The organism is Klebsiella sp. RC2 (genome assembly GCF_014192815.1).
Taxonomy (GTDB): Bacteria; Pseudomonadota; Gammaproteobacteria; order Enterobacterales; family Enterobacteriaceae; genus Klebsiella; species Klebsiella variicola.
Window position 1 is genome coordinate 916,597 of the sequence record NZ_JACHYL010000001.1, and the last position, 115,343, is coordinate 1,031,939.

General features: G+C 58.5%; 98 protein-coding genes and 3 pseudogenes (2 of these 101 only partly in view). 32 read left to right on the plus strand and 69 right to left on the minus strand.

Translation table 11 applies throughout. The features are described 5' to 3' along the window. A protein-coding gene (gene maeB / locus FHW76_RS04320; protein ID WP_008803844.1) for an NADP-dependent oxaloacetate-decarboxylating malate dehydrogenase crosses the window boundary here: on the minus strand, positions 1 to 1,606 show its 5' portion. Its footprint begins 674 nt before the window's first position; only the first 1,606 of its 2,280 coding nucleotides appear in the window; it begins with the start codon at positions 1,604 to 1,606; its stop codon lies off the left edge, out of view. Positions 1,607 to 1,900: 294 nt separating this feature from the next. On the opposite strand from maeB, the gene tal reads away from it, so the two are divergent. Further along, the gene (tal, locus tag FHW76_RS04325) at positions 1,901 to 2,857 is read left to right on the plus strand and encodes a transaldolase (protein ID WP_008803843.1); all 957 of its coding nucleotides are present in this window, start codon (positions 1,901 to 1,903) and stop codon (positions 2,855 to 2,857) included. Between the two features lie 16 nt (positions 2,858 to 2,873). Continuing rightward, positions 2,874 to 4,868, plus strand: a complete 1,995-nt coding sequence (tkt, locus tag FHW76_RS04330) for a transketolase (protein ID WP_008803842.1) — start codon at positions 2,874 to 2,876, stop codon at positions 4,866 to 4,868. Here tkt and FHW76_RS04335 read toward each other — a convergent pair. From FHW76_RS04335 to aegA, 3 genes are all read right to left on the minus strand, one after another. Beyond that, entirely contained in the window at positions 4,858 to 5,904 is a 1,047-nt protein-coding gene (locus FHW76_RS04335; protein ID WP_023298057.1) for a DUF1176 domain-containing protein, read from the minus strand. The genes tkt and FHW76_RS04335 overlap by 11 nt on opposite strands. Positions 5,905 to 5,967: 63 nt before the next feature. Continuing rightward, positions 5,968 to 6,564 carry a GDP-mannose pyrophosphatase NudK gene (nudK, locus tag FHW76_RS04340; protein ID WP_002913754.1) on the minus strand — a complete coding sequence of 199 codons (597 nt, stop codon included), beginning with the start codon at positions 6,562 to 6,564 and terminating at the stop codon, positions 5,968 to 5,970. Positions 6,565 to 6,622: 58 nt separating this feature from the next. After that, positions 6,623 to 8,605, minus strand: a complete 1,983-nt coding sequence (aegA, locus tag FHW76_RS04345; protein ID WP_060876286.1) for a formate-dependent uric acid utilization protein AegA — start codon at positions 8,603 to 8,605, stop codon at positions 6,623 to 6,625. Between the two features lie 372 nt (positions 8,606 to 8,977). On the opposite strand from aegA, the gene acrD reads away from it, so the two are divergent. Continuing rightward, complete coding sequence (gene acrD / locus FHW76_RS04350; RefSeq protein ID WP_008803839.1) at positions 8,978 to 12,091, plus strand: multidrug efflux RND transporter permease AcrD; 3,114 nt, start codon at positions 8,978 to 8,980, stop codon at positions 12,089 to 12,091. Between the two features lie 127 nt (positions 12,092 to 12,218). Here the strand turns inward: acrD and ypfM are convergent, their stop codons facing one another. Next, complete coding sequence (gene ypfM / locus FHW76_RS04355) at positions 12,219 to 12,278, minus strand: protein YpfM (RefSeq protein WP_100181659.1); 60 nt, start codon at positions 12,276 to 12,278, stop codon at positions 12,219 to 12,221. 365 nt (positions 12,279 to 12,643) lie between these two features. On the opposite strand from ypfM, the gene FHW76_RS04360 reads away from it, so the two are divergent. From FHW76_RS04360 to FHW76_RS04370, 3 genes are read left to right on the plus strand one after another with little or no spacing between them, the layout of a single operon-like run. After that, a complete protein-coding gene (locus tag FHW76_RS04360; RefSeq protein WP_008803838.1) occupies positions 12,644 to 12,997 on the plus strand; it encodes an ArsC family reductase in 354 nt (117 codons plus the stop codon). 3 nt (positions 12,998 to 13,000) lie between these two features. Continuing rightward, a complete protein-coding gene (dapE, locus tag FHW76_RS04365) occupies positions 13,001 to 14,128 on the plus strand; it encodes a succinyl-diaminopimelate desuccinylase (protein WP_012540914.1) in 1,128 nt (375 codons plus the stop codon). Between the two features lie 26 nt (positions 14,129 to 14,154). Beyond that, on the plus strand, positions 14,155 to 14,358 hold the full coding sequence (locus FHW76_RS04370) for a YpfN family protein (RefSeq protein WP_002913768.1): 204 nt from the start codon (positions 14,155 to 14,157) through the stop codon (positions 14,356 to 14,358). Positions 14,359 to 14,406: 48 nt separating this feature from the next. Here the strand turns inward: FHW76_RS04370 and ypfH are convergent, their stop codons facing one another. The 6 genes from ypfH to dapA all read right to left on the minus strand — a co-directional run bounded on the left by ypfH (position 14,407) and on the right by dapA (position 21,046). Beyond that, entirely contained in the window at positions 14,407 to 15,102 is a 696-nt protein-coding gene (gene ypfH / locus FHW76_RS04375; protein WP_008803836.1) for an esterase, read from the minus strand. 76 nt (positions 15,103 to 15,178) lie between these two features. Further along, positions 15,179 to 17,182: a tRNA(Met) cytidine acetyltransferase TmcA gene (locus tag FHW76_RS04380; protein WP_183476270.1), complete on the minus strand. Its 2,004-nt coding sequence runs from the start codon at positions 17,180 to 17,182 to the stop codon at positions 15,179 to 15,181. Between the two features lie 9 nt (positions 17,183 to 17,191). Then, positions 17,192 to 18,067, minus strand: a complete 876-nt coding sequence (locus tag FHW76_RS04385; RefSeq protein ID WP_012540912.1) for a neutral zinc metallopeptidase — start codon at positions 18,065 to 18,067, stop codon at positions 17,192 to 17,194. 119 nt (positions 18,068 to 18,186) lie between these two features. Beyond that, positions 18,187 to 18,900, minus strand: a complete 714-nt coding sequence (gene purC, locus FHW76_RS04390; RefSeq protein ID WP_002913801.1) for a phosphoribosylaminoimidazolesuccinocarboxamide synthase — start codon at positions 18,898 to 18,900, stop codon at positions 18,187 to 18,189. Between the two features lie 216 nt (positions 18,901 to 19,116). Next, positions 19,117 to 20,151: an outer membrane protein assembly factor BamC gene (gene bamC / locus FHW76_RS04395; RefSeq protein ID WP_008803834.1), complete on the minus strand. Its 1,035-nt coding sequence runs from the start codon at positions 20,149 to 20,151 to the stop codon at positions 19,117 to 19,119. Between the two features lie 16 nt (positions 20,152 to 20,167). Then, positions 20,168 to 21,046, minus strand: a complete 879-nt coding sequence (dapA, locus tag FHW76_RS04400) for a 4-hydroxy-tetrahydrodipicolinate synthase (RefSeq protein ID WP_002913803.1) — start codon at positions 21,044 to 21,046, stop codon at positions 20,168 to 20,170. A gap of 153 nt (positions 21,047 to 21,199) precedes the next feature. Here dapA and FHW76_RS04405 point away from each other — a divergent pair, with 153 nt between their 5' ends. Next, a complete protein-coding gene (locus FHW76_RS04405; protein WP_002913804.1) occupies positions 21,200 to 21,766 on the plus strand; it encodes a glycine cleavage system transcriptional repressor in 567 nt (188 codons plus the stop codon). Between the two features lie 3 nt (positions 21,767 to 21,769). Beyond that, positions 21,770 to 22,240 (plus strand): thioredoxin-dependent thiol peroxidase, encoded by a 471-nt coding sequence (gene bcp / locus FHW76_RS04410; RefSeq protein ID WP_008803833.1) that lies wholly within the window; start codon positions 21,770 to 21,772, stop codon positions 22,238 to 22,240. A 60-nt stretch (positions 22,241 to 22,300) separates the two neighbouring features. Here the strand turns inward: bcp and FHW76_RS04415 are convergent, their stop codons facing one another. Together FHW76_RS04415 and FHW76_RS04420 are read right to left on the minus strand one after the other, a co-directional pair. Next, entirely contained in the window at positions 22,301 to 23,365 is a 1,065-nt protein-coding gene (locus FHW76_RS04415; protein WP_012540911.1) for an AI-2E family transporter, read from the minus strand. A gap of 54 nt (positions 23,366 to 23,419) precedes the next feature. Then, a complete protein-coding gene (locus FHW76_RS04420) occupies positions 23,420 to 23,536 on the minus strand; it encodes a hypothetical protein (protein WP_012540910.1) in 117 nt (38 codons plus the stop codon). Positions 23,537 to 23,587: 51 nt separating this feature from the next. Here FHW76_RS04420 and bepA point away from each other — a divergent pair, with 51 nt between their 5' ends. The 3 genes from bepA (at position 23,588) to FHW76_RS04435 (ending at position 26,460) form a co-directional block, all read left to right on the plus strand. Continuing rightward, the gene (bepA, locus tag FHW76_RS04425) at positions 23,588 to 25,051 is read left to right on the plus strand and encodes a beta-barrel assembly-enhancing protease (protein ID WP_008803831.1); all 1,464 of its coding nucleotides are present in this window, start codon (positions 23,588 to 23,590) and stop codon (positions 25,049 to 25,051) included. A 9-nt stretch (positions 25,052 to 25,060) separates the two neighbouring features. Continuing rightward, positions 25,061 to 25,420, plus strand: a complete 360-nt coding sequence (arsC, locus tag FHW76_RS04430; protein ID WP_008803830.1) for an arsenate reductase (glutaredoxin) — start codon at positions 25,061 to 25,063, stop codon at positions 25,418 to 25,420. A gap of 128 nt (positions 25,421 to 25,548) precedes the next feature. Continuing rightward, positions 25,549 to 26,460, plus strand: coding sequence for an Rpn family recombination-promoting nuclease/putative transposase (locus FHW76_RS04435; protein ID WP_012967455.1), 912 nt, complete (start codon positions 25,549 to 25,551; stop codon positions 26,458 to 26,460). Here the strand turns inward: FHW76_RS04435 and FHW76_RS04440 are convergent. The 5 genes from FHW76_RS04440 to bglK all read right to left on the minus strand — a co-directional run bounded on the left by FHW76_RS04440 (position 26,457) and on the right by bglK (position 31,810). After that, complete coding sequence (locus tag FHW76_RS04440) at positions 26,457 to 27,158, minus strand: DnaA inactivator Hda (RefSeq protein ID WP_020947395.1); 702 nt, start codon at positions 27,156 to 27,158, stop codon at positions 26,457 to 26,459. The two genes, FHW76_RS04435 and FHW76_RS04440, sit on opposite strands and share 4 nt — an antisense overlap. A gap of 98 nt (positions 27,159 to 27,256) precedes the next feature. Beyond that, positions 27,257 to 28,543: a uracil permease gene (gene uraA / locus FHW76_RS04445; RefSeq protein WP_008803828.1), complete on the minus strand. Its 1,287-nt coding sequence runs from the start codon at positions 28,541 to 28,543 to the stop codon at positions 27,257 to 27,259. A gap of 86 nt (positions 28,544 to 28,629) precedes the next feature. Then, entirely contained in the window at positions 28,630 to 29,256 is a 627-nt protein-coding gene (gene upp, locus FHW76_RS04450) for a uracil phosphoribosyltransferase (RefSeq protein ID WP_004201927.1), read from the minus strand. A 217-nt stretch (positions 29,257 to 29,473) separates the two neighbouring features. Next, the gene (locus tag FHW76_RS04455; RefSeq protein ID WP_032755110.1) at positions 29,474 to 30,907 is read right to left on the minus strand and encodes a 6-phospho-beta-glucosidase; all 1,434 of its coding nucleotides are present in this window, start codon (positions 30,905 to 30,907) and stop codon (positions 29,474 to 29,476) included. Between the two features lie 9 nt (positions 30,908 to 30,916). Then, positions 30,917 to 31,810, minus strand: a complete 894-nt coding sequence (bglK, locus tag FHW76_RS04460) for a beta-glucoside kinase BglK (protein ID WP_055323177.1) — start codon at positions 31,808 to 31,810, stop codon at positions 30,917 to 30,919. 263 nt (positions 31,811 to 32,073) lie between these two features. Between bglK and purM the strand changes: the two genes are divergently transcribed. The 4 genes from purM (at position 32,074) to ppx (ending at position 37,525) form a co-directional block, all read left to right on the plus strand. Further along, the gene (purM, locus tag FHW76_RS04465; RefSeq protein ID WP_008803825.1) at positions 32,074 to 33,111 is read left to right on the plus strand and encodes a phosphoribosylformylglycinamidine cyclo-ligase; all 1,038 of its coding nucleotides are present in this window, start codon (positions 32,074 to 32,076) and stop codon (positions 33,109 to 33,111) included. After that, positions 33,108 to 33,749 (plus strand): phosphoribosylglycinamide formyltransferase, encoded by a 642-nt coding sequence (purN, locus tag FHW76_RS04470; RefSeq protein ID WP_012540904.1) that lies wholly within the window; start codon positions 33,108 to 33,110, stop codon positions 33,747 to 33,749. The genes purM and purN overlap by 4 nt, the downstream gene beginning before the upstream one ends. A 179-nt stretch (positions 33,750 to 33,928) precedes the next feature. Then, positions 33,929 to 35,989 carry a polyphosphate kinase 1 gene (ppk1, locus tag FHW76_RS04475; protein WP_002913838.1) on the plus strand — a complete coding sequence of 687 codons (2,061 nt, stop codon included), beginning with the start codon at positions 33,929 to 33,931 and terminating at the stop codon, positions 35,987 to 35,989. 3 nt (positions 35,990 to 35,992) lie between these two features. Further along, a complete protein-coding gene (gene ppx, locus FHW76_RS04480; protein WP_008803823.1) occupies positions 35,993 to 37,525 on the plus strand; it encodes an exopolyphosphatase in 1,533 nt (510 codons plus the stop codon). 55 nt (positions 37,526 to 37,580) lie between these two features. Here the strand turns inward: ppx and FHW76_RS04485 are convergent, their stop codons facing one another. Continuing rightward, entirely contained in the window at positions 37,581 to 39,809 is a 2,229-nt protein-coding gene (locus FHW76_RS04485; protein WP_008803822.1) for an EAL domain-containing protein, read from the minus strand. Between the two features lie 370 nt (positions 39,810 to 40,179). Between FHW76_RS04485 and FHW76_RS04490 the strand changes: the two genes are divergently transcribed. Continuing rightward, on the plus strand, positions 40,180 to 40,353 hold the full coding sequence (locus tag FHW76_RS04490) for a YfgG family protein (RefSeq protein ID WP_012967451.1): 174 nt from the start codon (positions 40,180 to 40,182) through the stop codon (positions 40,351 to 40,353). Positions 40,354 to 40,452: 99 nt separating this feature from the next. On the opposite strand, the pseudogene FHW76_RS04495 reads toward FHW76_RS04490, so the two are convergent. Next, a pseudogene (locus FHW76_RS04495) lies at positions 40,453 to 41,362 on the minus strand (LysR family transcriptional regulator). A 72-nt stretch (positions 41,363 to 41,434) separates the two neighbouring features. On the opposite strand from FHW76_RS04495, the gene FHW76_RS04500 reads away from it, so the two are divergent. Further along, entirely contained in the window at positions 41,435 to 42,724 is a 1,290-nt protein-coding gene (locus FHW76_RS04500) for an MFS transporter (RefSeq protein WP_183476273.1), read from the plus strand. 628 nt (positions 42,725 to 43,352) lie between these two features. Here the strand turns inward: FHW76_RS04500 and FHW76_RS04505 are convergent. Further along, positions 43,353 to 43,565: pseudogene (locus FHW76_RS04505) on the minus strand (IS5/IS1182 family transposase); the annotation flags it as partial. A gap of 90 nt (positions 43,566 to 43,655) precedes the next feature. Beyond that, positions 43,656 to 44,561: a LysR family transcriptional regulator gene (locus FHW76_RS04510; protein WP_008803817.1), complete on the minus strand. Its 906-nt coding sequence runs from the start codon at positions 44,559 to 44,561 to the stop codon at positions 43,656 to 43,658. Positions 44,562 to 44,680: 119 nt separating this feature from the next. On the opposite strand from FHW76_RS04510, the gene mdlC reads away from it, so the two are divergent. The 5 genes and pseudogenes from mdlC to FHW76_RS04535 all read left to right on the plus strand — a co-directional run bounded on the left by mdlC (position 44,681) and on the right by FHW76_RS04535 (position 50,486). Beyond that, on the plus strand, positions 44,681 to 46,270 hold the full coding sequence (mdlC, locus tag FHW76_RS04515; protein ID WP_046881834.1) for a benzoylformate decarboxylase: 1,590 nt from the start codon (positions 44,681 to 44,683) through the stop codon (positions 46,268 to 46,270). A gap of 70 nt (positions 46,271 to 46,340) precedes the next feature. Further along, positions 46,341 to 47,675, plus strand: coding sequence for an aromatic acid/H+ symport family MFS transporter (locus tag FHW76_RS04520; RefSeq protein WP_183476276.1), 1,335 nt, complete (start codon positions 46,341 to 46,343; stop codon positions 47,673 to 47,675). A 34-nt stretch (positions 47,676 to 47,709) separates the two neighbouring features. Beyond that, a complete protein-coding gene (locus FHW76_RS04525; RefSeq protein WP_008803814.1) occupies positions 47,710 to 49,188 on the plus strand; it encodes an aldehyde dehydrogenase family protein in 1,479 nt (492 codons plus the stop codon). Between the two features lie 126 nt (positions 49,189 to 49,314). Next, a pseudogene (locus tag FHW76_RS26630) lies at positions 49,315 to 49,581 on the plus strand (OprD family outer membrane porin); the annotation flags it as partial. Further along, entirely contained in the window at positions 49,578 to 50,486 is a 909-nt protein-coding gene (locus FHW76_RS04535) for a ketopantoate reductase family protein (RefSeq protein ID WP_183476280.1), read from the plus strand. The pseudogene FHW76_RS26630 and the gene FHW76_RS04535, both read left to right, overlap by 4 nt. Here FHW76_RS04535 and FHW76_RS04540 read toward each other — a convergent pair. From FHW76_RS04540 to guaB, 3 genes are all read right to left on the minus strand, one after another. Beyond that, positions 50,483 to 50,641, minus strand: coding sequence for a helix-turn-helix domain-containing protein (locus FHW76_RS04540; protein WP_101825796.1), 159 nt, complete (start codon positions 50,639 to 50,641; stop codon positions 50,483 to 50,485). The two genes, FHW76_RS04535 and FHW76_RS04540, sit on opposite strands and share 4 nt — an antisense overlap. Before the next feature lie 330 nt (positions 50,642 to 50,971). Continuing rightward, entirely contained in the window at positions 50,972 to 52,549 is a 1,578-nt protein-coding gene (gene guaA, locus FHW76_RS04545) for a glutamine-hydrolyzing GMP synthase (RefSeq protein ID WP_016161630.1), read from the minus strand. 67 nt (positions 52,550 to 52,616) lie between these two features. After that, on the minus strand, positions 52,617 to 54,083 hold the full coding sequence (gene guaB, locus FHW76_RS04550; protein ID WP_004151980.1) for an IMP dehydrogenase: 1,467 nt from the start codon (positions 54,081 to 54,083) through the stop codon (positions 52,617 to 52,619). Positions 54,084 to 54,241: 158 nt separating this feature from the next. Between guaB and xseA the strand changes: the two genes are divergently transcribed. Further along, entirely contained in the window at positions 54,242 to 55,633 is a 1,392-nt protein-coding gene (gene xseA, locus FHW76_RS04555; RefSeq protein WP_032755115.1) for an exodeoxyribonuclease VII large subunit, read from the plus strand. Here xseA and FHW76_RS04560 read toward each other — a convergent pair. The 12 genes from FHW76_RS04560 to FHW76_RS04615 all read right to left on the minus strand — a co-directional run bounded on the left by FHW76_RS04560 (position 55,617) and on the right by FHW76_RS04615 (position 73,817). Then, positions 55,617 to 55,835 carry a zinc ribbon domain-containing protein gene (locus tag FHW76_RS04560; protein WP_004201901.1) on the minus strand — a complete coding sequence of 73 codons (219 nt, stop codon included), beginning with the start codon at positions 55,833 to 55,835 and terminating at the stop codon, positions 55,617 to 55,619. The two genes, xseA and FHW76_RS04560, sit on opposite strands and share 17 nt — an antisense overlap. Before the next feature lie 49 nt (positions 55,836 to 55,884). Further along, entirely contained in the window at positions 55,885 to 56,964 is a 1,080-nt protein-coding gene (locus FHW76_RS04565) for a Gfo/Idh/MocA family oxidoreductase (protein WP_183476283.1), read from the minus strand. Positions 56,965 to 57,081: 117 nt separating this feature from the next. Further along, on the minus strand, positions 57,082 to 58,560 hold the full coding sequence (der, locus tag FHW76_RS04570) for a ribosome biogenesis GTPase Der (protein ID WP_008803808.1): 1,479 nt from the start codon (positions 58,558 to 58,560) through the stop codon (positions 57,082 to 57,084). 113 nt (positions 58,561 to 58,673) lie between these two features. After that, the gene (bamB, locus tag FHW76_RS04575) at positions 58,674 to 59,852 is read right to left on the minus strand and encodes an outer membrane protein assembly factor BamB (RefSeq protein ID WP_008803807.1); all 1,179 of its coding nucleotides are present in this window, start codon (positions 59,850 to 59,852) and stop codon (positions 58,674 to 58,676) included. A gap of 10 nt (positions 59,853 to 59,862) precedes the next feature. After that, positions 59,863 to 60,483, minus strand: coding sequence for a YfgM family protein (locus FHW76_RS04580; RefSeq protein WP_004201892.1), 621 nt, complete (start codon positions 60,481 to 60,483; stop codon positions 59,863 to 59,865). 34 nt (positions 60,484 to 60,517) lie between these two features. Continuing rightward, positions 60,518 to 61,792: a histidine--tRNA ligase gene (gene hisS, locus FHW76_RS04585; RefSeq protein ID WP_032730937.1), complete on the minus strand. Its 1,275-nt coding sequence runs from the start codon at positions 61,790 to 61,792 to the stop codon at positions 60,518 to 60,520. A 91-nt stretch (positions 61,793 to 61,883) separates the two neighbouring features. Further along, entirely contained in the window at positions 61,884 to 63,005 is a 1,122-nt protein-coding gene (gene ispG, locus FHW76_RS04590; protein ID WP_008803805.1) for a flavodoxin-dependent (E)-4-hydroxy-3-methylbut-2-enyl-diphosphate synthase, read from the minus strand. Between the two features lie 26 nt (positions 63,006 to 63,031). Continuing rightward, positions 63,032 to 64,024, minus strand: coding sequence for a cytoskeleton protein RodZ (gene rodZ / locus FHW76_RS04595; RefSeq protein WP_032730938.1), 993 nt, complete (start codon positions 64,022 to 64,024; stop codon positions 63,032 to 63,034). Positions 64,025 to 64,300: 276 nt separating this feature from the next. Next, positions 64,301 to 65,467 (minus strand): bifunctional tRNA (adenosine(37)-C2)-methyltransferase TrmG/ribosomal RNA large subunit methyltransferase RlmN, encoded by a 1,167-nt coding sequence (locus tag FHW76_RS04600; RefSeq protein ID WP_008803802.1) that lies wholly within the window; start codon positions 65,465 to 65,467, stop codon positions 64,301 to 64,303. A gap of 483 nt (positions 65,468 to 65,950) precedes the next feature. After that, positions 65,951 to 66,382 (minus strand): nucleoside-diphosphate kinase, encoded by a 432-nt coding sequence (gene ndk / locus FHW76_RS04605; protein ID WP_023298068.1) that lies wholly within the window; start codon positions 66,380 to 66,382, stop codon positions 65,951 to 65,953. 160 nt (positions 66,383 to 66,542) lie between these two features. After that, complete coding sequence (gene pbpC, locus FHW76_RS04610) at positions 66,543 to 68,867, minus strand: peptidoglycan glycosyltransferase PbpC (RefSeq protein WP_183476286.1); 2,325 nt, start codon at positions 68,865 to 68,867, stop codon at positions 66,543 to 66,545. Next, positions 68,868 to 73,817: an alpha-2-macroglobulin gene (locus FHW76_RS04615; protein WP_183476289.1), complete on the minus strand. Its 4,950-nt coding sequence runs from the start codon at positions 73,815 to 73,817 to the stop codon at positions 68,868 to 68,870. It lies immediately after the preceding gene. Between the two features lie 206 nt (positions 73,818 to 74,023). Here FHW76_RS04615 and sseA point away from each other — a divergent pair, with 206 nt between their 5' ends. Continuing rightward, positions 74,024 to 74,881 (plus strand): 3-mercaptopyruvate sulfurtransferase, encoded by an 858-nt coding sequence (sseA, locus tag FHW76_RS04620; RefSeq protein ID WP_012967442.1) that lies wholly within the window; start codon positions 74,024 to 74,026, stop codon positions 74,879 to 74,881. Positions 74,882 to 75,107: 226 nt separating this feature from the next. Continuing rightward, a complete protein-coding gene (locus FHW76_RS04625; RefSeq protein WP_183476292.1) occupies positions 75,108 to 75,950 on the plus strand; it encodes a hypothetical protein in 843 nt (280 codons plus the stop codon). Between the two features lie 70 nt (positions 75,951 to 76,020). Here FHW76_RS04625 and sseB read toward each other — a convergent pair whose 3' ends face one another. The 11 genes from sseB to trmJ all read right to left on the minus strand — a co-directional run bounded on the left by sseB (position 76,021) and on the right by trmJ (position 84,910). Continuing rightward, positions 76,021 to 76,797 (minus strand): enhanced serine sensitivity protein SseB, encoded by a 777-nt coding sequence (gene sseB, locus FHW76_RS04630; RefSeq protein WP_012540874.1) that lies wholly within the window; start codon positions 76,795 to 76,797, stop codon positions 76,021 to 76,023. 97 nt (positions 76,798 to 76,894) lie between these two features. Continuing rightward, the gene (pepB, locus tag FHW76_RS04635; protein WP_012967441.1) at positions 76,895 to 78,181 is read right to left on the minus strand and encodes an aminopeptidase PepB; all 1,287 of its coding nucleotides are present in this window, start codon (positions 78,179 to 78,181) and stop codon (positions 76,895 to 76,897) included. A gap of 107 nt (positions 78,182 to 78,288) precedes the next feature. Beyond that, entirely contained in the window at positions 78,289 to 78,489 is a 201-nt protein-coding gene (gene iscX / locus FHW76_RS04640; protein ID WP_002913954.1) for a Fe-S cluster assembly protein IscX, read from the minus strand. Between the two features lies 1 nt (position 78,490). Next, positions 78,491 to 78,826 carry an ISC system 2Fe-2S type ferredoxin gene (gene fdx / locus FHW76_RS04645; RefSeq protein ID WP_004201872.1) on the minus strand — a complete coding sequence of 112 codons (336 nt, stop codon included), beginning with the start codon at positions 78,824 to 78,826 and terminating at the stop codon, positions 78,491 to 78,493. Between the two features lies 1 nt (position 78,827). Next, positions 78,828 to 80,678, minus strand: coding sequence for a Fe-S protein assembly chaperone HscA (gene hscA / locus FHW76_RS04650; protein ID WP_032733428.1), 1,851 nt, complete (start codon positions 80,676 to 80,678; stop codon positions 78,828 to 78,830). A 15-nt stretch (positions 80,679 to 80,693) separates the two neighbouring features. Beyond that, a complete protein-coding gene (gene hscB, locus FHW76_RS04655) occupies positions 80,694 to 81,209 on the minus strand; it encodes a co-chaperone HscB (protein WP_008803792.1) in 516 nt (171 codons plus the stop codon). Between the two features lie 74 nt (positions 81,210 to 81,283). After that, positions 81,284 to 81,607, minus strand: a complete 324-nt coding sequence (gene iscA / locus FHW76_RS04660) for an iron-sulfur cluster assembly protein IscA (protein WP_002913979.1) — start codon at positions 81,605 to 81,607, stop codon at positions 81,284 to 81,286. Positions 81,608 to 81,624: 17 nt separating this feature from the next. Beyond that, positions 81,625 to 82,011 (minus strand): Fe-S cluster assembly scaffold IscU, encoded by a 387-nt coding sequence (gene iscU / locus FHW76_RS04665; protein WP_002913991.1) that lies wholly within the window; start codon positions 82,009 to 82,011, stop codon positions 81,625 to 81,627. Positions 82,012 to 82,037: 26 nt separating this feature from the next. Beyond that, entirely contained in the window at positions 82,038 to 83,252 is a 1,215-nt protein-coding gene (iscS, locus tag FHW76_RS04670) for a cysteine desulfurase (RefSeq protein ID WP_008803791.1), read from the minus strand. Between the two features lie 179 nt (positions 83,253 to 83,431). Continuing rightward, positions 83,432 to 83,923 (minus strand): Fe-S cluster assembly transcriptional regulator IscR, encoded by a 492-nt coding sequence (iscR, locus tag FHW76_RS04675; RefSeq protein ID WP_008803790.1) that lies wholly within the window; start codon positions 83,921 to 83,923, stop codon positions 83,432 to 83,434. 252 nt (positions 83,924 to 84,175) lie between these two features. Continuing rightward, positions 84,176 to 84,910 carry a tRNA (cytosine(32)/uridine(32)-2'-O)-methyltransferase TrmJ gene (gene trmJ, locus FHW76_RS04680; protein WP_008803789.1) on the minus strand — a complete coding sequence of 245 codons (735 nt, stop codon included), beginning with the start codon at positions 84,908 to 84,910 and terminating at the stop codon, positions 84,176 to 84,178. A 120-nt stretch (positions 84,911 to 85,030) separates the two neighbouring features. On the opposite strand from trmJ, the gene suhB reads away from it, so the two are divergent. Then, the gene (gene suhB / locus FHW76_RS04685; protein WP_008803788.1) at positions 85,031 to 85,834 is read left to right on the plus strand and encodes an inositol-1-monophosphatase; all 804 of its coding nucleotides are present in this window, start codon (positions 85,031 to 85,033) and stop codon (positions 85,832 to 85,834) included. A 46-nt stretch (positions 85,835 to 85,880) separates the two neighbouring features. Here suhB and FHW76_RS04690 read toward each other — a convergent pair whose 3' ends face one another. The 3 genes from FHW76_RS04690 to FHW76_RS04700 form a co-directional block, all read right to left on the minus strand. Continuing rightward, positions 85,881 to 86,717 carry a hypothetical protein gene (locus FHW76_RS04690; protein WP_022064874.1) on the minus strand — a complete coding sequence of 279 codons (837 nt, stop codon included), beginning with the start codon at positions 86,715 to 86,717 and terminating at the stop codon, positions 85,881 to 85,883. A gap of 99 nt (positions 86,718 to 86,816) precedes the next feature. Further along, a complete protein-coding gene (locus tag FHW76_RS04695; RefSeq protein ID WP_023298076.1) occupies positions 86,817 to 87,797 on the minus strand; it encodes a nickel/cobalt transporter in 981 nt (326 codons plus the stop codon). Beyond that, on the minus strand, positions 87,788 to 88,426 hold the full coding sequence (locus tag FHW76_RS04700) for a DUF1007 family protein (RefSeq protein WP_012967437.1): 639 nt from the start codon (positions 88,424 to 88,426) through the stop codon (positions 87,788 to 87,790). Before FHW76_RS04700 ends, FHW76_RS04695 begins: the two co-directional genes overlap by 10 nt. A 124-nt stretch (positions 88,427 to 88,550) precedes the next feature. Here FHW76_RS04700 and csiE point away from each other — a divergent pair, with 124 nt between their 5' ends. Then, complete coding sequence (csiE, locus tag FHW76_RS04705; RefSeq protein WP_008803784.1) at positions 88,551 to 89,828, plus strand: stationary phase inducible protein CsiE; 1,278 nt, start codon at positions 88,551 to 88,553, stop codon at positions 89,826 to 89,828. Here the strand turns inward: csiE and FHW76_RS04710 are convergent. After that, positions 89,825 to 90,961 (minus strand): 3-phenylpropionate MFS transporter, encoded by a 1,137-nt coding sequence (locus FHW76_RS04710; RefSeq protein ID WP_012540861.1) that lies wholly within the window; start codon positions 90,959 to 90,961, stop codon positions 89,825 to 89,827. The genes csiE and FHW76_RS04710 overlap by 4 nt on opposite strands. A gap of 300 nt (positions 90,962 to 91,261) precedes the next feature. Between FHW76_RS04710 and FHW76_RS04715 the strand changes: the two genes are divergently transcribed. Next, complete coding sequence (locus FHW76_RS04715; RefSeq protein ID WP_012540860.1) at positions 91,262 to 91,684, plus strand: DoxX family protein; 423 nt, start codon at positions 91,262 to 91,264, stop codon at positions 91,682 to 91,684. Between the two features lie 55 nt (positions 91,685 to 91,739). Here FHW76_RS04715 and glyA read toward each other — a convergent pair whose 3' ends face one another. Then, complete coding sequence (gene glyA / locus FHW76_RS04720) at positions 91,740 to 92,993, minus strand: serine hydroxymethyltransferase (protein ID WP_008803781.1); 1,254 nt, start codon at positions 92,991 to 92,993, stop codon at positions 91,740 to 91,742. A gap of 325 nt (positions 92,994 to 93,318) precedes the next feature. Here glyA and hmpA point away from each other — a divergent pair, with 325 nt between their 5' ends. Beyond that, complete coding sequence (gene hmpA, locus FHW76_RS04725) at positions 93,319 to 94,509, plus strand: NO-inducible flavohemoprotein (protein WP_183476295.1); 1,191 nt, start codon at positions 93,319 to 93,321, stop codon at positions 94,507 to 94,509. A 74-nt stretch (positions 94,510 to 94,583) separates the two neighbouring features. Here hmpA and glnB read toward each other — a convergent pair whose 3' ends face one another. From glnB to purL, 5 genes are all read right to left on the minus strand, one after another. Beyond that, positions 94,584 to 94,922: a nitrogen regulatory protein P-II gene (gene glnB, locus FHW76_RS04730; RefSeq protein WP_002914032.1), complete on the minus strand. Its 339-nt coding sequence runs from the start codon at positions 94,920 to 94,922 to the stop codon at positions 94,584 to 94,586. A gap of 65 nt (positions 94,923 to 94,987) precedes the next feature. Continuing rightward, complete coding sequence (gene glrR, locus FHW76_RS04735; RefSeq protein ID WP_008803779.1) at positions 94,988 to 96,325, minus strand: two-component system response regulator GlrR; 1,338 nt, start codon at positions 96,323 to 96,325, stop codon at positions 94,988 to 94,990. Next, entirely contained in the window at positions 96,312 to 96,998 is a 687-nt protein-coding gene (gene qseG / locus FHW76_RS04740; RefSeq protein ID WP_022064870.1) for a two-component system QseEF-associated lipoprotein QseG, read from the minus strand. Before qseG ends, glrR begins: the two co-directional genes overlap by 14 nt. A gap of 29 nt (positions 96,999 to 97,027) precedes the next feature. Further along, positions 97,028 to 98,449: a HAMP domain-containing sensor histidine kinase gene (locus tag FHW76_RS04745; RefSeq protein WP_022064869.1), complete on the minus strand. Its 1,422-nt coding sequence runs from the start codon at positions 98,447 to 98,449 to the stop codon at positions 97,028 to 97,030. 591 nt (positions 98,450 to 99,040) lie between these two features. Then, positions 99,041 to 102,928, minus strand: coding sequence for a phosphoribosylformylglycinamidine synthase (purL, locus tag FHW76_RS04750; RefSeq protein ID WP_016161645.1), 3,888 nt, complete (start codon positions 102,926 to 102,928; stop codon positions 99,041 to 99,043). A 175-nt stretch (positions 102,929 to 103,103) separates the two neighbouring features. On the opposite strand from purL, the gene mltF reads away from it, so the two are divergent. Beyond that, complete coding sequence (gene mltF / locus FHW76_RS04755; RefSeq protein WP_008803775.1) at positions 103,104 to 104,720, plus strand: membrane-bound lytic murein transglycosylase MltF; 1,617 nt, start codon at positions 103,104 to 103,106, stop codon at positions 104,718 to 104,720. On the opposite strand, the gene tadA is transcribed toward mltF, so the two are convergent. Both tadA and yfhb read right to left on the minus strand, forming a co-directional pair. Beyond that, entirely contained in the window at positions 104,717 to 105,226 is a 510-nt protein-coding gene (gene tadA / locus FHW76_RS04760) for a tRNA adenosine(34) deaminase TadA (protein WP_012967431.1), read from the minus strand. The two genes, mltF and tadA, sit on opposite strands and share 4 nt — an antisense overlap. Before the next feature lie 62 nt (positions 105,227 to 105,288). Continuing rightward, positions 105,289 to 105,924 (minus strand): phosphatidylglycerophosphatase C, encoded by a 636-nt coding sequence (gene yfhb / locus FHW76_RS04765; RefSeq protein ID WP_008803773.1) that lies wholly within the window; start codon positions 105,922 to 105,924, stop codon positions 105,289 to 105,291. A 212-nt stretch (positions 105,925 to 106,136) separates the two neighbouring features. Between yfhb and FHW76_RS04770 the strand changes: the two genes are divergently transcribed. Together FHW76_RS04770 and FHW76_RS04775 are read left to right on the plus strand one after the other, a co-directional pair. After that, positions 106,137 to 106,985, plus strand: coding sequence for a MurR/RpiR family transcriptional regulator (locus FHW76_RS04770; protein ID WP_004144349.1), 849 nt, complete (start codon positions 106,137 to 106,139; stop codon positions 106,983 to 106,985). A 56-nt stretch (positions 106,986 to 107,041) separates the two neighbouring features. Then, positions 107,042 to 107,302 carry a YfhL family 4Fe-4S dicluster ferredoxin gene (locus tag FHW76_RS04775; RefSeq protein ID WP_004144350.1) on the plus strand — a complete coding sequence of 87 codons (261 nt, stop codon included), beginning with the start codon at positions 107,042 to 107,044 and terminating at the stop codon, positions 107,300 to 107,302. A 12-nt stretch (positions 107,303 to 107,314) separates the two neighbouring features. Here FHW76_RS04775 and acpS read toward each other — a convergent pair whose 3' ends face one another. The 9 genes from acpS to rseB form a co-directional block, all read right to left on the minus strand. Continuing rightward, complete coding sequence (gene acpS / locus FHW76_RS04780; protein ID WP_015370293.1) at positions 107,315 to 107,695, minus strand: holo-ACP synthase; 381 nt, start codon at positions 107,693 to 107,695, stop codon at positions 107,315 to 107,317. Further along, positions 107,695 to 108,426, minus strand: coding sequence for a pyridoxine 5'-phosphate synthase (gene pdxJ, locus FHW76_RS04785; protein ID WP_016161646.1), 732 nt, complete (start codon positions 108,424 to 108,426; stop codon positions 107,695 to 107,697). The genes acpS and pdxJ overlap by 1 nt, the downstream gene beginning before the upstream one ends. A gap of 11 nt (positions 108,427 to 108,437) precedes the next feature. Beyond that, on the minus strand, positions 108,438 to 109,175 hold the full coding sequence (recO, locus tag FHW76_RS04790; RefSeq protein WP_008803769.1) for a DNA repair protein RecO: 738 nt from the start codon (positions 109,173 to 109,175) through the stop codon (positions 108,438 to 108,440). Positions 109,176 to 109,186: 11 nt separating this feature from the next. Continuing rightward, the gene (era, locus tag FHW76_RS04795) at positions 109,187 to 110,092 is read right to left on the minus strand and encodes a GTPase Era (protein ID WP_008803768.1); all 906 of its coding nucleotides are present in this window, start codon (positions 110,090 to 110,092) and stop codon (positions 109,187 to 109,189) included. After that, the gene (gene rnc / locus FHW76_RS04800) at positions 110,089 to 110,769 is read right to left on the minus strand and encodes a ribonuclease III (protein WP_002914065.1); all 681 of its coding nucleotides are present in this window, start codon (positions 110,767 to 110,769) and stop codon (positions 110,089 to 110,091) included. Before rnc ends, era begins: the two co-directional genes overlap by 4 nt. Before the next feature lie 249 nt (positions 110,770 to 111,018). Beyond that, the gene (gene lepB / locus FHW76_RS04805) at positions 111,019 to 111,993 is read right to left on the minus strand and encodes a signal peptidase I (protein WP_008803766.1); all 975 of its coding nucleotides are present in this window, start codon (positions 111,991 to 111,993) and stop codon (positions 111,019 to 111,021) included. A 13-nt stretch (positions 111,994 to 112,006) separates the two neighbouring features. Next, positions 112,007 to 113,806, minus strand: coding sequence for a translation elongation factor 4 (gene lepA, locus FHW76_RS04810; protein ID WP_008803765.1), 1,800 nt, complete (start codon positions 113,804 to 113,806; stop codon positions 112,007 to 112,009). A gap of 185 nt (positions 113,807 to 113,991) precedes the next feature. Further along, a complete protein-coding gene (gene rseC, locus FHW76_RS04815) occupies positions 113,992 to 114,471 on the minus strand; it encodes a SoxR-reducing system protein RseC (RefSeq protein WP_008803764.1) in 480 nt (159 codons plus the stop codon). Continuing rightward, positions 114,468 to 115,343, minus strand: the 3' portion of a protein-coding gene (rseB, locus tag FHW76_RS04820) for a sigma-E factor regulatory protein RseB (protein ID WP_012540854.1). The gene runs 81 nt beyond the window's last position; 876 of the gene's 957 nt are visible here — the last part of the coding sequence; the start codon falls outside the window, past its right edge; the stop codon is at positions 114,468 to 114,470. Before rseB ends, rseC begins: the two co-directional genes overlap by 4 nt.

The window sequence follows — 115,343 nt, forward strand, 5'->3', positions numbered from 1 at the left end:
TGTTGCTAATCACCGCCCGCTGCGCCTGCTCCTGGGTAATGCCGCGGCGCTTCATCAGCTGGTAGTACTCGCTCCAGTACTCTTTAAACCGCGGGTCGGATTCATTATTGACGATCTCAAAGTCAACGCCGGCCTTGATCTGCAGACCCAGCTTCTGGATGCGCATTTCAATCACGCTAGGGCGCCCCACCAGAATCGGTTTGGCCAGCCCCAGCGACACCAGCTCCTGAGTGGCGTGCAGCACCCGGGTCTCCTCCCCTTCCGCCAACACCACGCGCTTCGGCTCTTTGCGCGCCTGAGAGAAGATAGGCTTCATAAACAGGTTGGTTTTATAGACGAACTCGCTCAGCTTCTCGATATAGGCGTCAAAATCAGCGATGGGGCGCGTTGCCACGCCGGAATCCATTGCCGCCTTCGCCACCGCAGGGGCGATTTTGACGATCAGCCGCGGGTCGAACGGTTTCGGAATGATGTAGTCCGGACCAAAGCTTAAATCCTGATCGCCATAGGCGGAGGCCACCACTTCGCTCTGCTCAGCATGGGCCAGCTCGGCAATGGCGTGCACCGCCGCCAGCTTCATCTCTTCGTTGATCGCCGTCGCGCCGACGTCCAGCGCGCCGCGGAAGATGAACGGGAAGCAGAGCACATTGTTGACCTGGTTAGGGTAGTCGGAGCGACCGGTACAGATGATGGCGTCATCGCGGACCTGCTTCGCCAGCGGCGGCAGAATTTCCGGCTCCGGGTTGGCCAGGGCAAGGATCAGCGGCGCGCGCGCCATCTTCTTCACCATCTCCGGAGTCAGCACTTTCGGGCCAGAGCAGCCGAGGAAAATGTCGGCGCCGTCGATCACATCATCAAGCGTACGTTTGCCGTCGTCTTCCACTGCGTAGGCGGCTTTGGTTTCCGCCATGTTCGGTTCACGGTCTTTATAGATGACGCCTTTCGAATCGCAGACCACGATGTTGTGCTTTTGCATCCCCAGCGCCACCAGCAGGTTCATGCAGGCGATCGCCGCCGCGCCCGCGCCGGAGACCACCATCCGCACGTCGGACAGATTCTTCTCGACGACGCGCAGACCGTTGAGGATCGCCGCGGTGCTGATGATCGCCGTGCCATGCTGATCGTCATGGAAAACCGGAATATTCATCCGCTCGCGCAGCTGCTGCTCGATGTAGAAACACTCCGGCGCTTTAATATCTTCCAGGTTGATACCGCCGAAGGTCGGCTCGAGGGCGGCGACGACGTTAATGAATTTGTCCGGATCCAGCTCATCGACTTCGATATCAAACACATCGATGCCGGCGAATTTCTTAAACAGGACGCCTTTGCCCTCCATCACCGGCTTGCCGGCCAGCGCGCCGATATTCCCCAGCCCCAGCACCGCGGTGCCGTTGGAGACGACCGCCACCAGGTTGCCGCGGGCAGTGTATTTGTAGGCGGCCAGCGGATCTTTTTCGATTTCCAGACAGGGGGCCGCGACGCCCGGCGAGTAGGCCAGCGCCAAATCGCGCTGGGTGGCGAGAGGTTTGGTCGGCGAGACCTGGATTTTTCCGGGAACCGGAAATTCGTGGAAGTCGAGGGCGCTCTGTTTTAACTGCTCATCCATTTTCTATTCCTTTCTTTCACGTATCGTTCGTAGGGGAAAAGCGTGATGACCATCCTGTCGTTCACCTTTCAGTGGCAGACAGTATCCCTCCTGGCGGGGCGATAAACTTTGAACACCGCCAAACTCTGGCCATCGCTATGATCTGGTTGTTATCAATTTATAGCGGTTATGTTACCCGGATTCGCCGCCAATAATAGCCCCGTCTGCTATGCTTTTTGGTTATGTACCTCATCACTATTTATACCGCATACCGGCAAGCACTCATGTAACACCTTGTTCCAGGAGGACTTATCTATGAATCAGCTAGACAGCATCAAGCAGTTCACCACCGTGGTCGCCGACAGCGGCGACATCGAATCCATTCGCCACTATCATCCGGAAGATGCCACCACTAACCCCTCCCTGCTGCTGAAGGCCGCCGGCCTGGCGTCCTATAGCGGACTCATTGACGACGCCATCGCCTGGGCGAAAAAGCAAGGAGGCGGCCGTGAAGCGCAGGTGACTCACGCCTGCGATAAGCTGGCGGTCAATTTTGGCGCGGAGATCCTCAAAAGCATTCCGGGCCGGGTCTCCACCGAGGTGGACGCCCGGCTCTCCTTCAACCGGGAGAAGAGCATCGAGAAGGCGCGCCATCTGGTGGCGCTGTATCAGGAGATGGGCATTGATAAGTCGCGGATCCTGATCAAACTGGCATCCACCTGGGAGGGGATCCGCGCCGCCGAGACGCTGGAAAAAGAAGGCATCCACTGCAACCTGACGCTGCTGTTTTCCTTCGCCCAGGCCCGGGCCTGCGCCGAAGCCGGGGTCTATCTGATCTCCCCTTTCGTCGGGCGTATTTATGACTGGTATCAGGCGCGTAAGCCGCTGGATCCTTACGTGGTGGAGGAAGATCCGGGGGTGAAATCGGTGCGCAATATCTATGACTACTTCAAACAGCATAAATACACCACCATCGTGATGGGCGCCAGCTTCCGCCGCACCGAACAGATCCTCGCCCTGGTCGGCTGCGACCGGCTGACCATCGCCCCGCCATTGTTAAAAGAGCTGCAGGCCAGCGACGCCCCGGTGGTGCGCAAACTGATCCCTGCCAGCCAGATCCTGCCGCGCCCGGTGCCGCTCAGCGAGGCGGAGTTCCGCTGGGAACATAATCAGGACCCGATGGCGGTCGAAAAGCTGGCGGAGGGGATCCGCCTGTTCGCCGTCGATCAGCGCAAACTGGAAGATCTGCTTGCCGCCAAACTGTCACTTTAGTCTCACGGAGAAAACTATGTCCCGAAGAGAGCTTGCCAACGCCATCCGCGCCCTGAGTATGGACGCGGTGCAGAAAGCCAATTCCGGCCACCCCGGTGCGCCAATGGGGATGGCAGACATTGCCGAAGTGCTGTGGAACGATTTTCTCAAGCACAATCCGCAGAACCCTGGCTGGGTGGACCGCGACCGCTTTATTCTGTCCAACGGCCACGCGTCGATGCTGCTCTACAGCCTGTTGCACCTGACCGGCTACGATCTGCCGCTGTCAGAACTCAAGCAGTTCCGTCAGTTGCACTCAAAAACGCCGGGCCACCCGGAGCATGGCTATACCCCCGGGGTGGAGACCACCACCGGCCCGCTGGGCCAGGGGCTGGCGAACGCCGTCGGCATGGCCATCGCCGAACGCACCCTGGCGGCACAGTTTAACCGCCCCGGTCATGAGATTATCGACCATCACACCTGGGTTTTCATGGGCGATGGCTGCCTAATGGAGGGGATCTCCCATGAGGCCTGTTCGCTGGCCGGTACGCTCGGACTGGGTAAGCTGATCGGTTTTTACGATCACAACGGCATCTCCATCGACGGCAAAACCGAAGGCTGGTTTTCCGATGATACGGCCGAACGCTTCCGCGCCTATCACTGGCATGTGATCGGTGACATTGATGGTCACGATCCGCAGGCCATTAAACAGGCCATTGCGGAAGCGCAGGCGGTGAAAGATAAGCCGTCGCTGATTATCTGTCGGACCATCATCGGCTTCGGTTCGCCCAACAAAGCGGGGTCGGAAGAGTCTCACGGCGCGGCGCTGGGCGAAAAAGAGGTGGCCCTGGCCCGCCAGCAGCTGGGCTGGAAATATCCGCCCTTTGAGATCCCGAAAGAGATCTATCAGGGCTGGGATGCGCGTCCGCGCGGCGAAAAAGCCGAGCACGCCTGGAACGAGAAATTCGCCGCCTACCAGCAGCAGTTTCCGGAGCTGGCCGCTGAGCTGACTCGCCGCATGGATGGCACCCTGCCGGAAGACTTTGCCGCGACCGCCCGCGACTACGTGGCGAAACTGCAGGCCGAGCCGGCGAAAATCGCCAGCCGCAAGGCCTCGCAAAACGCGCTGAACGCCTACGGCCCGCATCTCCCGGAACTGCTGGGCGGTTCGGCGGATCTTGCGCCGAGTAACCTGACCATCTGGTCTGGCTCGACATCGATTAAAGACGATCCTGCGGGCAACTATATCCACTACGGCGTGCGCGAATTTGGCATGACCGCGGTGGCCAACGGCATCGCCCTGCACGGGGGCTTCATTCCGTATACCTCGACCTTCCTGATGTTTGTGGAATACGCCCGCAACGCCGCGCGCATGGCGGCCCTGATGAAGGCCCGGCAGATCATGGTCTATACCCATGACTCCATCGGTCTCGGGGAAGATGGCCCGACGCACCAGGCGGTGGAACAGCTGGCCAGTCTGCGACTGACGCCCAACTTCAGCACCTGGCGCCCCTGCGACCAGGTGGAGACCGCCGTCGCCTGGCAGGCGGCCATTGCGCGCCAGAACGGACCAACGGCGCTGATCCTGTCGCGGCAAAACCTGGCGCAGATGCCGCGCACCCCGGAACAGGTGCAGGCTATTGCCCGGGGAGGCTACGTGCTGAAAGATGCCGGCGGGAAGCCCGACCTGATCCTCATCGCCACCGGCTCGGAAGTGGAGATCACTGTGCTGGCCGCAGAAAAACTGTTGGCGAACGGGGTGAATGTGCGGGTCGTCTCGCTCCCTTCCACCGATGTGTTTGATGCCCAGGATGAGGCCTGGCGCGAGTCGGTGCTGCCGTCGGACGTCAGCGCCCGGGTGGCGGTCGAGGCCGGGATAGCGGACTACTGGTATAAATATGTCGGCTTAAAAGGCAAGATCGTCGGCATGACCGGCTATGGCGAATCCGCCCCGGCAGAGCAGCTGTTTCCGTTCTTTGGCTTTACGGTCGACCATATCGTCGCCACCGCGGAGCAGGTGCTTAACGGGTGATCCACAGCGTGGGCCAGGCGTCTGGCCCCTGCCAGTTATCACACGTCGGCTGCTGCGCGTAGCGGGAGAGACTGAACCGCTGGCCGTCAAAACGCCAGCGGGTCTGGATCCCGCAATCGCCGGCCTCGCGGCCTTTATCCAGGGTCACCAGCTCATGGCGGCGATCATCGTAGCTGGCGTTGATAAGCTCGATCTCCCGCGGTGCCTCGCCCGGTGGCTGAAACGGCAGCGTCAGCCGCACCTGACGGGCGACATAGGGCCGCTGGCGGGAGACCAGCCAGGCCAGCCAGACGGTGTTGTACGCGCCGGATTCGCAGCTGGTCATCAGCAGCACTTTGTCATCCGTCAGCGCAGTAACGCGAATTTCACGGCGGAAGGGATCGAGGGAGCAGTTGCTGTTGGTCATCCGCTCATTACCGTAGTCCATCAGATCGTTGAGCTCCTCACGCCCCAGCGGCGACTGCGCTGTTTCCGCGGTCGCCACTGCGCGCAGCGCCGGGGCCGGCGGTACGCTGAGCGGCGGCTCTTCCCCTTTGCCGACCCAGGCCGTTTCACTGCCTACCCGCTTTTGCCGATCGTCGATAAAAAACAGAGCCGCTTTCAACCCCTGCAGGGAGATGCTCTGCAGGCCATTGGCCAGCGAGAGAGCTTTCCCCTCCTGAACCTGCTGGAGAAATGCATCGATCGTCACGCTGTCGGCGGTTTTAATGAGCTTATCTTCAATGTGCCAGCGCTTGTCGGTCAGGGACAACGGCTTGCCATCCAGCAGCAGGCGCGGCGCTATTGGCGCGAGCGTCGCCACCGGATTGCCGGTGCCACCCAGTTCGATACGCAGGTTGGCGTCAGTCACCGCCCCGGCGCTGCGGCTGAGGGTCATCACCAGCCCATAATGCAGCCCCACGTTACGGGTGACGCAGAAATTTTGGTTGTTACAGGTGACCTGCCAGTCGTTGAAGCGCTGCTGCGTCGGTGCCGACCATGCCTGCGAGCAAGGCAGCACCGCCAGAAAGAGGAAATAAATGATGCGAAAAAGCATGAACCGCCCGACCCCAGATAAACCCGACCACGGCGCCTATCCTGGACAACGGCAGCTGCTTACTCAATCGGATTTGTCAGAGTTCCCCGACATCAGGCCGGAGGTTTGCAGATACTGCAGCAGAATGACCGCCTTACCGTCGCGGATCTCACCGTCAGCGACCATCTGCAGCGCCTGGCTAAAAGGCAGCTCCAGCACCTCGATGGCTTCATCATCCACCCCGCCGCCGCTGGTGGTTCGCTGCGCGTCGCTGTACTCGGCGATAAAGAAATGCACCACTTCGGTGACGCCCCCTGGCGACATAAACAGCTCAAACAGCTTACGCACCTCGCCCACTTCGTAGCCGGTCTCTTCCACCGCCTCTTTACGAATGCAGGCTTCCGGCTCGTCGTTGTCCAGCAGCCCGGCGCAGGTTTCAATCAGCATGCCGTCATGATTGCCATTGACCCAGGTGGCGACCCGGAACTGCCGCACCAGGACCACCGTCTGCTTATGGCGGTTATACAGCAGTACGGTGGCGCCATTGCCGCGATCGTAGACTTCGCGCTTATGGCGCACGACGCTGCCGTCCGCCCGCGTTAGCTCATAAGTCATGTTGCGTAGTACGAACCAGTTCTCAGAGAGGATTTTATCTTTAATGACGTGAATATTGAGTGACATACCGACCCCACAGCGTAAAAGGACGCCCTCATACTACGCTGCGGGGCCGGGTTTGTCGTCAGTGAAGCGGCGTCGTTTTCAGCGCCAGATAGTCCAAAATCCCCTGCGCCGCGTGACGGCCTTCCGCCATCGCCGTCACTACAAGGTCTGCGCCGCGCACGGCATCGCCGCCGGCAAAGATCTTCTCCTGACTGGTCTGGTAACGGTAACGGCTCTCGACGCCGGCTTTGATGCGCCCCTGGCTGTCCAGCGCCACGCCCGCCGCTTCCAGCCAGGGCATGCGGTGCGGGTGGAAGCCAAAGGCCATGATCACCGCATCCGCCGGCATAACAAACTCACTGCCGGGGATCGGCGTCGGGCGGCGTCTTCCTCCCGCGTCCGGGGCGCCCAGCTCGGTGCGCAAAAAGCGTACCCCGTTCACTCGCCCGCTTTCGTCCAGCTCCAGGGTCACCGGCTGGACGTTAAACTCAAAGACCGCCCCCTCTTCGCGGGCGTTTTTGACCTCTTTTTTCGAGCCCGGCATGTTGGCTTCATCCCGCCGATAGGCGCAGGTCACCTGGCGGGCGCCGTGACGCAGCGCGGTGCGCACGCAGTCCATCGCTGTATCGCCGCCGCCCAGCACGACGACGTTCAGCCCGGCAGTGTTGATATAAGGCTCCTGAGCCGATGCCGCCAGCCCCATCACCTGTTTGGTGTTGGCAATGAGGAACGGCAGCGCATCGTAAACGCCGGGGGCCTCTTCGTTCGGCAGCCCCGCCTTCATGGAGCGATAAGTTCCGGCGCCGACGAACACCGCGTCATAGTCGGCCAGCAGCGTCGCCATGGGGATATCTTTCCCCACCTCGCAATTGAGCTCAAAGCGGGTACCCATCTCGCTGAAAATGGCCCGCCGCCGGGCCAGCAGCGATTTATCCAGCTTGAACGCCGGGATGCCGAAGGTCAGCAGACCGCCAATCTCCGGATGACGGTCAAAAACCACCGGCTGGACGCCGTGACGCACCAGCACATCGGCGCAGGCCAGCCCGGCCGGCCCGGCGCCGATAATCGCCACCCGCTTACCGCTCGGCTTAACCTGCGAGAGGTCCGGACGCCAGCCGCTGGCCAGCGCCTGGTCGGAAATATAGCGCTCAATGTTGCCGATGGTGACTGCGCCGCTTTCATCGCGCAGGGTGCAGGCACCTTCACACAGCCGGTCCTGGGGGCAGACGCGACCGGTGATCTCCGGCAGGCAGTTGGTCTGATGGGAAAGCGCGACCGCGGCGGCGATATCCCCCGCCTTAACCAGCTCGACCCACTGCGGGATATGGTTATGCAGCGGGCAGGTCCATTCGCAAATACTGTGTTCCCCACACGTGAGGCAGCGGGCGGCCTGCTGCTGCGCCTGCGCCGGGGTGAAAGGCTGATAGATCTCCTCAAAGTGGCTCTTACGCGCCTCCGCCGCCAGCTTATCCGGCTCCCCGCGCGGCGGCGTCATCGCCATTTGCCTGACCTTCGCGCCAACATTGGGCTGGCTGCAGGTCGCCGTACCGCGCTGCCACGGCTGCACCTCCTGGCATGCCGAGCGCAGTCGCCGCTGCTTCGCCAGCGCGGTCAACGTCTCATCGTCGGCGAGGGTCAGTGCCTGCGCGGGACAGTTTTCCACACAGGCCGGTCCCGCCTCGCGGCCCTGGCACAGATCGCATTTCTGCGCGCTGGCCTTTACCAGGCCCGCAGCCTGCGGCGTCACCACCACCTGCATCACCCCGAACGGGCAGGCCACCATGCAGGATTTACAGCCAATGCATTTCTCCTGACTGACCTGAACGCTGTCGCCGGACTGGGCAATGGCGTCGTTGGGGCAACTGCGGACGCAGGGGGCGTCTTCACAGTGGCGGCAGGTGATAGCGTTACGCTGGCCCGCCGCTTTGATGACGGTGATACGAGGTAAAAAGCGCTGCGGGGTCAGCACGTGTTGCTCCTCGTTATGCGCCATTACGCAGGCCACTTCGCAGGCCTGGCAGCCGATACATTTTCGACTATCGCTCAAAATAAAGTGGTTCATGGCTTCCTTTTGTCTTCTTGGTGAATAACCCCTCAATGCGCATGTCTATTTATTACCCGACAAGACGGCGCCGGAACAATGTTCAAATGCCCAGGATAAACTTTTTCTGGAGAGAATCCGTTTTGGATCAATTTTTTTGACTTAAATGAAATGAGGTTTCACACCGGCAAGAGATAATGCGCCTGTCTGAGGCTGCAAAGCAGGCTCACTGCCTGCTGGCAGGAAAGTTCGAGGTTTCTTTACGATACGGCAAAAGCAACATGATAAATTACACTATCTCCTTAATTTCTCCACGATTGCCGGAGGCGCTGGCGCTAAAGTGGCACAGGCTGTGCAATAACAAAAAAATGTGCATATGAGGTCTTTATTCTGATGGCGAATTTCTTTATCGATCGCCCCATTTTTGCGTGGGTGCTGGCAATCCTGTTATGTCTGACGGGCACCCTTGCCATTTTGTCGCTTCCCGTTGAACAGTATCCCGACCTCGCCCCGCCGAACGTGCGGATCACCGCCAACTATCCCGGCGCCTCCGCGCAAACCCTGGAGAATACCGTCACCCAGGTTATCGAACAGAATATGACCGGCCTCGATAACCTGATGTATATGTCATCCCAGAGCAGCGCCACTGGCCAGGCGACGATCACCCTCAGCTTCACCGCCGGTACCGACCCGGACGAAGCCGTGCAGCAGGTTCAGAACCAGCTGCAGTCGGCGATGCGTAAACTGCCGCAGGCGGTGCAAAACCAGGGGGTGACGGTGCGCAAAACCGGCGACACCAATATCCTGACCCTCGCCTTCGTCTCCACCGACGGCAGCATGGATAAACAAGATATTGCCGACTACGTCGCCAGTAACATTCAGGACCCGCTCAGCCGCGTCAACGGCGTGGGGGATATCGACGCCTACGGCTCGCAATACTCAATGCGCATCTGGCTCGACCCGGCGAAGCTCAATAGCTACCAGCTGACCACCAAGGATGTGACCGACGCCATCAGTTCGCAGAACGCCCAGATTGCCGTCGGCCAGCTTGGCGGGACGCCTTCGGTCGATAAGCAGGCGCTGAACGCCACCATCAACTCGCAATCTCTGCTGCAAACCCCGGAGCAGTTCCGCAATATCACCCTGCGCGTCAATCAGGATGGTTCAGAGGTGACGCTGGGCGATGTCGCCACCGTCGAGATGGGGGCGGAGAAGTACGACTACCTCAGCCGCTACAACCGGCAGGCCGCTTCGGGCCTGGGAATTAAGCTTGCTTCCGGCGCCAACGAAATGGCCACGGCGGAGCGCGTGATCAATCGCCTCAATGAGCTGTCGCAGTATTTTCCTCACGGTCTGGAATATAAAGTCGCCTACGAGACGACCTCCTTCGTAAAGGCCTCCATCACTGATGTGGTCAAAACGCTGCTGGAGGCGATCCTGCTGGTCTTCCTCGTGATGTATCTGTTCCTGCAGAACTTCCGCGCCACCCTGATCCCGACCATCGCCGTGCCGGTGGTGCTGATGGGCACCTTTGCGGTGCTGTATGCCTGTGGCTACAGCATCAACACCCTGACGATGTTCGCGATGGTGCTGGCGATCGGCCTGCTGGTGGATGACGCCATCGTGGTAGTGGAGAACGTCGAGCGCATCATGAGCGAGGAGGGCCTGTCGCCCCGCGAGGCGACCCGCAAATCGATGGGGCAAATTCAAGGCGCACTGGTGGGGATCGCCATGGTGCTGTCGGCGGTGTTTGTGCCAATGGCCTTCTTCGGCGGCACCACCGGGGCCATCTATCGCCAGTTCTCAATCACTATCGTCGCGGCGATGGTCCTCTCGGTGCTGGTGGCCATGATCCTCACTCCGGCCCTTTGCGCCACGCTGCTCAAGCCGGTTAAGCCAGGTGAATCCCATGAAAGAAAAGGCTTCTTCGGCTGGTTCAACCGCACCTTCAACCGCAGCGCCAGCCGCTACGAAACCTTTGTCGGCAAAATTCTTCACCGCTCGCTGCGCTGGATGCTGATCTACGTCGTCCTGCTCGGCGGGATGGTGTTCCTGTTCCTGCATCTGCCCACCTCGTTCCTGCCGCTGGAAGATCGCGGGATGTTCACCACCTCGGTCCAGTTGCCGAGCGGCGCTACTCAGCAGCAGACGCTGAAAGTAGTGCAAAAAGCGGAAGATTACTTCCTCAATAATGAGAAGCAGAACGTCGAATCGGTATTTGCCACCGTCGGTTCCGGCCCCGGCGGCAACGGGCAGAACGTGGCCCGCATGTTTGTGCGTCTCAAAGACTGGGACCAGCGCGACCCGGAAACCGGCTCCTCCTTTGCCATTATTGAACGCGCCACCAAAGCGTTTAATCAGATCAACGAAGCGCGGGTCATCGCCAGCAGCCCGCCGGCCATCAGCGGCCTCGGCAGTTCGGCAGGCTTCGATATGGAGCTTGAGGATCACGCCGGTAAGGGGCACGATGCGCTGATGGCGGCACGCGATACGCTGCTTGAGCTGGCCGGCAAAAACCCACTGTTGACCCGGGTCCGCCATAACGGGCTCGACGACAGTCCGCAGCTGCAGGTCGATATCGATCAGCGTAAAGCGCAGGCGCTGGGCGTCTCCATTGACGACATCAACGATACGCTGCAAACCGCGTGGGGGTCGAGCTACGTCAACGACTTTATGGATCGCGGCCGGGTGAAGAAAGTCTACGTCCAGGCAGCGGCGAAATACCGGATGCTGCCAGACGATATCAATCTCTGGTATGTCCGCAACAGCAGCGGCACGATGGTGCCGTTCTCGGCCTTCGCCACCTCACGCTGGGAGACCGGCTCGCCGCGGCTGGAACGCTACAATGGCTACTCGGCGGTGGAGATCGTTGGTGAGGCGGCGCCGGGTATCAGTACCGGCACCGCGATGGACATGATGGAGAAGCTGGCCGCGCAGTTGCCAACCGGCTTTGGCCTCGAATGGACCGCCATGTCCTACCAGGAACGCCTCTCTGGCGCTCAGGCGCCGGCACTGTACGCGATTTCGCTGCTGGTGGTGTTCCTGTGCCTGGCGGCGCTGTACGAGAGCTGGTCGGTGCCGTTCTCGGTGATGCTGGTGGTCCCGCTCGGGGTGATTGGCGCCCTGCTGGCGACCTGGGTGCGCGGCCTGGAGAATGATGTTTACTTCCAGGTGGGCCTGTTAACGGTGATCGGCCTGTCGGCGAAAAACGCCATTCTGATCGTTGAGTTCGCCAACGAGCTGAACGAGAAAGGCCAGGATCTGCTCAGCGCCACGCTGTCGGCCTGCCGTCAGCGCCTGCGCCCCATCCTGATGACCTCGCTGGCGTTTATCTTCGGCGTGCTGCCGATGGCGACCAGCACCGGGGCCGGTTCCGGCAGCCAGCATGCGGTCGGTACCGGGGTGATGGGCGGGATGATCTCCGCCACCGTGCTGGCCATCTTTTTCGTGCCGCTGTTCTTTGTGCTGGTACGTCGCCGCTTTCCGCTGAAGGAGCGTCCGCAATAAGCCGTCGGGCGTTGGCGGCGAGCCTTAATAACAGAAAAGGCGACCCTTAAGGTCGCCTTCTTTATGTGTTCAGAACCATGACGCGCTTATTTACTTCGCGTTATTCCCCTGCTCACATTGCGGAAATTTATTTACGAAGCATGCCTTCAATAAAATCTTTCCAGTTCCCCAGTTCATGTTCAATCATAATAGCCTCTCTTATTATTATGGTCGATTCTATATAACTTCATTGCTGATGGGAAGTTGGGCTCCCCTATTGCTCTGATTGTCTTGTGGACGTCTGACAGAGATAAAACCTCTGGTTGCCGCCACTATGCCGTTTCGTATGTAAAAATTATGTGACGCAGAGCACTCTCAGGCAACATTTTCGCAATATTGTTAATAGCCTCACATCACTTCCGCGAATGAGCAAAATTTCACCACGCCGTCAATTGAATGAGATACCCGGTAAAAAGTTATATTTATTCATCTGAATCACGTATTATTTCAGTAAGACTTATATATTCGGAAATATCTGAGTTAACCGCTTAATTGAATGTGAAAGGTTTATCTATGCTCACCATGTACGGAATTAAAAACTGCGATACCATTAAAAAAGCCCGTCGCTGGCTGGAAGCGCATCAGATTGCGTATCAGTTTCATGACTACCGCGCCGATGGCCTTGACCGCGCGCAACTGGATACCTTTATTGCCGAACTGGGCTGGCAGGCGCTGCTGAACACCCGCGGCACCACCTGGCGCAAACTCGACGAGTCGCTGCGCAACAGCATCGATAATGCCGACGCCGCCGCCGCATTGATGCTGGAAATGCCGGCGATTATCAAACGCCCATTGCTCTGTGCGCCCGGTCGTCCTATGCTGCTGGGTTTTAGTGAAGCAAGTTATCAGCAGTTTAACGAGGTATAGTCTATGTCTTGCCCGGTCATTGAGCTGGCTCAGCAGCTTATTCGCCGCCCTTCCCTTAGCCCCGATGATGCGGGATGCCAGGCGTTAATGATTGAACGCCTGCGTGCGATCGGCTTTACCGTTGAACCGATGGATTTCGGCGATACACAGAATTTCTGGGCCTGGCGCGGCCACGGCGAGACGCTGGCCTTCGCCGGCCACACCGACGTGGTCCCGGCAGGCGACGCCGACCGCTGGATCAACCCCCCGTTCGAACCGACCATCCGCGACGGCATGCTGTTCGGCCGCGGCGCAGCTGATATGAAAGGCTCGCTGGCGGCGATGGTGGTGGCGGCGGAACGTTTTGTCGCGCAGTACCCGAATCATCGCGGCAGACTGGCGTTCTTGATCACCTCAGATGAAGAGGCCAGCGCCAAAAACGGCACCGTCAAAGTGGTGGAAACGCTGATGGCGCGTAATGAGCGTCTGGACTACTGTCTGGTCGGCGAACCCTCCAGTACCGAGGTGGTCGGCGATGTGGTGAAAAACGGCCGCCGCGGCTCGCTGACCTGCAACCTGACCATTCACGGCGTGCAGGGCCATGTTGCCTATCCGCACCTTGCCGATAACCCTGTCCATCGCGCGGCGCCGATGCTGGCGGAGCTGGTCAATATCGAGTGGGATAAAGGCAATGAATTTTTCCCGCCAACCAGCATGCAGATCGCCAACGTACAGTCCGGTACCGGCAGCAACAACGTGATCCCCGGCGATATGTTCGTCCAGTTCAACTTCCGCTTCAGTACGGAACTGACGGACGAGATGATCAAAGCCCGCGTGGTCTCCCTGCTGGAAAAATACCAGCTACGTTACAGCGTGGAGTGGTGGCTCTCCGGCCAGCCGTTCCTCACCGGGCGCGGTAAACTGGTGGATGCGGTGGTGAGCGCAATTGAGCACTATAATGAGATCAAACCGCAGCTGTTGACCAACGGCGGCACCTCTGACGGTCGGTTTATCGCCCGCATGGGGGCGCAGGTGGTTGAGTTGGGCCCCGTGAACGCAACCATTCACAAAATTAATGAATGTGTGAACGCCGCCGACCTGCAGCTGCTGGCACGGATGTATCAACGCGTAATGGAACAGCTGGTCGCCTGACGAATTGACGTAAAGAGGAAGCGCGCATGGAATGGCTTATTAAACACTGGTGGATTCTGGTTCTGGTCTTTTTGGTGGGGGTGATTATCAACGTGATCAAAGATCTGAACCGCGTTGACCACAAAAAATTCCTTAACAACAAACCCGATCTGCCGCCGCACCGCGATTTTAACGATAAATGGGACGATGACGACGACTGGCCGAAGCACGACCAGTCGAAGAAACCGTAAGTTTGCCTTTATCGCGGTACTGCCCGCCTGTAACCCCGTCCGCCGGGGTTACAGCATTTCGATGATATCGTCCCCTTTTGGCGTACTGCCGCTCAGCGCCTCATCAAAATAGTGCTTCGGCACGGTATAACGCAGACGCTCGATGGCAAACTGCATGCTGCGATCGTCAATGGCATGCCCCAGATCGTCAACAATATCTAAGGTCACGTCGCCGCCCGCCTGCTGTAATGCCTCCTGAGCCGACACCGCCCACGCCAGGTCGATAACCCGATCTTCCCCCCCGTGGATCAGATGAATGGTGGTGGCCGTCGTTGCCGTCATCGGCAGCGTCGCGTAGCGGCCATTAAAGGCGATCACTCTTGAAGCCAGATCTGGCGCCGCTTTGATACTCTCCAGCGACATAATCGCCCCCTGAGAGAAACCGATCAGCGCGGTGGCCAGTGGACTGACGCCGCTTTTCTCCTGCCAGTAGCGCACAATGTCAATGAAGGTCGGCATAATGGCATCGATGCGCTGCTGACGATTCTCTTCCGTCACTCCCTGCACCGAAAACCACTGCCGACCGTTGGGACCGCAAGGTTCGACCCCGCCGATGCTGACAATTAGCGCATCGGGAAACTGCGGCGCGAACCAGCTGCCGATTTGCCCCATAGAGACCGGGTTATCACCCACACCATGAAACAGCAGCAACAGCTGTTGCGCAGGCGTCGCAGGGCTTTGAACAATAAAATGATCGTGTTTCATGGCTGTCTCCTTAGTGTATGCGGGCAGTTTACGCCGCTCGCCAGATATGACCATGTCATTTAACTGAATGAGTTAGTTAAAATAATTGCAGATGCGCCACCTGCTGACGCAGCGCCTCAGCACGCGCTGCATCGAGGAAGCGCAAGGCGTCAGCGGCCTCAACACGCCATCTCGCCAGCAGGGCTTTACGCCCCGTCAGCCGCAGCGCAGCACACAGCGCGGCTTCCTCTTCCCCCTGCAGACGTCCGCGCAGAGCCGGCAACGGCATGTCGGCCTGCATCAGCAGGCGGTTGAGGCAGCCCAGCGCCGCGGCCAGCGGGCGATGGGCGAAAGCAAAGCTCGCCGCTTCCAGCCAGTCCTCATCACTAAGCATAGCGTCTGCGACGGCCGGCAGCGGCGCGGATTCGTCCCGCCACGGGCGAAGCCAATATTCATCCCGCAGCAGCCGCTGCGTCTCCCGCTGCGCGAGCTGGTGCCCCGCCGCAGTCAGCGGGAACAGAGCCATCGCGGTATAGCAGCCGCTGCTGGCCTCGCGATGGGTTCCCAGCCGCACGAGGATAAACCCGCAGCGTTGCCAGAAGCGCCACAGCTCAGGGGTATAGCCGAAGCTGACGGACAGATAGTCATAGCCTGCGGCATCGGCGGCGATACTGGCGATCATCTTCTGCCCGAGACCATCGCGCTGACGGGCAGGATGGACAGCGATCCGACTGACCCGCAGCCCGGACAGCGTCGCCGCCAGGGGACTGCCGCCATGCGCCGCCAGCGACTGGGCGACCAGATTCCCGCGCGGCCGGCGAAACCCTGCCCACACCGCCCGGCTAAGTTCGGGAGAAAGTCCCCCCTCGGCCACCAGCCACAGCGCGCCCGCCACCGCGCCGCTGGCGCGAGCGCAGCGAAAAGCCTGGCCGGGGGCATCCATCATGCGCCGCAGATCGAGCGGGGAAGTCCGGTAGTGCGCCCCGGACAATAGCTGGTACATCACCTCCGGTAGCGCTGGCTGCGATTGCCAGCAGGACTGATTAACCGCTTCCAGCACCACCTCCCCCGTCGGCGCGTCGCGAAATGCCTCATCGTTAAAGATCAGCAACTGACGGATGGCTGACTCCAGCGGACAGCCCGCCGCCCAGCGGATCGGGGCGCTCAGGCTGAATGACTGCAGACGGGGCAGGCTGGCGCAAAATTTCAGCAGGAATCCGCGACCGGTGCCTTCATAACCCTGCACCGTCGTGGTGAGTAGCGTGCGGGGAAAACGGCTCACCAGCTGCCGGAGAAGCGGAGCCGGGATCGACGCGGCCTCATCGACAATCAGCCAGGCCGCCGTTTCTTGCGACGCCAACAGCGCATCGGGCGCCATAAAGCGGAACGCCTCGCCGGCAAAGCTCGCCAGCACCTCGACGGCGCTACGCGTTGGGGCGGTGACGATGGCCTCGCCCCCAAGCTGGCGCAGCAGCATGCCCGCGAGAGCGGATTTCCCTCGCCCGCGCTCTGCCGTCACCGCCGCGATACCGGGCGGCAGCCGCAACAGTTGCTCAAGGATTAGCGCCTGCTCGGCCTGGGGGTGGCCATCGGCGGGATGCCAGTCAGGGCGGGGGGCGGCCAGCGGGAAGCGCGGCCGGTCCGACTGCTGCCAGAGCAGCACCTCCGGATCGGCGATAAACTGCCGGCAGCAGCGGTGAACAAAGTTGGGGGTAACGATAGGGTCGGGAGTATCGCTCCAGCGCAGGGAGTCCTCATCCGCCCGGGTCGGCCAGTCGGCGAAGGGGGGCGTCAGCAGCACCAGCCAGCTTCCCGCCCGCAGCGTACCGCTCAGGGCCGCCAGGGCCGCCACGTCACACCCGCGCCGGGCATCGAAAAAGGCGTGCATCACTTCCCGCCCCAGCAGCGTCTTCAGGGCGCCAGGCGCCACGCAGGGCGCAGAAACCGGATCGGAGCCTACCCACAGACCATCGCCGCCGAGCCGCTCCCGTAGCGCCTGCGCCTGCTGCAGCGTCCAGGCCTCATCGCCGCTGAGCACCAGCAGGCGACGGATCCCCTCCCGCGCCATCTGCGCGGTGAGGTCAAGCAGCGCGTCCATCATCGGTGGCGATTACAGCGCGCTGCCGAAGGTATTGCACTGCGCCGGATCGCCGCTGTCGAAACCGCGTTTGAACCAGGTGTAGCGCTGTTTTGACGTGCCGTGGGTAAAGCTGTCCGGTACCACGCGCCCCTGGCTCTGCTGCTGCAGACGGTCGTCGCCGATGGCTTCGGCAGCGTTCAGCGCCTCCTGCAGATCGCCGGTTTCCAGAATATCCTGCTGCTGCATATTATGGCCCCAGACGCCGGCGAAGCAGTCCGCCTGCAGCTCCATCTTCACCGACAGACGGTTGGCTTCGGCCTCGGTGGCATGCTGCTGTTGCTGGCGAACTTTCGGCTCAATGCCCAGCAGTTTTTGCACGTGGTGGCCCACCTCATGAGCAATGACGTACCCCTGAGCAAAGTCGCCGTCGGCGCCCAGTTTATTTTTCATCTCATCGTAGAAGGACAGGTCGATATAGACCGTGCTGTCGGCAGGACAGTAGAACGGCCCCATCACCGACTGACCGGTGCCGCAGCCGGTACGGGTCGCGCCGCGGTAGAGCACCAGTTTTGGCTGGGGGTACTGGCGGCCCATCTTTTCAAAGATCGGTCCCCAGGTATCTTCGGTGGTGGCCAGAATGACGGAAGTAAACTTCGCCGCTTCATCGTCTTTCGGACTGATGGAGCGCTGCGTGGAGGTCTGCTGCTGCGGCATCGGCTCCCCGGTCAGCATGCCGGTCAAATCCACGCCGTAGTAGCCCGCCACCAGCACAATAATCAGCAGTACAATGCCGCCCTTCCCGCTCGGCAGACGGAAACCGCCGCCCCCGCTGCCGCCAAACGGCGAGCCTGATTGACCACGTCGATCTTCAACATTGTCGCTTTCGCGACGCCCTTGCCAGCGCATAAGCACCTCATTCCCTGTTATGTATCAATAGCAGAGATCGTAGGCGGTTCAGCGCAGGATTACCACAGGAAACAGCAAGAGACGCCAGAAGATGAGGCCATCTTCTGGCGGCGGGCGGGTTAGTCGAGCTTAACGCCCAGGCGGTGAGCCACTTCTTCGTAGGCTTCGATCAGGCCGCCAAGGCTCTGGCGGAAGCGGTCTTTGTCCATTTTATCGAGGGTGTTTTTATCCCACAGACGGCTGCCGTCCGGCGAAAACTCGTCGCCCAGCACCACTTCGCCTTTGAACAGACCAAACTCCAGCTTAAAGTCCACCAGAATCAGACCGGCGTCATCGAACAGCTTTTTCAGCACGTCGTTGGCTTTGTAGGTCAGCTCGCGCATCCGCGCCAGATTCTCTTTGCTCACCCAGCCGAAGGTTTCGCAGTAGGAGTCGTTGACCATCGGATCGTGCATAGCATCGTTTTTCAGGAACAGGTCGAACAGCGGCGGGTTCAGCTCGATACCTTCTTCAATGCCTAAACGTTTTACCAGCGAGCCTGCCGCACGGTTACGCACCACGCACTCTACCGGCACCATATCCAGTTTTTTCACCAGACATTCGGTATCGGAAAGCAGCGCTTCCATCTGGGTAGGGATGCCCGCTTCTGCCAGTTTGCTCATAATGAAATGGTTGAACTTGTTATTCACCATGCCTTTACGATCGAACTGCTCGATGCGCGCGCCATCACCTGCTGACGTATCGTTACGGAATTCCAGTACCAGCAGGTCCGGATTATCGGTGCTGTATACTGTCTTCGCCTTACCACGATACAACTCAGCTTGCTTTTTCATCTTTCACTACTCCAGTGATATTGAGCCAAAAAATGACGTGTCGGTCTTACATAACATCCTACATCGAGCCTCAGAGCAGAGGCTAAACGCTTGCGAGGCGAACTGCAGTCAGGCGACTGGAGCGGCCTTAACGCGGCGATTTACAGGGTTATGCGGCTACGCACACGTTTGCGTCACTATACATGAAAAAGGGCCGGATTGCTCCAGCCCTTTTGATTACTTGTTAAATGCGGCCTGGAATACGGCTACCAGGGCGTCATTTTGCGACTGCGTCAGAGTGTGACCTTTCGGGTCGATGAACTGCAGGCTACTGCGGTTATCGAGGTCACCGACCTGCAGTTTGTAGTCACCGGAGGCCAGCTGCGGGTCACGTGCGCCCAGCTCCTGCCAGCTGCTGTCAGACAGCGGCTTGTAGGTCAGCGCCATGCTGCCCTGAGAGCGCGTGCTGTCGGTCACTTTCATTCCCACTTTTTCGAGGGCGCCCGGCAGACGTTGCCACACCATGTTAAACGGCGCGCGAACGACAAGCATCGGCAGGCCGGTGTCATCGGCAGCGCTCTGCACGTCGAAGGTGGCGCCAGCACTGCGCTGGGCCGCGTTCTGGGCGCTGGTGGCGCTCGCATCAAGGCCTTCAGAAATGACGTTCAGCATGGCGGTGCTGTAGCGCTGCAGTGACGCCGGATCGGCAACCGGTTTACCCGCCTGCTCCAGATTCACCAGCTTAACGACCACCGCTTGCTGATAGCCCTGCGGTTTGACGGAGATTTGATAACGACCGCGATACTGCTGATCTTCATCAAGGCGGTTCCACTCAACCCAGTCGGTGTTCAGCGTCTGGCTCGCATCATCGCGTTTCGCGATAACGTAGTTCTTCGACTGAAGGATACTGGTGACCTGCGCCCACAGCGAGCCGCTGCGGCCGTTCTCAACCATCAGCGTCGCGGTATCGCCATTAAACTGGGTCCGCGCACCGCTGACCAACGCCAGCGGCTGCGCCGGCGGGCGAATGTCCAGCGCTTTGCCCACCGCGCCGGTGCTGTTGGCCACCGGAATGTTGTAATCGCCCACCTGAATCGGCAGGATCATCCCCGCCGGCGCGTGAAGTTCGCTCAACGGTGACGCCTGTAAATAGGCCTCATCACCGCTCACCTGACGCTTATAGCGCGAATCGGAACTACAGGCCGCGAGGAGTAGAACCAGCGAAACACCCGCAACCTTCGCCAGGCGCGACTTCTGTACTGAGTAAGCCATCAAATCTCCCTAAACTTTACAGCAAACCGGCATGCTTCAGCGCGGCGGTGACGGCTTCACGACCATGGTCGGTGATGGGCGTCATCGGCAAGCGCAGCGTATCGGTCGCCACAAGACCCAACGCCTTGCATCCCCATTTCACCGGGATAGGATTGGGTTCGACAAATAATTTTGTATGCAGTGGCATCAGACGCTGATTAATCGCACGCGCTTCGGCAAATTGACCCGCCAGCGCCAGACGGCACATGTCGGCCATTTCGCGCGCCGCCACGTTGGCGGTGACGGAAATCACGCCCACGCCGCCGAGCTGCATGAAGTCCATACCGGTCGCATCGTCACCGCTCAGCAGAATAAAGTCGTCTGAAACCAGCTCTTTGATCTGGTGAACGCGACTTAAGTTCCCTGTAGCTTCCTTAATACCGACAATATTTTTAATTTCCGCCAGACGGCCAACGGTTTCCGGCAGCATATCGCAACCGGTACGGGACGGCACATTATACAGAATTTGCGGCAGGTCAGTATGTTCAGCGATAGCTTTAAAGTGCTGGAACAGGCCTTCCTGGGTCGGGCGGTTATAATAAGGAGTGACCGTCAGGCAGCCGACAACACCGCTGTCGTTAAAACGTTTGGTCAGGCTAATCGCCTCTGCGGTTGCATTGGCTCCCGTGCCAGCGATAACTGGAATACGCCCGTCGGCCAGTTCCAGCGTCATCATCACTACGTCGCCATGCTCTTCATGGCTCAGCGTTGCGGATTCACCGGTAGTCCCTACCGAAACGATCGCCGAGGTTCCGTTGGCGACATGGTAATCAATCAGTTTTTTCAGGCTTGTCCGGCAGACATTACCGTTTTCATCCATCGGCGTGACAAGCGCTACAATACTTCCCGTGAACATGGGCCATCCTCAGAGCAGAAGTGCGACAAGATTCTCAATGTTACGTTTGGAGCTGCAATAAAAGCAAGAGACCCGACGCCATCAGGGATGTTGTATGGCGGTTTTTTTTATGCTTTCCTAATGTTACCTCACCTTTTTAAAGGAAGAACAGGTTTGACAGCCTCATTACAACACTATCTGGTTATTACCGCCCTGGGGGCTGACCGTCCCGGCATCGTGAATACGATCACTCGCCACGTCAGCAGCTGCGGTTGTAATATCGAAGACAGCCGGCTGGCCATGCTCGGTGATGAGTTTACGTTTATCATGCTGCTTTCCGGGTCGTGGAATGCGATTAACCTGATCGAATCAACCCTGCCGCTGAAAGGTGCGGAGCTGGAATTGTTGATCGTGATGAAACGCACCACTGCGCGCCCGCCGCAGGCCATGCCAAACACCGTTTGGGTCCAGGTTGAGGTGCCGGACTCACCGCATATCATCGAGCGCTTCACTGCCCTGTGCGATACCTGGAATATGAATATTGCGGAACTGGTGTCCCGCACTCAGCCGGGAGACGGCGATTCCGCGCAGCTTTTTATCCAGATAACTGCCCACAGTCCTGCGACGCAAAATGCAGCAAATATCGAACAAGCGTTCAAAGCCCTATGTACAGAACTGAACGCACAAGGCAGTATTAACATCGTTAATTATTCACAGCATGATGAACAGGATGGAGTTTAACCCATGACCCCACTGAAAGCCGGTGATATCGCACCGAAATTTAGCTTACCGGACCAGGACGGCGAGGAAGTAAATTTAACCGACTTCCAGGGACAACGTGTCCTGGTTTATTTTTACCCGAAAGCCATGACCCCGGGCTGCACCGTCCAGGCGTGCGGCTTGCGCGATAATATGGACGACCTGAAGAAAGCCGGTGTAGAAGTGCTGGGCATCAGCACCGATAAACCGGAAAAGCTCTCCCGTTTCGCCGAGAAAGAGCTGCTGAACTTCACGCTGCTGTCTGATGAAAACCATCAGGTTTGCGAGCAGTTTGGCGTCTGGGGCGAAAAATCCTTCATGGGGAAAACCTACGACGGTATTCACCGTATTAGTTTCCTCGTCGATGCCGATGGCAAAATCGAACACGTCTTTGATGACTTCAAGACCAGCAATCACCACGACGTGGTGCTGAACTGGCTGAAAGAAAACGCCTGATGCAAAGCAAGACGCCGGGGGAGGAGATCCTCACCCGGCGTCTTTTTTATCCCGAACACGTCAGTCGTCGTCAACCACCAGGCCATCCGGCCAGGCATGCACTACCGCTTTAATCAGCGTGGCCAGCGGAATGGCGAAGAAGACGCCCCAGAACCCCCACAGCCCGCCAAAGATCACCACCGACAGGATAATCACCAGCGGGTGTAAATTGACCGCTTCCGAGAACAGCACTGGGACCAACAGGTTGCCGTCCAGCCCCTGAATAATCAGATAGACCGCGAACAGGCTCCAGAACTCGGTGCCAGCGCCAAACTGAAACAGCGCCACCCCCACCACCGGAATGGTCACCACAAACGCGCCGATATAGGGGATCAGCACCGAGAAGCCCACCAGCACCGCCAGCAGCAGCGAGTAGTTGAGGCCAAAGAGAATAAAGCCGATCCAGGTGGCGACGCTGACGACAATCATCTCCAGCACCTTGCCGCGAATGTAGTTGGTGATCTGCTGATTCATCTCCTTCCAGACCTGCCCGGCAAGGCCACGATTACGCGGCAGTACGCGGCGCACCGCGTTGAGCATCTGCTCTTTATCCTTCAACAGGAAGAAAACCATCAGCGGCACCAGCACCAAATAGACCGCCAGGGTAAGCAGCCCCACCAGCGAGGCCAGAGAGTACTTCACTACCGAGTCGCCCACCGTCAACATCCGATTGCGCATATTTTCCGCCATCGCATCGATGATGCCGGCATCCATTAACGCCGGATAGCGCCGCGGCAGCGTAGCGGCAAAATCAGAGAGTTTGTTGAGCATACCCGGCATATCGCGGATGAGATAGATCCCCTGCTGCCAGGCCACCGGCATCACCACAAAGGCCAGCAATAGCAGGATGCCCACAAAGAGGATCAGCACCAGCGAGGTGGCCCAGGTGCGCGACAGGCCAATCCGTTCCAGACGAACCGTCGGCCACTCCAGCAGATAGGCCAGTACGATAGCCACCAGTAACGGCGCTAACAGACCGCTGAAAAAGAACATGATGCCGAAACCGGCAAGCAAAATAACCAGCAGCGCTATCGCCTCAGGGTCGCTGAATCGACGGCGGTACCACTGCATTAACATCTCAAGCATAAAACCTTCCCTGAAGGGCCAAGCGGCGACAATCCGGGGAATTGTATCGAAATGTCACAAAAAAGACTTCGCTTTTTGATGCGCCGCAGACAAACCGTTCTCCGCCGTGAAGATCATATTTTCAAGGCGGCCAACGCCAGCTAAACTCGCTGGGATGCGGCCAGGGAACATTGCGTCGCACAATCGGTCAAACTGGCACACCCACATTACAGGACAGAGGTTATGTTCAGGCAGTTGAAGAAAACGCTGGTGGCGACCGTCATCGCCTCGCTGACGCTGGGTTCGATAGGCCCTGCTTTTGCTGACTCCGCAGATACGCTGCCGGACATGGGGACCTCTGCAGGAAGCACGCTGTCGATTGGTCAGGAAATGCAGATGGGGGATTACTATGTGCGCCAGCTGCGCGGCAGTGCGCCGCTGATTAACGATCCCCTGCTGGTACAATATATCAACGGGCTGGGCATGCGTCTGGTGGCACACGCCAACTCAGTGCGCACCCCGTTCCATTTCTATTTGATTAATAACGACCAAATCAACGCCTTCGCCTTCTTTGGCGGCAACGTGGTCCTCCACTCCGCCCTGTTCCGCTACTCTGATAATGAGAGCGAACTGGCCTCTGTCATGGCGCACGAAATCTCCCACGTTACGCAGCGGCATCTCGCCCGCGCGATGGAAGATCAGAAGCGCAATGCGCCGCTGACCTGGGTCGGTGCCCTGGGTTCGATTCTGCTGGCGATGGCCAGCCCGCAGGCCGGGATGGCGGCGCTGACCGGGACGCTGGCCGGTACCCAACAGGGCATGATCAGCTTCACCCGCCAGAACGAAGAAGAGGCCGACCGGATTGGCATTCAGGTTCTGCAACGCTCGGGATTCGACCCACAGGCTATGCCGATGTTTATGGGTAAACTGCTTGACGAGTCGCGCTACTCGACGCGACCGCCGGAAATGCTGCTCACCCACCCCCTGCCGGAAAGCCGACTGGCCGATGCCCGTAACCGCGCCAACCAGATGCGCCCGGTGGTGGTACAGTCCTCAGCGGACTTCTATCTGGCGAAGGCGCGTACCCTCGGGATGTACACCAACGGCGACAACAAGCTGGGCACCGATCTGCTGAACGCCTGGGATAAGGGCAATATTCGCCAACAGCATGCCGCCCAGTATGGTCGCGCTCTGCTGGCGATGGAAAGCAACAACTTTGACCAGGCACGCAAAACGCTGCAGCCGCTGCTCAGCGCCGACCCGCAAAATGCCTGGTATCTCGACCTGGCCACGGATATCGACCTCGGGCAGAAGAAAACCAGCGACGCCATCAATCGCCTTAAAAACGCCCGCGAGCTGCGCACCAATCCGGTACTGCAGCTGAACCTGGCCAACGCCTTGCTGCAGGGCGGACAGCCCGGGGAAGCGGCGACCATTCTGAACCGGTATACCTTTACCAATAAAGAGGATGGCAACGGCTGGGATCTGCTGGCCCAGGCGGAAGGTGCGCTGGGCAATCGCGACCAGGAGCTGGCGGCGCGGGCAGAAAGCATGGCGCTGGTCGGTCAGCTGGAACAGGCGATTTCCCTGCTCAGCAGCGCCAGCTCGCAGGTGAAACTTGGTAGCCTGCAGCAGGCGCGTTACGATGCCCGTATCGACCAGCTACGCGATCTGCAGGCCCGCTTCCGCCCCTATCAAAAAATGTAAGGAGACCCCATGACCGACGCGGTAACAATTTACCATAACCCACGCTGCTCGAAGAGCCGCGAAACGCTGAGCCTGCTGCAGAGCCGCGGCATCGATCCACAGGTGGTGCTTTATCTCGACACACCGCCGGATGCCGATACGCTGCGTGAGCTGCTGCAGCTGCTGGGTATGGAGAGCCCCCGCGAGCTCATGCGCCAGAAGGAGGATCTGTACAAATCGCTCAATCTTGCCGACCAGGCGCTTAGCGACGCGGCGCTGATTCAGGCGATGGTCGACAATCCTAAGCTCATTGAACGCCCTATCGTCGTCAGCCGCGGCCAGGCGCGTATTGGCCGCCCGCCGGAGCAGGTCCTTGAGATCGTAAGCTAACCCACCTGCGCCGCGCTTTCGCGGCGCTTTTTTTTACGTGGCCGATTCCAGATCTTCCACGCCAATCCCTCCCGCCCGCCGGACGATGCTACTGTTCATCTATCGCTCAATCCACTGGACGGATGAACATGAAAAAACCGACCTCCACGCCCCATGACGCGGTGTTTAAAACCTACCTCTCCCATCCCGATACCGCCCGCGATTTCCTGCAACTGTATCTGCCCGAAACGCTGCTTAAAGTATGCGATCTGCGTACGCTGCATCTCGAGTCGGGGCATTTTGTCGAAGACGATCTGCGCCCCTTTTATGCCGACATTTTGTATTCCCTGAAAACCACGGCGGGAGACGGTTATATTTATGCGCTTATCGAACACCAGAGCACGCCCGACCGGCATATGGCCTTTCGTCTGATGCGCTATGCCATCGCCGCCATGCAGCGTCATCTCGATGCCGGTCACGATCAACTACCGCTGGTGATCCCTGTCCTCTTCTACCACGGTCTGGCCAGCCCCTACCCATACTCTCTACGCTGGCTCGATGAATTCGCCGCCCCGGAACTGGCCAGCCGTCTTTATCACGAAGCGTTTCCGCTGGCGGACATTACCGTCATTCCGGATGACGACATTGCCACCCACCAGCGCATGGCAACGCTGGAGTTACTGCAAAAACATATTCGACAACGCGATCTGGCGCAGCTCCTCGACAAGCTGAGCGAATTATTATTGACTGGACTGGCGACACAATCGCAGGTACAAGCCCTGATGCACTATCTGGTGCAGGCAGGCAATACGCGCGAGCCGATCAAGTTCATACGCGAACTGGCGTTACGTACGCCGCAGCATAAGGAGACGTTGATGACGATTGCGGAATATCTCGAGCAACAGGGACTGGAGCGGGGACTGGCGCAGGGGCGACAGGAAGGCCGGAAAGAAGAGGCACAGCGTATCGCCGCCGCCATGCTACACAGTGGCCTGGCGCGCGATCTGGTCGCTCATCTGACCGGACTGACGGAGCAGGAGCTGGCCCCACTGGCGGACTAGAGCTTAAGGATCTCTTTCACGAAGGGGATCGTCAGCTTGCGCTGGGCGGTAATCGAGGCGTGATCCAGCTGATCGAGGGTCATAAACAGCGAGCGCATCTCGCGATCCAGCCGCTTCAGCAGGAAGCGGCACACGTCTTCCGGCATCTCGAAGCCGCGCAGTCTGGCGCGTAGCTGCAGCGCCTGCAGTTTGTCTTCATCCGACAGCGGCTGCAGCTTATAGATCTGCCCCCAGTCCAGCCGTGAGGCGAGGTCCGGCAGACCAAGATTCAGCTGCCGCGGCGGCCGATCGCCGGTGATCAGCAGTCGGGTTTTGCCTGATTCCAGGATCCGGTTGTAGAGATTAAAGATGGCCATTTCCCAGGGCTCATCCCCGGCGACGCATTCAATATTATCAATGCAGACCAGCGCCAGCTGTTCCATCCCCTCCAGTACCTCGGGCACAAACCACGTCCGTTTATCCAGCGGCACGTAGCCCACCGCATCCCCGCGCTGGGAAAGCTCGGCGCAGGCGGCGTGTAACAGGTGGCTGCGACCTGCCCCTTCACGTGACCAGATATAAATGTACCCGCTGTGTTCCTGGCGCAGTACGTTCTGGAGGGCAGCAAGTAGGGAAGGATTATCACCCGGCCAGAAACTTGCGAAGGTTTCGTCGTCAGGAAGATACAGTGGCAAAGAGAGCTGTGCCGGTGCGTTCAGATGGACCTCAACATAGGCTTACAGAAAAACGCGGAGAGTTTACCATAGATTTAGGTCAGGAGAGAACCGGGCGGGATCGCCGCCCGGTCAGGAGATCGTTATTTAACCTCTTCGCTATCCACCGCGTCGAGGACCACCTCTTCCGGACGCAGGACGCTGATAAGCTTGAAAATCAGGCTCAGCGCGATGCCCACGATGGTCGCCAGCGCCATCCCTTTCAGCTCGGCGGCGCCAATGTGTACTTTAGCGCCGCTGACGCCGATGATCAGGATCACGGAGGTGAGGATCAGATTCTGCGCTTTACTGTAATCCACCTTCGATTCAATCAGTACGCGGATCCCCGAGGCGCCGATCACCCCGTACAGCAGTAGCGAAACGCCCCCCATCACCGGTACCGGAATGATTTGGATAGCCGCCGCCAGTTTGCCGACGCAGGAGAGCAGAATCGCAATGATCGCCGCGCCGCCAATAACCCAGGTACTGTAAACCCGGGTAATCGCCATCACGCCGATATTTTCACCGTAGGTGGTGTTGGGCGTCGAACCGAAGAAGCCGGAGATGATCGTCGACAGGCCGTTGGCAAACATCGAACGATGCAGACCCGGGTCGCGGATCAGATCGCGCTTAACGATATTGGCGGTCACCACCAGGTGCCCGACGTGCTCAGCAATCACCACCAGCGCGGCGGGCAGAATGGTGAAGATAGCAAACCACTCAAAGCGCGGCGTGTAGAAGGTCGGCAGCGCGAACCAGTGCGCCTCGGCGATCGGGGTGGTATCGACCACGCCCATCACAAACGACAACGCATAGCCCACCAGCACACCAATCAGGATTGGAATAATCGCCAGGAAGCCGCGGAACAGCACAGAACCAAATACCGTCACCGCCAGCGTTACCATCGAAATAATAATGGTTTTGCTGTCGGGGGCTTGACCGTCGGCTGGCAGCAGCCCGGCCATATTAGCCGCCACACCCGCCAGTTCGAGGCCGATAACCGCCACGATGGCGCCCATCGCCGCCGGCGGGAACATCACATCCAGCCAGCCGGTACCGGCTTTTTTGACAATAAAGGAGACGAGGCAGAACAGCACGCCGCACATAATAAAACCACCCAGCGCCACTTCGTAGCCCAGCGGCAACAGCAGCAGTACTGGAGAAATAAAGGCGAAACTCGATCCCAGATACGCCGGGATTTTGCCTTTACAGATAAAGAGGTACAACAGCGTACCAATACCGTTAAACAGCAGGACGGTGGCCGGGTTGATGTGGAACAGGATTGGCACCAGCACCGTTGCGCCAAACATAGCAAACAGGTGCTGCAAACTAAGCGGGATAGTCTGTAAAAGCGGCGGTCTTTCACTCACCCCGATAGCACGGCGCGTCATAGTGTTTTCCTCTGAGATGGTTAGTTATGTGTGTTTTATTCAAAAAAAAGCCGACTTTCAAAGTCGGCTTATTTATCGTTATTCGATTATTTCGTACCAAAGATCTTGTCGCCGGCATCGCCGAGACCGGGAATGATATACCCGTGTTCATTCAGTCCCTTATCGACAGAGGCGGTGTACAGCTCAACGTCCGGGTGCGCTTTCTCCAGCGCGGCAATCCCTTCCGGCGCCGCCACCAGTACCAGCACCTTGATGCTGGTGCAGCCGGCGTTTTTCAGCAGATCGATAGTGGCGATCATCGACCCACCGGTGGCCAGCATCGGGTCAACCACCAGCGCCATACGCTCATCAATGTTGGACACCAGCTTCTGGAAGTAAGGTACCGGCTCGAGAGTCTCTTCATTACGATAGATACCCACCACGCTGATACGCGCGCTGGGGACGTGCTCCAGTACCCCTTCCATCATGCCAAGGCCTGCGCGGAGGATAGGCACAACGGTAATTTTCTTGCCCTTGATCTGCTCAACTTCCACCGGGCCATTCCAGCCTTCGATGGTCACTTTCTCGGTCGCCAGATCGGCGGTGGCTTCATAAGTCAGTAAGCTGCCCACTTCTGAGGCGAGTTCACGGAAGCGTTTGGTGCTGATGTCGTGCTCGCGCATCAGGCCCAGCTTGTGTTTGACGAGTGGGTGTTTGACTTCCACAATCTTCATTCTCTTTCTCCTCTGAGGGGCGGCCACAAAAAAAATCGCGGGATTATACCGCTTTTTGCGGATTGTGCCATACCCATCTTGCTTGACGTATATCAAGCAAAGTGATTTAGAGACAAAAAAACCGGAGGCAAGGCTCCGGCTTGGGTGCGGGGTGCAGTCCATACGCTTACGCGGGCCTACGTGTATTGTAGGTCGGTTAAGCGTTAGCGCCACCCGACTACGACAGGTTCTCCCCGTTGCTGGCAATCACCTGTTGATACCAGGCAAAGGACTTTTTCCGGCTGCGAGCCAGCGAGCCATTGCCTTCATTATCTTTATCGACATAAATGAAGCCGTAGCGTTTTTTCATTTCCCCTGTGCCGGCGGAAACCAGATCGATACAGCCCCACGGGGTGTAGCCCATCAGATCAACGCCATCCTCGACCACCGCCTTTTTCATCTCCGCGATATGGGCGGAGAGATAATCGATACGATACTGGTCATTGACGCTGCCGTCCGCTTCACGGACATCGATCGCGCCAAAACCATTTTCGACAATAAACAGCGGCAACTGGTAGTGATCCCAGAACCAGTTCAGCGAATAGCGCAGGCCAACCGGGTCAATCTGCCAGCCCCAGTCCGACTTTTTGACGTACGGGTTGGAGACCAGGCTGGTGGTTTCATCATAGTCGAGCAAGGGGTTGTCTTCGGTGGCTTTGGTAGCGAACGACATATAGTAGCTAAAGCCAATGTAGTCGACACAGCCCTCGGTTAACGCCAGGCGATCGGCTTCGGTGATATCCAGGGTAAAGCCGCGGCGGGCAAAATAGTTGAGCAGATGCTGCGGATAGCGGCCGCGCACGTGAACGTCGGTAAACCAGTAACGGCGGTGCATGGCGTTCATCGCCATCATCATATCGTCCGGGGCGCAGGTCAGCGGATAGATCGGACACATAGCGATCATGCAGCCAATCTGCAGTGCAGGGTTGATCTCGCGCGCCGCTTTCACCGCCAGGGCGCTGGCCACCAGCTCATAGTGCGCGGCCTGGTACATCACCGGTTCCCGGTCTTCATCCGGCAAATATTTCAAACCGGAGTTGGTGAAGGGGGCAAAGTCCTCATGGAAGTTGGCCTGGTTGTTGATCTCGTTAAAGGTCATCCAGTACTTCACTTTATGTTGATAGCGGGTGAAGACGACCCTGGCAAAGCGCACGAAAAAGTCGATCAGCTTCCGGTTGCGCCAGCCGCCATACTCGGTGACCAGGTGATAAGGCATTTCAAAATGCGACAGCGTAATCACGGGCTCAATGCCGTGCTTCAGGCATTCGTCGAACAGATCATCGTAAAACTGCAGGCCAGCCTCGTTGGGCTCCAGCTCATCGCCCTGCGGGAAAATACGCGTCCAGGCAATCGAGGTGCGAAAACATTTGAAGCCCATCTCGGCAAACAGCGCCAGGTCCTCCGGATAACGATGATAAAAATCGATCGCCTCATGGTTCGGGTAGTTTTTCCCCGCCACCACGCCGTCGGTAATTTCACGCGGCACGCCGTGGGCGCCGGCAGTCATCACATCCGCCACGCTGATCCCCTTGCCGCCCTCCTGCCAGCCGCCCTCTAACTGATGCGCGGCGACCGCGCCGCCCCACAGAAAATCTGCTTTAAATCCGGACATAGTCTCTCCCTAATGTCGATCGTCGCCAGGCGAACGATAGTGCTGATTGAAATGGTAAACCGCGCCAATCAGGCCGGCATCGTTGCCGTGACTGACGGTATCGAGATAGTCGGCAATGCCAAACCAGGCCAGATGCTGGCGCAGCAGCGCCAGAAATCCTGGACGTTCCACAATGCCGCCGCCGATAAAAATGGTCTGCGGATCGAAGATATTAACGAGGTTATAAAGGCCATGGCCCAGGCCATTGAAGAACTCGGCGACCAGACGCTGGCAAACCGGGTCGCCGGCGTCATAGCGGTCAAAAATCATTTCGCCTGTCACGCTCTCCAGCGGCGCAGCGATATGTTCCGCATAGCGATGGCGCAGCACTTTGAGGGTGCAGTTCTCATTCATCGAATAGCGACGAGGATCGCGTCCGCCGGGACGGTCGGTGAGCATGTATCCGAACTCACCGGCGCGAAAACGCGCCCCGTGAACCAACTGATGATGGCAATAAATCGCGCCACCAATGCCGGTGCCAATGGTGAGTACCAGAAAATTGGCCATTTCCGCCGCTTTGCCCTGCCAGCGCTCGGCCAGCAGCACACAGTTGGCATCATTTTCAACTGAGACCGGCAGTCCGGTCCGGGCTTCAAGCCATGCTTTCATGGCGAAGTTATCAAATCGACGAATAGCACCGCCCATGGTGATAAAGCCGCTGTGCGGATCAACATAGCCTGGCGCGCTGATGGCTACCCCTTCACACGACGGGTGGGCCGCCAGCCATGACAACATTACCTGTAAGATATGATCGCCATCGCTGTCATTGATCGACTGCTTCGCGCTTTCCAGTAGCCTGCCATCGCGGGTCATCACGCCCATCTTTAATGCGGTGCCACCGATATCAAATGCCGCAATTTTCATTCATCCCTCTCCTGACCAGCGTCAATCACTGGCAAAATGCGTGGCAAACCAACACAGAAACCGGTTTCAGTATTATGATGAGGATTCCTTAAGGCTGAGGCAAGCACAAGACTGTACCCGGTTTCATTTTCGTGAGCAGTATCAAATTTGACCATCTATCCGCTGTTTCACGCCGACTGTAAAGCAGGCTCGCAAACGTTTGCTTTCCCTGTTAGAATTGCGCCGATTTTTCTTGCTTACCGCAAACGCGTGGAGACTTCGCAGTGACCGACAAAACCTCTCTCAGCTATAAAGATGCCGGCGTGGATATTGATGCAGGCAACGCTCTCGTCGACCGTATTAAGGGCGTGGTGAAGAAAACCCGTCGCCCGGAAGTGATGGGGGGACTGGGCGGATTCGGCGCGCTGTGCGCACTGCCGCAGAAATACCGCGAGCCGGTACTGGTCTCCGGCACCGACGGCGTCGGTACCAAGCTGCGTCTGGCAATGGATCTGAAGCGTCACGACACCATAGGCATCGACCTGGTCGCCATGTGCGTGAACGACCTGGTGGTTCAGGGTGCTGAGCCGCTGTTTTTCCTGGATTATTACGCGACCGGTAAACTGGACGTCGATACCGCGGCCAGCGTCATTAACGGCATCGCCGAAGGCTGCCTGCAATCCGGTTGCGCGCTGGTGGGCGGTGAAACCGCAGAAATGCCGGGGATGTATCACGGTGAAGATTACGACGTAGCGGGTTTCTGCGTCGGGGTGGTGGAAAAATCAGAAATCATCGACGGCAGCAAAGTGGCCGACGGCGACGTGCTGGTGGCGCTGGCGTCCAGCGGCCCGCACTCTAACGGCTATTCACTGGTGCGTAAGATCATTGAGGTTAGCGGCGTTGACCCGCAGACCACCGACCTTGACGGCAAACCGCTGGCCGACCATCTGCTGGCGCCAACCCGCATCTATGTGAAATCGGTGCTCGATCTGATCGCCAGCGTTGACGTCCACGCTATCGCCCACCTGACCGGCGGCGGTTTCTGGGAAAATATTCCGCGCGTGCTGCCGGATAACACCCAGGCGATCATTGATGAGTCCTCCTGGCAGTGGCCGTCCGTCTTCAACTGGCTGCAAACCGCCGGTAACGTCAGCCAGCATGAAATGTACCGTACCTTTAACTGCGGCGTGGGGATGGTTATCGCCCTACCGGCTGCAGAAGCAGACAAGGCCATTGCCCTGCTGAACGAGAAAGGTGAAAACGCGTGGAAAATCGGGTATATCAAAGCTTCCGATTCCGAACAGCGTGTGGTCATTGCATGAAAAACATCGTGGTGCTGATTTCCGGTAGCGGCAGCAATTTGCAGGCGATCATCGACGCCTGCGGCCGGAAACAGATAAACGGCACCCTGCGGGCGGTATTCAGTAACAAGGCTGATGCGTTTGGCCTTGAACGCGCGCGCGCGGCCGGCATCCCGGCCCACGCGCTGGCGCAAAGTCAGTTTGCCGACCGGGAAGCATTCGATCGTCAGCTGATGCATGAAATCGACGCCTACGCCCCGGATTTGGTAGTGCTGGCGGGCTATATGCGTATCCTGAGCCCGGCGTTCGTCAGCCATTATCAGGGACGTCTGCTGAACATCCATCCTTCGTTACTGCCGAAGTATCCTGGCCTGCATACTCATCGTCAGGTGCTGGAAAACGGTGATGAGGAACATGGGACCTCGGTGCACTTCGTCACTGATGAGCTGGACGGCGGTCCGGTTATCCTGCAAGCCAAGGTGCCGGTCTTCGCTGGCGACAGCGAAGATGAGGTGACGGCGCGGGTTCAGGCCCAGGAACATGCCATTTATCCGCTGGTCATCAGCTGGTTCGTCGATGGGCGTCTGCGCATGGCAGGCAACCACGCCTGGCTGGATGAACGACAACTTCCGCCCCAGGGCTATGCCGCTGAAGAATGAACAACAGCCCCGCCTTTTCCTGTCGCGGGGCTTTTTTTTAATTAAAATTGTTTATTAATCAATCATCTCACAGAAATATTTCTTCTTACTGTCATATTGTTGTGACACAGTAAATCGCTATGCAGAAAAATTCGTCATAATAGTCTACGTCCTGTGAGTAAAACGGAGTGTGAGCGGTAATGGGCCAGGAAAAGCTATACATCGAAAAAGAACTCAGCTGGTTGTCTTTTAACGAACGCGTGCTGCAGGAAGCGGCGGACAAAAGTAACCCGCTGATTGAGCGCATGCGCTTCTTAGGGATCTACTCCAACAACCTTGATGAGTTTTACAAAGTGCGCTTCGCTGAGCTTAAGCGCCGGATTATTATCAGTGAAGAACAAGGCAGTACCGCCCATTCTCGCCACCTGTTAGGCAAAATCCAGGCCCGCGTTCTGAAGGCCGATCAGGAATTCGATAGTCTGTATAACGAACTGCTGCTGGAGATGGCGCGCAACCAGATCTTCCTCATCAACGAGCGCCAGCTGTCCGTCAATCAGCAGGCCTGGCTGCGCAACTACTTCAAACAGTATTTGCGTCAGCATATCTCGCCGATCCTGATTAACCGTGAAACGGACCTCGTGCAGTTCCTGAAAGATGATTACACCTATCTGGCGGTGGAGATTATCCGCGGGGAAAACATCAACTATGCCCTGCTGGAAATTCCGTCAGACAAAGTGCCGCGCTTCGTAAACCTGCCGCCGGAAGCGCCTCGCCGCCGTAAACCAATGATCCTCTTGGATAACATCCTACGCTACTGCCTGGATGATATATTTAAAGGCTTCTTTGATTACGATGCGCTGAACGCCTACTCGATGAAAATGACCCGTGACGCCGAGTACGATCTGGTGCATGAGATGGAGTCGAGCCTGATGGAGCTGATGTCTTCCAGCCTCAAGCAGCGCTTAACCGCCGAGCCGGTTCGCTTCGTCTACCAGCGCGATATGCCGGACGCGATGGTCGAAATGCTGCGCGATAAGCTCTCCATCTCCAATTACGACTCGATGCTGCCGGGCGGCCGCTACCACAACTTTAAAGACTTTATCGGCTTCCCGAATGTGGGTAAGGCTAATCTGGTCAATAAGCCTATGCCGCGCCTGCGTCATCTGTGGTTTGATAAATTCCGCAACGGCTTCGACGCCATCCGCGAACGCGACGTCCTGCTCTACTATCCCTATCACACTTTTGAGCATGTGCTGGAGCTGCTGCGTCAGGCCTCGTTCGACCCCAGCGTACTGGCGATCAAAATCAACATCTACCGTGTAGCCAAAGATTCGCGCATCATTGACGCGATGATCCACGCCGCCCATAACGGTAAAAAAGTCACCGTGGTGGTGGAGCTGCAGGCACGCTTCGATGAAGAGGCTAACATTCACTGGGCGAAACGCCTGACGGAAGCGGGGGTCCACGTGATCTTCTCCGCGCCGGGTCTGAAGATCCACGCCAAGCTGTTCCTTATCTCGCGTAAAGAAGGCGATGAGGTGGTGCGCTACGCCCATATCGGTACCGGTAACTTTAACGAGAAGACCGCGCGGATCTACACCGACTATTCGCTGTTAACCGCCGATGCGCGCATTACCAATGAAGTCCGCCGCGTGTTTAACTTTATTGAAAACCCCTACCGCCCGGTCAGCTTCGATTACCTGCTGGTGTCGCCGCAGAACTCGCGCCGTCTGCTGTATGAGATGATCGATCGCGAGATCGCCAATGCGCAGAACGGGCAACCCTCCGGGATTACGCTGAAGCTGAACAACCTGGTGGATAAAGGGCTGGTGGACAGACTGTACGCCGCCTCCAGCTCCGGCGTGCCGGTCAATCTGTTGATCCGCGGCATGTGCTCGCTGATCCCTGGACTGGAAGGCATCAGCGAGAATATCCGCGTCATTAGCATCGTTGACCGTTTCCTCGAGCACGACCGGGTCTACTGTTTTGAAAACGGTGGCGATAAACAGGTCTGGCTCTCCTCTGCCGACTGGATGACGCGTAACATCGATTACCGTATTGAAGTTGCCGCCCCGCTGCTCGACCCGCGTCTGAAACAGCGAGTGCTGGATATTTTTGATATCTTGTTCAACGATACGGTAAAAGCGCGCTATCTTGATAAAGAACTGAGTAATCGCTATGTGCCGCGCGGCAATCGCCGTAAAGTGCGTGCACAGATGGCGATTTACGATTATCTCAAATCACTCGAACAACCCGACTAACCTATGCCAATAAACGAAATAACCCCTCGGCCGCAGGAATTCGCTGCGGTCGACCTTGGTTCGAACAGTTTTCATATGGTGATCGCCCGTGTCGTCGATGGCGCCATGCAGATCATTGGACGCCTGAAACAGCGCGTGCATCTGGCCGATGGCCTTGATGAAAACTCGGTGTTGAGCGAAGAAGCGATGACCCGCGGGCTGAACTGCCTGTCGCTGTTTGCTGAACGTCTGCAAGGGTTCTCCCCTTCCAGCGTCTGCATCGTCGGGACGCATACGCTGCGTCAGGCGACCAACGCGGCGGAGTTTCTGAAACGCGCGGAAAAAGTGATCCCCTACCCGATCGAGATCATCTCCGGCAATGAAGAAGCGCGCCTGATTTTTATGGGCGTTGAGCATACGCAGCCGGAGCGCGGTCGTAAGCTGGTGATTGATATCGGCGGCGGTTCGACCGAGCTGGTCATCGGTGAAGATTTTGAGCCCCGCCTGGTGGAAAGCCGTCGCATGGGCTGCGTGAGCTTCTCGCAAGCCTACTTCCCTGGCGGGACAATCAATAAAGAAAATTTCCAGCGTGCTCGTCTTGCGGCGGTACAAAAACTGGAAACCCTGGCCTGGCAGTTCCGTATTCAGGGCTGGACCGTGGCGCTGGGCGCCTCCGGCACCATTAAAGCTGCGCAGGAAGTGTTGGTGGCCATGGGTGAGAAGGACGGGTTTATTACGCCGGAACGCCTCGAAATGCTGGTCAGTGAGCTGCTGAAGCATAAAAACTTCGACGCGCTCAGTCTGCCAGGCCTCTCTGAAGATCGTAAAGCGGTCTTTGCGCCGGGGCTGGCGATTCTGTGCGGCGTGTTTGACGCGCTAGCCATTAAAGAACTTCGTCTGTCCGATGGCGCCCTGCGTGAAGGCGTGCTGTACGAAATGGAAGGCCGCTTCCGCCACCAGGATATTCGTAGCCGCACAGCGCAGAGTCTGGCGAATCAGTACAATATCGATCGCGAACAGGCACGCCGGGTGCTGGAAACCACCACCCATATGCTGGAACAGTGGCAGGAACAGAACCCCAAGCTGGCAAATCCGCACCTTGCGGCGCTGTTGAAGTGGGCGGTGATGCTCCATGAGGTAGGGCTGAATATCAACCATAGCGGTATGCATCGCCACTCGGCCTACATTCTGCAGAACAGCGACCTGCCGGGCTTCAACCAGGAGCAGCAGATGCTGATGGCCACCCTGGTGCGCTATCATCGCAAAGCGATAAAACTCGACGACCTGCCGCGCTTTACGCTGTTCAGGAAAAAGCAGTTTCTGCCGCTGATCCAGCTGCTGCGCCTGGGCGTGCTGCTGAATAACCAGCGTCAGGCCACCACCACGCCGCCGACCCTGCGGCTGCAGACGGAAGCTCACCACTGGACGCTGACCTTCCCGCACAACTGGTTTAGCCAGAATGCGCTGGTGCTGTTGGATCTGGAAAAAGAGCAGCAGTACTGGGAAGGTGTGCCGGAATGGCTGCTGAAGATTGCAGAAGAAGAGCCAGACGCCTGATCGGCGCTCCTGAATATTCCCCAGGCCGGGCCATCGCGCCCGGCTTTTTTCTGCTTCAGGCAGTCATCCCTTCCGCCAGCTGCGCCAGTGGTACCGGTACGCCGATATCGTAGCCCTGCAAATAATCGATCCCCAGCGCGATGACCGCCTGGCGTATCTCCGGCGACTCGACATATTCAGCCACCACCTGCATGTTCTTCATACGCGCCAGACGACAAATAGAATCCACCACCTGGTAATCGAGACTGCTGGCAAGCAGATTGCGAATAAAGCTGCCGTCGATTTTAAGAATGTCGACGTTCATCGTTTTTAACCGGGCGTAGCTGGCGTAGCCGGTACCAAAATCATCGATCGCCACCCGGCAGCCCAGCGCCCGCAGATGCTCTAAAGTCTGACAGACCAGCTCAGGGTTACTGAGCGCATAGTTCTCGGTCAATTCGAAAATAATCTGCCATGGCTCAATGTTGTACGTCTGCAGCAGCGCTTCGACTTCCTGAGGAAACTGGCTGCGGCTCAACGTGACCGGAGAGAGATTGATCGCCAGCCGCAGACCGGGCAGTGCCCGCCGGTGGGTATCCATAAAGGCTAGCGTGTGCTCAATGACCCACTGATCCACACGAGAGGAGAGGCCAAACTCGTGCGCCACCGGCAGGAACGCGTTTGGCCCCGTCAGTTCGCCCGACTCCCCTTCCATCCTCAGCAACACTTCATGGTAGTTATCGCCGCGGATGCCCTGGATAGGCTGCGCCATCAGGACGAAGTGGTCTTGCTCCAGCGCCTTGAGGATGCGATTCATCATCACCACTTTATCTTTCAGATCCTGTTGAACATGGCCGGCGCCGCGGCGCTGCATATTCTCCGGATGGCCGCTGGCCAGCGACATGTCGGCAATCGTGTTTAGTTCGCCAAGCAGCAAATACAGATGTTTGACCGGTGAGCGCACGTTGCAATAGCTCATGCCGATCCGCGGCTGGAGGGGAACCCCGTCCCAGTAGAAACGGAACTGCCGCAGGGAGCGGTCGATCAAATGAATACGCGCCTGATGCCCTTCACTGTTGAGGCGAAAAACCAAGTCATGGCCGGCAAGGTGATACACCGCTTCGTTAGGCTGCAGTAACGCGCTCAGGTGGTTCGCCAGCATTTGCTTATACTGAATGCGTAACAATACGCCGTAGTGGCGGCCCAGCAGTTCCAGCTCAGGAATGCGCAAAAAACAGAGCGTCGACCAGCTCGTGCCATTGAGCGCCCGACTCAGCGCCCGCAGATTAGGCATATGTACGACCGGGTCGAGGAAAGCCATCTGCCGGACGCGAGCGTAGATCAGCCGCTGCTGTGTCGCCAGCATCGCCGTGTAGGCGACAATAAACGAGAAGACCAGATAGCTTGACGAGGTGATCGCCAGTTGGGTGTTATAGCTTGGATAAACCGGTAAGTAACGGTAATGAAAATGGATCACGGCAATCAGTACCGGCGTCCAGATCAGCGAGATAAAACGATAGCCAAAACGCATGGCTCCCCAGAGCATGACCGGCATAAGTAATGATAACGTATAATTCGTACTAAATATGGTGCTGGTATCATTAAGCGGCATCAATAATAGCCCCAGCAGCAGGATTAATATCGCCGCCCAGCAAATGATTTCAATTGTTTTTATTTTTGGATCAATTTGTAAGCGAACCTGAGAAATAAATCCGCGAACATGAAAAGGATTCCGAATTATCCGCAGCAGAAAATAACACAGCGGCACGCCCGTCAGACACCCCACCATCAACGCCTGAAAGGTGATTAACGACCGTAAACTAAACGGCGTAATCCCCGTCATCTCCGTCGTACGTGGATGCAGTCCCAGATACTCAGCGATCTGTGACAGAATAAGAAAAATGACCGAGGGAAGCAGCATCTGCCAGAACAGACGGTGCGGCATCAGTTTGACGTTACCGTGCGAGACCTGCTGGCGCCGGGGTACAAAGATGCGATATCCGCCCCAGCACAGCACGCAGGGGATGAGAAAATGAAACAACACGCCGATAGCCTGCTCGGGCGTCATTCCTCGGGCCAGCGTGAGCAGCAGGCCAATAATAATACCCGGGATCGCCGCCCAACCGAAAAACATCATCAGGCTGAGTACTAATGCCAGAGGAAGATAATAAAGGAATACCATGTGGCCATTGAGCATGGTGTAGGTATTCGCCCATCTGGCGAAGGGTAATAACAGCGAGGGCAGAACAAGCGGTAAAGCCCACCACTTGTCGCGATATTGTTGATAATATTTTAATAAATTCATAGGTGCTCTACAGAGAGCCTCTGCTCCTGCGAGGCATATTCAGGCAGGCATCCAACCACCCCATGCTGACCGCATAAGTAATAACGATACGGTAATGTTCGCTGATTTTAGTGGTCAAGAGAATGGGACTGTTGATATAAATCAACAAATACTGACGCTAACATTAATAAAACTTATTTTTTTACCTTTTTATTGCTAATAAAGTGAGCATGTAAATACGATGATTATCTTATATAACATTAATTAATGTTTTCACTGCGGCACTTTTACATCTGCATCAATTGACCCCACCTCGTTCCTGTGCCTTAATACCCCCATCGCCCATCTTCGGGTATACTTCAAGGAACCTTTTGTGAGTCAGGCACCCAGTATGCGTAAACGACATCGATTTAACCGTCGCATGACCCGTATCGTACTGCTTATCAGCTTTCTCTTCTTCTTTGGACGCTTTGTCTACTCCTCCATCGGCGCCTGGTACCATCACCAGGATAAAAAAGCGTCGCAGGAGTCTTCACTCACCGTCGAGCCCTCCGCTCGCGAGTAATCCTTTGATTCTAATACTGGAAGCGCCACACTCCGCAGACAGAGTCGCTCGCTGCTGATGTATTGTCTTTGATGCGGTAATTTTGCCGTCGGCGATTTATCAGCGCACGGCATGCAGCAGGCGCAGCATTTCCGCGATACCTTTTGTCACAATTTTGTCCTGACGCATGACTACCGCCAGCTGTCGATATAGCCGCGGCGCCAGCGAGTGCACGCTTAATCCGTCGCGATCCTTCTCCTGCTCCACCGCCATGCGGGGCACGATGCTGTAGCCCAGCCCTGCCCGCACCATCCGTTTAATCGCCTCGATGCTGCCCAACTGCATCACCGGCGTGACCGCCACTCCCGCCGAGCGGAACCAGCGGTCAATCAGATCCCGGGTGCCGCTGCCGGCTTCGAAGGCAATGAGCGGCAGCGCCAGCAGTTCTGCAGGAGTATAATCCGCCAGCGTCCCCGTCTCGTGACTGGCATGGATAACCACGAACTCCTCGTCAACCACTGAGGTCACCGCCAGACTGCGCCCCTGTACGGGCAAGGTAACCAGCCCGAGATCGAGGCGATTTTCCTCCACCGCCCGGACGATATCCAGCGTGTTGCCGGTGGTCACCCCCACCGTCAACAGCGGATGCTGCTGACGAAGATGCTGCAGCAGCGGCGGGAGAAGATGAATGCAGGCCGTCGCGCCGGTCCCCAGCGTTACCGCCCCATTAACTTCCTGACTGAATACACTGACCGACTGCATTGCGCTATTCACCGCCCGATCGATCTGCTCGCTGTGGGCCAGCAGTGCCATTCCCGCCGCCGTCGCCTTGATCCCGCGGCCGGTACGCTCCAGCAAACGGGTCTGTAAAAACTGCTCCAGCTGACGCACCTGCAGGCTAACGGCAGGTTGGGAGATCCCCAGCGCGTCGGCGGCGGCAGAAAAGCTGCCGCGCTGTACGACCAGCCGGAAGGTCGCCAGGTTTCCCAGGTTCAGTGTTGTCATACAAAGTTTCTCTTATACCGCGCATAAGGTGGCCGCTCTGCCAGAACAATAGCCTGCCGGGTATGCTCAGGACAACTGCCTTAACGGAATGAAAACCATGGAAACACGCGCTATTCCCCGACGGCTCGCCTTCACCGCGGGCGGTCAGCAACTGATCAACTGGGGGATCTCTTTTTATATGCCCGGCACCTTTGCCGGGGCTATCGCCGCCGACAAAGGATGGTCCTTGCCGCAGATCTATCTCGGCCTGACGCTCGCCATGCTGATGATGGCCGCTGTTTCTCCGTTCGTTGCCAGGCTGCTGGCTCGCTTTGGCGGAAGGCTGGTGGTCACCAGCGGAACCTTACTGATAGCCGCCAGCTGCGCCATGATGGCCTGGCGCCCTTCGCTGGCCGGCTGGTACGGCGCCTGGCTGCTGACCGGCATCGGCATGCGGCTTTCGCTGTATGATGCGCTGTTCGCCGCAGTGGTGAATCTGTACGGTCAGCAGGCGCGGAAAACTATCTCTCATATCACTCTCGCTGGCGGTTTGGCCTCTGCCCTCTTCTGGCCGCTGGGCGAGGCGTTATTAACTATCATGCCCTGGCAGGATGCCCTGCGGATCTATGCGCTTTTTGGCCTGCTGAGCGCCTGTCTGAGTTATCAGTTGCCACGCCAGCGACTCAGTACATCGGTGAAAATGATAGCCCCAACGACGACAGCAGAGGGCGATCGGCGTAACGGAGTGCGTTACGCGATCTTTATTGCGCTGATCACCTTCATCTCCAACGGTACCTCCACCCATCTACCGGAGTTTATCAGCCATTTTGGTCTGCCGGTTGCCGTCGGTATGCTGTGGGGGTTCGGCCAGACCGGCGCCCGGCTGGGGGAAGTGCTGGCCGGTCCCCGGGTCACCCCACTCACGCTGACGCGTTTTACCGCGCTCGCCATGCCGCTCTGTTTTCTCCTTGGATTGAGCAGCACGGCTTATGCCGGATGCGCAGCCGGGTTTGTGCTGGGGTATGGCGCGATTAACGGGCTGGTGACGATTGTCAAAGCAACGCTACCGCTGGCGCTGTTTAGCGCAGAAAGCTATGCCAGCCGCACCGGTATCCTGCTAATCCCCGGGCAACTGATGGCGGCTGCCTCCCCCTTTGCCTACGCATGGCTGAACCACCGGCTGGGCATTATCGGCGGAATGTGGGTGTCCACCGGGTTAACGCTGATCGTTGCCGGACTGGCGCTGGCGATGGTGCGCGGGGCGGGCACGGTACAGCCGGGTAAACTTTCCGCGCTCCGCACGACGGCGGCAAAAAATGGGCCAGCTGAACATCTGCCGGAACCGCAAACGGGGAATTCACAGGGAAACCTCACCCTGCCAGATAACCTTCTGGGACGACGGGATTGAAGGGATGTCTAAAATAAAAAACCCTCTGTAAATACAGAGGGTTTTGTTTTATTCAGCTAACACCGGGGATGACTCCCACTCTATTATCAATAGCCCCGCACAGACCAGTAAATCCGAAGCCTACAAGGCACGAAAAACTTTAAAACCATGACAAATACCATAAAGGATCAACATCACTTTTGAGAGCCTGTCTGAACTGCCAACAGCGCTTGACGCTGCATCCAGTCTCTACGTAGTACGGCTCTGAGGACTGGGTATTGCATCTCACAAAACTTGACGACCTTGATCCGCTCGTCTCGCAATACCCTAAAGTCTTCTCGCAGTTCACACCATACGATCACCACTTGCGCTCCTGTGACATAAGCCCATCATGAACGGCCAGACGGTACGCTGCGTCTCGACACCGTTTCTATCCTGGTAAACGATAACGATCTTGCGACTTTCACGGCACCAGCGCCTAAGCCGCTGGTAATCAAGATTGCTGCGGTATGCTTCGTGGCGGGGCAAAGTAACGACAGCAGGGTCATCGATTAGGCGCTTTAAATCTTGCGATATTACGACTGCTACCTTTGCCAGAACGGAGAGAGCTGCGCGGGACAAATCCCTGTCGCCATTAGCGATCGCCCACGTAGCAGTAGCCAATGACCAGCATCCGCATCATCAACTTTGGGTCGATCGAGGAGCGTCCGATGGAGCTGTAGAAATCCGCAAGGTAGCTGAGTAGATCACGCAGATCCAGACACTGGTCGATACTGCGCAGGAGGTGTTGGACTGGGACATGGTCTTCCAGATTGAACGAGTAGAACAGGCGCCGCCGTCCACCCGGTAGCGGCCCCATCATGCTGTTCGTCCCCGCGTTCACCGACAGAGTGATTCTGCCGTCGGCACGGAGAGGTCGCTACTTTTTCAACAGAATCTGCCGGCAGCGGTCTTAAGGCTCACCAAGTGCAGCCTCAATCTGCTCGCAGAACCACTTCAGCGAAGTGGATTTTTCACTTCGCGAATGCCAGTGCAGGGTCACTTCGAAAGATGGTACCTCGAAAGGTAGATCGACGACTTTCAATGGCTTATCTCCTGGAAATTCGCAAAAGCTCCAGGCAATGCGATAGGGCAAGATAGTGATCATCTCGGTCCCGGGGATGATCTTTGGCAGTACCGAAAAATGTGGGATGCGTAGCCGCACTCGGCGCTCGACGGCCATTTTTTTCAGGACGTCTTCTACCATGCCATGGCCGGATGTTCGGGTGACAATTGCATGGGGTTCAGCGAGAAATTGCTGCATATTCATCTGCGTGCCAATACGTGGATGAGCGTCATCGACCAGGCAACAGTATTGCTCGCTCATCAGCCTTTGGTGGGTAATGCCGGCCCCCGGCAATATCTGACTACAGATAGCCGCGTCGATATGCCCATCGTTCAGCCATGTTGCGACCTGGTCGATCTCAAGCGGCACGATGTCAAGCTCGATACTGGGCGCCATCTGGTTGAGACGTTCGAGCACTCTTGGCAGCAACGCAATTTCGCCCAAATCAGACAAGGCAAGACGAAAACGTCGCTTTGAGGTTGATGGGGAAAATTTGCGTGCCTCGGAAACGGCATCATTGATGCTACGGCTGGCTTCCTTGAATCCCTCATAGAGCTGAGTAGCCAACCGCGTAGGTTGCATGCCTTGTTGGTTACGTACGAATAAGGCGTCATCGAACTGTTCCCTGAGTTTGGCCAATGCATAGCTCACTGATGGCTGAGTTACGCAGAGTCGCTCGGCAGCCACGGTGACACTCTGGGTTTCATAAAGCGTGACGAAAGTCGTGATCAGGTTGAGGTCGAAACCGGCCATTGGCTAATCTCCAGTTGTATATAGATAGTGTCTATGCGCTGAAGTCAAAGTATTTATTTGATCGATTTTAGTCATCTTTCTACAGTTGAACTACATTACATTTACTGAATATTAACTTTATGAAAACAATTCACTCCGCTGCATATGCGCTACTGCGCCGCCACGGCATGACCACCATCTTTGGCAACCCCGGCTCCAACGAACTGCCGTTCCTGAAGAGCTTCCCGGAAGACTTTCAGTACGTACTCGGCCTTCACGAAGGTGCGGTGGTGGGCATGGCCGACGGTTATGCGCTGGCCAGCGGCAAGCCGGCGTTCGTCAACCTGCATGCTGCGGCAGGCACGGGTAACGGTATGGGCGCGCTGACCAACTCCTGGTACTCGCACAGCCCCCTGGTGATCACCGCGGGTCAGCAAGTGCGACCGATGATCGGGGTAGAGGCCATGCTGGCCAACGTCGATGCTACGCAACTGCCCAAGCCGCTGGTGAAGTGGAGCTACGAGCCGGCCAACGCCCAGGACGTACCGCGTGCCCTGAGCCAGGCGATCCACTATGCGAACACCACGCCGAAAGCACCGGTGTACCTGTCGATTCCTTACGATGACTGGGATCAGCCTTCGGGCCCCGGCGTCGAGCACCTGATCGAGCGCGACGTGCAGACGGCCGGTACGCCAGACGCTCGGCAACTGCAGGTGCTGGTCCAGCAAGTGCAAGACGCTCGCAATCCGGTGCTGGTACTGGGCCCCGATGTCGATGCGACGCTGTCCAACGACCACGCAGTGGCTCTGGCTGACAAGCTGCGCATGCCCGTCTGGATCGCCCCGTCGGCGTCGCGCTGCCCGTTCCCTACCCGTCACCCCAGCTTCCGGGGCGTGCTGCCAGCGGCTATCGCTGGCATCAGCAAGACCCTGCAAGGCCATGACCTGATCATCGTGGTAGGTGCGCCGGTGTTCCGTTATCACCAGTTTGCCCCCGGTGATTACCTGCCGGTCGGGGCGCAACTGCTGCACATCACCTCCGATCCGCTAGAGGCTACACGAGCACCCATGGGCCATGCGCTGGTCGGCGACATCAGGGAAACCCTGCGCGTGCTGGCCGAAGAAGTCGTCCAGCAGTCCCGGCCGTATCCAGAAGCACTCGCTGCGCCTGAGTGTGTCACCGACGAGCCGCACCACCTGCACCCGGAAACGCTGTTCGATGTGCTCGATGCGGTCGCCCCGCACGATGCCATCTATGTCAAGGAATCGACCTCGACAACCACGGCATTCTGGCAGCGCATGAACCTGCGTCATCCAGGCAGCTATTACTTCCCGGCAGCGGGTGGCCTGGGCTTCGGCCTGCCGGCCGCCGTTGGCGTGCAGCTCGCCCAACCGCAGCGCCGAGTCGTCGCACTGATCGGTGATGGCTCTGCCAACTACGGCATCACCGCGCTCTGGACTGCCGCGCAATACCGGGTCCCCGTGGTGTTCATCATCCTCAAGAACGGCACCTACGGTGCCCTGCGCTGGTTTGCCGGGGTGCTCAAGGCCGAGGACTCCCCTGGTCTTGACGTTCCCGGCCTGGACTTCTGTGCCATTGCCAAAGGCTATGGGGTCAAGGCCGTACACACCGATACCCGGGACAGTTTCGAAGCGGCACTACGAACTGCGCTGGACGCCAATGAACCCACCGTCATTGAGGTGCCGACCCTGACCATCCAGCCTCACTGACCTCATGTGAACGTGGTCGCCGCCCGCGCCTCGCTCACTAATCTCGATAACAACAATAAGAGATACAACAATGACTCAACGACGTGCCTTGGATGTCGCGGGCTCCGCTCCGCTTGGAAAACTCCACTATACCCTACTGTTCTGGTGTTCCTTCATCATGCTGTTCGATGGCTATGACCTGGTCATCTACGGCTCTGTCGTGCCGCAATTGATGGAGCATTGGGCATTGACTCCGGTCATTGCCGGCTGGATGGGCAGTGCCGCGCTGTTCGGCATGATGTTCGGCGCTGTCGTCATCGGCCCGCTGGCAGATCGCCTGGGACGGCGCAAAGTTATTCTCAGCGCCATGACGCTGGCCAGTGTTTGCACGCTGGGTACCGCGTGGGCCTGGGATGCGGAGAGTTTCGCAACTCTGCGTTTCGTCACCGGCGTCGGGTTGGGCGGGGCGATCCCCAACATCGTCGCGTTGATGAATGACCTGACACCGAAAGCACGTCGCAGCCGAATGACCACCATCATGCTCAGCTTCTACTCGATCGGGGCAATTTTTTCGGCTCTGGTAGCCATGTTTATCATTCCTCGCTTTGGATGGGAGGCAACGTTTCTGGTGGGCGGCATCCCGCTGCTGTTCCTGCCGTGGATGTACCGCCAACTGCCCGAGTCGCTGAACTTCCTGCTGAAAAAGGACAAGGTCGCGGCCAGTGCGCTGCTCAAACGCATCGATCCCGCCGTCAACGCTGACCAGGTACGTTTCGATGCGCCCGTACGCACTTCGAGCGCGGCACCGTTGTCGCGTCTGTTCACCGAAGGACGTGGCGTGGGTACGGTGTTCCTGTGGCTGGGGTTTGGCATGTGCATGCTGATGGTCTATGGGCTCAATACCTGGCTGCCGAAGATCATGGTCGCCGGTGGCTTCCCGCTGGGTTCGAGCCTGATGTTCCTTGTGACCTTGAACATTGGCGCCACCTTCGGTGCCCTGGGTGGTGGCTGGCTCGCCGATCGCTGGGGCTGCAAGCCCACGTTGATACTGTTCTTCCTGCTGGCGGTGATCTCACTCTGCACGCTGGGTATCAAGCCTGGCCCGCTATTGCTCAACGCCATGTTGCTGATCGCCGGTGCCACCACCATCGGCACCCTGGCCGTCATCCATGCCTTCGCTGCACAGCAGTACCCGAGCGAGATCCGTGCGACGGGCGTGAGTTGGTGTTCGGCAATTGGCCGTTTCGGGGCCGTGGCTGGCCCGGCAATGGGCGGCCTGATGCTGAGCATAAACCTGCCACTGCAGCTCAATTTCATTCTCTGCGCGGTCCCCGGATTGGTGGCGATTTTCGCCATTGCCATGATCAAAAGAAGGGACGTTGCCAGCGTGGGCTTGAATGCCCAGCCGGCAGACACCCATCACTGAACAACGTGCCCAATACTGATAAAGGAGATATTCCGTGAGTCAAGTCAATCACACGCCGTATCGCGATCTTCACCTGCTGCCGATTGCCGGCGCATGGCGTGAAGGCAGTGCGCCGCAATCACTGCAGGTCAGCGATCCGTACAACGGAGAAACCCTGCTGCAGATCAAGCAGGCTACCCGCGATGACCTGGACGAAGCCTATCAGGCCGCGCAGCGCGCCCAGGTCGAGTGGGCGATGATAGGACCGGGGCAGCGCTCTGCCATCCTGCACCGTGCGGTGCAGATCTTCGATGAGCGTCGCGAGGAGATCATCGGCTGGATCATCCGCGAGTCGGGCAGTACCCGCATCAAGGCGCAAATCGAGTGGGGCGCTGCGCGCAGCATCACCCTTGAGTCAGCCTCTTTTCCGGCGCGGGTGCACGGGCGCATTCTGCCGTCCAACGTCCCGGGCAAGGAAAATCGCGTTTACCGAGAGCCGCTGGGTGTGGTGGGGGTGATCAGCCCATGGAACTTCCCGCTCCACCTCACCCAGCGTTCGGTGGCACCGGCATTGGCCCTGGGGAATGCCGTGGTGATCAAGCCCGCGAGCGATACCCCCGTGACGGGCGGCCTGCTGGCCGCGCGCATCTTCGAGGAAGCCGGCGTTCCGGCAGGCGTGATTAGCGTGCTGGTCGGCTCTGGTGCCGAGATTGGTGATGCGTTCGTCGAGCATCCGGTACCCAAATTCATCTCCTTCACGGGCTCGACCCCTGTGGGCGCCAACATTGGCCGTATCGCCAGCGGTGGCAAGCACCTCAAGCACGTGGCACTGGAGCTGGGCGGCAACAGCCCGTTCGTGGTGCTGGCCGATGCCGACCTGGAGCAGGCGGTAGCAGCGGCGGTGATGGGCAAGTTCCTGCACCAGGGGCAGATCTGCATGGCGATCAACCGCATCATCGTCGAGGACGCACTGTATGACCGCTTCGTCGAGCGCTATGCCGAAAGGGTCAAGGCGTTGAAGGTGGGCGACCCCAGCGAGCCGGATACCGTGGTCGGGCCGATCATCAACCGCAAGCAACTGGACACGTTGCTGAGCAAGGTGGCGCGGGCCAGGGAGGAGGGTGCCCGTCCTGTCGTCGAAGGTGACGTGCGTGGGCAACTGCTGCCGCCTCACGTGTTCGCCGATGTGACGGCAGAAATGGAGATCACCCGCGAGGAAATTTTCGGCCCGCTGGTCGGCATTCAGCGCGCGCGAGATGAGGCCCACGCGCTGGCGCTAGCGAACGACAGCGAGTTCGGGCTATCTAGCGCCGTGTTCACCGCCGACCTGGAGCGCGGCGCGCGTTTCGCGCGTCGAATCAAGGCTGGCATGACCCATGTGAACGACATTCCGGTCAACGACGAGGCGCACGCTCCCTTTGGCGGTGAGAAGAACTCGGGGCTGGGGCGTTTCAACGGTGAGTGGGCAATCGAGGAATTCACCACCGATCACTGGATCAGCGTGCAGATGACACCACGCAAATACCCGTTCTAGCACACTGGCGCAGGTCCCTTCCGGCTTGCGCCTGGTCCTGCGAATCCACTGACGCCGTGATTCTTCTGATTTCTACGGCCAGATCGAGGACATTTATCAGCAGCATTACCTGGACTTGTCCAACCGTCCGTCTTGTCGACCGGCTACTCGCTGCAGACCGAGTTGCGCCACTCCCAGAACCGTGAAGACGGCAAAGCGTTGTATGGCGATATCGACAACAAGAGTTACGGCGCCATGACCACCCTGACAATCGGCGGGCATGGCGTGGGTCAGCGGTGGTGCAATGCCTCAGGACATAGACGGCATTTATGTTTTGCCGGGTACGCATTTATTTGTGAGACAGAGAATGGCTTCCTGAAGTGGCCATTCATTTACTCGAAGGAGCAGCGATGAAAATTGCAATAGTGGGCGCAGGGGCGATGGGCGGACTGTTTGGTGCGCGCCTGGCCTTGGCTGGACAGGACGTGTCTTTCGTCGAGGCGTCGGAGACGACCATCGAGGTCATCTCTCGCCAGGGCTTGCGCCTGGAGACGCCTGACGTACAGGAAAGCGTCAGGGTGCCGATCTCTCGTGCACACCAAGTGACAGGCCACTTCGACCTGCTGGTGATCTTTACCAAGGGGTTTCATACCGCCGCCGCCATCGAGTCAGTGCGCCATCTGGTGGGGCCGCAGACTTGGGCGCTTTCGGTGCAGAACGGGCTGGGCAATGCCGAGCCCATCGCCCGCGTGGTTCCGGCCGAGCGCATCATCGTCGGCATGACCAACTTGCCGGCAGACCTTGTCGCGCCTGGCGTGGTGCACAGCCACGGCGAAGGGCACATCAATATCTGGGCAGGCAATGGTAAGGACAGCCCGACCGTGCACGAAATCGCGGCGAATTTTAGCCAGGCCGGTTTGCCGTGCGAGGCCGATCCGCAGGTGCAGGTGTCGATCTGGGAGAAGGTGGCGTTCAACGCAGCGCTCAATTCGGTTTGCGCGGTGACCCGCCGGACCGTGGGCGCGATCGGCCACGCTGAAGAAGGACGGCAGGTGACCTCCCGCATCGTCAGCGAAACCGTGGCGGTTGCCCAGGCTGCTGGCGTTGATGCTGATCAGCGGCGGGTTATCGCTGCTGTCGACTATGCCTTTCGCCATCACCAGCAGCACAAACCGTCGATGCTGCAGGATGTCGAGGCAGGTCGCAAAACCGAGATCGATTTCATCAATGGCGCGGTGGTCGAACGTGGCAAGCGCCTGGGCGTCGCCACTCCGGTGCTGGAGATGATGTTCAGCCTGGTGAAGTTGAGCGAAGGCTAGATTTCCCGGCGCTGAAGGCGAAACGCCTTTAGGGTCAGGTCCGTGGTGCGCTTGAAGAACCGTGAGAAGTAAGCCTGCTCGACGAACCCCAGGCTGTCGGCGACCTGGCCAACCGTCAACGAGGTGTAGATCAGGTTGCCCTTGGCTTCGGGCATGATGCGCTGGTGTTCCCTGAAGTACTTTCGATCAGCAGCGTCAGGTTTTCCAGATACTGCAGGCCGCGCTCCCTGGGCTTGGCGGCCAACTGGTAGCACTCTCGTGAGCGCCGTGAAATCCACACCAGCAAGGTGACCCTGGCACTGTTTTCAGGGAGGAGATCAAAATTCAAAACCAGAGAGTACCATCAACAATTCCATTGAAAAAACCGTGCTTCCCGTTGCTAACAGCTGCCAGAAAGTGCCAGACATAAAGACAAAAAAGCCCGCAGTTACGCGGGCTTAGAGTACTTTACTGCTTTTACGTGCAGGCTGTTGCCAGACGCGAAATCATTCCCACTCAATCGTTGCTGGCGGCTTACCGCTGATGTCATACACCACGCGGGAGATACCGTTCACTTCATTGATGATACGGTTAGAGACGCGGCCGAGGAAATCATACGGCAGGTGCGCCCAGTGCGCGGTCATAAAGTCGATGGTTTCCACCGCACGCAGGGAAACGACCCAGTCGTATTTACGGCCATCGCCCATTACGCCGACGGAGCGCACCGGCAGGAACACGGTAAACGCCTGGCTCACTTTGTTGTACAAATCAGCTTTGTGCAGCTCTTCGATGAAGATAGCGTCCGCACGACGCAGCAGGTCGCAGTACTCTTTCTTCACTTCGCCCAGTACGCGCACGCCGAGGCCCGGGCCCGGGAACGGGTGACGGTAGAGCATATCGTACGGCAGGCCCAGTTCCAGACCGATCTTACGCACTTCGTCTTTGAACAGCTCACGCAGCGGCTCAACCAGCCCCATCTTCATCTCTTTCGGCAGGCCGCCCACGTTGTGGTGAGATTTGATGACGTGCGCTTTACCGGTAGCGGAAGCGGCAGATTCGATAACGTCAGGGTAGATGGTACCCTGCGCCAGCCATTTGACGTCGTCCAGCTTCAGCGCTTCTTCGTCGAACACTTCCACGAAGACGCGGCCGATGATTTTACGTTTCGCTTCCGGATCGTTCTCGCCTTTCAGCGCGTCGAGGAAGCGCTGCTCGCCTTCAACGTGAACAATGTTCAGGCCAAAGTGGTCGCCAAACATGTCCATCACCTGCTGCGCTTCATTCAGACGCAGGAGACCGTTATCCACGAATACGCAGGTCAGGTTTTTGCCGATGGCGCGGTGCAGCAACATCGCGGTCACCGAAGAGTCCACGCCGCCGGAGAGGCCAAGGATCACTTTGTCATCGCCAACCTGCTGGCGGATACGCTCGACGGCGTCGTCGATGATTTTCGCCGGGGTCCACAGGGCTTCACACTGGCAGATGTCGCGCACGAAGCGCTCCAGCATACGCATACCCTGACGGGTGTGGGTGACTTCCGGGTGGAACTGCACGCCGTAGAAGCGTTTTTCTTCATTGGCCATGATGGCGAACGGGCAGCTATCGGTGCTGGCAACGGTGACGAAGTCCGCCGGGATCGCGGTAACTTTGTCGCCGTGGCTCATCCACACGTCCAGCAACGGTTTGCCGTCCGCGGTCAGGGAGTCTTCGATACCGCGCACCAGCGCGCTGTCGTTAACCACTTCAACCTGCGCGTAGCCAAACTCACGCTCGTTAGAACCTTCCACATGGCCGCCCAGCTGCATCGCCATGGTCTGCATGCCGTAGCAGACGCCAAATACCGGCACGCCGGCTTCAAACACATACTGCGGCGCGCGCGGGCTGTTCTCTTCGGTAGTACTTTCCGGGCCGCCGGAAAGAATGATGCCGCTTGGATTGAATTCGCGGATCTGTGCTTCTGTGACATCCCACGCCCACAGCTCACAGTAGACGCCCAGCTCACGCACGCGACGCGCCACCAGCTGAGTATACTGAGAGCCGAAGTCGAGGATGAGAATGCGATGTTTATGAATGTTTTCCGTCATTGACGCTAATTCCGAGGCAAGTGAAACAGAGTAAATAAATCGCCCGACGCTAGGTCGGGCGAAGAAATCAGGAGCCCAGACGGTAGTTCGGGGACTCTTTGGTGATGGTCACGTCGTGAACGTGGCTTTCCTGAATGCCCGCACCGCTGATGCGTACGAATTCAGCTTTGGTACGCAGCAGGTCAATGGTACCACAGCCGGTCAGACCCATACAGGAACGCAGACCGCCCATCTGCTGGTGAATGATTTCTTTCAGGCGACCTTTATAGGCCACGCGGCCTTCGATACCTTCCGGCACCAGTTTGTCAGCGGCGTTATCGCTCTGGAAGTAGCGGTCAGAGGAGCCTTTAGACATCGCGCCAAGAGAGCCCATGCCGCGGTAAGATTTGTAAGAACGGCCCTGGTAGAGTTCGATTTCACCCGGGGATTCTTCGGTACCCGCCAGCATAGAGCCGACCATCACCGCGGCCGCGCCGGCAGCGATGGCTTTGGCGATATCGCCGGAGAAACGGATACCGCCGTCAGCGATAACCGGAATACCGGTCCCTTCCAGCGCTTCCACCGCGTCGGAAACGGCGGTGATCTGCGGCACGCCCACACCGGTGACGATACGGGTCGTACAGATGGAGCCCGGGCCGATACCCACTTTCACCGCGCTGCAACCGGCTTCCGCCAGCGCGCGCGCGCCTGCACCGGTGGCCACGTTGCCGCCGATGATCTGCAGGTCCGGGTATTTCGCGCGGGTTTCACGAATGCGCTGCAGGACGCCTTCAGAATGACCGTGCGAGGAGTCGATCAGCAGAACGTCAACGCCCGCGGCTACCAGCGCGTCTACGCGCTCTTCGTTGCCGGCACCAGCGCCGACCGCCGCGCCTACGCGCAGACGTCCCTGCTCATCTTTACAGGCATTCGGTTTACGTTCTGCTTTCTGGAAATCTTTAACGGTGATCATGCCGCGCAGGTGGAAGCTCTCATCCACGACCAGCGCCTTCTCAACGCGTTTTTCATGCATCTTAGCGAAGACCACCTCGCGGCTTTCGCCTTCACGTACGGTAACCAGGCGCTCTTTCGGGGTCATATAGACGCTGACCGGCTGGTTCAAATCGGTGACGAAACGCACGTCGCGGCCAGTGATGATACCGACCAGCTCGTTCTCTTCGGTAACCACCGGGTAGCCGGCGAAGCCGTTACGCTCGGTCAGCTCTTTCACTTCACGCAGGGTGGTGGTTGGCAGAACGGTCTGCGGGTCGGTGACCACGCCGGACTCATGTTTCTTCACGCGACGAACTTCTTCCGCCTGGCGCTCGATGGACATGTTTTTGTGAATAAAGCCGATGCCGCCTTCCTGTGCCAGGGCAATAGCCAGACGCGCTTCCGTTACGGTATCCATGGCTGCGGAGAGCATAGGAATATTCAGACGAATGGTTTTCGTCAGCTGAGTGCTGAGATCGGCAGTATTCGGCAGAACGGTAGAATGAGCGGGAACGAGGAGGACGTCGTCAAACGTCAGGGCTTCTTTAGCGATACGTAGCATGGGCAATATCTCGACCAGGGTGGATAAATATTGCCGTGGCATTATACAGAGCGTAACCGATTGCATCTACCCTTTTTTGCAAATAATACTTGCCATCCCCTCTGAGCGCGTTACTATCGACTGAATAACCTGCTGATTTAAAGTTTGATCTTGCTCACATGTTACCCTCTCAATCCCCCGCAATTTTTACCGTAAGCCGCCTCAATCAGACGGTGCGTCTGCTGCTTGAGCGCGAAATGGGCCAGGTTTGGATCAGCGGCGAGATCTCTAACTTCAGCCAGCCTTCTTCCGGCCACTGGTACTTCACCTTAAAAGACGATAACGCCCAGGTGCGCTGCGCGATGTTCCGCAACAGCAACCGCCGGGTGACGTTTCGCCCACAGCACGGGCAGCAGGTGCTGGTTCGCGCCAACATCACCCTGTATGAGCCGCGCGGCGACTACCAGATTATTGTCGAAAGCATGCAACCCGCCGGCGAAGGGTTATTACAGCAGAAGTATGAGCAGCTCAAAGCACAGTTAACGGCGGAAGGACTGTTCGAGCAAAAACATAAGCAGGCGCTCCCCTCACCCGCCCACTGCGTCGGCGTCATCACCTCGAAAACCGGTGCGGCGCTGCACGATATTCTCCATGTTCTCAGGCGCCGCGATCCCGGGCTGCCGGTGATCATCTACCCAACCGCGGTCCAGGGTGACGACGCCCCCGGGCAGATTGTGCGCGCCATCGCGCTGGCCAACGCGCGCCAGGAGTGTGACGTACTGATTGTCGGACGCGGCGGCGGTTCGCTGGAGGATCTGTGGAGTTTTAACGATGAACGGGTGGCACGGGCTATTTTCGCCAGCCAGATCCCTATCGTTAGCGCCGTCGGCCATGAAACCGACGTCACGATCGCCGATTTTGTTGCCGACCTGCGAGCACCGACTCCCTCAGCCGCCGCGGAGATCGTCAGCCGCAATCAGCAGGAGCTGCTGCGCCAGCTGCAGTCCGGACAGCAGCGTCTGGAGATGGCGATGGACTATTTCCTCGCCAGTCGCCAGCGCCGTTTTACCCAGCTGTTCCATCGCCTGCAGCAACAGCATCCGCAGCTGCGCTTGGCCCGCCAGCAGACCGCCCTGGAACGCCTGAGCCAGCGGATGCGCATCGCCGTGGAATCGCAGCTTAAGCGCGCCGAACAGCGGCAAAAGCGCACCGTTCAACGTCTGGATCACTACAACCCGCAGCCACGGATCCACCGGGCGCAATCGCGGATCCAGCAGCTGGAATACCGGCTGGCGGAAAATATGCGTGGCCGCCTCAGCGAGCGGCGTGAACGGTTTGGCAACGCGGTGACCCATCTGGAGGCGGTGAGTCCCTTAGCCACTCTGGCGCGCGGCTACAGCGTCACCTCGGTGAGCGACGGTACGGTGCTGAAACAGACGAAACAGGTCAAAACCGGCGATCTGCTCACCACCCGACTGAAAGACGGCTGGGTCGAAAGCGAAGTGAAGCAGATCGCGCCGGTGAAAAAAACGCGGGCCAGAAAGCCTTCACCCGCTAAACCAGCGGAATAAATTCCACCCGTTTTTTCGAGATCAGGCCATGCCCATGCTGGCAAAAGTAATCCACCGCGCCGCACGCCTTGAGCACCTCCAGCGGCTGGTGGCATTCCGGGCAGCGGGCCTCGAGGGCAAATACCCTTTCGCACTGGGCGCAATGCGCGCTGCTGCCTTTGACATCTAACGGCGCGTGGCACAGAGGGCAATCAAGTTCCATAACCATTCCTTTCAACGTTTATCTGCACCTATTTTATCATGTTCCGGGTTTAATGAGGGCCGCGTAATTGCTGCTGTAGCCGGAGCAGCCATTCCACTTCCTCAAGCCGACGTCGCGTCAACCCGGCCACGCTGTCGGGCGCCCGGATAAACAGATTATCCGCGCCGAGGATCTGCTCATCGAGGCAGTGCGAATAGATCGTCCCGGGGCGGGTCCAGCGCTGGATCCGCTCGCCGTCGTGCAGCGTCACCATTTCGCCCTCAGGGGAGCGGTCGAGGATGAGGATTCGCCCGTCCCGCAGCCCTATCCGCATTCCCTTTTGCCCGCCTGCGGGGCCCGCGTATTTGTTTAGCCAGATATTGAGCGGGATAGTGCCCAGGGTTCCCTGCAGATGCGCCTCCCCCTCTGCGGTGACCGTATCCCCAGGGGCGATGCCATGGCCGAGGCGGTCTTTCGCCACCCGAAGGGAAAGGCTCAGCGCCGTATCGCTTCCGCTGGCGTGCAGGGTTTCGCGGAGCATCGCCAGGACATGGGTGCCGATATCAAGGATCACCCCATCAGGGTGACGCAGCTGCCGGGTATCCAGCTCCCCGGTGGCAAAATTGAGCGCGACCGGCTCTCCGGCAGCGTTAAAGCCGCTTGGCTCCTGTAAATAGCCTTCGAGCCAGACGATATCCTGCGTTGACAGGTGCGGCGGCGGCTGGCGGCTGGCCTCCCCTTCCGCCCGCCACCGTGGGCCAGGAGCGTTCAGCGCAACGCCTCGCGCCATCCAGTGGTCAAGAGCCAGCACCCGCGCGGCCTGCTCAGGCGGCGCCAGCAGCGCCCGCAGCCGGGCGGCCTGCTCAAGGTTGGCCACGATCGGCTTTTCCACCACGATGCGGGAAATGCCGCTGGCTAACGCTCTCTCCAGCACGGGCAGATGCTGAAGTGATGAGGTGGTAATGAAGAGCGTATCCAGAGGTTCGGCCAGCAGTGCCGACAGCGAACTACAGCGCTGGATCCCCGGCAGCGCTCTGCTGCAGTCCAGGTCATAGCCCTGGCAGCGGTCGATGATGTTTCCCAGGCGACGCAGCGCCGGTAAATAGGCGGTTTCCACCACCGCGCCGAGGCCGATAAAACCAATCTGCATAGTAAGTCCACCTTTGAGCCGCTCTGTTCCCCGCGAAGTATCGCGGGATTATGGCGGAAGGTTTTGACATTTACCGGCATGGCGGCCACAAAAAACCCGCCGAAGCGGGTTTGATGATTATTTGCTTTTCTTGATGTGCTTGATCAAGCGCTTACGTTTACGCATCTGGTTCGGCGTCAGGGTGTTGCGCTTGTTGGCGAACGGGTTTTCCCCTTCCTTGAACTGGATCCGGATTGGCGTACCCATCACGTCCAGGGATTTACGGAAGTAGTTCATCAGGTAGCGCTTGTAGGAATCCGGCAGATCCTTCACCTGGTTACCGTGGATCACCACGATAGGCGGGTTGTAGCCCCCGGCGTGGGCATATTTCAGCTTCACGCGACGGCCACGCACCAGCGGTGGCTGATGATCTTCCGCCGCCATGTTCATGATCCGGGTCAGCATCGCGGTGCTTACGCGGCGGGTGGCGCTGTCATAGGCTTCGCGTACCGATTCAAACAGGTTGCCGACGCCGCTGCCGTGCAGGGCGGAGATGAAGTGCACCCGGGCAAAGTCGATAAAGCCCAGACGATAGTCGAGGGTCTCCTTCACCTGCTCCTTCACTTCCTGACTCAGGCCATCCCACTTGTTGACAACGATCACCAGCGAACGACCGCTGTTGAGGATAAAGCCCAGCAGCGAGAGGTCCTGATCGGAGATCCCTTCGCGAGCATCGATCACCAGCAGCACGACGTTGGCGTCTTCAATCGCCTGCAGCGTTTTGATCACCGAGAACTTTTCCACGACGTCGGTGATTTTCCCGCGCTTACGTACCCCGGCGGTATCGATGAGCACATATTCACGCTCGTCACGCTGCATCGGGATGTAAATACTGTCGCGGGTGGTGCCCGGCATATCGTAAACCACCACGCGATCTTCACCGAGGATGCGGTTGGTGAGGGTTGATTTACCGACGTTAGGGCGTCCAACAATCGCCAGCTTGATCGGCAGATCCTGCGGATTGAAGTCGTCCTCCGGCTCTTCTTCCGCTTCACCATTCTGCTCGGCTTCGAATTTTGCCCAGTATTCGGCGTCTTCATCCACCTCTTCCTGCGGGCTGATCTCATCCACCCATGGCAGCAGGGCCTGCTCCAGCAGGCTGGTCACGCCGCGGCCGTGCGAAGCAGCGATAGGATAGATATCACCCAGGCCTAAGGACCAGAAGTCCGCCATCGCCTGGTCGACATCGATGCCGTCGGTTTTATTGGCCACCAGGAAGGTGGGCTTTTCACGAGAGCGCAGATGTTTAGCGATGGCGATGTCCGCCGGCATCAGGCCTGCGCGCGCATCGACCATAAACAGCACCACATCGGCCTCTTCGATAGCCAACAGCGACTGCTCCGCCATCCGGGTTTCCACGCCCTCTTCCGTACCATCAATACCACCGGTATCGATACAGATGAATTCGCGGCCTTCGACTTCGGCCCGACCGTACTTACGGTCACGAGTCAGCCCCGGGAAATCCGCAACCAGCGCATCACGAGTGCGCGTCAGGCGGTTAAAGAGCGTGGATTTTCCAACGTTAGGGCGCCCGACAAGCGCGACCACAGGTATCATGTTAAATGCCTCATACAATCACTAAGCAACATCGTCTTAACGACGTTTTTAAAAAAGTCAAAACGGCCCCTGTCTGCCAGGGGCCGTTTCTTAATCATTCACGACAGCGGTAATTAACGCGTAATCGCGTACAGCGTACCGTCTTTCGCCTGGATCAGCAGTCGACCATCTGCAACCACCGGATCGGTCAGGAAGCCGGAACTATCGACTTTCTGCTGTGCCACAAAATGGCCATCTTCCGGATTCACCCAGTGCATGTAGCCTTCGCTATCACCGACGACCAGATTGCCATTATACAACACCGGCGCGGTCAGCAAACGGTGCAGCAGATCGCTTTGCGTCCACAGGGTCACACCACCATCGGTGGTCAGTGCCAGCAGGCGATCGTTCTGGTCAACCAGGTAGATACGGTTACCATCGACGATGAAATCATTCACCGAACCCAGCTCGCGTTTCCACATAATCTGTCCGCTACGCAGGTCCAGCGCGGTCAGGTTACCGTTATAAGCCAGCGCATAAACCACACCGTTAACGATGATCGGCGTCGTGTCGACATCGTTCAGGCGGTCAATTTCCGTCGGGCCGGTGGCCGTAGAAATACGCTGCTGCCAAATCATCTGCCCCTGCTGCATCAATACTGCACTGACGCGGCCGTTGTCGCCGCCGACGATCGCCGCGCCATAAGCGGTCGCAGGCGCAGACTCGCCGCGCAGGGAGAGTGCCGGCATATCGAGGTTAACGGTCCACTTCACGGCACCATCGGTCTCATTCAACGCCTGCAGCTGGCCGTTACTGGTATGCACCAGCACCATGCCATCGCTCACCACCGGACGCGACAGCGCCTCGCCAGCAACGCGGGTTTGCCAGGCAACGGTACCATCGCTGGTATTCAGCGCATACAGCTGCGCTTTCTCACTGCCAATATAAACATGGCCGCCAGAGACGGTCACACCGCCGGAAAGCAGCGCTGGCACGCGCGAGAACCAGCCATCTTTCTCCGCCAGGTTCACAGACCACACCTCTTTGCCGTCGTCCGCGTTCAGCGCTTTGACGGTGCCTTTACGGTCAGCAGCATACACTACGCCGTCGGCGAAGGCCGGATGAAGGTTAGAGTAAAATTCGCCGATACCATCGCCAACCGAGGTGCTCCAGGACGTGGACGGCGTAAACTGGTTTTCTACCGTCGGCAGCGGTGACATTTTCACCACATCTTCTTCGCTATTAAACAGCGAACACCCGCTCAGCAAGGTAACGGAAAGCAGCCCTGGCAAAAGTAATTTACGCAATTGCATCGAGTCCCTCTCAGATGGACAAATTATTCATTTTCATACGCATCATTTCGCTGAGCGCAGGAGAAGCATCGCTTTTCACGCCAGCTTCCCACGCCGCACGGGCCCCTTGCTTATCGCCTTTGCTCAACAGAATTTCGCCGCGCAAATCGGCCACAATGGCGGTCCAGCCCTCACCTTTGATGCTGTCGAGGGTTTTCAGCGCCGCATCAGCCTGTTTCATCTGCAGCTGAACGCGGGCAAGACGCATGCTGATAACCGATTTCAGGTTATCATCAGACGCGGCCGCCAGCCCCTGCTGCAGCTGCTTTTCAGCGTTAGGCAGATCGTTCTGTTCAACAAAATGCTGTGCCAGCTCGAGAGAGGCGAAGGCGCCGTAGGTATTTTTATTGTCAGCCGCGAATTTCTCCGCCCCTGACAGTACTTCTGGCGTATTCGATTTCAGCGCGGAAGTCGCCTGTTCGTAAGCCAGAGACGCGTCTCTGGCCGTATCCTGCTGATGGGAGGTCCAGTAGCGCCAGCCAACCAGCGCGCCAATCCCTAAAATCACCCCGACCGCCAGCGCTTTGCCGTTTTCGGCAAAGAAGCGCTTCAGCGCATCGACCTGATCGTTCTCGTTGTTAAAAGTTTCCACGCAGTCCTTCTCCTGACTAATAATTCCCGGGAGATTAACCCAGAAGTGTGCGCAAATGCGCGGCAACGCTCTCCTGCGTTACGGTAGTTTGCTCACCTGAGCGTAAATCCTTCACTACCACGTTTCCGTCAGCGATCTCTGACTCACCGACCACCAGGGCGATACGGGCGCCCCACTTATCGGCGCGGGCAAACTGCTTCTTAAAGTTGCCGCCGCCGTGGTTGGTCATCAGCTTCACGCCGGGCAGCGCATCGCGAACCTGCTCAGCCAGACGCATTGCAGCAGACTGAGTATCGGCCCCGGAGGCTACCAGGTATATATCGACAACAGGATCGGCTTTAAATTCCGGATTCACTGCCTGGACCAGTAAAACAAGACGTTCCAGCCCCATAGCAAAACCCACGCCCGGGGTGGCACGACCGCCAAGCTGCTCAACCAGACCGTCGTAGCGGCCGCCGGCGCAGACAGTGCCCTGGGAACCGAGGCTCGTGGTTACCCACTCGAACACGGTACGGTTATAGTAGTCGAGGCCGCGTACCAGACGCTGGTTGACGGTGTAGCGGATCCCGGCATCGTCGAGCAGCGCGCACAGGCCGGCAAAGTGGGTTTTCGACTCTTCGTCGAGGTAGTCGCCGAGCGCCGGCGCGTCGTTCAGCAGCGCCTGCACGTCCGGGTTCTTGGAGTCCAGCACCCGCAGCGGGTTGGTGTACATCCGGCGTTTGCTGTCTTCATCCAGTTTATCGGTAAACTGCTCCAGGTAAGCGACCAGCGCGTCGCGGTAGTTGGCACGCGCTTCCAGCGAACCGATGGAGTTCAGCTCAAGGCTGACGTGATCGGAGATGCCCAGCTCACGCCACCAGCGCGCGGTCAGCATAATCAGCTCGGCATCGATGTCCGGGCCCTGCAGGCCAAACACTTCGGCGCCAATCTGATGGAACTGGCGGTAGCGACCTTTCTGCGGACGCTCGTGGCGGAACATTGGCCCGACGTACCACAGACGCTGTTCTTGATTGTACAGCAGACCATGTTCGATGCCGGCACGTACGCAGCCCGCCGTCCCTTCCGGACGCAGCGTCAGGCTGTCGCCGTTGCGGTCCTCAAAGGTGTACATCTCTTTTTCAACCACGTCGGTCACTTCGCCGATCGCGCGTTTGAATAACGGGGTCTGCTCTACAATCGGCAAACGGATTTCGCTGTAACCGTAGCTACCGAGCACCTGCTTCAGTGAGCCTTCAATGCGCTGCCAGAGAGCGGTTTCGCCCGGCAGATAATCGTTCATGCCACGGATGGCTTGAATGTTCTTTGCCACGTTTATTCTCTTTATATATACAAAAATGAACCCCGGCGCCTTGCGCCCGCAGGTTCAATCATACACGGGAAGCGTATCGCTTCCCAACACGTTATTTTGCTTCAAGCTGTTGAACGTCAATACGACGGGCTTCATCGAGCATCGAGGCTTTGGCACGAATACGCGCTTCCAGCTGGTCGATCATGTCGTCGTTGTCCAGTCGATCTTTACGCACGCCGTCTTCATAAAGGCCGCTTTTCTTGTTGCCGCCGGTCACGCCGAGGGTGGAGACCAGCGCTTCGCCCGGACCATTCACCACGCAGCCGATGATCGAAACATCCATCGGGGTGATGATATCTTCCAGACGCTGCTCCAGGGCGTTGACCGTACCGATAACGTCAAACTCCTGACGCGAGCAGGTTGGGCAGGCAATGAAGTTAATGCCGCGAGCACGAATGCGCAGGGACTTGAGGATATCGAAGCCGACCTTGATCTCTTCCACCGGATCCGCCGCCAGCGAGACGCGCAGCGTATCGCCGATCCCCTCGGATAACAGCAGGCCCAGGCCGATCGCGGACTTCACCGCGCCGCTGCGTGCCCCACCCGCTTCGGTGATCCCGAGATGCAGCGGCTGATCGATCTGTTTCGCCAGCAGGCGATAAGACTCTACCGCCAGGAAGACGTCGGAGGCTTTAACGCTGACTTTAAACTGATCGAAGTTGAGGCGATCGAGATGATCGACGTGGCGCATAGCAGATTCGAGCAGCGCCTGCGGCGTCGGCTCGCCATATTTTTCCTGCAGATCTTTTTCCAGCGAGCCGGCGTTGACGCCGATGCGGATAGGAATGTTTTTATCGCGTGCGCAGTCCACAACCGTGCGAATGCGCTCTTCGTTGCCGATGTTGCCCGGGTTGATACGCAGGCAGTCAACACCGTATTCGGCGACTTTCAGCGCGATACGGTAGTCAAAATGGATATCGGCGACCAGCGGGACGTTGACCTGCTGTTTGATCAGTTTGAACGCTTCGGCGGCATCCATCGTCGGAACAGAGACGCGGACGATGTCCGCGCCGACGCGCTCTAACGCTTTGATTTGGCTTACCGTCGCGGCCACATCGGTGGTGCGCGTATTGGTCATTGACTGGACGGCGATGGGGGCCCCATCGCCAATTGGCACATTACCAACGTAAATACGTTTAGATTTTCTACGTTGAATCGGAGCCTGGTTATGCATGAAAAATCTCCCGCGTTACCCGTCTGTTACTGCGCCGGTGATTGTTCGGCATTGAGGGTCAGACGCGCAACCTGGTTAGTTCTGATAAAACGACTCAAATCGACTGGCTTGCCGAGGAACTGGATCTGTACCGCTGCCGGGGCGCCAATTTTCAGTTTATACGGCGCCTGACCGCTCAGGTTCAGATTGCCGCCTTTACGCTGCAGGCCGCTGAACAGTTTTTTACCGGTGGCATCGCTCACTTCCAGCCAGCAGTCGGCGGAAAAGTTCATCACCAGATCCTGTGCCGACGCCGCTGGGGTCGTGACGTTCGCCTGATCGGTCGGTAACGGCGAGGCCGGCGTTGCCGGGGTCGTCGGGGCCGTTCCGGCGGTATCGACATTAGCCTGAGAAGGTGCCACGACCGCGTTATTGTCCGCTGGCGTCTGAGCCGGGGCGCTGGTGGTCGGTGCGCTGGCGGTATCGGTTGGCGCGCTGTTCGCGGCGCTATCGGTGCCTGAGTCTACCGGCGCGCTGGTATCCAGCGGCACGTTCTGGCTGTTGGCGTCACCGCCGTTCAGCTCAGCGGAAGACTGATCGGCCATGGTCGAGATCTCTTCCTGCTGCGCCTTATGGTCTTGCCACCACCAGGCACCGCTCAGGCCGATAACCACAAACAGCACCAGCCAGGTAAAGCTCATCAGCCAGCCATCGCGCTTTTTGCGACGCTTGCCTAAAGAGAAGCTCTGCATTGGCGCGACCTTTGCCGCACGGATAGGTGCTTGCTTGGCCATCATCGGCAGCAGTTCTTCTTCAGGGATATGTACGAGGCGAGCGTAGGAGCGGATGTAACCGCGCAGGAAGGTGGAGGCGAGGTCGGCAGGTGCCTTATCGTCTTCAATATCACGAACCGTGGACACCTTCAGGCATAAGCGTTCGGCCACCGCTTGCTGGCTAAGTCCGAGTTGTTCGCGGGCGTGACGCAAACGCGCGCCCGTGGTGTTTGCTTCTTGATGATCTTGAGTGGCTTCAGTATTCATTCGCTACAACTACTGGTACGTGAAATTTAAAGTTCAGCGCGGGAAAACGCCGGCGCCGCGAGACATCTGTGGTACGTCAGCCTCACAGTATAGGACTGTCAGGCGCGCGATCACAGAGACGAATCAAAATTGAATGCTAAGCGGTTGTTGTGCCGCTACATACTGCCTCAAAGTCGACAAAAACGCACCGTAATTATTAACTGAATCAGCGTATTTCGCCTGGTTATTGGTCATAAATATGACCCGCGCCGCCTGTGCTGCACGGGTCATCATTTGTCAGACCGCTTTTACGTCAATCGCTTCACCCTGCATCCGCTTACGCAGCGTGCGCTTGGTACGGTCAATAACATCGCCCGCCAGCTGGCCGCAGGCGGCATCAATATCGTCACCGCGGGTTTTACGCACGATGGTCGTAAATCCATATTCCATCAGGACCTTGGAGAAACGGTCGATGCGGCTGTTGGAGCTACGGCCGTAAGGCGCCCCCGGGAAGGGGTTCCATGGGATCAGGTTGATCTTGCACGGGGTGTCCTTCAGCAGCGCCGCCAGCTCGTGGGCGTGCTCGGTACCGTCGTTGACGTGATCCAGCATGACGTACTCGATGGTCACCCGGCCCTGGTTGGCGTTGGACTTCGAAATATAACCACGCACCGAGTTGAGGAAGGTCTCGATGTTGTATTTTTTGTTGATCGGGACGATTTCGTCACGAATGGTGTCGTTCGGCGCGTGCAGGGAAATCGCCAGCGCAACGTCGATCATATCGCCGAGCTTATCCAGCGCCGGCACCACGCCAGACGTCGACAGGGTGACGCGACGTTTGGAGAGACCAAAACCGAAGTCATCCAGCATGATTTCCATCGCCGGGACGACGTTGTTGAGGTTCAGCAGCGGCTCGCCCATGCCCATCATTACCACGTTGGTGATCGGACGCACGCCGGTGGTCTTCACCGCGCCGACGATTTTCGCCGCGCGCCAGACCTGGCCAATAATTTCGGACACCCGCAGGTTGCGGTTAAAGCCCTGCTGAGCGGTGGAGCAGAATTTACATTCCAGCGCACAGCCTACCTGTGAAGAGACGCACAGGGTAGCGCGGTCTTCTTCCGGGATATAGACGGTCTCAACGCGCTGATCGCCAACGGCGATCGCCCATTTGATGGTGCCGTCGGTTGAGCGTTGCTCTTCCACCACTTCCGGGGCACGGATCTCAGCGACTTCTTTCAGTTTGCCGCGCAGGACTTTGTTGATGTCGGTCATTTCATCAAAGTCGTCGCAGCAGTAGTGATACATCCATTTCATCACCTGATCGGCGCGGAAAGGCTTCTCGCCCATGTTTTTAAAAAACTCGCGCATCTGCTGACGGTTTAAATCCAGCAGGTTGATTTTGGCATCTTTGTTCGGCACCGTCAGAGCGGCGGTATCAGGCGTGACAATTTGTTCAGACATAATGTTTTCCGGCCTCGTTATTACACGTTATGGCCCCAGGTGGGTTGAAAAAGAAACGCCCCGGAGAGCGACTGCTCGTCCAGGGGCGCTGTATTCTACAAATTCTGGCGCATCATTGCCACGTTTGCACAAAGCAATGATAAAAAATCTGTAACTGACTGCTCAATCCTCTAAGGCTTTTCGATTGTCGCAAGGCGGCAAGCAAGTGGCAAATTCGTCGGGAACGAATTTGACCAGCCGTAGGCTGGCCTCCAGTGAGAGGCAGGAGCCTCTCATTAATCCCCGGGAGCATAGATAACTATGTGACCGGGGTGAACGCGCGCAGCCAACGCCGCGACGGTCGAAAAGACGAGGTTTGTATCTCCAAAGTATTTCAGGTCACAGCGAGGCGGCGAGTTCGCAAATCCCCGGGAGCATAGATAACTATGTGACCGGGGTGCGCGAAGGAAGCCAACAATGCTGTGGCGTGAAAGACGCAGGAGATTAGCGAGTGCGCGGGCAAACCTCGCCTTCAGCAAAGAAGAACGCGATTTCGCGAGCAGCGGATTCTGCAGAATCGGAACCATGGGTGCCGTTCTCAGTGAAGCTATCAGCGTAGTCAGCGCGCAGGGTACCGGCCAGAGCGTTCGCCGGGTTGGTGGCGCCCAGCAGGTCACGGTGACGCTGAACCGCATTTTCGCCTTCTAGGACGGAAACCACGATCGGGCCGGAGGTCATGAATTCAACCAGACCGTCGAAGAACGGGCGACCTTCGTGCTCAGCATAGAAACCGCGAGCCTGTTCAACGGTCAGGTGCAGCATTTTGGTGCCGACGATTTTGAACCCTGCAGCTTCAAAGCGAGAAAAGATGCTGCCAATAACGTTTTTTGCCACCGCGTTTGGTTTGATGATGGAAAAAGTACGTTCAATAGCCATGATTACCTCTAATTAAATGTTCTGTTGTTGCGCATACGATCGTATGGCCTGGCGCGCATTATAATGAGCAACGTCGGCGATGCCTACGGATGAAGGTAACATTTTGTTAAAATAAGATGAGTATTGGAAACACAAACCGCCAACAACAAATTTACCCTGGTTATTGCAGGGTGAAACTGGCGGCCGCCGTTTGCCCAGCCTCATCCATGACCACCAGCTGCCACTCGCCAGGCTTATCCAGCGTTAGCGTGGTTGTCGCACCGGTGGCGTCTAACGGCTGGCCGTTGATAAACCACCAGCGCCGCCCTTCTCCACCGCTGGTTTGCACGGGTAACATCACCCGCGCCTCGCCCGGCAGACGTTTTATTAACGCCCCTTCGCGAATACCTGACAACACCAGCGGCGCGGCATTCTGAGTTTGCAACGGTGGGCACACTTTCGATACCGGCCCCAGACGCGCGCGACGGCGCTCCCTGGCCGGTAGCCACGGTTCCAGCGGCAGCGGCCAGACATCAATAACGACTTCAGTCGCACCCGGACAATCCGCGGCCACCCTTTCCCCTGCTGCGTTGCGCCACACCGGGAAGCGGATCCCGCGCACGCCCTCCTGCCCGGGCAGCAGCAGCGTCGGTGGCTGGCTGGCATCCAGCAGCCAGCTGGCTAAGCGCCGGCGGCAGTTGCTGTCACCGGCCGGTAGATCCTGCCCGCCTGGCCAGCAAATAGCCCCGCGGCTCACCGTTTGCGGGCGCGGGTCGACCGGCAGCCCGCCGCGGCTCATCGCCTGGCGCGCCAGCAACAGATTATTGACCTGGTTTAACAGCGGCACGGCGCTGGCGAAGCCAAACTGGCCCACCACCGGCGTACCGTCTGGCCGTCCGGTCCAGATACCTATCAGATATCGCGCATTGAGGCCGACCGCCCACGCATCGCGATAGCCATAGCTGGTACCGGTTTTCCACGCCAGCGGCACCACTTGCGGCAGTGAGGCATCGGGAACCGGTTGCGCTTCGCCGGCTAAAATGCGCCGGACAATCCACGCCGCGCCGGGTGACATCAGCGCCCGTTCCACCAGCGGCGCGTCAGGTTTCATGCGCAGCCGCGCCGCCTTGCCGTGTCGGGCAAAGGCGCTGTACGCCGCGACGATATCTTCCAGCCGTGCCCCGGCCCCACCGAGGATCAGCGACAGGTTCGGCTCTGCGCCAGCGGGCAGCGTCAGGGGCAGCCCGGCGTTGCGTAAATTCGCCGCGAAACGTTTGGGCCCGTAGGCTTCAAGCACCTGCACCGCCGGCAGATTCAGGGAGCGCACCAGAGCCTCGCTGACGCTCACCGGGCCATGAAATCCGCTGTCAAAATTGCCGGGACGATAATCGCTAAAGCGTCGTGGAACATCCTGTAATAACGACGCCGGATGGATCAGCCCGTCATCCATCGCCATCGCGTAGACAAAGGGTTTCAGCACCGATCCCGGCGAACGCACCGCCGAGACCATATCAATATGGCCGAAGCGGCTGTCGTCGGTGATATCCGCCGATCCCACCCAGCCGCGGACTTTCATATCCGTGTGATCGACGACAACAATCGCCAGTGAGCTGCGCGGCGGCAGGCGCGATTTCCAGTTCAGCGCCAGATCCTCAAGCTGCCGCTGGAGCCCGGCATCGAGCGTTGTCGTCACCTTTTCGTCGCGACTGGTCGCCAGCGCCCGGCGTGAAAAAAGCGGCGCCAGCTGCGGCATCTGCCGCGGGAATAGCCATACAGGTTCTTCCATCGCTTCCTGTACCGGCCGTTGCGGCCAGACGCCCTGGCTGACCATACGCGTGAGGACTTTATCGCGCGCCGCCTGGGCCCGCTGCGGCCAGCGGTCCGGGCGCAAACGACTGGGCGCCTGGGGCAGCACCGCCAGCAGCGCCGCCTCGCCGTAGCTGAGCTGAGCGGGCGGTTTGCCAAGATAAGCCCAGCTGGCCGCGCCGATCCCCTGTAAGGTGCCGCCAAACGGCGCGCGGTTCAGATAGAGGGTAAGAATGTCGTTTTTTGACAGATGCCACTCCAGCTGCAGCGCTCGCCATAGCTGGCGTAGCTTGCCGCCGAAGGTGCGCGGATGAGGGTCGAGCAGACGCGCGACCTGCATGGTGAGCGTGCTGCCGCCGGAAATGACCCGCCCGGAGGTTAAATCCTGCCAGGCGGCGCGCAGCACCGCGAAGGGATTGACCCCTGGATGTTTCCAGAACCAGCGGTCTTCATACTGGATGAGCGCCTGCAGATAGCGCGGCGACACGTCGGCGAGAGTCACCGGATAACGCCAGACGCCCTGCGCATCGGCAAAGCGCCAGAGCGGCGTGCCGTCTTCCGCCACTACCACGCGGGCAGGCGTGACGTCCTGCAGCGGCAGCGGCCACAAGCGATCGGCGGCCAGCAGCGCCAGCCACAGCAGAAAAATAAACGCCGCCAGCCAGCGCCAGCGGCGTTTTACCCGAGGCAATACGCGCATTTACGGCGTCACGGTGAGCGGACCGCTGGCCGCCCCGGTCGCCCGCCACTGCGGCACATACATCGATTCCACCTGGGGCTGCGGGACCTGATAAGTACCCGGCGTCACCGCCCGCGCCAGATAAACCAGCGTCACCGGCTGGCCTTCATTGACAGCGACAGCGGCGACGAAACGGTCGTCACGGAACTCGATATGCTGAATATCCGCCTGCTGCATCTGGTTAAGGAGATTTTGCACCGCGTCGCCATTCTCCTGCAGGCTGGCGCTGCTGTTGGCCAGATTCTGGTTTTCCAGCTCCAGACCGGCAGGCAACAGATCAACCACCAGCGCGTCAGGCACATTGCGTTTGGCGGTCACCTCCAGCTTCACCAGCACCAGTTCGCCGCTGCGCAACGAGGTCAGCGATTTCTGCTGGCCGTGGGTATCGAAAATAGCGCGTTCAATCCCCAACACGTTGCCACCCGGCTGTGGCGCGCTTTGCGGATAACCGCTGCTGTCGAGACGCAGCCACAGCGGCTGACTGCCGGTATTACTCACCTGCAGCGTCGCCAGCCGATCGCCGTCGAGGTTACGGGTTTGCGCTTTGTCGCCGGCCAGCGGCTCAGCCTGCAGCGAGGTTTGCGCCTGCCAGTTGCCCGGCAGGTCGGCAAGCGTACGTCCGGCAAGGAACAGGGCGTTGGTTTCCTGGGTCGACAGCCAGCGCTGGCCGTAGGTCTCTTCCGACAGCGTGCTCAACAGCGTGTTTTGCACCTCCGGCAGCAGCTTGTTCTCTTCCAGCAGCGCCAGCTTCAGGGCGTCATCGCGAAGCGGGCTACCGTAATCGCCCAGCCAACGATTCTCATCCTGGCGCGGGGTGGCAACCGCCAGCTTCATGGCCTCATCGCCGCGCGGCGCATCGCCCATGGTTTTCAGCGCAATGCCGAGCTGCAGCAGCGGCAAGCCGGATCGCGCCTGGTCGTGACGGCTCCAGATTTCACGCAAGGCGCCGAGCGGGGCTTTTTGCTGACGCGCCAGCACCAGCGCGGCGTATGCCTGGGCGGCAAAGCGGCTGGCCTGGGCGTCATCGCTGTAGCGCACGGTCATCAGCCCCGGCTCCTGCAGATAGCGCAGCAGGCGTTCGTTACCTTTATTAATGGCGTTGACCGGTACGCTATAGCCCTGCTCGCCCGCGCGGACGAGGAAGTCCATGGCGTAGGCGGTCAGCCAGTACTCTTCCGGCCCCTCTTTATCCCACAACGCAAAGCCGCCGTTTTCCAGTTGCATCTGCAGCAGGCGTGAGATACCAACATCGATTGCCGCGCGGCGTTTTTCATCGCTATCGCCGCTGATGCCCAGCGCTTTTAGCTGCGCCGCGCTGGTGTACAGCGACGGGAACAGGCCGCTGGCGGTCTGCTCAAGGCAGCCGTAAGGATAGGCTTTCAGCTCACGGATATAGCGGGCAAGGTTCAACGGCGGTTTCCCGCTGAGCAGCAGTTGACCCTGCAGCGTTTGCAGGGCGAACCCCTGGCTCTGCGCCGCCGGCGCCTGCCAGCTTTCGCCGGGCTGTAGCACCGCGCCGCTGTTGACAGTCTGGGCCGGGAACGCCGGACGGACGCCGATTCTCCACTGTTTCTGCAGCGGGGCGAAGGTTTCTCCCGGCAGACTCAGGCCGCTGATAGTAGCATTGACCTGACCATCGCCGAATCCCGCCAGCGCGCTCACCGGTATAAACAGCGTGCTGCGCGCCCCCGGCGCCAGTTGCACCGGTGGCAGTTGGCCATCGGTCAAGGTCACCAGCCCGCTGGCGGTAAGATGTACCTGCAGGGTTTGCGGTTTATCGGTCAGATTGCTGAGATCCAGCGCCAGCCGTGTGGTATCGCCGCTGGCGAGGAAGCGCGGGGTGTTCAGTTCGGCGATGACCGGGGCGGCCACCACCACTTTATCTTCGCTGCTGCCGAAGTCATCCGCCGTCCACGCCTGGGCCATCACCCGCAGCTCGCCGTTAAAATCGCCAATGGGTAACGTCACCGTGCCTTCGCCCTGATCGTTCAATACCACCGGCTGCGCCTGCTGGGCGACGATCGTCACGTGGTTGACCGGCGGTTTGCCGCCGCGTTTTAACTCGTCGCCATCGCCGCCGAAGCGCAGGCTGGCCACACGTCCCTGCCCTTCGATCACCTGGCCGTAGATGTCATAGATATCTGCGCCGTAACGCTTCTGGCCAAAGAAGGCGTTCCACGGATCCGGGGTAGCGTAATCGGTGATATTCAGTACCCCGCTATCCACCGCCGAGAGCAGGACGTTGACCTGTTTCGGCGCCTCGCCCTCTTTGACGCTGGCTTTCACTTTCACCGTCAGCGGCTGGTTGGGGCGCATTTTGTCCGGCGCTTCCAGCGCCAGCGTCAGGCGGCGGTTTTCATCGCCCAGCGGCAGATGCAGCAGACCCACCGCGCGTTTCGGCGTCGCCGAGCGGGATTTATCGCCGGGGCGAACCACCAGCGTGCTGAGGTAGAGATCGTGGCGGTTCCAGGCTTTATCGACCGGAATAGACAGATCCATCCCCTCCGCCGGGACGTCAATTTCCTGCCACCACAGCGGCCCTTCGCTGGATTCCACCATCGCGTAGCCTTTACCCGCCGCCGGGGCGGCAATATGCAGCTTGATGGTGTCGCCCGGTTTATAACTCGGTTTATCCAGCTTCATGGTGACCCGGTCAGGACGCGCCGCGCCGGTACCTTCGCTGTTATCCTGCCAGCTATAGCCGGCCCAGAAGCGCACGCTGCTGACCACGTCGTCCGGCCCTTTCACCTCCAGGCGATAGGAGCCCCACTCTACCGGGAAGCTCACTTTGCCGGTTTGTCCGGCCTGCAGATCCAGCGACTCCTCGCCCTCCTGCAGATCTTTCTGATCGAACTGCGACTGCCAGCCTTCGCTGTCGGACCAGTTCCAGTAGTAGTCGCGGCGCTCGCGGATCAGCCGTACCTGCAGGCCCGAGACCGCTTTTTTCTCGCCTTTGGCGTCGGCATAGACGATATCAAACGCGGCGTTACTGTTCTCATCGACCACCGGCTGCTTCACGGTGGTATCGGTGCGGTAATCGTAAACGTCCTTCAGCGTAAATTGCGGGCGGATCCCCGGCAGCGCCCCGGCGGGCCAGATCGGCTGCTGTACGGTACGGGTCACCGGACGCCCCCCGGATTCCAGCAGGCTCGCCTGCAACACCACCTGCAGCGGCGAATGGCTATCCTGCCACTGGCTTGAGGTGGTCACTTCGCCATGGCCTTTTTCGTCCAGCGTCAGCTGGACTTCATCCAGACTACGGGAGAGGTTTTCTTCCGCAATATCGCCGAACTGGAAGCCCGGCAGCGCGGCGACGGCGTCGCGCAGCGGGCGCAGGAACAGCTTGCCCTGCAGCTGGTTGCCGCTGGCCGGCGCGCCGTAGAGATAAGCGCCGCTGACGGCAAAGGTGACGTCGGCATCCGGCGCGACTGGCGCAGCCTGCGGCGTCAGGTTCAGGGCCATGCGTTCCGGCATAAAGTCTTCGACGTGGAAGTCCCACTCGCGCGGCTGGTTATCGCCGGTGCTGGCGCGAATGTGCCACATGCCGGTAGCCGCGCCGCTGTCGAGCGGATAAGTGAACTGGTACAGACCATTCACCGGTTTGCTCATCACCGAACGGATCACCTGGCCGTCCGGCTGCACCACCTCCAGCTTCACCGGCTGCTCCGCCAGCGGCTTGCCGTCGCTATCGCGCAACAGCGCATTGAGGATCACCGTTTCGCCCGGCCGATAGAGATCGCGCGGGCCAAACATAAAGAACTGTTTGCTAAAACCGGGCGCCCCTGCGATAGAGAATTCCGCCAGATCCAGCGCCGGCAACTTGAGATCCAGCAGCGTCGTCTGCCCCTCTTTACGCGCCAGCAGCAGCGCGGCTTCTTTATCGGTTTGCAGAGTAACGTGGCCCTGGCTGTCGCTTTTCGCCTCCGCCAGGGTCTGCCCTTTGGCGTTGAGCAGCTGGACGTCGATACCAGACTGGGCGGCGCCGTTTTCCAGGCTCTGGGTAAAGACGTCCAGCCGGTTGTGGTAGCGATGCGCCGAGACGCCGATATCGCTGAGGGTAAACAGCGTCGCCGCGTTGCTGTAGCTATAATGGCCCGCCGGGTTCATCACCGCCACGTAGACGCCCGGCTGCTGGAGCGGCTTGATATCGTTCAGCGGCAGCAGCAGCTTTTCGCGGGTATTGCGTGCCGGGTTGAGATCGAAGCGGCCGGTATAGACCAGATCCGCCATCTTCAGCAGCTCATCAGACTCCCAGTTGCTTAACGAGTTGCGGTATTCCCACTGGCTGACAAACGCGGAGAGTGATTCCGGCTTAATACGGAAGAAGTTAACGTCGACATTATCAACGTTCAGCGCCATCACCGGCAGCCCGGCGACCACGTTGCCCGGCAGCAGCGAGCCGCGGCTGGCGAAACCAACGCTCGGTGCGATATCGCGGGTGGTCAGGGTCTTCTCGAACGGTTTGTCGAGCGTGGCCTTGTTCAGGGCGGTCAGCGTCGGGTCGACCGAGACAATCAGCTCGCGCTTTGGCTCAAGGTGACGCAGACGCAGCTCTTTCAGATTCGGCGCCAGTTCCCAGGCACCGTCGACCTTACCACTTTTCTTGTCGACCAGATGCACGCTGCGGGAGAAATCCTGGTCCGGCTGCAGCGGCACGGAAAACGTCAGCACCAGGGTCGCGGCACCATCCAGTTGCACCTCCGAGGCGTCGAGCAGCGTCAGCGCTTTGCCCTGGCTTTTTTCCGCCAGCGCCGCCAGCTGGGCGCGGTCCGGTTTTGCCGTCGCGCCTGGGTTGCTATCCGCAGCTGGCGCCGGGGCCGTGGCCTGCGGCGTACCGCTGTCATCACACCCGGTTAATGAAAATGCGGTAAGGAGCGCCAGTGACAGCGCCGCTAAACGAAATGGTTTCATCCTTCTAACCCCTCGGCCGGTGGGCCTGATGCAAATTATCACTTTTTATTATGCGTTAAGGCGGCACTTCTCAACAGTGATGACGCGGGTTTCTGCCGATTAATCAGAAAAGTGCCGTGACGTCGTCCCCACTCTGACGTCCTTAACTTGTCAGCGTGAGATAAAACGCCGACAATTCAGTCATGAATTGTAAAACGGAGGCACCCATGTCCACCTCGTTTTTTGTCGCCGCCGACTGGCTGGCAGAACATATTGATGACCCGGAGATCCAGATTATCGACGCCCGTATGGCGCCCGCCGGGCAGGAGGCCCTGCGCGATATGGCCGCGGAATACCGCGCCGGCCACGTGCCGAACGCGCTGTTTTTCGATATTGAGGCGCTGTCCGATCACACCAGCCCGCTGCCGCATATGATGCCGCGCGCCGAGGCATTTGCCGTCGCCATGCGCGAGCTGGGCGTCTGCAGCGATAAGCACCTGGTGGTTTATGACGAAGGCAATCTGTTTTCCGCGCCTCGCGCCTGGTGGATGCTGCGCACCTTTGGCGTGGAGAAGGTGTCCATTCTGGCCGGTGGGCTGGAGGGCTGGCGACGTGACGAACTGCCGCTGGAGCAAGGCGTGCCCGAGGTGGCCGAAGGGGAATTCGACGTGCGTTTCGATCCCCAGCAAATTAAGCGCCTGACCGACGTCCTGCTGGTCAGCCATGAAGGGTCGGCGCAGATTGTCGATGCGCGTCCGGCGGCCCGGTTTAACGGCCAGGCCGACGAACCGCGCCCGGGCCTGCGTCGCGGGCATATCCCTGGCGCGCTTAACGTGCCATGGACGGAGCTGGTGATTAACGGCGAACTGAAAACCGTCGACGAGCTGAACGACATCTTTTTACGTCAGGGTGTCGATTTTGAACGGCCAATCATCGCCAGCTGCGGATCCGGGGTGACGGCGGCGGTGGTCGTGCTGGCGCTCACCACGCTTGGCGTGAACGGCGTCTGCCTGTACGACGGCTCCTGGAGCGAATGGGGCGCGCGGAGCGATCTGCCGATTGAACCGGCCTCTGCCGCTCCGTAAACACGGCGTGACCGCGGGCCTCCCGTCCCGCGGTCACTAAATAATTTCTGATTTTCCCTCTCCCTTCCTTCTGCTTCTCGCTAAACCGGTTACTCTGTGCTGCAGCAGGGTTTGTACCTGCCGTATTCGCTTTGCCTGATGAGGAGGCAGAGCACCGGTACGGAATTCCTCAGGACTGATAGCGCATCCAGTCCGTCCCAATCTGATGTCACCACAAGGAGTGAAAATGGCATTAGTCTCTAACCCACATTCTGCTGATTCGCCGCGCCGTCCCTGGCTGGGAGGCATAGCTGGCCTGCTGGCGGGCGGCGTCATTCTTTATTTTTGGCCGCAATGGAACCGGACATGGTTAAGCCTGGTGCCTGTGCCGGTTTCTGTTTATACCCGCTTTCTCGGGGTCACGCTGGAAGAGGTCCCGTTAATAACCTATGGTCACCAGGCGCTGCTGGGTTTTCTGATGGTGCTGCTCGCGCCCGGTTACGGTAAGTCGACCCTTGCCGCGTGGATGATGCATAACCCTGCGTCAAGCCGGCGCTGGCCCGGCGAGGTTCTCCGCGCCTGGGGCATAAAATTTGGCCTGCTGATTATCGTCTTTTGCAATCTGTTCTTTTTATCCCGGGTCGGATCCGGGACCCTGGCGTTATATATTTTTATTCTCCAGCACGTCAGCGTTGCCGCGGCGGTGGCGTCAGGGGTGCTGCTCCTGCGTGACGCCCGACGTCTGGCCCGCACGTTCGACGCTCAGCTGGTGGACCTGCGCCTCCTCGTGATACTCACTCTGGGGTTTCAGACGATTTTGCCGGCGCAGATCGCGCTGATGAGCGCCCGGGGCGTGAATACGCCGCTGGGCTGGTACATTGTTATCGCGCAAATGGCAGGGGTGTTACTGGCGTTTATGCTGGTCGGCGGGCTGGTGGCAGCGCTACGTTCTTTGCTGGGCGAGGAGAGATGTCGGGCATGGCGTGGGGATATGGCGCTCTTCAACGGCATTGTCACGCTCTGTGTGACGGGATTTCTTATCTATAACATGGCGTCAGCCTATCCGCGGATCTTTGCTGCGCTGCATTAACCCTGGCAAAGCCGATTTTCGGCCTCACACTGGAAGCATAAAGAAACAGCGGGGGCAGCCGCCCCCGCGGTCAGATAATGCGGTTTTGTTTGAAATCGCGCAGGAAGCTGCCCCAGCGCTTTTCATAGAACGGTGTGATATGGGCAATCATAAAGTGGCTGATGCCCTTCTCGCCTTCCACCACCTGACAAATATCGATCGGCTCATCGCCGGGCAGGGTATCGGTCGCCACGCTGCCGGTGGTCTGGATAACGGATTCAATATCCCCTTCCGCTTCAATACCGATCAACAAGTTGGCCGGCGCGTCGGCGCTCTCTTTAATCGAGCACAGAAACGCCCGCTTGACGGTTTTCAGCGTTTTGAACAGCGTGGTCAGCGAATCGACCATCTGCGCCGGCGGGTCAGCGACTTCAGACAATAACAGCGCTTCGCCCCCTTCCAGCACCGTCTGGGTGCTGAGCGGGCTGCCCTCTTCCCCGAGCAGATGGCTGATTTCACGCGGGGTGAACTCTTTGCCGCTCGGCAGCTTCGGGTTGAGGAACAGCGATTCGCCCAGCGTCATCGCCATCAGCGTACGGGCCGGCATCATCACGAAAGCCTGTTCGTCTTCCACCGCCTGCTGCAGCGCCTCCAGCGAGGTAAAGAACGGGATCACCGAGCTGCCGTCATCTTTTTCCCAGTGCTGCAGATCCAGCGCGCTGTCTTCGACAATCTGCTCACCATCGGCTGCACTGCCGGGTACCCAGACGGTCGCCTCCAGCAGCGCGCTGAAAAATGCCGGACGGTGGGCAGGCTCGGTCGCCGCTTTTTCCAGCAGGGTTTCTAATTCATTTTTCGTATCAGACATAGTTTGGCTACTTCACAATGAATTGCCCGGCGGCCATTCGTCCACGCGGGCATACGGTTTTCCTGGCCGGGTAAGCGTAGCGCCCCCGGCAAGGCCGTTACTCAGCCGTCAGCAGGTTAGCAATGGTACGCACGCCAAGACCCGTCGCGCCCGCCGACCACTGCTCAACGGCAGATTTACGGTAGGTTGCCGAACAGTCGATATGCAGCCAGCCCTGATGGTAGTTTTCCACGAAGTGGGACAGGAAACCCGCCGCGGTACTGGCGCCAGCCGGATAGGCGGCACTGCCGGTGTTGTTCAGTTCAGCGAAGTTCGACGGCAGCTGGTTGCGGTGGAACTCGGCCAGCGGCAGACGCCAGAAGGCTTCGTTTTCCGCCTGGGCGCTCGCCAGCAGGCGATTCGCCAGCGCATCGTCAAAGCTGAACAGCGCGTGGTAGTCATTACCCAACGCGGTTTTCGCCGCGCCGGTCAGGGTGGCGGCATCGATGATCAGCGCCGGCTTCTGCGCCGAAGCGTCAATCAGGCCATCCGCCAGCACCAGGCGGCCTTCGGCGTCAGTGTTCATCACTTCAACGGTTTTGCCGTTACGATAATGAATAATATCGCCGAGTTTAAAGGCGTTACCGCTGATCAGGTTGTCGGCGCAGCACAGGTAGAGCTTCACGCGCTTGTTCAGCCCGCGGGTAATGGCAAAAGCCAGCGCGCCGGTGATGGTCGCCGCGCCGCCCATATCGGATTTCATTGAATCCATAAAGGCGCTCTGTTTGATGCTGTAGCCGCCGGAATCAAAAGTGATGCCTTTGCCCACCAGGCAGGCGTATACCGGGGCTTCTTTATCGCCGGTCGGGTTATAATCCAGCGCCAGCAGGACCGGCGGACGCTCGGAGCCGCGGCCTACGGTGTGCAGACCGAGATAGCCCTGCTCACGCAGATCTTCGCCTTTGGTGATGCGATAGCTCATCTGCTCGCCCGCCACGCTGCACAGCAGGTCCACGGCGCGCTGTGCCAGCTGCTCCGGGCCCAGCTCTTCCGCCGGCGCGTTGATGGTGTCGCGCACCCAGTCAATAATGGTCAGACGGTTGTCCAGCTCGCTACGCTGCGCATCGTCCAGGGTCGGCCATTCAACTTTACGGGTGCCTTTCGGACCTTTATAACCCGCCCAGAACGCCCACGCGCGGTCGGTGTCCCAGCCTTCGCCGCTTAACGCGACATGTTTGATGCCCATACCGTCAATTTTACGCGCCGCGCGCTGAATCAGGCCCAGGTCGTCTTTGCCGTTGAGGTGCAGGGCGATGCCGTCGTTATTAATGCTGTAAGACGCCTTTTCTCCCCAGCGCGCATCGGCTGGCTGAGTAGAAAGCGTAATCTTCATGGCTTCGGTCATTATCATTATCCTTCTTAGCAAACGGGCCACCGTATGGCAGCCCGTAATGTTCTCTCGCTCGATGATTCATCCGACTTAATACCGTCGCATAAATCATAACGCGAAAATTATTCGGCTTCGTCTAACCAGACTAACAGAATCGCCTCGAGAATTTTTTCATTGGATGCGTTTGGGTCGTCATCGAACTCTTCCAGATCGCAAATCCACTGATGCATGTCGGTAAAGCGAACGGTTTTCGGATCGAGATCCGGATAAGCGTCGTACAGCGCTTCGCCGATTTCACGGCTGTCGGTCCATTTCAGTGCCATATTAATGCTCGCGTGCGTGGTTGATGGTGTAACGCGGGATCTCAACGACCAGATCTTCGTCGGTGACGCGCGCCTGACAGCTCAGGCGGCTGTCCGGTTCCAGTCCCCAGGCTTTATCCAGCATATCGTCTTCATCTTCGGTACTTTCCGCCAGCGAGTCAAAGCCTTCACGCACGATGCAGTGGCAGGTGGTGCAGGCACAGGATTTTTCGCAGGCGTGTTCAATCTCGATGCCGCTACGCAGCGCCGCATCCAGAATAGTTTCACCAGTCTCAGCTTCCACAACGATGCCATCCGGACACAGGTCCTGGTGGGGCAGAAATACAATTTTTGGCATTTTAAACCTCGTCCACGGATTGGCCTTTCAGCGCGATACGGACCGACTGATCCATACGGCGGGCGGCGAATTCCTGGGTTTGTGTGTCGATATTTTTAATCGCTTCTTTAATGGCGTCGGCGTCGTCGCCTGCCGCCGCGGCGCGTACCTGCTCCGCAGCAGCATCGATAGCCTGACGCTCCGCGGCGCTTAACAGCGCGGCGTCGGCGGCCAGCGCGCTTGTCAGGCTCTCCAGGACGCGGGCGGCTTCCACTTTCTGTTCAGCCAGCATGCGCGCCTGGACATCCTGTTCGGCATAGCTCATCGAATCTTTAATCATGGTGGCGATTTCGCCATCGGTCAGACCGTAAGACGGTTTCACCTGGATAGAGGCTTCCACGCCGGTCGATTTTTCCATCGCCGTGACGCTCAGCAGACCGTCGGCATCGACCTGGAAGGTGACGCGAATATGCGCCCCGCCCGCTGGCAGCGCCGGGATCCCGCGCAGCGCAAAACGCGCCAGCGAGCGGCAATCCTGCACCAGCTCACGCTCGCCCTGCATCACATGAATGGACATCGCCGTCTGACCATCTTTGAAGGTGGTAAACTCCTGCGCGCGGGCCACCGGAATGGTGGTATTACGCGGGATCACTTTCTCCACCAGGCCACCCATGGTCTCCAGCCCTAACGACAGCGGGATAACGTCGAGCAGCAGCAGTTCGCTGTCCGGCTTGTTGCCGACCAGAATATCCGCCTGAATCGCCGCGCCGATGGCGACGACTTTGTCCGGGTCGATGGAGGTCAGCGGGGTGCGGCCAAAGAATTCGCCAACGCGTTCGCGCACCAGCGGCACGCGAGTGGAACCGCCGACCATCACCACTTCCAGCACCTCTTGCGCCTCAACGCCGGCGTCTTTCAGCGCGCGACGGCAGGCCAGTAAAGTGCGTTTTACCAGCGGGGCAATCAGATCGTTAAACTGGCTGCGGGTGATATCGCCCTGCCAGCCGCCGACCTCGACGTGCGCTGCCTCGGCATCGCTGAGGGCGATTTTCGCCGCGATGGCGGCATCCAGCAGCTCACGCTGCAGGCGGTTATCGCTGCGGTCGCTGAAGCCCGCCTGCTCGCGCAGATAGTCGGCCAGCAGATGGTCGAAATCATCGCCGCCGAGCGCCGAGTCACCGCCGGTCGCCAGCACTTCAAACACCCCGCGGCTTAAGCGCAGAATGGAAATATCAAAGGTGCCGCCGCCGAGATCGTAGACCGCAATTACCCCTTCCTGACCGGAATCGAGGCCGTAGGCGATAGCCGCCGCGGTCGGCTCATTGAGCAGGCGCAGCACGTGCAGCCCCGCCAGACGCGCCGCGTCTTTGGTCCCCTGACGCTGAGCGTCGTCGAAATAAGCGGGAACGGTGATCACCACGCCGTCGAGTTCACCAGCCAGCGCTTCGGTTGCCCGGGCAGCCAGCGCTTTCAGGATGTCGGCGGAGACGCGAATCGGGTTCAGCAGGCCGCCGGCGGTCTGGATCATCGGCAGGCCGTTTTCACTGGCCTGCAGCTGATACGGCAGATGCGGGTAGCGGTTTTGAATATCGGCGAGGGAGCGCCCCATCATTCGCTTCACCGAGCTGATGGTATTGGCAGGATCCTGGGCGGCGTTAAGCCGGGCATCATAGCCGACGGTCAGCCCCGAAGCGTGGTAGTTCACCACCGACGGCAGCAGATAGCGGCCTTGATGGTCGGGCAAGGTTTCGGCCTGGCCGCTACGCACGGTAGCCACCAGAGAATTGGTGGTGCCCAGGTCGATACCGGCCGCCAGACGACGCTGGTGCGGCGCGGCGCTCAGGCCGGGCTCACTAATTTGTAATAAGGCCATAATTGCTTCCGAAAATTAAAAATCGAGCAGTTTTTCTTCGAGTTCTTCAGCACTGCTGCGCAGTTTATCAAGAAAACGGAGCTTACGTACCGTATCCGCCGCCGCCTCCCAGCTCTCATTATGCAATTGGTCAACCATCAGTTGATGGCGGGTATCAAACAGCGCTTTCACTCGTTTGATAAAGGCTTCCAGCCGCGCATCGTCTTTCGCCTTACCGATCTCGTCGAGCTCTTCGCGTAGCTCCAGCTGTTCCATCAGGAATGCGGTATCGCGAACGGTATGCTGCTCGCTGGCCAGATCGAAGCCATGAAGCGAGAGGAGGTATTCCGCCCGGGTCAACGGATGGCGCAGCGTCTGCCAGGCCTGGTTTATGGTCGCGGAATGCTGAACCGCCGCAAGCTGTTCCGCAGCAGGCGCGCTGGCAAATTTATCCGGATGGTACTGGCGCTGCAGATCCTGATACCGGACAGCCAGTTGTTCAAGCGAGAGGGTATAGCTGGCTGGTAACCCGAAGAGGGTGAAATAGTCCATAGTAACCTCAGGGTCATGCATCTAAATGAAAACCCCACGCGCGGCGTAACCGCGGTGGGGTTGGGGATGACCGATTATACGTTAAAGCTTTCGCCGCAGCCGCACTCGTCTTTGACGTTAGGGTTGGTGAACTTGAACCCTTCGTTGAGACCTTCTTTGACGAAGTCCAGCTGAGTGCCGTCGAGGAATTGCAGACTTTTGCCGTCGATCACGACCTTCACGCCTTTGTCTTCAAACACGGTGTCTTCTGCCGCCGGCTCGTCAACAAACTCCAGTACATAGGCCATACCCGAGCAGCCGGAGGTTCTCACGCCCAGGCGCAGGCCAAACCCTTTACCGCGGTTCGCCAGAAAGGCATTGACTCGCGCTGCAGCACTGTCGCTAAGAGTAATCGACATAACAAAACCTCAACTAATTATTTTGCTTCACGTTTGCTTTTGTAATCCGCAATCGCGGCTTTAATCGCGTCTTCCGCCAGAATAGAGCAGTGAATTTTCACCGGCGGCAGTTCCAGTTCATCGGCGATATCGGTGTTCTTGATCGCCTGCGCTTCGTCCAGGGATTTGCCCTTCACCCACTCGGTGACCAGGGAGCTGGAAGCGATGGCGGAACCGCAGCCGTAGGTTTTGAAGCGCGCGTCTTCAATGATACCTTCATTGTTGACTTTAATCTGCAACTTCATCACGTCGCCGCAGGCCGGCGCGCCGACCATACCGCTGCCGACGTTCTCGTCGCTGTTGTCAAAAGAGCCGACGTTGCGCGGATTCTCGTAATGATCGATAACTTTTTCGCTGTATGCCATGTTGAATTCTCCTTATCGGTGCCGAATTAGTGATGTGACCATTCAATACTGTTCAAATCCACGCCCTGCTTAAACATTTCCCACAGCGGAGAAAGATCGCGCAGACGGCCGATGGAGTTACGAACCAGTTTGATGGTGTAGTCAATCTCTTCTTCGGTAGTGAAACGACCTAAAGAGAAACGAATAGAGCTGTGCGCCAGTTCATCAGTCATGCCTAACGCGCGCAGCACGTAGGATGGCTCAAGGCTCGCGGAAGTACAGGCTGAACCGGAGGAAACCGCCAGGTCTTTCAGCGCCATAATCAGCGACTCACCTTCAACGTAGTTGAAGCTGACGTTAAGAATGTTCGGCGCGCCCTGCTCGAGGTCGCCGTTGAGATAAACTTCTTCCATATCCTTCACGCCGTTCCACAGACGGTTGCGCAGCGTGCGCAGACGCGCCATTTCGCTTTCCATCTCTTCTTTGGCGATACGGTAAGCTTCACCCATGCCGACGATCTGGTGAACAGGCAAAGTACCAGAACGCATACCGCGCTCGTGGCCACCGCCGTGCATCTGCGCTTCGATACGGATACGCGGTTTACGGCGAACGTACAGCGCGCCAATGCCTTTCGGACCATAGATTTTATGGCCGGAGAAGGACATCAGGTCCACCTTCAGCTGGCTCAGATCGATAGGCAGCTTGCCCACGCTCTGGGTGGCGTCTACGTGGTAAATGATACCGCGGGCGCGACACATCTCGCCGATGGTAGCGATATCCTGCACCACGCCGATTTCGTTATTCACATGCATGATGGAAACCAGGATGGTGTCGTCACGCATCGCCGCTTCCAGCTCTTTGAGATCGATAATCCCGTTGCGCTGCGGCGCCAGGTAGGTCACCTCGAAGCCTTCACGCTCCAGCTGACGGCAGGTATCCAGAACCGCTTTATGCTCGGTTTTGCTGGTGATGATGTGCTTGCCTTTTTTCTGATAAAAGTTGGCTGCACCCTTGATCGCCAGGTTGTCGGATTCAGTCGCACCAGAGGTAAAGACGATTTCGCGCGGGTCGGCACCGACCAGCTCGGCAATCTGATTGCGGGCGATATCAACCGCCTCTTCAGCCTGCCAGCCAAAACGGTGGGAACGGGAGGCCGGGTTACCAAAGGTCCCGTCCATGGTCAGGAACTGCATCATTTTCTCGGCAACACGCGGGTCCACCGGCGTGGTTGCGGAGTAATCGAGATAAATCGGTAATTTCATTGCTCTTAAACTCCGTACATCACTCAATGCAAGGAATCAGGCAACCGGCTTGATGTACGACCGAGTACACGGAATGCTGGCGCATCCCGGCCTGATTCTGAAAGCTCTTTATAATCGTTGTCCCGACCGTTTCGTGCTGCCTCGCCCTGTCAGCCGCAGTCCGAAACGGGACGGGTCACTCAGGCGCGCAGCTTAACGTTGATCGCGTCCTGGGTGCGCGCATTGCGCTGGGTTTCGTGCTGATGCTGACGGCCGGACACATCAAGGATCTCCTGGTTATTCACCAGTTCACCCAGGGTGATATTGTTCAGGAAGCCGGTCAGGCGTTCGCTCAAATCGCGCCACAGCGCGTGAGTCAGGCACTTATCGCCGCCCTGACAGCCGCCTTTGCCCTGGCAACGGGTCGCGTCAACGGATTCGTCTACCGCGCTGATCACTTCGCCGACGGCGATGCTGCTGGCATCTTTACCTAACAGATAACCACCGCCTGGACCACGAACGCTGGAAACCAGGCCATTTTTACGCAGGCGAGAGAACAGCTGTTCCAGATAGGAAAGCGAAATTCCCTGACGCTCTGAAATATCTGCCAACGGCACCGGGCCCGTTTCAGAGTTGAGCGCAACGTCAAGCATCGCGGTCACGGCATAACGCCCTTTAGATGTCAGTCTCATGTCTTACTTAACCTCAAACTCGCCCCTGGCCGGGCTTTTTATTAATATGGGTATTGCATAGCAGGGCCAAGTCTGACATTCCCGAGTAATTTGGTCAACTATTTACTTGACTGTTTTAGTCAGGTATTTGGCTTTCCGTGCCGTTATTAATTTCGAGCCGCTCCCGGGGTCGGCCAAAGGCCTCGCCCGGGCTACAACAGAGATGTAGATTCGTAGGCCGGATAAGCGAAGCGCCATCCGGCGTTAACGCGCTTACTTACCTTTATTCTGCTGCTCAATAGACGCCAGCATGCCGCGCAGAATGTTCAGCTCCTGGCTTTCCGGACGCGCGCGGGTGAACAGCCGACGCAGCTTGTTCATCACCTGCCCCGGATGATTCGGGCGGATGAAGCCCGTCGCCAGCAGCGTCTGCTCAAGATGGCCGTAGAAACGCTCCAGATCGTCCACCAGCGGGTACGGTGCCTCTTCATGGTCAACCGCAGGCTGCGCCTGCTCCTGCGTCGCCAGCCAGGCCATCCGCACTTCATAAGCGATAACCTGCACCGCCATCGCCAGGTTCAACGAGCTGTACTCCGGGTTCGCGGCGATCGCCACGTGGTAGTGGCACTTCTGCAGCTCTTCGTTGGTCAGGCCAACGCGTTCGCGGCCAAAGACCAGCGCCACCGGCGCATGCTGCCCCTCGGCGACGCTTTTCAGGCCGCATTCGCGCGGATCGAGCATTGGCCACGGCAGTGTGCGGGAGCGCGCGCTGGTACCCACCACCAGGCTGCAGCCCGCCAGGGCTTCATCAAGGGTATCGACGATCTGCGCGTTGCCGATCACATCGCTGGCGCCCGCGGCCAGGGCTATCGCCTGTGAATCGGGTTTGACCAGTGGGTTGACCAGCCACAGGTTAGTTAAGCCCATGGTTTTCATCGCGCGGGCTACAGAGCCCATATTGCCGGTGTGGGAGGTTTCTACCAGTACGATTCGTATATTTTGCAGCATTATGGTTCTTCGGCTAAAGATTATTCGGGCATGCTACCATAAAACGGAGACATAAGCAGATTTCGCTGTTATTATATGCGCCGTTTTTTCCCGTTCTTTAACATCCAGTGAGAGAGACCGATGCATCCGATGCTGAACATCGCCGTGCGCGCCGCGCGCAAGGCGGGTAATTTAATTGCCAAGCACTACGAAACGCCAGACACCGTAGAAACCAGCCAGAAAGGCAGCAATGATTTTGTGACCAACGTCGATAAAGCCGCTGAAGCGATTATTATCGAAACCATTCGCAAATCTTACCCGCAGCACACCATTATCACCGAAGAAAGCGGTGAACACGCTGGTGAAGAGCAGGATGTTCAATGGGTTATCGATCCACTGGATGGCACCACCAACTTCGTTAAACGTCTGCCCCACTTCTCTGTTTCCATCGCCGTACGCATCAAAGGTCGTACTGAAGTCGCGGTGGTTTACGATCCGATGCGTAACGAACTGTTTACCGCGACCCGCGGCCAGGGCGCGCAGCTGAACGGCTACCGTCTGCGCGGCAGCAACGCTCGCGACCTCGACGGCACCATCATCGCGACCGGCTTCCCGTTCAAAGCGAAGCAGCACGCCACCACTTACATGAATATTCTCGGCAACATGTTTACCGAATGTGCCGACTTCCGTCGCACCGGCTCTGCCGCGCTGGATCTGGCCTATGTAGCCGCCGGCCGCGTTGACGGTTACTTTGAGATCGCCCTGAAGCCTTGGGATTTCGCCGCAGGCGAGCTGATCGCCCGTGAAGCTGGCGCGATTGTCTGCGACTTCACCGGTGGCCATAACTACCTGCTGACGGGCAACATCGTTGCCGGTAACCCGCGCGTGGTGAAAGCGATGCTGGCGAATATGCGTGAGCAGCTGAGCGATGCGCTGAAGCGTTAATCTCTTACAGATGTCAAAAAGGAAGCCGCGGCTTCCTTTTTTTATGTCATTTTATCATGTTGAGGATCTGGCGAATCACCGCATTGCCGCCGATGCACAGTACCGTCAGGCCGCTAAACAAGGCCAGCGGCCCGCGCCAGCGCAGGCAGCCCTGCGGTCCCAGCCAGCGCCGGAAACACAACGCTATTCCTACTGTCGCCAGGCGGGCTAACAGCACGCCGACCATCGCCGGAACCAGCAGCAGCCATCCCCACAGCGGCAACTCGAACTGCTGCGCACTGAGTAAAATCCATACCAGCTGAAACGGCAGATAAAAGCTCAGGGCAAAGATCAGCGGAATGCGAATATTGCTTGCCGGTGCGGAAACGCCTTGAAAGTCTCGCCAGCTATCGCGCAGCAGTATCCCAGCCAGCACCAGCGTGGCCAGATAGCAGACGTCGTTAAAGATGCCCACGAACTGCATCAGCCGATAGCTGGTCAGCTTCCCCATGAAAGCAAAACGCCAGAAAATGATCACCAGGAAACCGAACTGCAATACCCAGCTGCGCAGGATCCAATCGACCATCTCCCGTGGCGAAGGCTGATTATGCACAGCCCAGGCAACAATGGGCAGTTTACTGTGCCCGGGGTGGCAAAAAGCCATGACGAAACCCGACAGCGTTAAGGTGGCGTAGGCCACCAGCGGGATATCCCCGATACGCGACACCCCGAATCCCATGACATACGACATGGCGTGGTAGACGCGCACCAGATCTGACGGCCACCAGCTGGCCAGCGCCGGAAACCAGTAGACGATCGCCAGGCCTGCCAGCAGCCCGGCGGCACCGGCGCAGCCATAATAAAACCGCCCGCTCGGTGCGGAAGAAACGATATTTGCGGCCATAGCGACTCCTTGTCATCCGCCGAAAAGCGGAAAACTAGAGCATCGCTTCGCCAGCGGCAAGCACAGGCGCCCACTTTCGGATTTGCGCCCGGCGTCTGACTAAAACGGGCGGATCCCACCGCCGGCCGGGACTGCGGTGAACCACATCACTCCTGCCGCCGCCAGCAAAATCACGCCGCCGGCCAGCGCCAGCGTCAGCCAGCCCACCTGACGCCACAGCGGCGGCGCCTGATGCTGACCCAACTTCACCGCCAGCTGGCGAAAACTGTGCACCAGCAGCGCCAGCGCCGTGATGGTCAACGAGGTTCCCGCCGCCATCGCCAGCGCCGCCGCCATTCCCCAACTGAACACCCCGATCACCTTGCTGAACAGCAGCACCATGATCGCTCCCGAGCAGGGGCGCATGCCCATCGACAGGACGATCGCGGCGCGTGCCCGCCAGTCGTCGCCGCTCTGAAGCTGATCCGGCGCCGGGAGATGCTGATGCCCGCAGCCGCAATGCTCGTGATGAACATGATGTGGGGTAAAAGCGGTAAACGTTGGCCGGCTCAGCAGCAGACGCAGCTTTTTTAACGCCCGCCAGCACAGCAGCAAGCCTAATGCGCCCACCAGCAGATAGCTGCCCTTCTCCAGCCAGAAACTGCTGAGATGCAGCTGGCGCGCCGGCAGCTGCAGCAGCGCCAGCACCACGACCACCAGCGCGATGGCCACCAGCCCCTGTAATAAAGAGGCGGCCAGCGTCAGGTTAATGCTTGATTTCAGCTTCGAGGGATGGGTGGCGAGCCAGGTAGTAATGACAATTTTGCCATGGCCGGGCCCTAAGGCATGCACTACACCATAAACGAAACTGAACCCGAGCAGCGACAGGCCCGCCGCTGCCGGGTTCTCCGCCACCGCCTGCAGCAGGCGGCTGAGTTCCAGATTCAACGAGCGCTGCCAGACCGCGCTCTGCATCAGCACCTGCGGCCACACCCGCCATAGCCAAATGCCGCCGATGATGCTCACAGCCAGCAACAGCGCCAGCGGCCACAGCGCTTTCCAGCGCGAGGATCGCGCGCGGGGGGTGAAAATTACTGACATGTCAGGGTCACCTTCTGGGCAAAATAGCTGCCCAGCGCCATATCCTCCGGCGGCGCATCCGCTTTATCCAGCGACTGAGCGTACGAGAGCATTTTGTCGTTCGGTTTTGGCGTCATCACCGTTGCCTTACAGGCGGCCCGCAGCGCGGCGGGCAGGGAAAAATCGCTATCCTTGTCATAAAACATGTCGACGTAGTAGGTCGGGTCGAAGGTGGAAAAGGTAAACGTCTGCCCGGCAACGGGTTGCGGCGTCGCCAGCGGCAGCGTAAAGGTCAGTACCGCCTGCAGTCCGTCACGCTCGAGGCCATAGCCGTCGGGACGATTTTCAAATTTCACCCGCTGGCCGTTGTGCCACAGCTCGCTGAAATAGTGCTGGCCGAGTACGTTGGCCATCACCTCCGCCGCCAGCTTTTTCCATACTTCGCTGCCCGGTTTGGCGTTACCGGCGTCATAGAGCAGATCCGATGAGGTAATTTCATCCATGGTCCAGCGCATTTTAAACCCGCTCAGCAGACCGTCTTTAACCACCGGCTCGCTCTGCAAACTAATGAAGCTATGCGGATGCGCGGCGGCTGAAAATGATAAAACCATGAAAAACGCCGCGCTGGTGCATTGTTTCACTCTGTTCATCTGTTCCTCACGTGAAAAATTCTGTGAACTTCACCAGCAATCCTGAGCTAAAGCGGGCGTTTCGCCCTGCCCCCGCCTCTGCCATTGTCTATTCTTAGCGAAAACCCTAACTGGAACTTACCAGATGATGACCGTCATTGAACCACCATCTGCGCTTTCCAGTCCACAGCGCCGTAGCCAGGTGCTCCTGATGTTTTATCTGCCCGGACAGTCGGTGACGACTGAACGGCTTGGCAGGATCAACCTCGTTGATGAGACCACGGCCCGGCAGGATATTGAGGAGACCGGACGCGAAATTCAGCGTTACCACCGTTTGACCCTCCGGTCAGAGGTGGACGGCAGCTATCGGATTGAAGGCGCCGCGCTCGACCAACGTTTATGTCTGCTGCATGCGCTGCGGCGGGGGCTACGCCTCTGCCCGCAGTTCGTCAATCATCATTTTACCCCGGCCCTGAAAACGCAGCTTAAACAGGAAGGCATTGCCCGTACCTTATACGATGATACCAATCTGCAGGCGCTGGTGAACCGCTGCGCGCGGGCGCTCAATCGCCAGTTTGACTGCCGCGACGTGCAGTTTCTGCGCTTATATCTGCAGTACTGTCTGCTTGAGCATCACCGGGGATACTCTCCGGACTTCAATGATGAACAGCAGCGTTGGGCCCAGACCGCCGCCGAGTTTACCCTGGCGCAGGAGATTGTCCGCCACTGGCAGCGCCGGGTCGGCGCTCCGCCGCATGTTGGAGAGCCCTTCTTCCTCTCGCTACTGTTTATGTTGCTCAAAACCCCCGACCCGGTCCGCGACGGTCACCCGCACGATCGCCGCCTGCGACTGGCTATCTCCGGCCTGATCCATCGCTTCCAGGTCCTCGCCGGCAGGGCTTTCAGTGATGAGCAGGGGCTCAGCGATCAACTCTATATTCATTTATCGCAGGCGTTGATCCGCAGCGTGTTTGCCATCGGCATCGACAGCACGCTCACGGAGGAAGTGAGCCGGCTCTATCCTCGCTTACTGCGTACCACCCAGGCGGCATTGAGCGAATTCGAGGAGGCCTGGCACATCCGTTTTAATGAGGAAGAGACCGGCTTAATCGCGGTGATCTTTGGCGCCTGGCTGATGCAGAAAAGCGACCTGCACGAAAAACAGGTGCTGTTGCTAACCGATGACAACCCGGCTATAGAAGAGGCTCTGGAACAGCAGCTGCGCGAACTCACGCTGCTGCCGCTGAATATCAAATACCAGAGCGTAGAGCGCTTTCAGAAGGAAGGTGCGCCCAAAGGGGTGACGCTTATCGTCACCCCTTATGCGACGGCGCTACCGCTGTTTTCGCCGCCGCTGATCCACGCGGAGAACTGCTTCACTGAACGCCAGCAGCAGCATATCTGCGCGATGCTTGAGGACTAGGTCGCCACCGCTTTTGGCCGGATAATCAGCGCCGGGATCGTCAGCAGGGCCATTACCCAGAACACGCCCTGGTGCAGGTGCTGATAGAGGAAACCGGCGAAGACGGTCATGATGGCAATACTCCCGCCCATCGCCACCGCAGAATAGACGGCCTGCAGGCGGATCACTTCGCTGCCCTGACGGGCCGCGATATAGCGCATCGCCGCCAAGTGACACACCGTGAAGGTGCCACAGTGAAGGATCTGCGCAAGGAGGAGTCCCGGCAGCGCCGTGGTCCAGCCCATCAGTCCCCAGCGAATCAGCCCGCAGACGGCGGAGAGCAGCAGCAGGTCGCGTGCGCTGAAGCGGCGGAACACCTTTTTACTCAACGCGAAGATCACCACTTCCGCCACCACGCCTAACGACCACAGATAACCGACCGCCGAGGCAGAATAGCCGGCCTGCTGCCAGTAGATGGCGCTAAAGCCGTAGTAGGCGGCGTGCGCCCCCTGTAGCAAACAGACGCAGGCGAGAAAGCGCCAGCTCTGGCGTACCAGCGTCAGCCAGGCCGTCAGTCCTGCTCCCTGCTGCTGGCGCGACTCCCCGTGGGGCATCACCGACGGCTTAAGCAGCATACCCAGCAGCATCGAGGCGACACCCAGGCTTAACATCAGCAGGATCGCCCGGTAGTCAAACAGACTGACCAGCTTGCCGGTCAGCGCCGAACCGATGACAAAGGCAATGGAGCCCCATAGCCGCACCCGGCCATAGTCCATGGTGATCTGCTTTTGCCAGGTATTGGCCAGGGCATCCGTCAGCGGCACCAGCGGCGAAAAGAACAGGTTGAAGCCGATAATGACCGCCAGCAGCCATGCCACGTGACTGCCGACCCAGAAGGCCAGCGCGAAAAGTAAGGTTAACAGGGCCAGCACGCGCAACGCGGCAATGAGCCGGGAGGGATCGCTGACCCGCGGGGCAATCAGCAGGCTCCCAAGAAAACGAGCCACCAGGCCAGCGCCAAGCAACAGGCCGATGGTTTCCGGAGTCAGCCCGTTTCCGGCCAGCCAGACGCTCCAGAAGGGCAGAAAAATACCGTAGCTAAAAAAGTAGGTGAAATAACTGAGCGCCAGCCAGCGCGTGGAGTGCAAGACCATGATTTCCTCCCGAATGGTGGCGACAGTCTGGCGACAAACCCCATCTTGAGTAAACCGGTGTCTCACTCTCTATATGGAAGTTGAGTACATTTGTCTTTAAATCGTGACACACATCACAGAGCGAGCACCATCCCATCGCCGGTTGTATTAAATAAAATCCGATAACCGGGCATCAAAGTGCGAGCAACCCCGCAGCCAAATCCTGATGAAACGAAGCGCAACATTATTATTTTCTCTCCATGGCGGCGGGCAAATTTGTGTATTACGTTTAGATCACACTTCTCTCATAACGAGCTGATTATGAACACACTCCGCTATTTTGATTTTGGCGCTTCCCGCTCCTTGCTGCTGCTCATCGCCCGCATCGCCGTGGTGGTCCTGTTTATCCTTTTTGGTTATCCGAAACTGTTAGGCTTTGGCGGTACGGTGCAGTACATGGCCGCCTCCGGCGCGCCGATGCCGACGCTGGCGGCGATTATCGCTGTGATAATGGAGGTCCCTGCGGCGATCTTAATTGTGTTGGGCTTTTTCACCCGCCCGCTGGCGGTCATCTTTATTTTTTATACGCTGGGTACGGCGGTGATTGGCCATCATTACTGGGATATGACCGGCGATGCGGTATTGCCGAACATGATTAATTTCTGGAAAAACGTCAGTATTGCCGGCGCTTTTCTGCTGCTGGCGATTACCGGCCCCGGCGCGATTTCGCTCGACCGCCGCTAATCGGCAGACACAAAAAAGGCCGCAATCGCGGCCTTTTTTATTGCAACGTTAACGCTTACGCATAAACCGGGAAGCGGGCGCAGATATCCAGCACTTTGCCTTTCACACGTTCAATGACCGCTTCGTCATTGATATTGTCCAGCACGTCACACATCCAGCCAGCCAGCTCTTTGACTTCCGCTTCTTTAAAGCCGCGGCGAGTCACAGCCGGAGAACCGATACGGATACCGGAAGTCACGAACGGGCTCTTCGGATCGTTCGGCACGCTGTTTTTGTTCACGGTGATGTTGGCGCGGCCCAGGGCGGCGTCAGCTTCTTTACCGGTCAGGTTTTTATCCACCAGATCCAGCAGGAACAGGTGGTTCTCAGTCCCGCCAGAAACCACTTTGTAGCCGCGGTTCAGGAACACTTCCACCATCGCTTTGGCGTTTTTCGCAACCTGCTGCTGGTAAACTTTAAACTCTGGCTCCATCGCTTCTTTCAGCGCCACCGCTTTCGCCGCGATAACGTGCATCAGCGGGCCGCCCTGCGCGCTTGGGAACACGGCAGAGTTCAGTTTTTTGTACAGCTCTTCGCTACCGCCTTTCGCCAGAATCAGGCCGCCGCGCGGACCCGCCAGGGTTTTGTGGGTGGTGGTGGTCACAACGTGAGCATGCGGAACCGGGTTCGGATACACACCCGCGGCAATCAGGCCTGCCACGTGCGCCATATCGACGAACAGGTAAGCGCCGATGCTGTCGGCGATTTCACGCATTTTCGCCCAGTCAACGATACCGGAGTAAGCGGAGAAACCACCGATGATCATCTTCGGTTTGTGTTCCTGAGCCTGCTTCGCCATGTCGTCATAGTCAATTTTACCGGACTCATCAATACCGTAAGGGATGATGTTGTACAGTTTGCCGGAGAAGTTCACCGGAGAGCCGTGAGTCAGGTGGCCGCCCTGCGCCAGGTTCATACCGAGCACGGTATCGCCCGGCTGCAGCAGCGCGGTGTAGACCGCAAAGTTAGCCTGAGAGCCGGAGTGCGGCTGGACGTTAGCATAGTCAGCGCCGAACAGTTCTTTCGCGCGGTCGATAGCCAGTTGCTCAACCACGTCGACATATTCACAGCCGCCGTAGTAACGCTTGCCCGGATACCCTTCAGCATATTTGTTGGTCAGCTGAGAGCCCTGCGCCTGCATGACGCGCGGACTGGTGTAGTTTTCGGAGGCGATCAGTTCGATGTGCTCTTCCTGACGTACTTTTTCCTGCTCCATAGCCTGCCACAGTTCGGCATCATAATCGGCAATGTTCATTTCACGCTTTAACATCCGCATCTCCTGACTCAGCTAACAATAAAATTTCGGCCTAAAAAGGCGGTCCGATTGGACAACGGCCCACAGTATAACCTAATCATTCTGTGATAACAGGTCTTGACAAAGGATTTTACGCAAACGATTGGCTCCGCATGACACAAGGCTTTGAGCAATAACGTCTCTCTCATTATCAACGGATTTCTTTTCAGGTTTGTGATGCAAATTCTTCATGTTGTAACGGCATCGGGGTTAAGTGTTAAAGAACCATTTACATAGCAGGGTTATTTCTATAAGATGCATTTAAAATGCATCAATAAGATAACACACAAGGAAGCACGCTATGCTCGACGCTCAAACCATCGCCACGGTCAAAGCCACCATCCCCCTGCTGGTAGAGACCGGCCCAAAGCTCACCGCCCATTTCTACGATCGTATGTTCGCGCATAATCCGGAGCTCAAAGAGATCTTCAACATGAGCAACCAGCGCAACGGCGATCAGCGCGAAGCGTTATTCAACGCCATTGCCGCCTACGCCAGCAATATCGATAACCTGCCCGCCCTGCTGCCGGCGGTGGAAAAAATCGCCCAGAAACACACCAGCTTCCAGATCAAACCGGAGCAGTACAACATCGTTGGCAGCCATCTGCTGGCGACCCTCGATGAAATGTTCAGCCCGGGTCAGGACGTGCTTGATGCCTGGGGAAAAGCTTACGGCGTGCTGGCGAACGTCTTTATCGGCCGCGAAGCAGAAATTTATCAGCAAAACGCCAGTAAAACCGGCGGCTGGGAAGGGACCCGCGCGTTCCGCATCGTGAAGAAAACCCCGCGCAGCCAGCTCATCACCAGCTTTGAGTTGGCTCCAGTCGACGGTCAGCCGGTCGCCGATTACCAGCCGGGGCAGTACCTGGCCATCTGGCTGAAACCGGAAGGCTTCGACTATCAGGAAATTCGTCAATACTCTTTAACCCGCAAAGCAGACGGCAAAGGCTACCGCATCGCGGTAAAACGTGAGGACGGCGGTCAGGTTTCCAGCTGGCTGCATAACAATGCCAGCGAAGGCGATGTGGTCTATTTAGCCGCCCCGGCGGGAGACTTCTTCCTTAACGTTGAACCACAGACGCCGGTCACCCTGCTCTCCGGGGGCGTCGGGCAAACGCCGATGCTGGCGATGCTGGATGCGCTGGCGAAGAGCGGTCATCAGGGTCAGGTGAACTGGTTCCATGCGGCGGAAAATGGCGACGTTCACGCCTTTGCCGATGAAGTGAGTGCGCTTGGCGCGGCGCTGCCGGCGTTTACCTCGCACGTGTGGTATCGCAACCCGAGCGAAGCCGACCGTCAGACTGGACGTTTTGATAGCGAAGGTTTGATGGATTTAGCGGCAGTGGCGGACAATATTCGCGCCCCGCAGATGCAGTTCTATCTCTGCGGCCCGGTAGCGTTTATGCAGTTTGCAGCGAAGCAGCTGGTAGAATTAGGGGTTAATAAAGACAACATTCATTACGAATGTTTCGGCCCGCATAAGGTCCTGTAAGCCCCGACGACGCGGGGATTTGGAGGCCGGGTAAGCGCAGCGTCACCCGGCAATACTGCAGCGAGCGGCGAGGATTAAATCGCCGCGTCGTCTTCTTCACCAGTACGGATACGAATGACCCGCGCGACGTCGAAGACAAAGATCTTGCCGTCGCCAATCTTGCCGGTCTGCGCCGTACGGATGATGGTATCCACACAGGTATCGACGATATCGTCGGTCACCACGATTTCAATTTTTACTTTTGGCAGAAAATCCACCATGTACTCCGCGCCGCGGTACAGCTCGGTATGACCTTTCTGGCGGCCAAAGCCCTTCACTTCCGTCACCGTCATCCCGGTGATGCCGACTTCGGCCAGCGCTTCACGCACGTCATCCAGTTTGAAAGGTTTAATAATCGCATCAATCTTTTTCATGGTGTTCCTGTCTTAGTCGCGTAACCGGTTGCTTACCGTATCATAACTTGCGCTATGCTGCGGAGCTACTCTTTAAAGTCGTTGGCGTCGAGCTCATGGCGCGACAGCAGTTTATAGAATTCGGTGCGGTTGCGCCCTGCCATCCGCGCGGCGTGGGTGACATTGCCTTTAGTAATTTGCAGCAGCTTGCGCAGGTAGTTCAGCTCAAACTGATTGCGCGCCTCCACGAAGGTCGGCAGCGCGGTATTCTCTCCTTCCAGCGCCTGCTCCACCAGCGCGTCGCCAATCACCGGCGACGAGGTCAGGGCCACACACTGCTCAATCACGTTCACCAGCTGGCGCACGTTACCCGGCCACTTGGCGGCCATCAGCCGCTTCATCGCATCGCTGGAAAACGCCCGGACAAACGGCTTATGGCGATCGGCGGACTGGCGCAGCAAATGATTAGCCAGCAGCGGGATATCCTCAGCCCGTTCGGAAAGCGGTGGGATCTTCAGATTCACCACGTTGAGTCGGTAAAACAGATCTTCACGAAACTCGCCGCGGGCCATCGCCTTCGGCAGGTCGCGGTGGGTCGCGGAGATGATCCGCACGTTGATCTCGATATCGCGGTTGCTGCCCAGCGGACGCACCTTACGCTCCTGCAGGACGCGCAGCAGCTTCACCTGCAGCGCAACCGGCATATCACCGATCTCGTCGAGAAACAGCGTACCGCCTTCAGCGGCCTGGAATAATCCTTCACGGTTACTGACCGCGCCGGTAAAGGCGCCCCGCGCATGGCCAAACAGTTCGGATTCGAGCAGCTGTTCCGGCAGCGCGCCGCAGTTGATCGCCACGAACGGTTTATCATGACGCGGGCTGGCGTTATGGATCGCCTGGGCGACGATCTCCTTCCCGGTCCCACTCTGGCCGTTAATCAGCACGCTGACATCCGATTGCGCCACCATCCCGGCCTGCTCGAGCAGGCGCAGCATCAGCGGGCTGCGGGTGACAATCGCCTGGCGCCACGCTTCGTCGGTGGCCGGCGAGCGCTGCTCCAGCGCCTCATCAATGGCTTTATACAAGGCATCTTTATCGACCGGCTTGGTCAGGAAGCTGAACACCCCCTGCTGGGTCGCGGCCACGGCGTCGGGAATCGAACCATGGGCGGTGAGAATAATCACCGGCATGCCGGGCAGCCCCTTCTGGATCTCGCTGAACAACTGCAGGCCATCCATTTCATCCATCCGCAGATCGCTAATCACCAGATCCACTTTCTCACGCCCCAGCACGCGCAGCGCTTCCGGCCCGCTCTCGGCGGTGACCACGCTATAGCCTTCGCTGACCAGGCGCATGCCCAGCAGCTTCAGCAGCCCCGGATCGTCATCCACCAGCAGCAAACGCGCCGGTTTACGGATCGTCATGGATCACCTCCGGCACCTTTTCGCTGCCAAAATTGCCACCCGGCTTACGGCTGGAGAGCTGGCGTTCGATATCCGTCAGGTTCTCCAGCTTACGGGTGGTCAGCTCCAGCTGTTCGCGCAGCGCCTGTTCCTGCTGACGCAGCATCTCCAGTTCGCTATCGCTGGACTGCTGAAGCTTCGCGTAACGGGCACGCTCTTCCACCAGCTGCAGCTGACGGGTCTGACCATCGCGCCAGAGCTGATACAGCGGGCGAACCTGAACGGCGATTTGCGGGCTGAAGGTATCGAGACGCGCCACCAGGTCGCGACGCTCGTCGGGAGTAATTTTGGCATCAGCAAGGAGGATGCCGCGACGGAACGCGTCCTGCCAGCTGTCGTCGGTATGGCGTTTCGCCTCCGCCCTCGCCTGCGCCGGAGCGAGGCGATCGGCACAGTCAATACCCCGCAGCCAGTAGAGGGGATTTTTGTCGCTGGCATCGCTGCTGTGCGCCCAGATGTCCGCGCAGTCGACCGCGACAAAATCGGCCACCTGATGCTGCGCCTGCCCGGAGGCGGCGGTACCTTCCGCAGTATGCGGTGAAAAGCCGGCGGAACACCCCGCCAGCGTCAGACAAGCAATGCCTGAAAGCAGCCATCCGCGAAGGGAACGGCGCCAGGCCAGGAATTGGGACATAGTTCCCCGATATCGATTCATAAGTTGGATTATTCCGGCGCTGAGGGAAGCGTAATGCGAAAACAGACCTGCCCGGCGGGCGCGTCAACTAAGCTGAGCTCCCCTTGCATCTGCCGGACGCAGTCGCGGGCGATACTCAACCCCAGCCCACTGCCCTTAACGGCCCCTTTACGCTGGTGACTCCCCTGGTAAAAAGGCTCGAAAATCATATTCTTTTCCGCGGCCGGGATCGGTTCGCCGCTGTTGGCGACATCAATACGCACCTGCTCTCCGTGCCGGTAGCTGTGGATACGGATGTTACCGGATTCAGCGCCATAGTGCACCGCATTGGAGTAGAGATTATCCATTACGCTTATCAATAACGCAGGCTCTGCCAGGCAACGCCGCGCCTGCAGCGTCAGTTCAGTATGCATCAGTTTAGCCCGCGCGGGCAGGCTGTGCGCCGCCACGACACTTTCCACCAGGTCCACCAGGTCCACCGCTTCGCGAGCCACCGGGCCGTCGGCCTGTTTTCGGTTGTAGTCCAGCAACTGTTCAATCAGCTTTTGCAGGTTACGACTACTGCTGTCGAGGATCTCGACGATCTCCTGCTGCTCAGGGGTCAGTGGCCCGGCGACCCGGTCGGCCAACAGCTCGGTACCTTCACGCATACTGGCCAGCGGGGTTTTCAGCTCATGCGACAGATGACGAAGAAATTGATGCCGCTGCGACTCCAGCCACGCCAGGCGCTCGCTGAGCCAGATGATGCGCTTGCCCACCGAGCGCAGCTCGCGCGGGCCGGTAAACAATGCGGCGTCGTCCAGCGACTTCCCTGCTCCCAGCTGATTGATCATTCTTTCTATGCCTTTCACCGGACCGATAATCATGCGGGTGAAGAGCAGCACCAGCGCCAGGCTCAGCAGAAACAGCACCAGCGCCTGCCAGCCGAAAAACTGGCCGCGTTCGGCAATCTCCTGCTGCAGCTGCTGGCCGCGGGAATAGACGACTGCCCGGGTCGCCTGCACCATATCGCTGTTATTGCTGGCGAAAACTTCCAGTCTGGCGGCCGCCTGGGCATCGGGGCCGCTATTTTTACATTGCAACTGCGCCAGATCGCTGACGTCCTGACGCAGCGCCTGCCAGAGTTTCTCGTCCGGTAGCACGCCGGCATGGGCATCCAGCATCTGGCTGTAGCGCTGTCGCTGATTCTGATACACCCGCGCCAGCGTCGGATCGTCCAGCACGCAGTACTGGCGATAGCTGCGCTCCATTTCCAGCGCGGCATTGATCATCGCCTCGCTGCGTCGGGCATCGACCAGCGTAGTGCGGTTAATATGCGCCGCCTGGGCGCTAAGGGCATTCAGGCTCTGCCAGGCCTGCCACGCCAGCACCAACAGCGGCAGCAGGATCAGCACAAAGGAGAGCGTCACCAGTTGACGCAGCGAACGGGGAAAAAGAGAGAGTCGCTTCAAGGATGTTGTCTCAATCATTAGCTCTGGTCGATGCTAACTGAGGAGCGCGCCGGAGAAAAGCGCTACCGCTGGTTACTGCGCCGCAGAAACAACAAAGCCAGGCGCAAGGCCTGGCTTTGTTCAGGAATGAGGCGGTGCCTTACTCGACGTTTCGCCCGATGTCTGATAAAGCCAGGCTGTTATCAGGAGTTGGACGGCAGGCACCTGTTTGTGCGTCATTCGAAGTTTATGTAGCGCGTCCCGAAGGGGCTGACATAAGAAGGTGAATGAGCCACTGGTTAATATTATGCATGAACTATGCCACCTTTCAAAACATTTTATTAACACGCTGATATATATGATATTAGCTCACGATCATTGCCATACCGGAACCGTACATTTTTTATTCATATTGTCGCTAATTGACGACACTAAACAGGCGCCGCACCACTGCTCAATAAAATCAATATGTTAAGTGTCTCCTATTGACGACACCATAACATAGGGGTTGTCGGCAATTCCCGACACCCTGGCGTGCCGGCCATCACAGATAAAAAAAGCCCCCTGCCTGAGCAGGGGGCTGATACATTCACATGAGGCGCTGCCGGAAGGTTAACCCAGCTGTTTACGCGCGTTACGGAAGATACGCATCCACGGGCTGTCCTCGCCCCAGTTCTCCGGGTGCCAGGAGTTGCTTACGGTGCGGAAGACGCGTTCCGGGTGCGGCATCATGATGGTCGCGCGCCCGCTTTCGCTGGTCACCGCGGTGATACCGTTCGGGGAACCGTTCGGGTTCGCCGGATAGGTTTCGGTCACTTTGCCAAAGTTATCCACGAAGCGCAGCGCCACCAGACCTTTGCTCTCCAGCTGGGCCAGATGCGCGCTGTCGCGCACTTCCACCTGACCTTCGCCGTGGGAGACCGCAATCGGCATCCGTGAGCCAACCATGCCTTCCAGCAGCAGGGATGGGCTTTGCGTCACTTCCACCAGGCTAAAGCGCGCTTCGAAGCGGTCAGACTGGTTACGCACAAAGCGCGGCCACAGGTCGCTGCCCGGGATCAGCTCGCGCAGGTTGGACATCATCTGACAGCCGTTGCACACGCCGAGCGCCAGCGTCTGCGGACGATGGAAGAACGTCGCGAACTCATCGCGCACGCGCTCGTTGAACAGAATCGACTTCGCCCAGCCTTCACCCGCGCCCAGCACGTCACCATAGGAGAAGCCGCCGCAGGCCACCAGGGCATGGAAATCCCCCAGACCGGTGCGGCCCGCCAGCAGGTCGCTCATATGCACGTCGATGGCGTCAAAGCCGGCGCGATGGAAGGCTGCCGCCATTTCAACGTGAGAGTTCACCCCCTGCTCGCGCAGGACGGCCACTTTCGGACGCGCGCCGGTGGCAATGTACGGCGCCGCAATGTCGTCATTAATCTCAAACGAAAGCTTCACATTGAGGCCCGGATCGGCGTCATTGGCTTTCGCCTCGTGCTCCTGATCGGCGCAGGCCGGGTTGTCGCGCAGACGCTGCATCTGCCAGGTGGTTTCCGCCCACCACATGCGCAGCGTAGTGCGGCTCTCGCTAAACACCGTCTGACCGTTGGCGGTCAGCACGAAGCGATCGCCCTCGACCGCTTTACCAAGGTAATGCACGCAGTCTGCCAGGCCGTTAACCGCCAGAATGGCTTCCACCGCCTCACGGTCTGCAGCGCGCACCTGGATCACCGCCCCCAGCTCTTCATTGAACAGCGCGGCCAGACGATCATCGCCCAGCGCGGCGATATCTGCTTCCAGGCCACAGTGGCCGGTAAAGGCCATTTCCGCCAGAGTCACCAGCAGGCCGCCGTCGGAGCGGTCGTGGTAGGCCAGCAGTTTACGCTGCGCCACCAGGGCCTGCATCGCGTCCCAGAAGCCTTTCAGCTGGGCAACATCACGCACGTCAGCTGGCTTGTCGCCGAGCTGGCGATAGACCTGCGCCAGGGCCGTCGCGCCCAGCGCGTTGTGCCCTTTACCGAGGTCGATCAGCAGCAGAGCGTTATCTTCTGTAGAAAGCTGCGGCGTGACGGTATGACGAACATCTTCGACACGGGCGAAAGCGGAGATCACCAGCGACAGCGGGGAGGTCATCTCGCGCTGCTCGCTGCCTTCCTGCCAGCGGGTTTTCATCGACATCGAGTCTTTACCGACCGGAATGGTCAGGCCCAGCGCCGGACACAGCTCTTCGCCTACCGCTTTTACCGCCTCATACAGGCCAGCGTCTTCGCCCGGGTGACCTGCGGCGGCCATCCAGTTAGCTGACAGTTTCACGCGATTCAGCTCGCCAATCTGCGTGGCGGCGATGTTGGTCAGCGCTTCGCCGACGGCCAGACGGCCAGAGGCCGCGAAGTCCAGCAGGGCAACCGGGGCGCGCTCGCCCATCGCCATCGCTTCGCCGTAGTAGCTGTCGAGGCTGGCGGTGGTCACCGCGCAGTTGGCCACCGGGATCTGCCACGGGCCGACCATCTGGTCGCGGGCGACCATACCGGTCACGGTGCGGTCGCCGATGGTCACGAGGAAGGTTTTCTCGGCCACCGTCGGCAGGTGCAGAACACGATTTACCGCATCGGCAAGGGTAATCGGTTGACGATCCAGCGCGCTGCCCTGGGCTTTCAGGGTCTGCACATCGCGGGTCATTTTCGGTGTTTTGCCGAGCAGAACGTCCAGCGGCAGGTCGATCGGCTGATCGTTAAAGTGGCTGTCGCTCAGGCTCAGGTGCTGCTCCGCGGTAGCTTCGCCGATAACGGCATAAGGCGCGCGTTCGCGGCGACACAGTTCGTCGAACAGCGGCAGTTGCTCCGGGGCGACCGCCAGAACATAACGCTCCTGCGATTCGTTACACCAGATCTCCAGCGGGCTCATCCCTGGCTCATCGCTGAGAATATCGCGCAGCTGGAATTTACCGCCGCGGCCGCCGTCGCTCACCAGCTCCGGCATGGCGTTGGAGAGACCGCCCGCGCCAACGTCGTGGATAAAGAGGATCGGGTTGGCGTCGCCCAGCTGCCAGCAGCGGTCGATCACTTCCTGACAGCGGCGTTCCATTTCCGGGTTGTCACGCTGTACGGAGGCGAAATCGAGGTCGGCATCGGACTGGCCGGAGGCCATAGAAGAGGCCGCGCCGCCGCCGAGGCCGATGTTCATCGCCGGGCCGCCCAGCACGATCAGCTTCGCCCCGACGGTAATCTCGCCCTTCTGCACATGCTCGCCGCGGATGTTGCCGATACCGCCGGCCAGCATGATCGGTTTGTGGTAGCCGCGCAGCTCTTCGCCATTGTGGCTGGTGACTTTCTCTTCATAGGTGCGGAAGTAGCCGTTCAGCGCCGGACGACCAAACTCGTTGTTAAACGCCGCGCCGCCCAGCGGGCCTTCGGTCATGATGTCCAGGGCGGTGACAATGCGGTCCGGTTTACCGAAATCTTCTTCCCACGGCTGCTCGAAGCCCGGAATACGCAGGTTGGAAACCGAGAAGCCCACCAGGCCCGCTTTCGGCTTCGCGCCGCGGCCGGTGGCGCCTTCATCACGGATTTCGCCGCCGGAGCCGGTTGCCGCGCCCGGCCATGGAGAGATGGCCGTCGGGTGGTTATGGGTTTCCACCTTCATCAGTATGTGCGCCGGCTCCTGATGGAAGTCGTAGCGCCCGGTCTGGTGGTCGGCAAAATAGCGCCCCACTTCAGACCCTTCCATCACCGCGGCATTATCTTTATAGGCCGACAGGACGTAGTCCGGCGTTTTTTCGAAGGTGTTTTTGATCATTTTGAACAGCGACTTCGGCTGCTGTTCGCCGTCGATGATCCAGTCGGCGTTGAAAATCTTGTGGCGACAATGCTCAGAGTTCGCCTGAGCGAACATATACAGCTCAATATCGTTCGGGTTGCGGCCCAGACGGGTAAACGCATCCTGCAGGTAGTCAATTTCGTCATCTGCCAGCGCCAGCCCCAGACGGAGGTTGGCGTCAATCAGCGCCTGACGGCCTTCGCCCAGCAGGTCAACGCTGGTGACCGGCGTCGGCTGATGATGGGCAAACAGCGTCTCGCCCGCTTCCAGGGCGTCGAAGACGCTCTCCATCATGCGGTCGTGCAGTTCCGCCGCCACGGCGGTCCACTGCGCTTCGGTCAGGGTTGAGGCTTCAACGTAATACGCCACGCCGCGCTCCAGGCGCACGACCTGAGTCAGACCGCAGTTGTGAGCGATATCGGTAGCTTTAGAAGACCAGGGAGAGATGGTGCCAGGGCGAGGGGTCACGAGCAGTAATTTACCGGTCGGGGTATGGCTGCTTAAGCTCGGGCCATACTGAAGCAGTCGCGCCAGGCGCTCGCGATCGTCAGCGCTCAGCGAGGCGTTCAGATCGGCAAAATGAATATACTCGGCATATATGGCGCTTACCGGAAGGTTGGCCGCCTGAAATCGTGCCAGCAGTTTATTGATACGGAATGCCGACAGTGCAGGTGAACCACGCAAAATTTCCATCATAAGTCTCTCGTCTTCGAAGCTTTCAGGGTGAGCCAGGGGGGGAAACGGGCGTCATTATAGTGAATCCTGCGCCCCGACGAAACCGTTTGCGTAGAAATAAAATCATTGATGCTGTTTATCAATAAATGTGACGACCATCGCGAATAAGTTGCCAACTGGCGCATTCTTAAGCAGAATGCCGCACATTCGACGACAACCTTGCGTTTTTTCCGGACATCGCCTGCTGAGGAACCTGAAGCTGCAGAAGATTAACGCTCTGAAAAAATTAAAGATTAATTATCTGCTGATCGGCATTGTCACCCTTTTGCTGGCGGCGGCCCTGTGGCCGTCAATCCCCTGGTCCAGTAAACCCGAGAACCGGGTGGCGGGTATTATCGCTCGCGGCGAGCTGCGCATCAGCACCATCAACTCGCCGATGACCTTCGCCACCATGAACGATAAAACGTTCGGTCTGGATTATGAACTGGCGAAGCAGTTTGCTGACTATCTGGGCGTGACGCTTAAGATAACCGTCCGGCAGAATATCAGCCAGCTGTTTGACGACCTCGACGACGGTCAGGCCGATATGCTGGCTGCCGGTCTGGTTTATAACCAGGAGCGGGTGAAAAACTACCAGGCTGGCCCCACCTACTATTCTGTTTCCCAACAGCTGGTCTATCGTGTCGGTAATATCCGGCCGCGCACTCTCGCGTCGCTAACCGCCGAGCAACTCACTATCGCTCCGGGCCACGTGGCGATCAACGACCTGCAGGCCTTAAAAGCGGAGAAATATCCGGATCTTACCTGGCGCGTGGACGAGAAGCGCGGTACCACGGCGCTGATGCAGGCGGTGATTGACGGCAAACTCGATTACACCGTCGCCGATTCGGTGGCCGTCAGCCTGTTTCAGCGCGTCCATCCGGAGCTGGCGGTGGCCCTGGATATCACCGACGAACAGCCGGTCACCTGGTTTAGCGCCCGGGGCGAAGATAATTCGCTGTCGGCCGCAATGCTTGATTTCTTCAATAACATTAATGAAGACGGGACGCTGGCGCGCCTGGAGGAGAAATACCTCGGCCACGGCAACGACTTCGATTATGTCGACACCCGCACCTTCCTCCGTGCAGTGGAAAATATTCTCCCGGACGTGCAGCCACTATTTGAAAAGTACGCCCGCGAGATTGACTGGCGCCTGCTGGCCGCGATCGCCTGGCAGGAATCCCACTGGGATCCGCAGGCCACTTCCCCCACCGGCGTGCGCGGCATGATGATGCTGACGCGCAACACCGCGCAAAGTCTGGGACTGACTGACCGGACCGATGCGGCGCAGAGTATCGACGGCGGCATGCGCTATCTGCAGGATATGATGGATAAAGTGCCGGATTCGATTCCGAAAGACGAACGCATCTGGTTTGCGCTGGCTGCTTACAATATGGGCTATGCCCATATGCTGGACGCCATGGCGCTCACCCGCAAACAAAAAGGCAATCCCAACAGCTGGGCAGACGTTAAGCTGCGTTTACCCCTGTTGAGCCAGAAGCCCTATTACAGCAAACTTAAATACGGCTACGCGCGCGGCCATGAGGCCTACGCCTATGTGGAAAACATCCGCAAATATCAGATAAGCCTTGTCGGCTATTTGTCAGAGAAGGAGCGTCAGCAACAGCAAACGCTGGCCCTGGCGGAGGATTACCCGGCCGTGCTCCCGAATGAACTCGAACAGCCGCAGGAGACCACCCTGCCCTTTTTCAAGTTTCGCGCCGATAAGCAGATGGATAATGCCCGGTTAAAACTCCCCGGCCACCTGTATTAACCTTCTCCGGTCTGCTCCCGGGCTTTCTTCAGCGCTTTTTTCTCTTCCCGCCGCCAGCGAAAGAAGTCGCTCAGCATGGTAGAGCAGGACTCCGCCAGCACGCCTTCGCTTATTTCAACCCGATGATTCATTCCCGGATGGTGCAGGACATCTATTAGCGAGCCAGCGGCGCCGGTCTTGGCATCCCTGGCGCCAAAGACCAGGCGGGCGATACGGCTGTGCACCATGGCGCCAGCACACATGACGCAAGGCTCCAGGGTCACGTACAGCGTGGCGTCGATCAGGCGATAGTTTTGCTGCACCAGCCCGCCCTGGCGTAAAGCCATAATTTCCGCGTGAGCGGTGGGGTCGTGACGGCCGATCGGCCGGTTCCAGCCCTCGCCGATGACCTGGTTGTTATACACCAGCACCGCGCCCACCGGCACCTCGCCCTCTTCCCAGGCGCGCTTTGCCAGCGTCAGGGCATGACGCATCCAGTATTCATCATTGAGTTCGAGGTCAGACACAGCGGCCACTCCAGCAGAAAAAGCGGGGCGCATTATACATGGGCGCTATCAATTACACACTATTACTCCAGCTGCTGGAGCTCTCCCTGAGGCGTTACCCGCCAGCGATGCTGGCAAAAGCCGAGCAACGGGTTGTCCTGCTCGCTGTCGCTATAGCCGCTGTACAGCCGCAGCGGCGCGCCGATCTTTTTCTCCAGCTGCACCACTTTTTCATGCCCCAGGCAGCGCAGGGTCAATACCCAGCCGCCCCAGCGGCGCGCGGTGCGGCTGGCTATCAGATTCACCCGCGGCAGCCAGAGAGTATCGCGATAGACCTGCTCCACCAGCGACTGCGGCGAGCCGGTGATCAACCAGACGTCGGCATCGGTACTGGTCAGGTAGGCCGTGAGCCGCGCATGAACCACCGGAAACGCCGTCACATGATGGCGAAACCAGCCGACAAACTCCGCTTCCAGCCGCTTCAGTACCGCCTCGCGACGGCCAAAGGTTGACGCCCACAGCAGGAGGCTCATTGGCCAGCGCGCCGCCCGCCCACACACCGCCAGCCCGGCAAGGATCGCCGGCCCCATCGCCACCACCAGCAGCAGGTTTAGCGGCAGATTACGCAGCAGGTAGCGCAGGAAACTGCCGAACATATCCTGCTGATGCAAGGTTCCGTCCAGATCGAAAAACACCACTTTCCGTTCATTGTGCTGCAAACTGCCTCCTTATGTCAGGACTCGCTTCTCGTTAGGTTAAGCTTAACAGCCTTACGCCGCGAAGAGGGAAAACATCCCCTGCCGTTAAGGAACAATTAAATTAGCAGGCGAAGGAAAAATTGTGGCTCAAGAATTTTTAATTCGTGGTATACCCCTTATAATCGAATAAAAATTCTGTCAGTCACGAGCCGGACGGCTCCAGCGGAGCTCCAATGAACTGTTTAACGCGTATTCGTCAGCGCTATCCCACCCTGGCGGCGAGCGACAAAAAGTTGGCCGATTATATTCTGAGCCAGCCCGATGAGACCCGGCACCTCAGCTCGCAGCAGCTGGCGGCGGAAGCCGGTGTGAGTCAGTCCAGCGTGGTTAAATTTGCCCAGAAACTGGGGTTCAAAGGCTTTCCGGCGCTGAAGCTGGCGCTGAGTGAAGCGCTGGCCAGCAGCCCGGATCCGCACTCGGTTCCGGTACATAACCACATTCGCGGTGACGACCCGCTGCGTCTGGTCGGCGAGAAACTCATTAAAGACAATGTCGCCGCCATGCATGCCTCGCTGGACGTCAATACTGAAGAGACGCTGCGGGAAGCCGTCACGCTGCTGCGCAATGCCCGGCGGGTGATCGTCACCGGCATCGGCGCGTCCGGTCTGGTGGCGCGTAACTTTAGCTGGAAGCTGATGAAGATCGGCATCAACGCGGTTTCTGAGCAGGATATGCACGCCCTGCTGGCGACAGTGCAGGCCATGTCCAGCGACGATCTGCTGCTGGCGATCTCTTACTCCGGTGAGCGCCGGGAGATCAATATGGCGGCAGGTGAAGCGCTGCGCGTGGGCTGCAAGATCCTGGCGATCACCGGCTTTAGCCCTAACGCCCTGCAGCAGCAGGCAACCCACTGCCTGTATACCATTGCCGAAGAGCAGGCGACGCGCAGCGCGGCCATCTCCTCCACCAGCGCGCAAATGATGCTCACCGACCTGCTGTTTATGGGGCTGGTGCAGCAGGATCTGGAGCGGGCGCCGGAGCGCATTCGCCATAGCGAAGCGCTGGTGAAAAAGCTGGTCTGAGCAGAAAATGGGCGTATAATGCCCGCCCTGTTTGTGTTGTTTCTGAGACTTTCCTGATGGCGCTGTTAATTACCAAAAAATGCATCAACTGCGATATGTGCGAACCGGAGTGCCCGAATGAGGCCATTTCGATGGGTGATAGCATTTATGAAATTAACAGCGACCGCTGCACCGAGTGCGTGGGTCATTACGACACGCCAACCTGCCAGAAAGTGTGCCCGATCCCGAATACGATCCTGAAAGATCCGGCACACGTCGAGAGTGAAGAACAGCTTTGGGATAAATTCGTGCTAATGCACCACGCGGATAAAATTTAACCGCCATCCTGGCTAGCTTTCGACAATCACCGTGGCGCAGGCGTAGTGGCGTTCATCGGCGAGAGTAACGTGAATAGCGCTTACCCCCATTCGTTCCGCCAAAAGCTTTGCTTCGCCCCATAGTCGCAGCTTCGGCTTGCCCAGCTCGTCGTTGTATACCTCGAACTGATTAAACGCCAGTCCGTTACGGATCCCGGTTCCCAGCGCTTTCGCCGCCGCTTCCTTGACCGCAAAGCGTTTCGCCAGGAAACGCACCGGCTGCTGATGCTGCTCCCAGATGCTCCATTCATGGTCGCTCAGCACCCGGCGGGCAAGGCGATCGCCGCTGCGGGCGATCACCGCTTCGATGCGGGCGATCTCGACGATGTCGGTACCCAGCCCGAGAATGGCCATTAGCCGCGCGCTTCCAGCATCAGACGCTTCATTTCCGCGACCGCCTCTTTCAGGCCACTCATCACTGCGCGACCGATAATCGCATGGCCGATATTCAGCTCATGCATTTCCGGCAGCGCAGCAATCGCTTTCACGTTGTGATAGGTCAGACCGTGGCCGGCATTCACCTTCAGGCCAAGGCTGGCGGCATAGGTGGCCGCTTTGGCAATACGTTCCAGCTCCTTCGCCTGCTCAGCATCGGTTTTGGCATCGGCATAGCAGCCGGTGTGAATTTCGATATAGGGCGCGCCAACGTCTGCCGCCGCTTTGATCTGCTCGTTATCCGCATCGATAAACAGGGACACCAGGATACCGGCATCCGCCAGGCGTTGGCAGGCATCGCGCATCTTGTCGCGCTGCCCGGCCACGTCCAGTCCGCCTTCGGTAGTGACTTCCTGACGTTTCTCCGGCACCAGGCAGCAGAAGTGTGGTTTGGTTTCGCAGGCGATCGTCAGCATCTCTTCGGTGACCGCCATTTCAAGATTCATCCGGGTGTGCAGCGTCTCGCGCAGGATACGCACATCGCGATCGGTAATATGGCGACGGTCTTCGCGCAGATGCACGGTGATGCCGTCGGCGCCGGCCTGCTCGGCAATGAACGCTGCCTGAACCGGATCCGGATAGGCGGTGCCGCGCGCGTTACGCAAGGTCGCGATATGGTCAATATTGACCCCTAACAGTAATTCAGCCATGACAATCCTCGTTAATCATTATTCGTATTATCCGCCCGCGCCTTTCGCGCGGGCATAAACTGGCGAAACAATTCCCGACTCTTAAGCGGTTTGCCCCCAAGATAGGGTTTCAGGGCGATACGGGTAAAGCGCTTCGCGGCGCGCAGCGTATCAACATCAGGAAATTCGCGACTCGCCAACGCTTTCAAATGGTGCCCGGTAAACGTGTTGTTATCAATCACCAGGCTGGCAATAAAGCCCTTTTCTTCGCGATAGCGATAGGTCATGGTGTCATCCACCGGCTCACCGCTGCCCGCGCAGTGAAGAAAATCCACGCCATAGCCCAGGTGCCCGAGCAGCGCCAGCTCAAAACGCCGCAACGCGGGCTCCGGCGAGCCGCTGGTTCCGGCAAGCGCCTGAATGCAGTGCAGATAGTCAAAAAAGAGTTCGGAGAAGCGTGTTTCGTGCTCCAGCACGCGGGAGATAAGCTCGTTCACATAGAGACCGCTGTAGAGCGTGATACCACTGAGCGGCAGCGCCAGCGAGACGGCTTCCGCGCTGCGCAGGGTTTTGACTTCGCCGCGGCCGCCGAAGCGAACCAGTAATGGGGTAAAGGGCTGTAAAGCGCCTTTGAGATTAGAGCGTTTGGAGCGTGCGCCTTTGGCCACCAGGCGCACACGACCCGATTCTTCCGTGAAGACGTCCAGCATCAGGCTGGTTTCGCTCCACGGTCGGCTATGCAGGACAAAGGCGCGCTGCCATCCATCCACGTTGCGTTAACTCAGAGGTCGTCAACGTAACCGAGACTGCGCAGGGCGCGCTCGTCATCGGCCCAGCCGGATTTCACTTTGACCCACAGCTCGAGGTGTACCGGCGCTTCAAACATGTCCTGCATGTCCTTACGCGCTTCGATACCGATGGTTTTAATTTTGGCGCCTTTATTGCCAATCACCATCTTCTTCTGCCCTTCGCGCTCGACGAGGATCAGGCCGTTGATATCGTAGCCGCCGCGCTCATTGGTTACGAAACGTTCGATTTCCACAGTGACGGAGTACGGCAGCTCAGCACCGAGAAAACGCATCAGTTTTTCACGGATGATCTCGGAGGCCATAAAGCGCTGGGAACGATCGGTAATATAATCTTCCGGGAAGTGATGGATCGCTTCCGGCAGATGCTTACGCACGATCGCCGCGATAGTATCGACGTTGGTGCCGGTTTCCGCAGAGATCGGCACAATGTCGAGGAAGTTCATCTGGCTGGCGAGGAACTGCAGGTGCGGCAATAGCTCCGCTTTGTCCTGCACGTTATCCACCTTATTGACCGCGAGGATCACTGGCGCTTTCGCGTCACGCAGCTTGTTGAGCACCATCTCGTCGTCTTGCGTCCAGCGAGTGCCTTCCACCACGAAAATGACCAGTTCAACATCGCCAATTGAGCTGCTGGCCGCTTTGTTCATTAAGCGGTTAATGGCACGCTTCTCTTCCATATGCAGGCCCGGGGTATCGACGTAAATCGCCTGATACGGCCCTTCGGTATGGATACCGACGATGCGGTGACGCGTCGTTTGCGCTTTTCGGGAAGTGATCGAAATCTTCTGCCCAAGCAGCTTATTCAACAGCGTGGATTTGCCAACGTTTGGACGACCAACGATGGCGACAAATCCGCAATAACTTTTTTCTTCGCTCATTCCAGCTCCAGTTTTTTCAGCGCCTGTTCGGCGGCAGCCTGCTCCGCCTTGCGACGGCTGGAACCTGTGCCAACCACCGGTTCACTCAGGCCACTGACCTGGCAGTGGATAGTAAATTCCTGATCGTGCGCTTCGCCACGCACCTGGACCACCAGGTAGGACGGCAGCGGCAGATGACGTCCCTGCAGATACTCCTGCAGACGCGTCTTCGGATCCTTTTGCTTATCGCCCGGACTGATTTCGTCCAGACGGGTCTGGTACCAGGAGAGGATTAAGCGTTCAACGTTCTGAATATCGCTGTCGAGGAAAACCCCGCCAATTAACGCTTCAACGGTGTCCGCGAGAATGGATTCGCGACGGAAACCGCCGCTTTTCAGTTCGCCCGGCCCGAGGCGCAGACACTCACCCAGTTCAAACTCGCGAGCGATCTCCGCCAGCGTGTTGCCACGCACCAGCGTCGCGCGCATGCGGCTCATATCGCCTTCGTCTACGCGAGGAAAACGATGATAGAGCGCATTCGCGATTACAAAACTTAAAATGGAGTCACCTAAAAACTCCAGGCGCTCATTATGTTTGCTGCTGGCACTGCGGTGAGTTAATGCCTGTTGCAACAGCTCCTGATGATGAAAAGTGTAGCCCAGCTTTCGTTGAAGCCGATTAATTACGATGGGGTTCATGCGTTACCAATAAATGAATGCGTCAAAGATGCAGCACACGAAACCGACCTGAGCATACGCTTCATACAGCAAGTTGAAACAGTCCAATACGCTTTCGTGTGCAGTGTCACCCGGCAGAGCGACAACCAAAAACTTCGGGGGGATATTCTATACGCAACGACACGTGATGTCGTTAGTTTGAATGGATTTAAATATTAAATAATTCACGTCGCTGCGGTTATCGCAGCGACGTGAATTCAACAGGGGAAATTAATGAATTCCACCAATGCGCGATAACCGCACGCCGGTCGGCCATTCACCTTCCTGTTTTTCAAAACTCATCCAGATAGCGGTCGCTTTTCCGACCAGGTTCGCTTCCGGCACAAAGCCCCAGTAGCGGCTGTCGGCGCTGTTATCCCGGTTGTCACCCATCATAAAATACTGACCGGGCGGTACAATCCAGGTGGCCAGCGGCAGGCCGGACTGATGGTAGTACATCCCAACCTGATCCTGGGCAATCGGCACCATCAGAATACGGTGCGTGACGTCGCCCAGCGTCTCCTGACGCTCGGTCAGACGAATGCCGTCCGCTTTGGTTTCGCCCTTCGGCAACTGCCAGAAACCGCTGGACGCTTCGCCGCCGTTGCTGCGGGAGAAGGTCTGAACGAAATCGCTCGGCTCAACATTGGAATAGGTCACCGGCAGCGCGTTGCCGCAGGCCTGTCCGGAGCTGCAGCCCGGCTGAATAGTGACCTGCTTGGCAACCGGATCGTAGGTGACTTTATCGCCCGGTAATCCCACCGCGCGCTTAATGTAGTCGAGACGCGGATCTTCCGGATATTTAAACACCACGATGTCGCCGCGCTTTGGATGACCCGTTTCGATCAGCGTTTTCTGGTAGATCGGATCTTTAATGCCGTAAGCGAATTTCTCCACCAGGATGAAATCGCCAATCAGCAGGGTCGGCATCATCGAACCTGACGGGATCTGGAAAGGTTCATAGATAAACGAACGCACAATCAGCACAATCGCCAGCACCGGGAAGACCGAGGCGCCAGTTTCCAGCCAGCCCGGTTTCGGGCCCACTTTCTTCAGCGTTTTCTTGTCCAGTTGCTCGCCGGTCGCTGCCTGAGCAGCGGCCTGACGCTCACGACGTTTTGGTGCGAAGATGAACTTATCCAGACACCACAACAGCCCTGTCACAAGGGTCGCAATGACCAAAATCAGGGCAAACATGTTCGCCATGCCAACTCCTTAATTATTTGCCGTCTTTACCAACGTGCAGAATGGCGAGGAACGCTTCCTGCGGCAGTTCAACGTTACCGACCTGCTTCATACGCTTCTTACCTTCTTTCTGCTTCTGCAGCAGCTTTTTCTTACGGCTGACGTCGCCGCCGTAGCATTTCGCCAGGACGTTTTTACGCAGCTGTTTCACAGTAGAGCGCGCGATGATGTGGTTGCCGATAGCCGCCTGAATGGCGATATCGAACTGCTGACGCGGGATCAGCTCTTTCATCTTCTCGACCAGTTCGCGACCACGATAAGGGGCGTTGTCGTTGTGGGTGATCAGCGCCAGCGCATCGACACGCTCGCCGTTGATCAGCACGTCAACGCGCACCATGTTCGAGGCCTGGAAGCGTTTGAAGTTATAATCCAGCGACGCATAGCCACGGGAGGTAGACTTCAGACGGTCGAAGAAGTCGAGAACCACTTCCGCCATCGGGATTTCGTAGGTCAGCGCCACCTGTTTACCGTGGTAAACCATGTTGGTCTGCACGCCACGCTTCTCGATACACAGGGTGATCACGTTGCCGAGGAACTCCTGCGGCAGCAGCATGTGACACTCGGCGATAGGCTCACGCAGCTCCTGAATATTATTCAGCGGCGGCAGCTTGGACGGGCTATCGACGTAGATAACTTCTTTGGAGGTCGTTTCCACTTCATAGACTACCGTCGGCGCCGTGGTAATCAGGTCAAGATCGTACTCACGCTCCAGACGCTCCTGAATGATTTCCATGTGCAACAGGCCGAGGAAGCCGCAGCGGAAGCCGAAGCCCAGCGCCGTTGAGCTTTCCGGCTCATAGAACAAGGAAGCATCGTTCAGACTCAGTTTACCCAGCGCATCACGGAAGTTTTCATAGTCATCAGAGCTCACCGGGAACAGACCGGCATAGACCTGCGGCTTCACTTTTTTGAAGCCCGGCAGCGCTTTATCCGCTGGATTACGCGCCGCGGTCAGGGTATCGCCCACCGGCGCGCCGAGGATGTCTTTGATCGCGCAGACCAGCCAGCCTACCTCGCCGCATTTCAGCTCGGTACGGTCGACCTGTTTCGGGGTGAAGATGCCCAGACGGTCGGCGTTATAGACCTGGCCGGTGCTCATCACTTTAATTTTATCGCCCTTGCGCATGGTGCCGTTTTTAATACGCACCAGCGACACGACGCCTAAGTAGTTATCGAACCAGGAGTCGATGATCAGCGCCTGCAGCGGCGCGTCCGGATCGCCTTCCGGCGGCGGAATATCGCGCACCAGACGTTCCAGCACGTCCGGCACGCCAACGCCGGTTTTCGCCGAGCAGCGAACCGCGTCGTGAGCATCGATACCGACGATATCTTCAATCTCGTCCGCTACGCGCTCCGGATCGGCCGCAGGCAGGTCGATCTTGTTGAGCACCGGAACGACTTCGAGGTCCATTTCCATGGCGGTATAGCAGTTCGCCAGGGTCTGGGCTTCTACGCCCTGCCCGGCGTCAACCACCAGCAGCGCGCCTTCGCACGCCGCCAGGGAGCGCGATACTTCATAGGAGAAGTCAACGTGGCCCGGGGTGTCGATAAAGTTGAGCTGATAAGTTTCACCATCGCTGGCTTTATAGTCCAGGGTGACGCTCTGCGCCTTGATGGTAATCCCGCGCTCACGTTCAAGGTCCATGGAGTCCAGAACCTGGGCCGCCATTTCGCGATCAGAAAGGCCACCGCAAATCTGGATGATACGGTCAGACAGCGTCGACTTACCGTGGTCGATGTGAGCGATGATCGAAAAGTTACGTATATTCTTCATATTTAGAGTTAATTATGCCTTACGAGTATCATGAGGCCGCTGTACTGTGCCTGACGTTTTTTAATCCGAAAACGCCGCATTCTACACTACATCCGTGAAACCAGGAAATGCTGTTAGATCCAGCATAACGGCAGAAATTGTGGCGTTGTTACAGGAAGAGTAAATAAAGATGAGGGGCAGTGAAATCACTGCCCCATTTCAGAGGAGGGCGTATCAACACGCAGCAGATCCGGCGGCAAACCGACGCTTAAAATCACCGGCTGCCATGACTGGCGAGCAGCCAGCTGCGGCGACAGACCGCGCGCCACCAGGAAGCCGCCGACGCCGCCCAACAGCGCGCCGCAAAGTGACGCGATATCGCTGGCAAACAGCACCTGGAAAATGGACGCCATCACAAACAGCCCCACCAGCGGCGCCATATAGACGAGCAGCGCTGAGCCCAGCAGGCTACTTTCAGCGATCCCCAGCTCCACTTTTTGCCCCGCGGCCAATGGCTGCTCGCAGGGCACGCTAATGGTATGGCTGGTCTGCGGCCCCAGCTTGTTTAACACCCGGCTACCGCAGCCGGCACGGGAAGCGCAGCTGCTGCAGGAGGCTTTAACGTCGCAGTGCACCTGCGCCACGCCGTTATGCCAGGAAACCACGGTGGCCCACTCTTTAATCATTGTACTGCCTTGAATTTAATACTATCAGAGATACGCTTCGCCGTCTGCGGCGGCAGTTCGCCCACCACGGTGATCTCCGCGTTATCGCGTACCGTCGTGCTGACGGTACGTCGGCCGGTGCGCAACAGCTGGTCGCTGCTGGCCGCCGTGGCGCGGTTGATATTGATCGAGAAGCTGAACAAGCCGTCGGAATAGAGACGTGATTCGACTGGACCGTCAAAAGTGGGCAGACGGCGCTGACTGCTGGAAACTTCAGCCATCCCCTGGGGAAGCCATGTTGGCGCCCAGTTGAAGTTGGCTTTGTCGCCCCCTTCAGGGACGGACAGCTGCGGCGGTAGATTCGCTTTTGCCAGCGTCTCCATGCTGGCGCTGACGTTATCGCCAACGTTGAAGGAGACAACCCGGAACTGCTCCAGCGTTTCACCGTCGCGGTCGAGCAAATCGACGCGCAGAGGCAGTTTGGTCTCGGCGTCCAGCCAGGCGATAAAGCTATAGCGCGTACCGTCGCGAGCTACGACGCGGATCACGTCGCAGAGGCGATCAGCGATACGAGTACGGCCAACGGAGATAAAATCATACGCAGCGGAGAGGCGTTTGAAATCGCTATAAACCAACGATGGCAGCGAATCGACGATGTAGTCGCCGTTGAGGGTGAAAGGATCGAGACCGGGTTCAAAATAGCTGATTTCCGTGCCGCGCAGGACCACTTCCCGGCGCGGGCCGTCCAGCTGCAGCAGTTGCGCCAGCGGTTGATTGTTCAGTCGCGCATGACGATAGCGCAGCGACTCAACGCCTTGTTTATTGATGCTGACGAAAGACAGCTCATAATTGAGGGACTGGCTGGCCAGGTTCATCTGCTGCAACAACGCCCC

Bases quoted from the DNA above. Each gene is read 5' to 3' on its own strand.
- acpS (WP_015370293.1), bottom strand. From the start codon at position 107,695: ATGGCCATTCTCGGGCTGGGTACCGACATCGTCGAGATCGCCCGCATC.
- uraA (WP_008803828.1), bottom strand. From the start codon at position 28,543: ATGACGCGCCGTGCTATCGGGGTGAGTGAAAGACCGCCGCTTTTACAG.
- FHW76_RS04540 (WP_101825796.1), bottom strand. From the start codon at position 50,641: ATGCCCGAAGCCAAGGGCAACCTGATCTACACCTCGTTGACGGTTGGC.
- era (WP_008803768.1), bottom strand. From the start codon at position 110,092: ATGAGCGAAGAAAAAAGTTATTGCGGATTTGTCGCCATCGTTGGTCGT.
- pdxJ (WP_016161646.1), bottom strand. From the start codon at position 108,426: ATGGCTGAATTACTGTTAGGGGTCAATATTGACCATATCGCGACCTTG.
- ndk (WP_023298068.1), bottom strand. From the start codon at position 66,382: ATGGCTATTGAACGTACTTTTTCCATCATCAAACCAAACGCGGTGGCA.
- rodZ (WP_032730938.1), bottom strand. From the start codon at position 64,024: ATGAATACTGAAGCCACTCAAGATCATCAAGAAGCAAACACCACGGGC.
- glnB (WP_002914032.1), bottom strand. From the start codon at position 94,922: ATGAAAAAGATTGATGCGATTATTAAACCTTTCAAACTGGATGACGTG.
- arsC (WP_008803830.1), top strand. From the start codon at position 25,061: ATGACCGACGCGGTAACAATTTACCATAACCCACGCTGCTCGAAGAGC.
- xseA (WP_032755115.1), top strand. From the start codon at position 54,242: ATGTTACCCTCTCAATCCCCCGCAATTTTTACCGTAAGCCGCCTCAAT.
- FHW76_RS04415 (WP_012540911.1), bottom strand. From the start codon at position 23,365: ATGCTTGAGATGTTAATGCAGTGGTACCGCCGTCGATTCAGCGACCCT.
- mltF (WP_008803775.1), top strand. From the start codon at position 103,104: ATGCCGCACATTCGACGACAACCTTGCGTTTTTTCCGGACATCGCCTG.
- purN (WP_012540904.1), top strand. From the start codon at position 33,108: ATGAAAAACATCGTGGTGCTGATTTCCGGTAGCGGCAGCAATTTGCAG.
- ppk1 (WP_002913838.1), top strand. From the start codon at position 33,929: ATGGGCCAGGAAAAGCTATACATCGAAAAAGAACTCAGCTGGTTGTCT.
- FHW76_RS04370 (WP_002913768.1), top strand. From the start codon at position 14,155: ATGGAATGGCTTATTAAACACTGGTGGATTCTGGTTCTGGTCTTTTTG.
- acrD (WP_008803839.1), top strand. From the start codon at position 8,978: ATGGCGAATTTCTTTATCGATCGCCCCATTTTTGCGTGGGTGCTGGCA.
- FHW76_RS04690 (WP_022064874.1), bottom strand. From the start codon at position 86,717: ATGGCCGCAAATATCGTTTCTTCCGCACCGAGCGGGCGGTTTTATTAT.
- sseA (WP_012967442.1), top strand. From the start codon at position 74,024: ATGTCCACCTCGTTTTTTGTCGCCGCCGACTGGCTGGCAGAACATATT.
- FHW76_RS04600 (WP_008803802.1), bottom strand. From the start codon at position 65,467: ATGTCTGAACAAATTGTCACGCCTGATACCGCCGCTCTGACGGTGCCG.
- FHW76_RS04710 (WP_012540861.1), bottom strand. From the start codon at position 90,961: ATGGTCTTGCACTCCACGCGCTGGCTGGCGCTCAGTTATTTCACCTAC.
- dapE (WP_012540914.1), top strand. From the start codon at position 13,001: ATGTCTTGCCCGGTCATTGAGCTGGCTCAGCAGCTTATTCGCCGCCCT.
- FHW76_RS04455 (WP_032755110.1), bottom strand. From the start codon at position 30,907: ATGTCCGGATTTAAAGCAGATTTTCTGTGGGGCGGCGCGGTCGCCGCG.
- csiE (WP_008803784.1), top strand. From the start codon at position 88,551: ATGATGACCGTCATTGAACCACCATCTGCGCTTTCCAGTCCACAGCGC.
- FHW76_RS04520 (WP_183476276.1), top strand. From the start codon at position 46,341: ATGACTCAACGACGTGCCTTGGATGTCGCGGGCTCCGCTCCGCTTGGA.
- FHW76_RS04420 (WP_012540910.1), bottom strand. From the start codon at position 23,536: ATGTTCCCTGGCCGCATCCCAGCGAGTTTAGCTGGCGTTGGCCGCCTT.
- guaB (WP_004151980.1), bottom strand. From the start codon at position 54,083: ATGCTACGTATCGCTAAAGAAGCCCTGACGTTTGACGACGTCCTCCTC.
- FHW76_RS04565 (WP_183476283.1), bottom strand. From the start codon at position 56,964: ATGCAGATTGGTTTTATCGGCCTCGGCGCGGTGGTGGAAACCGCCTAT.
- FHW76_RS04770 (WP_004144349.1), top strand. From the start codon at position 106,137: ATGAACTGTTTAACGCGTATTCGTCAGCGCTATCCCACCCTGGCGGCG.
- FHW76_RS04625 (WP_183476292.1), top strand. From the start codon at position 75,108: ATGGCATTAGTCTCTAACCCACATTCTGCTGATTCGCCGCGCCGTCCC.
- fdx (WP_004201872.1), bottom strand. From the start codon at position 78,826: ATGCCAAAAATTGTATTTCTGCCCCACCAGGACCTGTGTCCGGATGGC.
- ispG (WP_008803805.1), bottom strand. From the start codon at position 63,005: ATGCATAACCAGGCTCCGATTCAACGTAGAAAATCTAAACGTATTTAC.
- purL (WP_016161645.1), bottom strand. From the start codon at position 102,928: ATGATGGAAATTTTGCGTGGTTCACCTGCACTGTCGGCATTCCGTATC.
- iscU (WP_002913991.1), bottom strand. From the start codon at position 82,011: ATGGCATACAGCGAAAAAGTTATCGATCATTACGAGAATCCGCGCAAC.
- hscA (WP_032733428.1), bottom strand. From the start codon at position 80,678: ATGGCCTTATTACAAATTAGTGAGCCCGGCCTGAGCGCCGCGCCGCAC.
- iscA (WP_002913979.1), bottom strand. From the start codon at position 81,607: ATGTCGATTACTCTTAGCGACAGTGCTGCAGCGCGAGTCAATGCCTTT.
- bglK (WP_055323177.1), bottom strand. From the start codon at position 31,810: ATGAAAATTGCGGCATTTGATATCGGTGGCACCGCATTAAAGATGGGC.
- bamB (WP_008803807.1), bottom strand. From the start codon at position 59,852: ATGCAATTGCGTAAATTACTTTTGCCAGGGCTGCTTTCCGTTACCTTG.
- FHW76_RS04380 (WP_183476270.1), bottom strand. From the start codon at position 17,182: ATGATGGACGCGCTGCTTGACCTCACCGCGCAGATGGCGCGGGAGGGG.
- bcp (WP_008803833.1), top strand. From the start codon at position 21,770: ATGACCCCACTGAAAGCCGGTGATATCGCACCGAAATTTAGCTTACCG.
- FHW76_RS04500 (WP_183476273.1), top strand. From the start codon at position 41,435: ATGGAAACACGCGCTATTCCCCGACGGCTCGCCTTCACCGCGGGCGGT.
- der (WP_008803808.1), bottom strand. From the start codon at position 58,560: ATGATACCTGTGGTCGCGCTTGTCGGGCGCCCTAACGTTGGAAAATCC.
- iscX (WP_002913954.1), bottom strand. From the start codon at position 78,489: ATGGCACTGAAATGGACCGACAGCCGTGAAATCGGCGAAGCGCTGTAC.
- glyA (WP_008803781.1), bottom strand. From the start codon at position 92,993: ATGTTAAAGCGTGAAATGAACATTGCCGATTATGATGCCGAACTGTGG.
- qseG (WP_022064870.1), bottom strand. From the start codon at position 96,998: ATGTCCCAATTCCTGGCCTGGCGCCGTTCCCTTCGCGGATGGCTGCTT.
- iscS (WP_008803791.1), bottom strand. From the start codon at position 83,252: ATGAAATTACCGATTTATCTCGATTACTCCGCAACCACGCCGGTGGAC.
- suhB (WP_008803788.1), top strand. From the start codon at position 85,031: ATGCATCCGATGCTGAACATCGCCGTGCGCGCCGCGCGCAAGGCGGGT.
- FHW76_RS04485 (WP_008803822.1), bottom strand. From the start codon at position 39,809: ATGAATTTATTAAAATATTATCAACAATATCGCGACAAGTGGTGGGCT.
- sseB (WP_012540874.1), bottom strand. From the start codon at position 76,797: ATGTCTGATACGAAAAATGAATTAGAAACCCTGCTGGAAAAAGCGGCG.
- bepA (WP_008803831.1), top strand. From the start codon at position 23,588: ATGTTCAGGCAGTTGAAGAAAACGCTGGTGGCGACCGTCATCGCCTCG.
- tkt (WP_008803842.1), top strand. From the start codon at position 2,874: ATGTCCCGAAGAGAGCTTGCCAACGCCATCCGCGCCCTGAGTATGGAC.
- guaA (WP_016161630.1), bottom strand. From the start codon at position 52,549: ATGACGGAAAACATTCATAAACATCGCATTCTCATCCTCGACTTCGGC.
- FHW76_RS04385 (WP_012540912.1), bottom strand. From the start codon at position 18,067: ATGCGCTGGCAAGGGCGTCGCGAAAGCGACAATGTTGAAGATCGACGT.
- upp (WP_004201927.1), bottom strand. From the start codon at position 29,256: ATGAAGATTGTGGAAGTCAAACACCCACTCGTCAAACACAAGCTGGGC.
- FHW76_RS04615 (WP_183476289.1), bottom strand. From the start codon at position 73,817: ATGAAACCATTTCGTTTAGCGGCGCTGTCACTGGCGCTCCTTACCGCA.
- FHW76_RS04360 (WP_008803838.1), top strand. From the start codon at position 12,644: ATGCTCACCATGTACGGAATTAAAAACTGCGATACCATTAAAAAAGCC.
- trmJ (WP_008803789.1), bottom strand. From the start codon at position 84,910: ATGCTGCAAAATATACGAATCGTACTGGTAGAAACCTCCCACACCGGC.
- FHW76_RS04700 (WP_012967437.1), bottom strand. From the start codon at position 88,426: ATGAACAGAGTGAAACAATGCACCAGCGCGGCGTTTTTCATGGTTTTA.
- hmpA (WP_183476295.1), top strand. From the start codon at position 93,319: ATGCTCGACGCTCAAACCATCGCCACGGTCAAAGCCACCATCCCCCTG.
- rnc (WP_002914065.1), bottom strand. From the start codon at position 110,769: ATGAACCCCATCGTAATTAATCGGCTTCAACGAAAGCTGGGCTACACT.
- pbpC (WP_183476286.1), bottom strand. From the start codon at position 68,867: ATGCGCGTATTGCCTCGGGTAAAACGCCGCTGGCGCTGGCTGGCGGCG.
- tal (WP_008803843.1), top strand. From the start codon at position 1,901: ATGAATCAGCTAGACAGCATCAAGCAGTTCACCACCGTGGTCGCCGAC.
- hscB (WP_008803792.1), bottom strand. From the start codon at position 81,209: ATGGACTATTTCACCCTCTTCGGGTTACCAGCCAGCTATACCCTCTCG.
- rseC (WP_008803764.1), bottom strand. From the start codon at position 114,471: ATGATTAAAGAGTGGGCCACCGTGGTTTCCTGGCATAACGGCGTGGCG.
- FHW76_RS04775 (WP_004144350.1), top strand. From the start codon at position 107,042: ATGGCGCTGTTAATTACCAAAAAATGCATCAACTGCGATATGTGCGAA.
- lepA (WP_008803765.1), bottom strand. From the start codon at position 113,806: ATGAAGAATATACGTAACTTTTCGATCATCGCTCACATCGACCACGGT.
- FHW76_RS04490 (WP_012967451.1), top strand. From the start codon at position 40,180: ATGCGTAAACGACATCGATTTAACCGTCGCATGACCCGTATCGTACTG.
- purC (WP_002913801.1), bottom strand. From the start codon at position 18,900: ATGAAAAAGCAAGCTGAGTTGTATCGTGGTAAGGCGAAGACAGTATAC.
- glrR (WP_008803779.1), bottom strand. From the start codon at position 96,325: ATGACGATCCGTAAACCGGCGCGTTTGCTGCTGGTGGATGACGATCCG.
- bamC (WP_008803834.1), bottom strand. From the start codon at position 20,151: ATGGCTTACTCAGTACAGAAGTCGCGCCTGGCGAAGGTTGCGGGTGTT.
- iscR (WP_008803790.1), bottom strand. From the start codon at position 83,923: ATGAGACTGACATCTAAAGGGCGTTATGCCGTGACCGCGATGCTTGAC.
- dapA (WP_002913803.1), bottom strand. From the start codon at position 21,046: ATGTTCACGGGAAGTATTGTAGCGCTTGTCACGCCGATGGATGAAAAC.
- FHW76_RS04715 (WP_012540860.1), top strand. From the start codon at position 91,262: ATGAACACACTCCGCTATTTTGATTTTGGCGCTTCCCGCTCCTTGCTG.
- nudK (WP_002913754.1), bottom strand. From the start codon at position 6,564: ATGTCACTCAATATTCACGTCATTAAAGATAAAATCCTCTCTGAGAAC.
- aegA (WP_060876286.1), bottom strand. From the start codon at position 8,605: ATGAACCACTTTATTTTGAGCGATAGTCGAAAATGTATCGGCTGCCAG.
- pepB (WP_012967441.1), bottom strand. From the start codon at position 78,181: ATGACCGAAGCCATGAAGATTACGCTTTCTACTCAGCCAGCCGATGCG.
- lepB (WP_008803766.1), bottom strand. From the start codon at position 111,993: ATGGCGAACATGTTTGCCCTGATTTTGGTCATTGCGACCCTTGTGACA.
- FHW76_RS04510 (WP_008803817.1), bottom strand. From the start codon at position 44,561: ATGGCCGGTTTCGACCTCAACCTGATCACGACTTTCGTCACGCTTTAT.
- FHW76_RS04335 (WP_023298057.1), bottom strand. From the start codon at position 5,904: ATGCTTTTTCGCATCATTTATTTCCTCTTTCTGGCGGTGCTGCCTTGC.
- FHW76_RS04695 (WP_023298076.1), bottom strand. From the start codon at position 87,797: ATGTCAGTAATTTTCACCCCCCGCGCGCGATCCTCGCGCTGGAAAGCG.
- ppx (WP_008803823.1), top strand. From the start codon at position 35,993: ATGCCAATAAACGAAATAACCCCTCGGCCGCAGGAATTCGCTGCGGTC.
- FHW76_RS04560 (WP_004201901.1), bottom strand. From the start codon at position 55,835: ATGGAACTTGATTGCCCTCTGTGCCACGCGCCGTTAGATGTCAAAGGC.
- mdlC (WP_046881834.1), top strand. From the start codon at position 44,681: ATGAAAACAATTCACTCCGCTGCATATGCGCTACTGCGCCGCCACGGC.
- ypfH (WP_008803836.1), bottom strand. From the start codon at position 15,102: ATGAAACACGATCATTTTATTGTTCAAAGCCCTGCGACGCCTGCGCAA.
- FHW76_RS04435 (WP_012967455.1), top strand. From the start codon at position 25,549: ATGAAAAAACCGACCTCCACGCCCCATGACGCGGTGTTTAAAACCTAC.
- FHW76_RS04535 (WP_183476280.1), top strand. From the start codon at position 49,578: ATGAAAATTGCAATAGTGGGCGCAGGGGCGATGGGCGGACTGTTTGGT.